Annotated in this window: 101 protein-coding genes and 3 riboswitches (2 of these 104 cut by a window edge); of the genes, 47 read left to right on the top strand and 54 right to left on the bottom strand. The window is 74.0% G+C overall.

Going from position 1 to position 113294, the window contains the following annotated elements; translation table 11 throughout:
• Both ACFQTY_RS02060 and ACFQTY_RS02055 read right to left on the bottom strand, forming a co-directional pair.
• Nucleotides 1-156 carry the 5' end (the start) of a VIT1/CCC1 family protein gene (locus tag ACFQTY_RS02060; RefSeq protein ID WP_378096575.1) on the bottom strand. It extends 1017 nt beyond the left edge of the window, so 156 of the gene's 1173 nt are visible here — the first part of the coding sequence; it begins with the start codon at nucleotides 154-156; its stop codon lies beyond the left edge, outside the window.
• Nucleotides 157-355: 199 nt separating this feature from the next.
• Complete coding sequence (locus ACFQTY_RS02055) at nucleotides 356-721, bottom strand: hypothetical protein (RefSeq protein WP_378096572.1); 366 nt, start codon at nucleotides 719-721, stop codon at nucleotides 356-358.
• A 221-nt stretch (nucleotides 722-942) separates the two neighbouring features.
• Here ACFQTY_RS02055 and ACFQTY_RS02050 point away from each other — a divergent pair, with 221 nt between their 5' ends.
• The 5 genes from ACFQTY_RS02050 to ACFQTY_RS02030 all read left to right on the top strand — a co-directional run bounded on the left by ACFQTY_RS02050 (nucleotide 943) and on the right by ACFQTY_RS02030 (nucleotide 7154).
• Nucleotides 943-1938 (top strand): LacI family DNA-binding transcriptional regulator, encoded by a 996-nt coding sequence (locus tag ACFQTY_RS02050; protein ID WP_291759772.1) that lies wholly within the window; start codon nucleotides 943-945, stop codon nucleotides 1936-1938.
• Nucleotides 1939-2123: 185 nt separating this feature from the next.
• Nucleotides 2124-4022, top strand: a complete 1899-nt coding sequence (locus ACFQTY_RS02045) for a glycoside hydrolase family 2 protein (protein ID WP_378096567.1) — start codon at nucleotides 2124-2126, stop codon at nucleotides 4020-4022.
• 41 nt (nucleotides 4023-4063) lie between these two features.
• The gene (locus ACFQTY_RS02040) at nucleotides 4064-5329 is read left to right on the top strand and encodes an ABC transporter substrate-binding protein (protein ID WP_378096564.1); all 1266 of its coding nucleotides are present in this window, start codon (nucleotides 4064-4066) and stop codon (nucleotides 5327-5329) included.
• A gap of 86 nt (nucleotides 5330-5415) precedes the next feature.
• Complete coding sequence (locus ACFQTY_RS02035; RefSeq protein ID WP_378096561.1) at nucleotides 5416-6267, top strand: carbohydrate ABC transporter permease; 852 nt, start codon at nucleotides 5416-5418, stop codon at nucleotides 6265-6267.
• Nucleotides 6264-7154, top strand: a complete 891-nt coding sequence (locus ACFQTY_RS02030; RefSeq protein ID WP_378096558.1) for a carbohydrate ABC transporter permease — start codon at nucleotides 6264-6266, stop codon at nucleotides 7152-7154. Before ACFQTY_RS02035 ends, ACFQTY_RS02030 begins: the two co-directional genes overlap by 4 nt.
• A 28-nt stretch (nucleotides 7155-7182) precedes the next feature.
• On the opposite strand, the gene ACFQTY_RS02025 is transcribed toward ACFQTY_RS02030, so the two are convergent.
• The gene (locus ACFQTY_RS02025; RefSeq protein ID WP_378096555.1) at nucleotides 7183-8259 is read right to left on the bottom strand and encodes a Gfo/Idh/MocA family protein; all 1077 of its coding nucleotides are present in this window, start codon (nucleotides 8257-8259) and stop codon (nucleotides 7183-7185) included.
• Between the two features lie 162 nt (nucleotides 8260-8421).
• Here ACFQTY_RS02025 and ACFQTY_RS02020 point away from each other — a divergent pair, with 162 nt between their 5' ends.
• The 4 genes from ACFQTY_RS02020 (at nucleotide 8422) to ACFQTY_RS02005 (ending at nucleotide 15080) form a co-directional block, all read left to right on the top strand.
• On the top strand, nucleotides 8422-10116 hold the full coding sequence (locus ACFQTY_RS02020; protein WP_378096552.1) for an alpha-amylase family protein: 1695 nt from the start codon (nucleotides 8422-8424) through the stop codon (nucleotides 10114-10116).
• A 207-nt stretch (nucleotides 10117-10323) separates the two neighbouring features.
• Nucleotides 10324-11823: an MATE family efflux transporter gene (locus ACFQTY_RS02015; protein ID WP_378096549.1), complete on the top strand. Its 1500-nt coding sequence runs from the start codon at nucleotides 10324-10326 to the stop codon at nucleotides 11821-11823.
• A gap of 102 nt (nucleotides 11824-11925) precedes the next feature.
• Nucleotides 11926-12903, top strand: coding sequence for an FKBP-type peptidyl-prolyl cis-trans isomerase (locus ACFQTY_RS02010; protein ID WP_378096546.1), 978 nt, complete (start codon nucleotides 11926-11928; stop codon nucleotides 12901-12903).
• Between the two features lie 116 nt (nucleotides 12904-13019).
• A complete protein-coding gene (locus tag ACFQTY_RS02005; protein ID WP_378096543.1) occupies nucleotides 13020-15080 on the top strand; it encodes an elongation factor G in 2061 nt (686 codons plus the stop codon).
• 234 nt (nucleotides 15081-15314) lie between these two features.
• Here ACFQTY_RS02005 and ACFQTY_RS02000 read toward each other — a convergent pair whose 3' ends face one another.
• A complete protein-coding gene (locus ACFQTY_RS02000; RefSeq protein WP_378096540.1) occupies nucleotides 15315-16715 on the bottom strand; it encodes an FtsX-like permease family protein in 1401 nt (466 codons plus the stop codon).
• On the bottom strand, nucleotides 16712-17458 hold the full coding sequence (locus ACFQTY_RS01995) for an ABC transporter ATP-binding protein (protein WP_378096537.1): 747 nt from the start codon (nucleotides 17456-17458) through the stop codon (nucleotides 16712-16714). The genes ACFQTY_RS02000 and ACFQTY_RS01995 overlap by 4 nt, the downstream gene beginning before the upstream one ends.
• Nucleotides 17459-17690: 232 nt before the next feature.
• Between ACFQTY_RS01995 and ACFQTY_RS01990 the strand changes: the two genes are divergently transcribed.
• A complete protein-coding gene (locus tag ACFQTY_RS01990) occupies nucleotides 17691-18359 on the top strand; it encodes a hypothetical protein (RefSeq protein ID WP_378096534.1) in 669 nt (222 codons plus the stop codon).
• Nucleotides 18360-18408: 49 nt separating this feature from the next.
• On the opposite strand, the gene ACFQTY_RS01985 is transcribed toward ACFQTY_RS01990, so the two are convergent.
• Both ACFQTY_RS01985 and ACFQTY_RS01980 read right to left on the bottom strand, forming a co-directional pair.
• Nucleotides 18409-19152 carry a response regulator gene (locus ACFQTY_RS01985; protein ID WP_378096531.1) on the bottom strand — a complete coding sequence of 248 codons (744 nt, stop codon included), beginning with the start codon at nucleotides 19150-19152 and terminating at the stop codon, nucleotides 18409-18411.
• Entirely contained in the window at nucleotides 19149-20375 is a 1227-nt protein-coding gene (locus ACFQTY_RS01980; RefSeq protein ID WP_378096528.1) for a sensor histidine kinase, read from the bottom strand. The genes ACFQTY_RS01985 and ACFQTY_RS01980 overlap by 4 nt, the downstream gene beginning before the upstream one ends.
• A 215-nt stretch (nucleotides 20376-20590) precedes the next feature.
• On the opposite strand from ACFQTY_RS01980, the gene ACFQTY_RS01975 reads away from it, so the two are divergent.
• The 4 genes from ACFQTY_RS01975 to ACFQTY_RS01960 are packed head-to-tail and all read left to right on the top strand — an operon-like array spanning nucleotide 20591 to nucleotide 22766.
• Entirely contained in the window at nucleotides 20591-20965 is a 375-nt protein-coding gene (locus ACFQTY_RS01975; RefSeq protein ID WP_378096525.1) for a nucleotide pyrophosphohydrolase, read from the top strand.
• A gap of 40 nt (nucleotides 20966-21005) precedes the next feature.
• A complete protein-coding gene (locus tag ACFQTY_RS01970) occupies nucleotides 21006-21587 on the top strand; it encodes a dihydrofolate reductase family protein (RefSeq protein ID WP_378096522.1) in 582 nt (193 codons plus the stop codon).
• 9 nt (nucleotides 21588-21596) lie between these two features.
• Nucleotides 21597-22214 carry an L-threonylcarbamoyladenylate synthase gene (locus ACFQTY_RS01965; protein WP_337973895.1) on the top strand — a complete coding sequence of 206 codons (618 nt, stop codon included), beginning with the start codon at nucleotides 21597-21599 and terminating at the stop codon, nucleotides 22212-22214.
• Between the two features lie 3 nt (nucleotides 22215-22217).
• Nucleotides 22218-22766 carry a TIGR00725 family protein gene (locus ACFQTY_RS01960; RefSeq protein WP_378096518.1) on the top strand — a complete coding sequence of 183 codons (549 nt, stop codon included), beginning with the start codon at nucleotides 22218-22220 and terminating at the stop codon, nucleotides 22764-22766.
• A 40-nt stretch (nucleotides 22767-22806) separates the two neighbouring features.
• Here the strand turns inward: ACFQTY_RS01960 and thiD are convergent, their stop codons facing one another.
• The 4 genes from thiD to ACFQTY_RS01940 all read right to left on the bottom strand — a co-directional run bounded on the left by thiD (nucleotide 22807) and on the right by ACFQTY_RS01940 (nucleotide 26649).
• The gene (gene thiD / locus ACFQTY_RS01955; RefSeq protein ID WP_378096515.1) at nucleotides 22807-23613 is read right to left on the bottom strand and encodes a bifunctional hydroxymethylpyrimidine kinase/phosphomethylpyrimidine kinase; all 807 of its coding nucleotides are present in this window, start codon (nucleotides 23611-23613) and stop codon (nucleotides 22807-22809) included.
• Nucleotides 23610-24434, bottom strand: a complete 825-nt coding sequence (gene thiE / locus ACFQTY_RS01950) for a thiamine phosphate synthase (protein WP_378096512.1) — start codon at nucleotides 24432-24434, stop codon at nucleotides 23610-23612. Before thiE ends, thiD begins: the two co-directional genes overlap by 4 nt.
• Nucleotides 24434-25240: a hydroxyethylthiazole kinase gene (gene thiM / locus ACFQTY_RS01945; RefSeq protein WP_378096509.1), complete on the bottom strand. Its 807-nt coding sequence runs from the start codon at nucleotides 25238-25240 to the stop codon at nucleotides 24434-24436. Before thiM ends, thiE begins: the two co-directional genes overlap by 1 nt.
• Nucleotides 25237-26649 (bottom strand): purine-cytosine permease family protein, encoded by a 1413-nt coding sequence (locus ACFQTY_RS01940; protein ID WP_378096506.1) that lies wholly within the window; start codon nucleotides 26647-26649, stop codon nucleotides 25237-25239. Before ACFQTY_RS01940 ends, thiM begins: the two co-directional genes overlap by 4 nt.
• A riboswitch (TPP riboswitch) is annotated at nucleotides 26641-26755 on the bottom strand. (Overlaps the previous gene by 9 nt.)
• A gap of 150 nt (nucleotides 26756-26905) precedes the next feature.
• Here ACFQTY_RS01940 and ACFQTY_RS01935 point away from each other — a divergent pair.
• From ACFQTY_RS01935 to ACFQTY_RS01925, 3 genes are all read left to right on the top strand, one after another.
• Nucleotides 26906-27229 (top strand): hypothetical protein, encoded by a 324-nt coding sequence (locus ACFQTY_RS01935; protein WP_378096503.1) that lies wholly within the window; start codon nucleotides 26906-26908, stop codon nucleotides 27227-27229.
• Nucleotides 27230-27352: 123 nt separating this feature from the next.
• Entirely contained in the window at nucleotides 27353-27607 is a 255-nt protein-coding gene (locus tag ACFQTY_RS01930) for a hypothetical protein (protein WP_378096500.1), read from the top strand.
• Nucleotides 27608-27644: 37 nt separating this feature from the next.
• Nucleotides 27645-28373 carry a uracil-DNA glycosylase gene (locus ACFQTY_RS01925; RefSeq protein ID WP_378096497.1) on the top strand — a complete coding sequence of 243 codons (729 nt, stop codon included), beginning with the start codon at nucleotides 27645-27647 and terminating at the stop codon, nucleotides 28371-28373.
• 9 nt (nucleotides 28374-28382) lie between these two features.
• Here ACFQTY_RS01925 and ACFQTY_RS01920 read toward each other — a convergent pair whose 3' ends face one another.
• Entirely contained in the window at nucleotides 28383-29150 is a 768-nt protein-coding gene (locus ACFQTY_RS01920; protein ID WP_378096494.1) for a nucleotidyl transferase AbiEii/AbiGii toxin family protein, read from the bottom strand.
• Nucleotides 29147-29773, bottom strand: a complete 627-nt coding sequence (locus tag ACFQTY_RS01915; protein ID WP_378096491.1) for a type IV toxin-antitoxin system AbiEi family antitoxin — start codon at nucleotides 29771-29773, stop codon at nucleotides 29147-29149. Before ACFQTY_RS01915 ends, ACFQTY_RS01920 begins: the two co-directional genes overlap by 4 nt.
• Before the next feature lie 131 nt (nucleotides 29774-29904).
• On the opposite strand from ACFQTY_RS01915, the gene ACFQTY_RS01910 reads away from it, so the two are divergent.
• Entirely contained in the window at nucleotides 29905-30291 is a 387-nt protein-coding gene (locus ACFQTY_RS01910; protein ID WP_378096488.1) for a GNAT family N-acetyltransferase, read from the top strand.
• Here the strand turns inward: ACFQTY_RS01910 and ACFQTY_RS01905 are convergent.
• Entirely contained in the window at nucleotides 30213-30773 is a 561-nt protein-coding gene (locus tag ACFQTY_RS01905; protein WP_378096484.1) for a helix-turn-helix domain-containing protein, read from the bottom strand. The genes ACFQTY_RS01910 and ACFQTY_RS01905 overlap by 79 nt on opposite strands.
• Nucleotides 30774-30841: 68 nt before the next feature.
• Here ACFQTY_RS01905 and ACFQTY_RS01900 point away from each other — a divergent pair, with 68 nt between their 5' ends.
• The 3 genes from ACFQTY_RS01900 to ACFQTY_RS01890 all read left to right on the top strand — a co-directional run bounded on the left by ACFQTY_RS01900 (nucleotide 30842) and on the right by ACFQTY_RS01890 (nucleotide 35767).
• Nucleotides 30842-31633 carry an AzlC family ABC transporter permease gene (locus ACFQTY_RS01900; protein WP_378096481.1) on the top strand — a complete coding sequence of 264 codons (792 nt, stop codon included), beginning with the start codon at nucleotides 30842-30844 and terminating at the stop codon, nucleotides 31631-31633.
• Nucleotides 31630-31953 (top strand): AzlD domain-containing protein, encoded by a 324-nt coding sequence (locus ACFQTY_RS01895; RefSeq protein WP_378096478.1) that lies wholly within the window; start codon nucleotides 31630-31632, stop codon nucleotides 31951-31953. Before ACFQTY_RS01900 ends, ACFQTY_RS01895 begins: the two co-directional genes overlap by 4 nt.
• 79 nt (nucleotides 31954-32032) lie before the next feature.
• Nucleotides 32033-35767, top strand: coding sequence for a TM0106 family RecB-like putative nuclease (locus ACFQTY_RS01890; RefSeq protein WP_378099070.1), 3735 nt, complete (start codon nucleotides 32033-32035; stop codon nucleotides 35765-35767).
• A gap of 51 nt (nucleotides 35768-35818) precedes the next feature.
• On the opposite strand, the gene ACFQTY_RS01885 is transcribed toward ACFQTY_RS01890, so the two are convergent.
• Complete coding sequence (locus ACFQTY_RS01885) at nucleotides 35819-36586, bottom strand: HAD family hydrolase (RefSeq protein WP_378096475.1); 768 nt, start codon at nucleotides 36584-36586, stop codon at nucleotides 35819-35821.
• A complete protein-coding gene (locus tag ACFQTY_RS01880; RefSeq protein ID WP_378096471.1) occupies nucleotides 36571-37614 on the bottom strand; it encodes a phosphotransferase enzyme family protein in 1044 nt (347 codons plus the stop codon). Before ACFQTY_RS01880 ends, ACFQTY_RS01885 begins: the two co-directional genes overlap by 16 nt.
• A 361-nt stretch (nucleotides 37615-37975) precedes the next feature.
• Between ACFQTY_RS01880 and ACFQTY_RS01875 the strand changes: the two genes are divergently transcribed.
• The 4 genes from ACFQTY_RS01875 (at nucleotide 37976) to fdhA (ending at nucleotide 44891) form a co-directional block, all read left to right on the top strand.
• On the top strand, nucleotides 37976-39370 hold the full coding sequence (locus ACFQTY_RS01875; protein ID WP_378096467.1) for an aspartate aminotransferase family protein: 1395 nt from the start codon (nucleotides 37976-37978) through the stop codon (nucleotides 39368-39370).
• A gap of 91 nt (nucleotides 39371-39461) precedes the next feature.
• A complete protein-coding gene (locus ACFQTY_RS01870) occupies nucleotides 39462-41153 on the top strand; it encodes an amino acid permease (RefSeq protein WP_378096464.1) in 1692 nt (563 codons plus the stop codon).
• Nucleotides 41154-41445: 292 nt separating this feature from the next.
• The gene (locus ACFQTY_RS01865; RefSeq protein ID WP_378096461.1) at nucleotides 41446-43131 is read left to right on the top strand and encodes a DUF222 domain-containing protein; all 1686 of its coding nucleotides are present in this window, start codon (nucleotides 41446-41448) and stop codon (nucleotides 43129-43131) included.
• Nucleotides 43132-43673: 542 nt separating this feature from the next.
• Nucleotides 43674-44891 (top strand): formaldehyde dehydrogenase, glutathione-independent, encoded by a 1218-nt coding sequence (gene fdhA, locus ACFQTY_RS01860; RefSeq protein ID WP_378096458.1) that lies wholly within the window; start codon nucleotides 43674-43676, stop codon nucleotides 44889-44891.
• Nucleotides 44892-44970: 79 nt separating this feature from the next.
• Here the strand turns inward: fdhA and ACFQTY_RS01855 are convergent, their stop codons facing one another.
• Nucleotides 44971-46347, bottom strand: coding sequence for an MFS transporter (locus ACFQTY_RS01855; RefSeq protein ID WP_378096454.1), 1377 nt, complete (start codon nucleotides 46345-46347; stop codon nucleotides 44971-44973).
• A gap of 484 nt (nucleotides 46348-46831) precedes the next feature.
• Here ACFQTY_RS01855 and ACFQTY_RS01850 point away from each other — a divergent pair, with 484 nt between their 5' ends.
• Entirely contained in the window at nucleotides 46832-48175 is a 1344-nt protein-coding gene (locus ACFQTY_RS01850) for a chloride channel protein (protein ID WP_378096451.1), read from the top strand.
• A gap of 25 nt (nucleotides 48176-48200) precedes the next feature.
• Here ACFQTY_RS01850 and ACFQTY_RS01845 read toward each other — a convergent pair whose 3' ends face one another.
• The 4 genes from ACFQTY_RS01845 to ACFQTY_RS01830 form a co-directional block, all read right to left on the bottom strand.
• Nucleotides 48201-50147, bottom strand: a complete 1947-nt coding sequence (locus ACFQTY_RS01845; protein ID WP_378096448.1) for a UvrD-helicase domain-containing protein — start codon at nucleotides 50145-50147, stop codon at nucleotides 48201-48203.
• Between the two features lie 687 nt (nucleotides 50148-50834).
• On the bottom strand, nucleotides 50835-51650 hold the full coding sequence (locus tag ACFQTY_RS01840) for an amino acid ABC transporter ATP-binding protein (RefSeq protein WP_378096445.1): 816 nt from the start codon (nucleotides 51648-51650) through the stop codon (nucleotides 50835-50837).
• Nucleotides 51637-52395, bottom strand: coding sequence for an amino acid ABC transporter permease (locus ACFQTY_RS01835; protein ID WP_378096442.1), 759 nt, complete (start codon nucleotides 52393-52395; stop codon nucleotides 51637-51639). The genes ACFQTY_RS01840 and ACFQTY_RS01835 overlap by 14 nt, the downstream gene beginning before the upstream one ends.
• A gap of 3 nt (nucleotides 52396-52398) precedes the next feature.
• Complete coding sequence (locus tag ACFQTY_RS01830; RefSeq protein WP_378096439.1) at nucleotides 52399-53244, bottom strand: amino acid ABC transporter substrate-binding protein; 846 nt, start codon at nucleotides 53242-53244, stop codon at nucleotides 52399-52401.
• Nucleotides 53245-53602: 358 nt separating this feature from the next.
• Between ACFQTY_RS01830 and ACFQTY_RS01825 the strand changes: the two genes are divergently transcribed.
• Both ACFQTY_RS01825 and ACFQTY_RS01820 read left to right on the top strand, forming a co-directional pair.
• Entirely contained in the window at nucleotides 53603-54769 is a 1167-nt protein-coding gene (locus tag ACFQTY_RS01825) for an aminotransferase class V-fold PLP-dependent enzyme (RefSeq protein WP_378096436.1), read from the top strand.
• Nucleotides 54770-54874: 105 nt separating this feature from the next.
• Entirely contained in the window at nucleotides 54875-55993 is a 1119-nt protein-coding gene (locus ACFQTY_RS01820; protein WP_378096433.1) for an NADH:flavin oxidoreductase/NADH oxidase, read from the top strand.
• 237 nt (nucleotides 55994-56230) lie between these two features.
• Here the strand turns inward: ACFQTY_RS01820 and ACFQTY_RS01815 are convergent, their stop codons facing one another.
• Together ACFQTY_RS01815 and ACFQTY_RS01810 are read right to left on the bottom strand one after the other, a co-directional pair.
• Nucleotides 56231-56581 carry a hypothetical protein gene (locus ACFQTY_RS01815; RefSeq protein ID WP_378096430.1) on the bottom strand — a complete coding sequence of 117 codons (351 nt, stop codon included), beginning with the start codon at nucleotides 56579-56581 and terminating at the stop codon, nucleotides 56231-56233.
• Nucleotides 56582-56725: 144 nt separating this feature from the next.
• On the bottom strand, nucleotides 56726-57115 hold the full coding sequence (locus ACFQTY_RS01810) for a hypothetical protein (protein ID WP_378096427.1): 390 nt from the start codon (nucleotides 57113-57115) through the stop codon (nucleotides 56726-56728).
• A gap of 276 nt (nucleotides 57116-57391) precedes the next feature.
• Between ACFQTY_RS01810 and ACFQTY_RS01805 the strand changes: the two genes are divergently transcribed.
• A complete protein-coding gene (locus tag ACFQTY_RS01805; RefSeq protein ID WP_378096424.1) occupies nucleotides 57392-57823 on the top strand; it encodes a VOC family protein in 432 nt (143 codons plus the stop codon).
• A gap of 154 nt (nucleotides 57824-57977) precedes the next feature.
• Nucleotides 57978-58865, top strand: a complete 888-nt coding sequence (locus ACFQTY_RS01800; RefSeq protein ID WP_378096421.1) for an aminodeoxychorismate lyase — start codon at nucleotides 57978-57980, stop codon at nucleotides 58863-58865.
• An 80-nt stretch (nucleotides 58866-58945) separates the two neighbouring features.
• Here the strand turns inward: ACFQTY_RS01800 and menC are convergent, their stop codons facing one another.
• From menC to ACFQTY_RS01785, 3 genes are all read right to left on the bottom strand, one after another.
• Nucleotides 58946-60064: an o-succinylbenzoate synthase gene (gene menC / locus ACFQTY_RS01795; protein ID WP_378096417.1), complete on the bottom strand. Its 1119-nt coding sequence runs from the start codon at nucleotides 60062-60064 to the stop codon at nucleotides 58946-58948.
• An 81-nt stretch (nucleotides 60065-60145) separates the two neighbouring features.
• Nucleotides 60146-60955: a MurR/RpiR family transcriptional regulator gene (locus ACFQTY_RS01790; RefSeq protein ID WP_378096414.1), complete on the bottom strand. Its 810-nt coding sequence runs from the start codon at nucleotides 60953-60955 to the stop codon at nucleotides 60146-60148.
• Complete coding sequence (locus tag ACFQTY_RS01785) at nucleotides 60955-61752, bottom strand: GNAT family N-acetyltransferase (protein ID WP_378096411.1); 798 nt, start codon at nucleotides 61750-61752, stop codon at nucleotides 60955-60957. The genes ACFQTY_RS01790 and ACFQTY_RS01785 overlap by 1 nt, the downstream gene beginning before the upstream one ends.
• A 212-nt stretch (nucleotides 61753-61964) precedes the next feature.
• Here ACFQTY_RS01785 and ACFQTY_RS01780 point away from each other — a divergent pair, with 212 nt between their 5' ends.
• The 4 genes from ACFQTY_RS01780 (at nucleotide 61965) to ACFQTY_RS01765 (ending at nucleotide 66665) form a co-directional block, all read left to right on the top strand.
• Entirely contained in the window at nucleotides 61965-63119 is a 1155-nt protein-coding gene (locus ACFQTY_RS01780; RefSeq protein ID WP_378096408.1) for a M20/M25/M40 family metallo-hydrolase, read from the top strand.
• A 443-nt stretch (nucleotides 63120-63562) separates the two neighbouring features.
• Nucleotides 63563-64750: a TIGR04053 family radical SAM/SPASM domain-containing protein gene (locus ACFQTY_RS01775; protein ID WP_378096405.1), complete on the top strand. Its 1188-nt coding sequence runs from the start codon at nucleotides 63563-63565 to the stop codon at nucleotides 64748-64750.
• A 5-nt stretch (nucleotides 64751-64755) separates the two neighbouring features.
• Nucleotides 64756-65208 (top strand): class Ib ribonucleoside-diphosphate reductase assembly flavoprotein NrdI, encoded by a 453-nt coding sequence (nrdI, locus tag ACFQTY_RS01770; RefSeq protein ID WP_378096402.1) that lies wholly within the window; start codon nucleotides 64756-64758, stop codon nucleotides 65206-65208.
• Nucleotides 65209-65234: 26 nt separating this feature from the next.
• On the top strand, nucleotides 65235-66665 hold the full coding sequence (locus ACFQTY_RS01765) for a CoA transferase (protein WP_378096399.1): 1431 nt from the start codon (nucleotides 65235-65237) through the stop codon (nucleotides 66663-66665).
• On the opposite strand, the gene ACFQTY_RS01760 is transcribed toward ACFQTY_RS01765, so the two are convergent.
• Nucleotides 66652-67965 (bottom strand): alpha/beta fold hydrolase, encoded by a 1314-nt coding sequence (locus ACFQTY_RS01760; protein ID WP_378096395.1) that lies wholly within the window; start codon nucleotides 67963-67965, stop codon nucleotides 66652-66654. The genes ACFQTY_RS01765 and ACFQTY_RS01760 overlap by 14 nt on opposite strands.
• 58 nt (nucleotides 67966-68023) lie before the next feature.
• On the opposite strand from ACFQTY_RS01760, the gene ACFQTY_RS01755 reads away from it, so the two are divergent.
• Nucleotides 68024-68464: a nitroreductase family deazaflavin-dependent oxidoreductase gene (locus ACFQTY_RS01755; protein ID WP_378096392.1), complete on the top strand. Its 441-nt coding sequence runs from the start codon at nucleotides 68024-68026 to the stop codon at nucleotides 68462-68464.
• 103 nt (nucleotides 68465-68567) lie between these two features.
• Here the strand turns inward: ACFQTY_RS01755 and ACFQTY_RS01750 are convergent, their stop codons facing one another.
• Nucleotides 68568-69212 carry a TetR/AcrR family transcriptional regulator gene (locus ACFQTY_RS01750; RefSeq protein WP_378096389.1) on the bottom strand — a complete coding sequence of 215 codons (645 nt, stop codon included), beginning with the start codon at nucleotides 69210-69212 and terminating at the stop codon, nucleotides 68568-68570.
• A 102-nt stretch (nucleotides 69213-69314) separates the two neighbouring features.
• Between ACFQTY_RS01750 and ACFQTY_RS01745 the strand changes: the two genes are divergently transcribed.
• Complete coding sequence (locus ACFQTY_RS01745) at nucleotides 69315-69737, top strand: nuclear transport factor 2 family protein (RefSeq protein WP_378096386.1); 423 nt, start codon at nucleotides 69315-69317, stop codon at nucleotides 69735-69737.
• Nucleotides 69738-69753: 16 nt separating this feature from the next.
• Nucleotides 69754-70221, top strand: a complete 468-nt coding sequence (locus ACFQTY_RS01740) for a hypothetical protein (RefSeq protein ID WP_378096383.1) — start codon at nucleotides 69754-69756, stop codon at nucleotides 70219-70221.
• A gap of 79 nt (nucleotides 70222-70300) precedes the next feature.
• Here ACFQTY_RS01740 and ACFQTY_RS01735 read toward each other — a convergent pair whose 3' ends face one another.
• A complete protein-coding gene (locus ACFQTY_RS01735) occupies nucleotides 70301-71035 on the bottom strand; it encodes an MIP/aquaporin family protein (protein WP_378096380.1) in 735 nt (244 codons plus the stop codon).
• Between the two features lie 72 nt (nucleotides 71036-71107).
• Nucleotides 71108-71686 (bottom strand): YdeI family protein, encoded by a 579-nt coding sequence (locus ACFQTY_RS01730; protein ID WP_378096377.1) that lies wholly within the window; start codon nucleotides 71684-71686, stop codon nucleotides 71108-71110.
• A gap of 131 nt (nucleotides 71687-71817) precedes the next feature.
• Here ACFQTY_RS01730 and ACFQTY_RS01725 point away from each other — a divergent pair, with 131 nt between their 5' ends.
• Entirely contained in the window at nucleotides 71818-72522 is a 705-nt protein-coding gene (locus tag ACFQTY_RS01725) for an HNH endonuclease family protein (RefSeq protein ID WP_378096374.1), read from the top strand.
• Between the two features lie 87 nt (nucleotides 72523-72609).
• On the opposite strand, the gene ACFQTY_RS01720 is transcribed toward ACFQTY_RS01725, so the two are convergent.
• Nucleotides 72610-73308 (bottom strand): DUF2993 domain-containing protein, encoded by a 699-nt coding sequence (locus ACFQTY_RS01720; RefSeq protein WP_378096371.1) that lies wholly within the window; start codon nucleotides 73306-73308, stop codon nucleotides 72610-72612.
• Nucleotides 73309-73550: 242 nt separating this feature from the next.
• On the opposite strand from ACFQTY_RS01720, the gene ACFQTY_RS01715 reads away from it, so the two are divergent.
• Nucleotides 73551-73967, top strand: a complete 417-nt coding sequence (locus tag ACFQTY_RS01715) for a hypothetical protein (protein WP_291761525.1) — start codon at nucleotides 73551-73553, stop codon at nucleotides 73965-73967.
• Nucleotides 73968-74002: 35 nt separating this feature from the next.
• Here ACFQTY_RS01715 and ACFQTY_RS01710 read toward each other — a convergent pair whose 3' ends face one another.
• The 4 genes from ACFQTY_RS01710 to ACFQTY_RS01695 all read right to left on the bottom strand — a co-directional run bounded on the left by ACFQTY_RS01710 (nucleotide 74003) and on the right by ACFQTY_RS01695 (nucleotide 79419).
• Entirely contained in the window at nucleotides 74003-77092 is a 3090-nt protein-coding gene (locus ACFQTY_RS01710; protein WP_378096368.1) for an AAA family ATPase, read from the bottom strand.
• Nucleotides 77092-78261 (bottom strand): exonuclease SbcCD subunit D, encoded by a 1170-nt coding sequence (locus tag ACFQTY_RS01705; protein ID WP_378096364.1) that lies wholly within the window; start codon nucleotides 78259-78261, stop codon nucleotides 77092-77094. Before ACFQTY_RS01705 ends, ACFQTY_RS01710 begins: the two co-directional genes overlap by 1 nt.
• 65 nt (nucleotides 78262-78326) lie before the next feature.
• Nucleotides 78327-78677: an STAS domain-containing protein gene (locus tag ACFQTY_RS01700; protein WP_291759933.1), complete on the bottom strand. Its 351-nt coding sequence runs from the start codon at nucleotides 78675-78677 to the stop codon at nucleotides 78327-78329.
• Nucleotides 78678-78936: 259 nt separating this feature from the next.
• A complete protein-coding gene (locus ACFQTY_RS01695; protein ID WP_337973943.1) occupies nucleotides 78937-79419 on the bottom strand; it encodes an aminoacyl-tRNA deacylase in 483 nt (160 codons plus the stop codon).
• Between ACFQTY_RS01695 and ACFQTY_RS01690 the strand changes: the two genes are divergently transcribed.
• From ACFQTY_RS01690 to ACFQTY_RS01665, 6 genes are all read left to right on the top strand, one after another.
• Entirely contained in the window at nucleotides 79364-84229 is a 4866-nt protein-coding gene (locus tag ACFQTY_RS01690; protein WP_378096360.1) for a DUF3418 domain-containing protein, read from the top strand. The two genes, ACFQTY_RS01695 and ACFQTY_RS01690, sit on opposite strands and share 56 nt — an antisense overlap.
• A 45-nt stretch (nucleotides 84230-84274) precedes the next feature.
• Nucleotides 84275-84904: a DNA-3-methyladenine glycosylase I gene (locus ACFQTY_RS01685; protein ID WP_378096357.1), complete on the top strand. Its 630-nt coding sequence runs from the start codon at nucleotides 84275-84277 to the stop codon at nucleotides 84902-84904.
• Nucleotides 84905-84981: 77 nt separating this feature from the next.
• Nucleotides 84982-85254: a hypothetical protein gene (locus ACFQTY_RS01680; protein ID WP_378096354.1), complete on the top strand. Its 273-nt coding sequence runs from the start codon at nucleotides 84982-84984 to the stop codon at nucleotides 85252-85254.
• A gap of 81 nt (nucleotides 85255-85335) precedes the next feature.
• A riboswitch (SAM riboswitch) is annotated at nucleotides 85336-85435 on the top strand.
• 4 nt (nucleotides 85436-85439) lie between these two features.
• On the top strand, nucleotides 85440-86423 hold the full coding sequence (locus tag ACFQTY_RS01675) for a methylenetetrahydrofolate reductase (protein WP_378096351.1): 984 nt from the start codon (nucleotides 85440-85442) through the stop codon (nucleotides 86421-86423).
• Nucleotides 86420-88741: a 5-methyltetrahydropteroyltriglutamate--homocysteine S-methyltransferase gene (gene metE / locus ACFQTY_RS01670; RefSeq protein WP_378096348.1), complete on the top strand. Its 2322-nt coding sequence runs from the start codon at nucleotides 86420-86422 to the stop codon at nucleotides 88739-88741. Before ACFQTY_RS01675 ends, metE begins: the two co-directional genes overlap by 4 nt.
• Before the next feature lie 10 nt (nucleotides 88742-88751).
• Nucleotides 88752-90110 carry a MalY/PatB family protein gene (locus tag ACFQTY_RS01665; protein ID WP_378096345.1) on the top strand — a complete coding sequence of 453 codons (1359 nt, stop codon included), beginning with the start codon at nucleotides 88752-88754 and terminating at the stop codon, nucleotides 90108-90110.
• A 117-nt stretch (nucleotides 90111-90227) separates the two neighbouring features.
• Here the strand turns inward: ACFQTY_RS01665 and ACFQTY_RS01660 are convergent, their stop codons facing one another.
• Both ACFQTY_RS01660 and ACFQTY_RS01655 read right to left on the bottom strand, forming a co-directional pair.
• A complete protein-coding gene (locus ACFQTY_RS01660) occupies nucleotides 90228-90674 on the bottom strand; it encodes an Hsp20/alpha crystallin family protein (protein ID WP_337973949.1) in 447 nt (148 codons plus the stop codon).
• A 148-nt stretch (nucleotides 90675-90822) separates the two neighbouring features.
• Complete coding sequence (locus tag ACFQTY_RS01655) at nucleotides 90823-91251, bottom strand: nitroreductase family deazaflavin-dependent oxidoreductase (protein ID WP_378096342.1); 429 nt, start codon at nucleotides 91249-91251, stop codon at nucleotides 90823-90825.
• 53 nt (nucleotides 91252-91304) lie between these two features.
• Between ACFQTY_RS01655 and ACFQTY_RS01650 the strand changes: the two genes are divergently transcribed.
• Complete coding sequence (locus ACFQTY_RS01650; protein ID WP_378096339.1) at nucleotides 91305-92012, top strand: GNAT family N-acetyltransferase; 708 nt, start codon at nucleotides 91305-91307, stop codon at nucleotides 92010-92012.
• Nucleotides 92013-92053: 41 nt separating this feature from the next.
• Here the strand turns inward: ACFQTY_RS01650 and ACFQTY_RS01645 are convergent, their stop codons facing one another.
• From ACFQTY_RS01645 to ACFQTY_RS01585, 13 genes are all read right to left on the bottom strand, one after another.
• A complete protein-coding gene (locus tag ACFQTY_RS01645) occupies nucleotides 92054-93202 on the bottom strand; it encodes an ABC transporter ATP-binding protein (protein ID WP_378096336.1) in 1149 nt (382 codons plus the stop codon).
• A gap of 75 nt (nucleotides 93203-93277) precedes the next feature.
• Nucleotides 93278-94204, bottom strand: a complete 927-nt coding sequence (locus ACFQTY_RS01640) for an ABC transporter permease subunit (protein WP_378096333.1) — start codon at nucleotides 94202-94204, stop codon at nucleotides 93278-93280.
• Nucleotides 94201-95163 carry an ABC transporter permease gene (locus tag ACFQTY_RS01635; RefSeq protein ID WP_378096329.1) on the bottom strand — a complete coding sequence of 321 codons (963 nt, stop codon included), beginning with the start codon at nucleotides 95161-95163 and terminating at the stop codon, nucleotides 94201-94203. The genes ACFQTY_RS01640 and ACFQTY_RS01635 overlap by 4 nt, the downstream gene beginning before the upstream one ends.
• Complete coding sequence (locus ACFQTY_RS01630; RefSeq protein WP_337973954.1) at nucleotides 95160-96317, bottom strand: ABC transporter substrate-binding protein; 1158 nt, start codon at nucleotides 96315-96317, stop codon at nucleotides 95160-95162. Before ACFQTY_RS01630 ends, ACFQTY_RS01635 begins: the two co-directional genes overlap by 4 nt.
• A gap of 216 nt (nucleotides 96318-96533) precedes the next feature.
• Nucleotides 96534-96974 carry a (deoxy)nucleoside triphosphate pyrophosphohydrolase gene (locus ACFQTY_RS01625; protein WP_378096326.1) on the bottom strand — a complete coding sequence of 147 codons (441 nt, stop codon included), beginning with the start codon at nucleotides 96972-96974 and terminating at the stop codon, nucleotides 96534-96536.
• Between the two features lie 95 nt (nucleotides 96975-97069).
• Entirely contained in the window at nucleotides 97070-97312 is a 243-nt protein-coding gene (locus ACFQTY_RS01620; RefSeq protein ID WP_337973955.1) for a helix-turn-helix transcriptional regulator, read from the bottom strand.
• Nucleotides 97313-97926: 614 nt separating this feature from the next.
• On the bottom strand, nucleotides 97927-98304 hold the full coding sequence (gene gcvH / locus ACFQTY_RS01615) for a glycine cleavage system protein GcvH (protein ID WP_378096323.1): 378 nt from the start codon (nucleotides 98302-98304) through the stop codon (nucleotides 97927-97929).
• Nucleotides 98305-98452: 148 nt separating this feature from the next.
• Nucleotides 98453-99589: a glycine cleavage system aminomethyltransferase GcvT gene (gene gcvT / locus ACFQTY_RS01610; RefSeq protein ID WP_378096320.1), complete on the bottom strand. Its 1137-nt coding sequence runs from the start codon at nucleotides 99587-99589 to the stop codon at nucleotides 98453-98455.
• Between the two features lie 5 nt (nucleotides 99590-99594).
• Nucleotides 99595-102600, bottom strand: coding sequence for an aminomethyl-transferring glycine dehydrogenase (gene gcvP / locus ACFQTY_RS01605; RefSeq protein ID WP_378096317.1), 3006 nt, complete (start codon nucleotides 102598-102600; stop codon nucleotides 99595-99597).
• A 197-nt stretch (nucleotides 102601-102797) separates the two neighbouring features.
• Nucleotides 102798-102889: riboswitch (glycine riboswitch) on the bottom strand.
• A 45-nt stretch (nucleotides 102890-102934) separates the two neighbouring features.
• A complete protein-coding gene (locus tag ACFQTY_RS01600) occupies nucleotides 102935-103540 on the bottom strand; it encodes a hypothetical protein (RefSeq protein ID WP_378096314.1) in 606 nt (201 codons plus the stop codon).
• Nucleotides 103537-104613, bottom strand: coding sequence for a lactate dehydrogenase (locus ACFQTY_RS01595; protein WP_378096311.1), 1077 nt, complete (start codon nucleotides 104611-104613; stop codon nucleotides 103537-103539). Before ACFQTY_RS01595 ends, ACFQTY_RS01600 begins: the two co-directional genes overlap by 4 nt.
• Nucleotides 104614-104667: 54 nt before the next feature.
• Nucleotides 104668-105843: a pyridoxal phosphate-dependent aminotransferase gene (locus tag ACFQTY_RS01590; protein ID WP_378096308.1), complete on the bottom strand. Its 1176-nt coding sequence runs from the start codon at nucleotides 105841-105843 to the stop codon at nucleotides 104668-104670.
• Nucleotides 105840-106364 (bottom strand): low molecular weight protein-tyrosine-phosphatase, encoded by a 525-nt coding sequence (locus tag ACFQTY_RS01585; protein ID WP_378099068.1) that lies wholly within the window; start codon nucleotides 106362-106364, stop codon nucleotides 105840-105842. The genes ACFQTY_RS01590 and ACFQTY_RS01585 overlap by 4 nt, the downstream gene beginning before the upstream one ends.
• 263 nt (nucleotides 106365-106627) lie before the next feature.
• Here ACFQTY_RS01585 and ACFQTY_RS01580 point away from each other — a divergent pair, with 263 nt between their 5' ends.
• Entirely contained in the window at nucleotides 106628-107506 is an 879-nt protein-coding gene (locus ACFQTY_RS01580; protein ID WP_378096305.1) for an SDR family oxidoreductase, read from the top strand.
• A gap of 109 nt (nucleotides 107507-107615) precedes the next feature.
• Here ACFQTY_RS01580 and map read toward each other — a convergent pair whose 3' ends face one another.
• The 4 genes from map to aceA all read right to left on the bottom strand — a co-directional run.
• Nucleotides 107616-108380 (bottom strand): type I methionyl aminopeptidase, encoded by a 765-nt coding sequence (gene map / locus ACFQTY_RS01575; RefSeq protein ID WP_378096302.1) that lies wholly within the window; start codon nucleotides 108378-108380, stop codon nucleotides 107616-107618.
• Nucleotides 108381-108483: 103 nt separating this feature from the next.
• Entirely contained in the window at nucleotides 108484-110097 is a 1614-nt protein-coding gene (locus tag ACFQTY_RS01570; RefSeq protein ID WP_378096299.1) for a hypothetical protein, read from the bottom strand.
• Between the two features lie 571 nt (nucleotides 110098-110668).
• Nucleotides 110669-112378, bottom strand: coding sequence for a malate synthase A (gene aceB / locus ACFQTY_RS01565; RefSeq protein WP_378096296.1), 1710 nt, complete (start codon nucleotides 112376-112378; stop codon nucleotides 110669-110671).
• 83 nt (nucleotides 112379-112461) lie between these two features.
• A protein-coding gene (aceA, locus tag ACFQTY_RS01560) for an isocitrate lyase (protein ID WP_378096293.1) crosses the window boundary here: on the bottom strand, nucleotides 112462-113294 show its 3' portion. It continues 487 nt past the right edge of the window; 833 of the gene's 1320 nt are visible here — the last part of the coding sequence; its start codon lies beyond the right edge, outside the window; its stop codon occupies nucleotides 112462-112464.

Here is a 113294-nt window from a genome sequence, read left to right as displayed (position 1 = left end):
CAGGGCGAGCAGGATGTCCCGCTCCTCACCCGTGCGGCGCGACGCCAGGTCGCGGTAGGCGGCGGCCTCGGCGCGCTCGTCGGCGAGGTTGCGGCGCCAGCGACGGCGGTCGGCAGCGGTCGGCGGCGAGGCAGCGGGGGGCACGGCGGCAGGCACGGCGGGCTCCAGACGAGGGCGGCGGTGGTGGCCCGGGGGTGCGCACGACGACGAGAACGGCGGGCGCGCCCAGCGGGCGCTCGACCGTCAAGCCTACGGAGAAATGGCGCGGATCACCGCCGCGGCGGCATTTCGGCGCCGTTCTCGGAATTCCGACAATGGGAGTTCGGCGGCACGGAAACTGCTCCGGGCGCCCGGCTCAGTCGTCCCAGGGCGGCGTCTCGTCGAGCTTCTCGTAGTACTTGGCCAGGTGGCTGCGGATGCGGTCGCGATCCTTGTCCGGCACGTCGATCCCGCCGCGGGACCCCTGCATCACGGCCGCAGCGGCGAACACCGCACGCGGCACCGCCTGCAGCTTTCCGCCCACCACGTCCGCGATCAGCAGCTTGTAGCCGGTGAAGTTGTCCTTCGCGTCCGCGTCGTACCAGACGTGCGCGTCGCGGTACCTCTCGTTGGGCTCGTCGTCCGCACCGGCCCACTTCCGCACCCGGCGCTCGGCGGCGTCGCCGTCCCAGTCGCGGTCGCGGTCCGCCAGGGGCAGGTCCTGGAAGCTGGTCACCGCCATGGTCGTCTCCTCCCGTCGAGGGTGGTCGTTGAACCAGCCTCACCCCGGGCCGGGTGCTCTGCCACAGCACGGGTGAGGGCAGAGCGTGACGGCACGGCGGTGGCTCGGCGGTCGGCAGAGGTCCGGACGTTGGTCACCGGCGGCGGCCGCGGACCTGCGGCTAGGATCCCGAGCGAGCGGTTGCCTCGAGGCAATCAGGGCGACGACGGGAGGGCGGCGTCATGGCGACGCGCCGCGAGGTCGCACGGGCGGCCAACGTGTCCGTGCGGACGGTGTCCAACGTCGTGAACGGGTTCGACCACGTCGCTCCCGACACCCGCGAGCGCGTGCTCCGCGCGATCGAGGAGCTGGAGTACCGGCCGAGCGAGCTGGCGCGCAGCCTGAAGGTCGGCCGCTCCGGCCTGGTCGGCCTGATGCTGCCCGAGCTCGACACCGCGTACTTCGCGGAGCTGACCAGGGCGTTCGTCGAGGGCGGCGCCGAGCACGGCCTGACCGTGGTGGTGGACCAGACGGACGGCGACCACGAGCGGGAGCTCGCGCTGCTGCACCGGACGGCGACCGGCGCACTGTTCGACGCCCTGGTGCTGAGCCCGCTCGCGCTGCGCGCCGACGACGTCGCGGGGTTCGCCGCGGGTCCGCTGGTGTTCCTCGGCGAGGACGAGTTCCCCGGTTTCGACAAGGTGATGATCGACAACTTCCAGGCCGCGTACGAAGCGGTGGACCACCTGGTCCAGCAGGGACGACGGCGCATCGCGGCGATCGGCGCCGAGCGCGCCGCCCACGGGTCGAGCGCCCTGCGCCTCGAGGGCTACCGGGCGGCGCTCCGTGCCGGTGGCCGCGACCTGCCGGAGATCGTCGAGTACGTCAGCGGCTTCCGGCGTCCCGAGGGGGCGGCCGCGATGCGCCGGCTGCTGGACGGTCCCGACCGGCCGGATGCCGTCTTCTGCTTCTCCGACCCTCTCGCGCTCGGCGCGCTGCGCACGCTGTACGAGGCCCACGTCTCGGTGCCGGACGACGTCGCCGTGGTGGGCTGGGACGACATCGAGGACGGCCGGTTCGCCACCCCGTCGCTGACCACCGTCAGCCCGGACAAGAAGTGGCTGGCCCGCACGGCCCTGGACCGGATCGCGCGCCGGCTGTCCGGCGAGGACCTGCCGGGCGAGGTGCTGGTGGGCCCGCACCGGCTGATCGTGCGGGAGAGCTCGCCGGTCGCCTGATCGACCACGGGGCCGCGCCAAGCCCGTCCGAGACAGGCGCGGCTCGCCGGCCCCCCGATCGACCGCCCGCGCGCGTCCGCGTCCGACCGGCGGCATGACCTCGTCCAGCACCGGGACGGCCGGCCGCGAAGCGAGCCCTGGATCGGGTCTTGCATCGAGGCAAAGCCGTGGCTACTCTCCTCGACGTGCCGTTTGCATCGAGGGAAACGACGAGCCGCCGCATCGGCAACCCCGCTGAGCTGGTCCAGGCGGAGCTGCCCCGCGCCGAGTACCCGCGCCCGCAGCTGGTGCGGCAGGAGTGGCTGAACCTCAACGGCCCGTGGCGGTTCGAGGATGGCGGCTCCGCGCAGCTGCCGTCGTCCTGGTCGCTGGCCGGCACGATCGTCGTCCCGTTCGCCCGGGAGTCGGAGCTGTCCGGCATCGGCCGGACCGACTTCGTCGACGCCGTGCGGTACCAGCGCGAGGTGACCCTCCCCGAGGAGTGGCGGGGCCAGCGCGTCCTGCTGCACGTCGGTGCGGCGGACCACCACACGACCGTCTGGGTGGACGACGTCGAGGTGGGCCGGCACCGCGGCGGCTTCACGTCCTTCTCGTTCGACCTGACCGATGCGCTGACCGGCCCGACGTTCACGCTCTCACTGCTGGTCGAGGACGACCGGCACGCCGTCCAGGCACGGGGCAAGCAGTCCCGTCGGGCGGAGAACTACGAGGCCTTCTACACGCGCACCACGGGCATCTGGCAGACGGTGTGGCTCGAGCCCGTCCCCGCCAGCCACCTGCTGCGGCCGGTGACCGTGCCCGACCTGGCGTCGTCGAGCTTCACGTTCGAGCTCCCGGTCGCGCGCCCGCACGCCGGGCTGACCGCCCGCGTCGAGCTGTCCGACGACGAGGGCCTGGTCGCGGCCGGTGCCGTCGAGGTCACGTCGCGCATCACGCCCGGCCTGACCCTCGACGTGCCGGCCGACCGCCTGCGCCTGTGGTCGCCGGACGACCCGCACCTGTACCGGGTCCGGTTCACGCTGCTCGACGACGGCGTGCCCGTCGACACCCTGGACAGCTATGCCGGCATGCGGTCCGTCGCGATCGACGGTCGCCGGATGCTGCTGAACGGCCGGCCGGTGTTCCAGCGGCTGGTGCTGGACCAGGGGTACTGGCCCGACGGCCTGCTGACCGCCCCGTCGGACGCCGACCTGGTGCGCGACATCGAGCTGGGTCGCGCCGCCGGGTTCAACGGTGCGCGGCTGCACCAGAAGGTGTTTGAGGAGCGGTACCTGTACCACGCGGACCGCCTCGGCTACCTGGTGTGGGGCGAGTTCGCGGACTGGGGTGCGCTGGACGACGACGGCCGGCAGGTGCCCACCGTCTCGTTCGTCACCGAGTGGGTCGAGGCGCTGACGCGCGACCTGTCGCACCCCTCGATCGTCGGCTGGTGCCCGCTGAACGAGACCTTCGAGACGATCGGCCCCCGGCTGTCCGTGCTCGACGACGCGACCCGAGCCCTGTACCTGCTGACCAAGGCGGTCGACCCGACCCGCCCCGTGCTCGACACCTCCGGCTACGCGCACCGGGTCCCCGGTGCCGACGTCTACGACTCGCACCTGTACGAGCAGGACCCTGCGGTGTTCGCCCGGCAGATGGACGGCCTGGCCGCCGGCCGGCCGTACACCAACCGGGCGCCCGACGGCTCCCCGTGGTCGGTGCCGTACGCCGGTCAGCCGTACTTCTGCAGCGAGTTCGGCGGCATCTGGTGGTCCGAGGTCGACGGGCACGGCGACGACTCGTGGGGCTACGGCGAGGCGCCGCGCAGCGCGCCGGAGTGGGTGGACCGCTTCCGGGCACTGGTCGACCGGCTGCTCGACGACCCCGACATGTTCGGTTACTGCTTCACGCAGCTCACCGACGTCTTCCAGGAGAAGAACGGCATCGCGCGGTTCGACCGGGTGCCGAAGTTCGACCTGGGGCTGCTGCGCTCGATCCAGACGCGACCCGCGGCGATCGAGCACGGCGACGACCGGCCGACCGGCCCGCTCACGGCGCGGACCGCACCGGCACCACACCCGGCGGACGCAGCGCGCACCGCCTAGGCATCACCCCCACCATGTTGCACACACGAAGGAGTGGACACATGCGCAAGTCGTTGCTGGTGGCCGGGGCTGCGGCCGCCGCACTGGCCATGGCCGGATGCTCGAGCGGCGGATCGGGCTCCGGCTCCACCGCCGGCTCCGGGAAGGTGACGCTGACCGTCGTCGGGTTCGAGGGCGGCGGCACGGAGCTGGCGAGCATCCCCGAGATCAACGCCGACTTCCAGAAGAAGTACCCGGACATCACGATCGACTACAAGTACGTCGCCAACGGCGAGTACGACCAGTACAACAACACCCGGCTGGCCGCCAAGACGGACGCCGACGTGCTGATGACCAACCCCACGCGCGTGCAGCAGTGGCAGAAGCAGGGCTACCTCGAGGACCTCTCCTCGCAGGCGTGGGTCTCGCAGCTGCTGCCGAACGTCGCACCGTTCGGGCAGGTGAACGGCAAGACGTACGCGTTCACGCAGCAGAACATCCCGATCGGGCTGTACGCGAACCTCGACATCCTGAAGAAGGCCGGCATCACCGACGTCCCGCAGACGTGGCCGGACTTCCTGGCGGCGCTGCAGAAGCTGAAGGACGCCGGCCAGCCCGGCCTGCTGCTGGCCAACCAGGGCGGCTGGACCTCCGAGCAGCTGACGCTGGCCCTCGCGGCCAACCTGCTGCCCGCCACGTGGGGCGCCGGCTACGACACCGGCAGCTCGTCGTGGAACCCGACGTTCACGCCGGTGTTCGACCACATCAAGCAGCTGCTGACCAACGGCACCGTCGACGGCAAGCTGCAGAACGGCATCGAGCCGTTCAACACCGGCAACGCCGACTTCGCCGCCGGCAAGTGGGCGTTCACCGTGATGGGCGCCTGGGAGCTGCAGAGCTTCCAGCAGAACGCCAAGTTCGACTTCTCGTTCAACCCGTTCCCCGGCGGTGACGCCGGCAGCAAGCCCAACGGCGTCACCTTCGTCGGCTCGGGCTGGGGCGTGAACGCCGCGAGCAAGCACAAGGACGCCGCAGAGAAGTACGTCGCGTTCATGGCCGACCCGGCCAACGACAGCCGCTACCTGGCGGCGGAGAACTCGTTCACGACGCTGCAGAACGTCCCGAGCCCGCAGATGCCGAAGGCCGCCGCCTACGTCGACGCCTTCAACGCCGGTCACTCGCAGGTGTCGCCGATCGAGTACCTGCACTACCCGACGTACGAGCAGGAGTTCTGGAAGGTCGGCACGTCGCTGTTCAACGACCCGAACCAGTCGAGCACGTCGCTGCTGGCCAAGCTCGACCAGACCATCCCGAAGACCGCCGCCTAGCAACCAGCACCCGGGTCCGGGGCAGCCGCACACCGGGCTGCCCCGGACCCCCGGAGGTCCCCATGCAGATCCGTGGCCGATCCGCGATGGCGCTCATCGCCCCCGCAGCCCTTCTCTTCACGGCATTCGTGCTGTACCCGCTGGTCCGGGGCATCCAGCTGAGCTTCACCGACGCGATCGGCCCCAACGGCGGCGCCTTCGTCGGCCTGACCAACTACGTGCACGCAGTCTCCGACCCCACCGTGCGTCGCGCGCTGACCAACACGCTCGCCTACACCGTCGTGGTGGTCGTGGTGCAGAACGCGCTGGCCCTGCTGGTCGCGTTCTGGCTGTTCCGGCAGGAGCGCGTGCGCGACGTGGTGCGGGCCGGCCTGCTGCTGCCGGCGATGATGGCGTTCGTCGCCGTCGGGTACCTGTGGTCGTACGTCTACTCGCCGCTCGGCGGTCCGCTGAACGTGGTGATGGACGCCCTGGGCCTGCACCGGTTCGAGCCGGTGTGGCTGGGCGACCCGCACACCGCCCTGTGGGCGATCGCCGCGATCTACGTGTGGATGTTCCTGGGCTACACGGCGACCATCTACCTGGCCAACTACATGGCGATCTCGCCGAGCCTGCTCGAGGCGGCCAACCTGGACGGCGCGAGCGGCTGGCGCCGGTTCCGGCACATCGACTGGCACCTGCTGGCACCGTCGTTCACCATCAACATCACGCTGAGCGTGATCGGCTCGCTGCGGGTGTTCGACCTGCCGTTCATCATGACGCAGGGCGCACCGGAGGACTCGACGCAGACGTTGAGCCTGGTCATCTACAACAACAGCTTCGCCAACTACCAGTTCGCCTACGGCACGACGCTGGCCGTCGGGCTCCTCGTGCTGACCGTCGTGGTCGGCGTCATCCAGGCGACCCTGCTGCGCCGGCGGGAGGCCGACCTCGCATGACCACCCTCACCGCACCCGCCACGCAGCAGCAGACCCCGACGGCACCCCGCCGGACCGTCCGTCGCACGCGCCGCCGACTGGGCAACGGGGTCGCCTCGGTGGTCCTCGTGCTGTTCGCCGCCCTGGTGCTGACGCCGATCTACGTGCTCGTCGTCGTCTCGCTGCACCACGGGCAGAGCGCCCCGGACAACCCGTTCGCGTTCCCGACGGCGCCGGACTGGCAGAACTACCGCACGGCGTTCGTCAACATGCACTACCTGCGCAGCGTCGGGAACACGCTGCTGATCACGCTGGCCACCGCCGCGCTGACGGTGCTCACCGCCTCGCTGGCGGCCTGGGCGATCGTGCGGCACACCCGCCGGTGGACGCGGACGGTGTACCAGGTGTTCGTCTCCGGGCTGACGATCCCGATCTTCGTGGTGCTGACCCCGCTGTACGAGGTGATGCAGAAGCTGCACCTGCTGGACAGCTACGGCGGGATCGTCCTGGCCTACGCGGCGACGACGATGCCGTTCGCGGTGTTCTTCTTCGCGGGGTTCCTGCGCACCGTGCCGGCCGAGCTCGAGGAGGCCGCCGCCGTCGACGGCGCCGGGCTGCTGCGGACGTTCGCTCAGATCGTGTTCCCCCTGCTCAAGCCTGCGACGGCCACCCTGGCGATCTTCGTGGTGATGCAGGTGTGGAACGACCTGATCCTGCCGCTGGTGCTGCTGTCGTCGGACTCGAAGCAGACGGTGACGCTCGCCGTGTACGCCACGATCGGCACGCACACGCTGAGCCCCGAGCAGCTGCTGCCGACGCTGGTGCTGGGCGTGCTGCCGCTGTTCGCGGTGTTCCTGTCGCTGCAGCGGTACGTGGTCGCGGGGATCGCGGTCGGGGTCGGCAAGTAGCGACCCCGCCCGCGCCGGACGACCAGGGTCAGACGGTCGCCCACGGCGCGGCCGGCACCTGCACGGGCTCGCCGGTACGGGCGGACTCCTCGATCGCCAGCCCCAGCAGGTGGTCCTGGCAGCCCTCGGCCAGGGGGTACGGCGCCGGTCCGGTGCCGTGCACCCACTCCGCGGTCGCCGCGAGCAGGCCCGCCACCGCCAGGTCGTCGTCCGCGAGCCGGGCCCCCTCGAACGGGTTCCGCCACAGCACCTGCCCGTCCAGGCTGAGGTGCTCGGTGTCCCACCCGTCGAGGTTCTGCTCGATGCCGGAGTGGCGCCGGACGATCGGCGACGTCAGAACCGTCCGCTCCTCGGCCCACCGGGTGACCTGGTCGTCGACGATCTCGCCGAGCGAGCCGCGCACCACGATCCGGTTGGCGCGCAGCGGGTTGTGCCACTGGTTGTCGGTGAAGTCGTAGAGGGCGCTGCGGTTCTCGCCCAGGTCGACGGTGGCCAGCACGGTGCGGGCACCGACCGGCCACTCGGCGCCGGTCCAGCCGTCGCGGTTCCGCGGGTCCAGCAGCGGGGCGGTGAACGCCGACGCGCGGACCACGGCGGGGCCCGGCGCCACCCCGAGCAGCCGTCTGACCAGGCCCATCGCGTGGTACAGGTGGGTCGAGGACACCTGGACGCTGGTCGGTTCGCCGATCAGCCCGGAGTCGACCACGGCCTCGCGGGCGGCGTGCGCCGGCATGAACACGCTGTGCTCGGCCACCTGCACCAGCTCGGTGGAGCCGACGTGGTGCCACAGCTTGACCAGGCCGTCGGCGTCGGGCGCCGGCGGCGTCTCGGCCAGCACCGGGATCTCGCGGTCCACCAGGGTCCGGATCGTCACCGGCGTCACCGGCCACGGGGTGGCCACCACCACCACGTCCACCCCGTCGATCTCGTCGAGCGAGCGCAGGGCCGGCACGCCCCACGTCCGCCGCACCCACTCGGCACGCTCGTCGGACCGCGTCACCACCCCGGTGCAGCGGAACCGGTCCGGCATCAGCCGGGCCATCCGGACGAAGAACTCGCCGCGCCAGCCGGAGCCGACCACCGCGTAGGCCAGGGGTGCAGTCATGGTGCGTCCTCGTCGTCGTCCCACCTGCGACGCTGCCGCGCCGCGGTCCCGACGCTACGCGGGAGCGACCGGCCGGCGTGGGTGGACTCCGCCCGGCCGCGTGACCAGGCGGTCCGTCCGCTCGCCGCGCGCACCGGCGCTTCACCCGGTATGAACCACTTCATGCGGATCCGTGACACCGGCGACCTGTGGTGGAAGAACGCCGTCATCTACTGCCTGGACGTCAAGACGTTCATGGACTGGAACGACGACGGCTACGGCGACCTGCCCGGCGCCGTCCAGCGCATCGACCACCTGGCCGACCTGGGCGTGACCTGCCTGTGTCTGATGCCGTTCTACCCGACCACCGACTACGACGACGGCTACGACATCACCGACTACTACGGCGTCGACCCCCGGCTCGGCGACGCCGGTGACTTCGTCGAGCTGGTGCGCACCGCCAAGGACCGCGGCATCCGCGTGATCGCCGACCTGGTGGTCAACCACACCTCGGACAAGCACCCGTGGTTCCAGGCGGCCCGCCGCAGCAAGGACAGCAAGTACCGGGACTTCTACGTGTGGCGGTCCGACGAGCCGCCGGACACGCACAAGGAGGTCGTCTTCCCCGACAAGGAGAAGGGGATCTGGACGTACGACGAGGTGGCCGGCGAGTGGTACCGGCACCACTTCTACCACCAGCAGCCGGACCTCAACACGGCGAACCCGCAGGTCAGGGACGCGATCGCGAAGGTGATGGGGTACTGGGCGCAGCTGGGGCTGTCCGGGTTCCGGGTCGACGCGGTGCCGTTCTTCCTCGCCGACGTGGCGTCCAGGCCCGACGACGACGTCGACCGGCCGCACCAGTTCCTCACCGCGCTGCGGGCGTTCCTGTCCCGGCGGGTGGGCGACTCCATCCTGATGGGCGAGGTCAACCTCCCGTACGACCAGCAGAGCCTGTTCTTCGGCGACCACGACGACCAGGGCGTCGTCGAGGGCCGTGAGCTGGACCTGCAGTTCGACTTCATCGTGATGCAGACCCTGTACCTGTCCCTCGCCCGGCAGGACGCACGGCCGCTGCGCACCGCGCTCGAGTCCCGGCCGGAGATCCCGAAGGACTCCCAGTGGGCGACGTTCGTGCGGAACCACGACGAGCTCACGCTCGACAAGCTGACGGACGAGGAGCGCCAGGAGGTGTTCGACGCCTTCGGCCCCGAGGAGGACATGCAGCTGTACGACCGTGGCCTGCGCCGCCGGCTGCCCCCGATGCTCGACGGCGACCCCCGTCGGGTGCGGATGGTGTACTCCCTGCTCTTCGCCCTGCCCGGCACGCCCGTGCTGTTCTACGGCGAGGAGATCGGCATGGGCGAGAACCTCGCGGCCGAGGACCGGCGGGCGGTCCGCACCCCCATGCAGTGGACGTCCGGCAAGAACGGCGGGTTCAGCCGCGTCGCTCCGTCGCGGCTGGTGCGGCCGGTGACCGACGGACCGTTCGGGCCGGAGCACGTGAACGTCGCCGACCAGCGGCGTGACCCGGAGTCGCTGCTCTCGTTCGTCCAGACCCTGATCCGCCGGTACCGGGAGGCGCCCGAGCTGGGCTGGACGCAGCGGGCGGAGATCCTCGACCAGCCGCACGACTCGGTGCTGGCGATGCGGTCCACCTGGGGCGACGCGTCGATGGTCAGCCTGCACAACCTGAGCAAGGAGGCCGTGGTGGTGCCCCTCGAGCTGCCGGACCTCCCGGAGGGCACCTGCCTGGTGGACCTGCTCTGCGAGGGGACGACCGAGGTGGACGAGAAGGGGCGGGCCGAGCTGCCGCTGGCGGGGTACGGCTACCGGTGGCTGCGCGTCGAGGAGCCGGACTCGCGCCGACTGCTGTAGCGCCTCCAGCGGCGCAGGCCTAGGCGCGCCGAGCCGGCGGGCGGGCGGTTCGCGGGGCGGGTGACGTCTCGTCCCAGATGCGGAAATGGGCGTGATCGTCCGCGCGCGGCAGCGTTAGCATCGGTTCCGCTCGAATCGATTCGGGTGCCCCCTCGCTCGTCTCCACCCCGACCTCCCTTCCCGCTGCTCGTAGAACGCCGCACCCCTGTGCCCACTGCCCTGACCTCCGGTCGCCCGGCCCGCCTGATCATCGCCTTCACCGTCCCGCTGCTCATCGGCAACGTGTTCCAGCAGCTCTACGGCTTCGCCGACGCCTTCGTCGTCGGCCGCACCATCGGCGTGGACGCGCTCGCGGCCGTCGGCTCCACCGGCGGGCTGCAGTTCCTGCTGCTGGGCTTCACGTGGGGCATGTCGTCGGGCTTCGCCATCCCCACCGCGCACGCCTTCGGGGCGCGCGACGAGCGCGGGGTGCGCCGCTCGGTCGCCGCCGGCGCCATCCTGACGGCGGCCGCGGCCGTGCTGCTGACGGCGGTGGCCACCACCATCACGCCGTGGCTGCTGGTGCTGATGCGCACGCCGCCGGAGATCCGGCAGGACGCGACCACCTTCATCGTGGTGACGTTCTGGGGCTGCACCGCGATGGTGGCGTTCAACTTCCTGTCCAACACCATCCGGGCGCTGGGCGACAGCCGCACGCCGCTCGTCTTCCTCGTGCTGTCCTGCGTGCTCAACGTGCTGCTGGTGTGGGCGTTCGTCAGCGGCCTGCGGATGGGCGTCGCCGGCGCCGCGCTCGCCACGATCACCGCCCAGCTGACGTCGGTGCTGGCGTGCCTGTGGCTGATCCGCGCGCGGATGCCGATCCTGCACCTGCACCGCGAGGACTTCCGGCTGACCCGTGCCGAGCTGCTGGAGCCGCTGCGGCTGGGGCTGCCGATGGGCTTCCAGATGTCGATCATCGCGCTCGGCACGCTGGTGCTGCAGTACGCGCTGAACCGTCTGGGTGCCCCGGCGGTCGCCGCGTTCACCGCCGCCGGACGGGTGGACGCCCTGGCCATCGCGCCGCTGCAGTCGTTCGGGCTGGCCATGGCCACGTTCGCGGCGCAGAACCACGGTGCGCGGCTGTACCACCGCATCCGGGTGGGCGTCGCGCAGACGTGCCTGATGTCCGCCGGGTTCGCCGTCGCCGTCGGTGCGGTGAACATCCTGGCCGGGCCGTGGCTGGTGCGGCTGTTCGTCGGGCAGGGCCAGGAGCACGTGGTGCAGCTGGCCCAGGTGTACCTGGTGTCCAACGGCATCCCGTACGCGCTGCTCGGCATGCTGTTCGTGCAGCGCGGCACCCTGCAGGGGCTGGGTCGCACCGTGATCCCGACGACGGCGGGCGTGATGGAGCTGATCACGCGCGTGCTGGCCGCGCTGCTGCTCACCGGGCCGCTCGGCTTCCTCGGTGCGTGCCTCGCGTCGCCGCTCGCCTGGGTCGCCGCGCTGATCCCGCTGACGTGGGCCTACCAGCACGAGCGCCGCCGGCTCGTGGACCCGCGCACGCCGCCACGGGACGACGCGCTGCTCGAGCGCGCGGTGGTCGACCCCGTCGTCCCGACGCCCTACCCGCCGGCCGTCCTCGAGGGCGCCTCGCCGGTCGCGTCCGACGACGTGCTCGAGGCCGTGTCGGAGGAGGCGCTGCTGCGCGAGCAGGCCATGCCGCTGTAGCCCGCAGGACGGTCGGCCCGGGCGACTCCCAGGCTCGTCGCGTACCGTGCACGGGTCGCTCCCGACCCGGGCGCGCCAACCCAACCCGACCGGAGCCTTCCTGTGCGTCGCACCACAGCCGTCCGGAGCGCCGTCGCCGCCGCGCTCGCCCTCACCATCGGCCTCGGTGGCCTGGCTGCGTGCAGCGGCAACAGCTCCGCGAAGTCCACCGCGAGCCCGTCCGCGACCAGCGCGCCGACCGCAGCCGCGACGGGCGCCGCCACGGCCAGCCCGGCGGACTTCGCCGCCGTCGACAAGATCACCGTCACCGGCGACGCCAGCAGCAAGCCGACCATCACGCTGCCGTCCAAGCCGTTCAGCGTCAGCGGCCCGGTGGTCAAGCTGCTGTCGCCCGGCACGGGTGCCGCGCTGGCGGACGGCATGATCATCGAGTTCCACAGCGTGGCGGTGCAGGGGTCGGACGGCACCGAGGGCCAGAGCAGCTACGGTGCGGCGCCGGAGACGGTCGCCATCAGCAGCACCGGCCTCAACGCCGACCTGTACAAGGCCCTGAGCACCTCGAAGGTCGGCGCCCGCGTGCTGATGGCCGTGCCGTCGACCAGCTCCGGCTCGACGATCGTCGGCGTCATCGACGTGATCGGCACCGTCCCCTCGCGCGCCGCCGGCACCGCGGTGACCCCGCCGGCGGGTCTGCCGACGGTCAAGCTCGACGACAAGGGCGCCCCGACGCTCACCCCGGTCAAGACGGCCGCCCCGACCTCCCTCGTCGTGCAGCCCCTGATCCAGGGCAGCGGCGCGACGGTCGCCTCCGGGCAGTCGATCACCGTGCAGTACTCCGGCTGGCTGTGGGACGGCACGCCGTTCGACTCGTCGTGGACCAAGGGCACCCCGCTGTCCGGCCTGACCATCGGCCAGAACCAGGTCATCAAGGGCTGGGACCAGGGCCTGGTCGGCCAGAAGGTCGGCAGCCAGGTGCTGCTGGTCATTCCGCCGGACCTCGGCTACGGGGACAAGGCGCAGGGCAGCATCCCGGCCAACTCGACGCTCGTCTTCGTCGTCGACATCCTCGCGGCGGGCTGATCAGCACCTCCGTCTCAATCGTTCGTACGCCCCCGGCGCCAGGGACCCCGGTCCTGTCGCCGGGGGCGTTCGTTCATTAGCCTGGCCGGACGAACCGCTCCACCGTTGGAGACGACATGGACCAGGCAACGTCGCCCAGAGTCCGCACCGTGGCGCTGCTCGGCGCCAGTGGTGCAGGCAAGACCACCCTCGTCGAAGCGCTGCTGCATCGCGGCGGCGTGCTGACCAGGCCGGGGAAGGTGGAGGACGGGTCGACCGTCTCCGACCACGAGCCCGAGGAGATCGCCCGCGGCATCTCCCTGACCCTCTCGGCCGTGCCCCTGACGTGGGCCGCCGACGACGGGCACACCTACGACCTCACCCTGCTGGACACCCCCGGGTACCTCGACTTCGCCGGCGCCGTCGACGCCGCGCTGGCCGCGGCCGACATGGCGCTCATCGTGATCAGCGCCGTGGACGGAGTGCAGGCCGGCACGCACCTGGCCTGGAAGGCCGCTGCCGAGGCCGGGGTGCCCCGGATGTTCGTGATCACCAAGGAGGACAAGACCCGCGCCGACTTCCACCACGTGCTCGACGAGCTGCGTGAGCAGTTCGGCGACGGGCTGGTGCCGCTGGAGCTGCCGCTCGGCGAGGAGTCCGGCTTCGCGGGCGTCGCCGACGTGCTGGCCGAGGAGGGCTACGCGTACGACCCGGACGGCCGGCACCACAACCAGGCGATCCCGCAGCAGGTGGCCGACGAGGAGCACCGCCTGCACGAGGAGGTCACCGAGGAGATCGTCTCCCACGACGACGAGCAGCTCGAGGCGTACCTGGGCGGCGAGGTGCCGACCGTCGCCGAGCTGGAGAAGACCCTGGCGCACGAGGTGCGCGAGGGTGAGGCGTTCCCCGTGCTGGTCGCGTCCGGCATCACCGAGGTGGGCATCGACCGCCTGGCCGACCTGGTGTGCGAGCTCAGCCCCGTGCCCACCGAGTCGGTGGCGACGGTGCTGGCCGGTGAGACCGAGGTGGAGGTCGCCCCCGACCCCGCAGGGCCGGTGCTGGTGCACGCCTTCCGGACCATGGCCGACCCGTTCGTCGGGCAGGTCACCCTGTTCCGCGTCCTGTCCGGCACGGTGCACGCCGGCGACAAGCTGACCAACACCACCACCGGTGCCGAGGAGCGGCTGCCCGGCCTGTTCCGGCTGCGCGGCAAGGAGCACCTGCCGGTCGAGGCGGTGCGCGCGGGCGAGGTGGCAGCGGTGGCGAAGCTGACGGGGACGCCGTCGGGCTCGCTGCTCGCCGGCCGCGGAGCCCCCGGTGGGACGGCGCTGCGGGCACGTCCGACGAGGTCGCGGCAGGCCGTGTACGGCCTGGCGCTGGAGCCGGTGACGCAGTCAGACGACGACCGGCTCTCGGCCGCCCTGTCCCGGCTCGTGGCCGAGGATCCGACGCTGACCATCGACCGCACTACCGACCGCACGGTGCTGCGGGGGCTCGGCGACACGCACCTGACGGTGGCGCTCGAGAGGCTGTCCCGGGTGTTCAACGTCAACGTCACCACGTCGCCCGTGCCGGTGGGCTACCAGGAGACCATCGCCGGCACCGTCGAGGTGGAGGGCAAGGTCAAGAAGCAGTCCGGCGGTCACGGGCAGTACGCCGTGGTGAACATGCGGGTGTCGCCGCTGCCGCGCGGCACCGGGTACGAGTTCGTCGACTCGGTGGTGGGCGGCGCGATCCCCCGCAACTTCATGGCGGCGGTGCACCGTGGCGTCACCGAGGGCATGGCGGCGGGCGGGCCTCACGGGCACCCGATCGTCGACCTGCGCGTCGAGGTGTTCGACGGCAAGTCGCACCCGGTGGACTCCTCCGACATGGCGTTCCGGACGGCGTCCGCGCTCGGCGTGAAGGAGGCGCTGCTCGCCGCGGGTTCCGTGGTGCTGGAGCCGGTCAGCCGGATCGCGGTCACCGTGCCGACGTCCGTGCAGGGCGACGTGATGGGCGACCTGTCCACGCGGCGCGGGCGGATCGCCGACACCGAGTCGCTGGACGACGGCACCGTGCGGATCGAGGCGCTGGTGCCCGAGTCGGAGCTGAGCCGGTACGTGCTGGACCTGCGGTCGCTGACCGGCGGCCGTGCGGACCTGACGATCGAGCCGGACCACTTCGACGTGCTGCCGAGCCACCTGGTGCCCGCCTGACCTGCTGATCCGCTGCGGACGACGCCGCCCCGCGTCGTCGTCGGGCGCTCGAACCTCCGCCCGGACCGGCCGTCCCTCCACGTGCCGGCCCGGGCGGACGTGCGCCCCTGCCCTGCGAGATGAGCACTTCGCACCGAGACGAGCAGTGCGAACTGCCCATCTCGGTGCGATGTGCTCATCTCGGCTCGCCGGCCGGCCGCGGCGGTGGCGACGGCCGGGCCAGGCTGTGCCCGGTCAGATGTCCATCAGCGCCACCGCCGGTGGCACGCGGCTCGCCCGGCGGCCGGGGGCGAGCGACGCCACCACGCCGAGCACCAGGGCGCCGGCGGCGACGGCCAGCACGAAGAGCCACGGCAGCTGGAGCGTCCGGTCGGCGTACTTGCCGTACGCGGACACCGCCCCGACCCACCCGAAGAGGCTGCCCAGCACCACGCCTCCGACCGCCCCGGTCCCCGCGACCAGCAGGCTCTCGGTGAGCAGCATCGACCGCGCCTGGCTGCCGGTGAACCCGACGGCCCGGAGGGTGCCGAGCTCGCGACGCCGCTGCAGCACGCTGATCGCCAGCGTGCTGGCCAGGCCGATCGCGGCCACCACCACCGAGAACGACGTCAGCACGTCGACCGCGACCAGCATGCCGCGGATGGCCTGCTGCACCTGCTCCATGTCCTGCACCGGACGGGTGTAGGAGCGGAACGACATGACGGCCATGTTCCCCGCCACCTGGAACATCGTGAGCACCGTGACGCCGATCATCACGGCAAGGACGGTGCGGGACGTCCGCACGGCGTCGTGGCGCAGGTTCGCCGCGGCGAGCCGCGGGGCGGCGGCGCGGGGGGCCAGCCGGGCGACGAGGGACACGAGCGGCGGCAGGATCACGGGTGCCGCCAGCACCACGCCGATGCTGGTGAGCAGCCCACCGAAGAAGGCGATCATCAACCCGAGCGGCGGCATCGCGTAGCCGACGAGCACGCCGCACACCAGGAGCGCCAGCCCCAGGCCGCCGAGCACCACGCCGGCGGCGATGCGCCGACGTCGCACGGCGTTGCTGACCGGCCGGCCCTCGGGCAGCGACCGGGCGGCCTCCGACGGGGAGACGCCGGACACCTCCCGCACGCCGACGATCGCGGCGAGCACGGTGGCGACCAGCGCACCGCCGAACGGCACGACGACCAGCTGCACCGACCAGGGGAACGACACGGTCAGGTGCGCCCACGACCGCATGAGCTCGACGCCGATCGCCCCCAGACCGAGTCCGGCGCCGATGCCGGTCACGGCACCGACCACGCCGACGGCCGTGCCGTCGACCAGAGCCGTGCGCCGCACCTGCTTGCCGGTCGCGCCGATCAGCCGCAGCACGGCGATGTCCTTGATCCGACCCGCCGCGATGGTGGAGAAGGTGTTGGAGACGACGATCACGGCGACGGTCACGGCGATCCCGAGGAACACCCCGCCGACCACCTCGAGGACCGCCTTGGCGGTCCCGACGTCGGCCCCCTGCGCGCGCGCGGCACCGGTGAAGGCGCCGATCGCGGTGATCAGCAGCACGGCGAACGCCGTCACCACGGCGACCACCGCGACGCTGGCGGCGTACCGGCCGGCGGACCTGCGCAGCTCGCGCAGGGCCCAGGCGGTCATCGCCGCACCTGCGCGCCGACCGCGACGGGGTTGAGCACGTCGTCCTCGATCCGGCCGTCCTCCAGGCGCACCACGCGCTCGGCACGGCGGGCCGCGTCGTCGTCGTGCGTCACCAGCACCACCGTCTGGCCCTCCTCGCGGGCGAGCGCCGCGAGCAGGTCGAGCACGTCCGCGCTGGTTGCGGAGTCCAGGGCGCCGGTCGGCTCGTCGGCGAAGACGACGTCCGGGTGGGTGGCCAGCGCACGGGCGATCGCCACGCGCTGCTGCTGACCGCCGGACAGCTCGGAGGGGCGGTGGGTGAGCCTCGGGCCGAGGCCGAGGCGCTCGATCAGCTGCTCGATCCAGCCGCGGGTGTTCAGGTCGATCTGCCGGCCGGCCAGCCGGAACGGCAGCTCGATGTTCTCGCGGGCGTCGAGGGCCGGCAGCAGGTTGAACGCCTGGAACACGAAGCCCATCCGGGTGCGGCGCAGGCGGGTCAGCTCGTCGTCGCCCAGACCGGTGATGTCGTCCCCGCCGAGGCGGACGCTGCCGGACGTCGGCCGGTCCAGGCCGGCGAGCATCTGCAGCAGGGTCGACTTGCCGGAGCCGGAGCGGCCCATGATCGCCGTGATGCGGCCGCGCTCGATGTCGAGGTCGAGGTTGCGGAGGGCGTGCACGGTGGTCTCGCCCGAGCCGAACGTCTTGGACAGCCCGCGGGCGCTGATCGCCGGCGGCGCGAAGGTGTGGACAGAGGTGCTGGTCATGGGCTCGAACGTACGGAGCGGGCCGGGCCGGGCGGATCGGCCTGCGGGCCGATCCTCACAGCGGGTCCTCATCCTCCGGAACGAGCCGTCGACCGCACGTCGGATGGCGGCTCCAGCCCCGGACGCGCACGGCGCTCAGGGTCGAGGACGGGTGAATCCGGGACCGACGGGTCCGCGCGGAGCCGGTCGGAGGAGACTGGGAGGAGCGCTTGCTCGAAGGGCTGGGGGCCTCATGAGGAAGCTCGTGCTCGTCGGAACACCGGTGGCAGCCGTCCTCGCGATCGGTCTGCTGGGCGCATGCGACCCGTCGCCGGGCCCGCCACGGCCGTCGCCCACCGTCTCGACGGACACGGCGAGCCCCACCCCGGACCCGACCACCACGGCGCCGGAGCCGACACCCGAACCTCCGTCCCCGACACCCGAGCCGACGCCCGACCCGACCACCGACGAGCCGGTCGCGACCGGCGAGATCTGGCAGTGGGCACTCGGCCGCAACGTCTGGAGCGACCCCGACCTGCAGCCGTACACGCAGACCCTCGGCCGCACGTGGGACACGGACGTCGACGTGCAGTCGCTGGGCTTCCAGCTCACCCCGGACGCCTCCGGCGCAGTCGTCGCGGTCACCGTCTACAACGACGAGAACGCGCTCGGGTACCCGGGGTCGGAGACCAGCTTCGCCGCGTACCGGGGCACCCTGCCGCTCGGCCTGACCTGGGCGCACACCGCGACCGACGTCGAGCAGCTGCTCGGCTCGGACCAGCGGACCGGCGGCTGGGGCACCGACATCACGTACGCCTACACCACCACGGACGGGCTCCGGGTGGAGGTGGGCTTCGTCGCCCGGCACGACGGCGACCTGCCCGGTTCGCCTATCCACTTCGTCCGGGTGAGCCCGGCCTGACGACTCGGGGGTGTCCCCGGGTCGAGCCAGGGGTTCGAGTGGTCCGGCCTCATCCTTCCGGACGAGCCGGCGGCGGGTCGATCACGGCGGTCCGCTCGCCAGGGGTGACCACCCCGGCCTCGTAGGCCAGGACGGCGGCCTGCACCCGGTCCCGCGCACCCAGCTTGTCGAGCACGTGGGCGACGTGGGTCTTCACCGTGGTCTCGGAGAGGAACAGCTCGGTGGCGATCTCCGAGTTCGACCGGGCCGCGGCCATCAGCAGGAACACCTCGTGCTCGCGTGCCGAGAGGGCGGCGATCCGCCGGGACAGGTCGCCGTCCGGGGCGACCGGCGGGGCGCCGAGCAGCGGGGCGACGTGGTCGAGCAGCCGACGGGTCATGCCCGGCGCGATGACGGCGTCGCCGCGGTGCACCACGCGGATCGCGTCGAGCAGCTGCTCGGGGTCGGCGTCCTTGAGCAGGAACCCGCTGGCGCCGACCCGGATGGCGGCGAGCACGTACTCGTCCAGGTCGAACGTCGTCAGCATCACCACGCGCGGCACCGGCGGCGGTGCGGCGAGCAGCCGCCGGGTGGCCTCCAGACCGTCCAGCCGCGGCATGCGCACGTCCATCAGCACCACGTCGGCCGGTGTGCGCGCCAGCAGGCTGAGCGCCTGCACGCCGTCGGCCGCCTCGGCCACCACGCGCAGGTCCGGCTGGGAGCCGATCAGCATCGTCAGGCCGCTGCGGATCAGCGACTGGTCGTCCACCACCGCGACGCGGATCGGCGGCACGGCCGCTGGTGTCTCGCTCACTCGTTCTCCCCCCGCACCCCGGCCAGCGGAAGCCGGGCGTGCACCACCACCCCGCCGCTCGGGGCGTCACCGATGCTGACCTCACCGTCGTACAGCGCGAGCCGCTCGCGCATGCCCCGCAGACCGCGGCCGATGCCGTCGCCGTCGTGCCTCAGCCCCGGCCCCGTGTCGTGCACCGTGACGTCGGCGGCGACCTCGGTCCAGCGCACCTGCACGTCCGCGCGCGTACCCGGACCGGCGTGCTTCAGCACGTTGGTCAGGCTCTCCTGCACCACCCGGTAGAGCACCAGCTGCGCACCGGCCGGCAGGTCGGTGGGCGGCTCACCGTCGCGGTGCAGCACCACCTCCACGCCGGCGCCGCGCACCTGGGCGACCAGGGTGTCCAGGTCCGCGACCCCCGGCGTCGGGGCTGTGGGCGGCTGGTCCGGCGCCTCGGAGCTGAGCACGCCGAACAGCCGGCGCAGCTCGGCGAGCGAGCCGCGCGCGGTGGAGGCGATCGCCTCGAGGGCGTCGGTGGTCGGCCCGGGCGGCGAGCCGGCGGCGTACCGGGCGCCGTCGGCCTGGCGCACGACGATGGACAGCGAGTGGGCGATCACGTCGTGCAGCTCCCGCACGATGCGGGCCCGCTCCTCCGCCGCCGCGAGCTCCCGCGCCTGCGCCTGCTCGTGCTCGAGCCGCTCGGCGCGGTCCGCGAGCGCCTGCCGCTCGGCCAGCCGGCTGCGGGTCAGGTCGCCGAACAGCCACGCGGCGACCACCATCGACCACCCGAGCAGGGCGATGGTCAACCGCGCCAGCGGGGTCTCGGCCGCGCTGGCCACCAGGTGGCCGCGCACCGCCAGCCCGGCCATGCCGAGGATCGCGATGGTCAGCCCGGCGCGCGACGCCCACCGCGGGGCGTGCGCCGCCAGCGCCGCCACCATCAGCAGCACCGCGACCTGCCCCACCACCACGCCCATGCCGGAGAACAGCTGTGCCAGGCAGACGACCACCATCACGGCGGCCGCCGGCACCGGACGCGTGCGCCGCCACACCAGCGGCAGCACCAGGCCGGCGGCGACGACCGCGGTGGCGATGCGGTCCGTGGTGGGCCGCCCGATGGCCATCGCGACGAACGGCAGCACGGCGAACAGGCCGATCACGGCGGCGATCAGCGCGTCCACGGGCAGCACGTGCACGCGCAGCCACCGGTACAACCGGCTGCCCGACGACACCCCCGTGCTCACGCCCGAACCCTAGAGCCGCGGGCGGGTGCGGCGGATCCTCCGGCTGGACGAGGCGGAGCGGGCAGCCGGGGCCGAGATGAGCAGTCCGCACTCAGATGAGCACTTCAATGTGCTCGTCTCGGTGCGGACTGCTCAGCTCGCGGGCGGCAACGACCAGGTCGACCATGCGGCCGGGGCGGACGGGCTGGGGCGGACGGGCGGGGGAGGATGGGGCGGTGGGCGACGAGCGGGTGGACGACGAGCAGGAGATCGCCGAGCTGACCCGGCAGGTGCGGGAGTTCAGCACCGAACGGGACTGGGAGCAGTTCCACGACCCGAAGTCGCTGGTGCTGGCCGTGATGGGCGAGGTCGGCGAGCTCGCGGAGCTGTTCCAGTGGGTGCCGGCCGACACCGCGGCGCAGCGGTTCACCGCCGACCCGCAGCGGCAGGCCCGCGCCGGCGAGGAGATGGCTGACGTGCTGATCTACCTGCTGCGGCTGGCCGACGTGCTGGGCGTCGACCTCGGCGAGACGACGCGCGCCAAGCTGGCGCTGAACCACCGGCGGTTCGTCGCCGACCAGGTGCGGGGCGTCGCACCGGACAAGCGCTGAGGCCCGTGACAGCGGGCGCGCGGCCTGCCTAGCGTGACCCATGCTGATCTACTCGATGGGCGTCTCGGTGGACGGGTTCACGGCGGACCGGGACGGCGACTTCCAGTGGTCCGTCCCGACCGACGAGCAGTTCACGGTGCACCTCGAGGAGGTGCGCAGCCTCGGCGTGCACCTGTGCGGCCGCAAGCTCTACGAGACGATGCTGGTCTGGGAGACGGACCCGTCGATGCGCGACGACGAGCTGCAGAGCGCCTTCGCCGACGCGTGGACGGCGCTGCCGAAGGTCGTCTTCAGCCGCACCTTGACCAGGGTCCAGGGCAACGCGCGGCTGGCGACCGGCTCGCTGGCCGAGGAGGTCGCCGCCGCCCAGGCCGCCACGGACAAGCACGTCGCGATCGGCGGGCCCGGTCTGGCTCGGCAGGCCGTCGAGCTGGGGCTGGTCGACGAGTTCTGGATGTTCCGCAACCCCGTCGTGGTGGGCGGCGGGAACCCGTACCTGCCGGCGGTGGCGCAGCGCATCGAGCTGGACCTCGTCGAGACCCGGACCTTCGCCAACCGCGTCGTCTACGAGCGGTACCGCCGCGCCCCGGGCCCCGTGGCCACCCGCCCGGGCGCGGCCTAGCCTGACGCCGTGGCCCGCTACCTGGACGTCCACCCCACCACTCCGCAGCCGCGGCTGATCGCACAGGTGGTGGCGATGCTGCGCGACGACGCGCTGATCGCCTACCCGACCGACTCGATGTACGCGCTGGGCGCCCGACTCGACAACCACGACGGTGCCGAACGCATCCGCCGCATCCGGCACCTCGACGACCAGCACCACTTCACGCTGATGTGCGCCGACTTCGCGCAGCTGGGGCAGCTGGTGCACCTGGACAACAACGAGTTCCGGGCGATCAAGGCCGCCACCCCCGGCCCCTACACGTTCATCCTCAAGGCGACCCCCGAGGTGCCGCGGCGGCTGGCGCACGCCAAGAAGCGGTCGGTGGGGGTGCGCATCCCCGACCATCCGGTGGCGCTGGCGATCCTGCACGAGCTGGGCGAGCCGCTGCTGTCGTCGTCCCTGCTGATGCCGGGCACGGAGTGGCCGCTGACCGAGGGGTGGCAGGTCAAGGAGGAGCTGGACGACCTGGTCGACGCCGTGGTGGACGGCGGCGACTGCGGCACCACCCCGACCACGGTGGTCGACTGGACGTCCGGCGAGCCCGAGATCGTCCGCGTCGGCGCGGGCGACCCCGACCGGTTCTGATCGATGCGCCACGCGACCGACGACGACGAGCCCCGCACCGGCCGGTACGTCGCGGTGGTCGGTCCGTCGGTGTGCACCCGCGTGCAGCAGGACGTGGCCGAGCGGCTGGGCCGGGCGCTGGCGGAGCGGGGTGACGTGGTGCTCTGCGGCGGTGGCGACGGGGTGATGGCGGCCGTCGCGCGCGGGGCGACGGAGGCCGGCGGGGTGGTCGTCGGGATCCTGCCCGGGGACGACCGGCACGCCGCCAACCCGTGGGTGACGATCGCCCTGGCCACCGGGCTGGGCGAGCTGCGCAACGGGCTGATCGTGCGGGCGGCCGATGCGGTGGTGGCCGTCGGCGGCAGCTGGGGCACGTTGAGCGAGGTGGCGATGGCGGCCCGGACCGGCGTTCCGGTGGTGTCGCTGGACGGGTGGACTCCGGCGGTCGCCGGTATCTCCGCCGCGCAGGAGGGCGTACCGGGACCGGTCGAGGCCGGCACGGTCGACGAGACCCTGGCCACGCTGGACCGGCTGCTGAGGGTCAGGCGCAACGGGGTGCAGCTTCACGGGTGACGAGCGCTGAGCCCAGTTCGGCGCAGCGTCCGGAGGTCGGTCAGTTCTTCCAGAGGGCGTGGAAGTGGTGCACCGGGCCGTGGCCGTGGCCGATCTCCAGCTCGTCCGCGTGGCGCAGCGCCTCGGTCAGCCAGGCCTTCGCGTCCCGGGCGGTGTCGAGCCACGTGTCCCGCTGCGGCCGCAGCGCGGCGAGCGCCGACGAGAGGGTGCAGCCGGTGCCGTGCGTGTTCCGGGTCGGGATGCGCGGCGCCTCGAGCAGCGTCGAGCCGGTGGGCTCGGCGAGCACGTCGACCGCCGTCTCGTCGTCCAGGTGACCACCCTTGAGCAGCACCCGCTCGGCGCCGAGCCCGCGGAGCGCGGCGGCCTGCGCGAGCATCTCGTCGACGTCGCGGGCCACCGGGCCGTCGAGCAGCACGCCGGCCTCGCCGAGGTTCGGCGTGATGACGGATGCGAGCGGGAGGAGGGCACGGACGGCCTCGACGGCGTCGTCCGCCAGGAGCCGGTCGCCGCTGGTGGCCACCATGACCGGGTCGAGGACGACGATCGGCGGCCGGTGCGCCTCGAGGAAGCGCCCGACGGTGCCCGCGACGGCCGCGTCGGCCAGCATGCCGATCTTCACGGCGTCGATCCGCACGTCCGCGACCAGGGTGTCCAGCTGCTGCGCGACGAACGCCGGCGGCACCACGTGCACGCCGGTGACGCCGACCGTGCTCTGCGCGGTGAGCGCCGTGATCACGCTGGTGCCGAACGCGCCGAGGGCGCTGAACGTCTTCAGGTCGGCCTGGATGCCGGCACCGCCGGACGGGTCGCTGCCGGCGATGGTCAGCGCGACCGGTGGGCGGCTCACAGCACGAACCTCTGGGTAGGGACGCCGGCCCAGGCGTGGGGTCCGGCTGCCGCGTCGTCCGGCCCGGAGCCGGCAGCGCCCGAACCGACCACGCCCCCGCCGACCGCATGCCCGCCGAGCGCACCGGCTTCCGCCGCACCCGCGCCGACCGCGCCGTCCCACGCCGCGCGCAGGGCCCGAGCCGCGGCGCCGACGTCCGGCTGCCCGCAGATCGCACTGATCACCGCGACCCCCGCGGCACCGGTCGCGGCCACCGCCGGCACGCGGTCCACCGTGATCCCGCCGATCGCCACGCACGGCCACGGGCTGGCGGCGGACAGCTCGCGCAGCCGCTCCAGACCGCTGGCCGGTGCCGCGTCCGGCTTCGAGCCGGTGGGCCACACCGGCCCCACACCGAGGTAGTCCAGGGCGTCCGCCGGCAGGGCGGTGGCGGCCTGCACGTGCGATGCGGTCTGCACGGACAGGCCCAGGTAGGCGTGCGGGCCGAGCAGGGCGCGAGCGTCGAGCACGTCGGCGTCGCCCTGGCCGACGTGGGCACCGTCGGCACCGATCGCCTGGACCAGGTGCACCCGGTCGTTGACCAGGAGCGGGACCCCGCTGCCGGCCAGCTCGGCGACCAGCGCACGGCCGAGCACGACGAGGTCGGCGTCGTCGGCGTCCGGGTCGCGCAGCTGCACCACCGTGACGCCCGCGGCGACGGCAGCGGCCACCGTGGCCGGCACGCCGAACGCGCCGCACTGGCCGGTGTCGGTGATCAGGTAGAGCGACAGGTCGAGCGGCGCGCGGCCGCCGCCGGTGGTCCGGGGTCCGATGCGGTCCATCAGCCCAGCTTCACCTCGGCCGCAAGCGTCTCCGGGGTCAGCAGGCTGAGCTCGTCCAGCAGGGCCGTGGCGAACCCGCCCGGACCGCGGGTGGTCAGCACCGCGTGGTCGGCGCTGACCGTCAGCATCGCCGTCGCCGCCGTCGCGGCCAGCAGCGGGTCGTCGACCGCCGCCGCGAAACCGGCCATCAGCGCGCCGAGCGAGCAGCCCACGCCGGTGACCCGCGTCAGCCACTCGTGCCCGTTGCTCACCAGCACCATGCGGTCGCCGTCGGTGAGGTGGTCCGTCGGACCGGAGACCGCCACCACCGTCCGGTTGTCCAGCGCCACCGCGCGCGCCACCTCGGCCGCCTCCTCCGGCGAGTCGGTCGCGTCGACGCCCTTGCCGCCGGCCCCGCCGGCGAGCGCCAGGATCTCCGACGCGTTGCCGCGCACGATCGTCGGCGACGACGCGCCGAGCAGCTCGATCGCCAGCTCGGTGCGCCAGCGCAGGCCGCCGGCGGCCACCGGGTCCAGCACCCACGGGGTCCCGGCATCGGCCGCAGCCGCCGCGGCGAGACGCATGCCGTCGGTGGTGTCGTCGTACGGGGTGCCCAGGTTCACCAGCACGCCGCCGGCGATCCGCGCGAACTCACCGGCCTCGTGCGGGTTGTCCACCATGGCGGGTGCCGCGCCCGCGGCGAGCAGCAGGTTGGCGGTCCACTGCGCGACGACGATGTTGGTCAGGCACTGCACCAGCGGCGTCGTGTCGCGGAACGCCTCGAGCGCCTCGCCCACGCCGGCGGCGGTCACGGGCTGACGGGTCATCGGGCACCTTCCTCGTCCTGCGCGACCAGCTCCGCCTCGGCGGGTGCCTCGTCACGCGTCTCGTCATACGTCGTCGGCTCGTCCGGCACCGCCGGACCCCGCAGCAGGGGGGTGAGCAGGGCGGCGACGGCCGCAGCCACCACGAAGGAGAAGATCGACGCGCCCAGCCAGCTCGGTGCGGTGAAGTGCAGCACCGAGCCCAGGCCGGTCCAGATGGGCACCCACCACGTGAGCGCACCGGGGTTGACCAGCTGGTAGGCGACGAAGCCGGCGGCCCAGGCGATCAGCGTCGCCCACCGGGTGCGGCTGTCGGTGGACAGGTCCCAGTGCCCGCGCCGCAGCCAGAACCAGTCGACCAGCAGCACGCCGAGCAGCGGCACGAACACCGAGCCGATCAGCAGCAGGAAGCTCTCGTAGTCCGCGATGTTCAGCGCCACGGCGGCGACGGTGGACACCGCGCCGATCACCAGGGCCAGCACTCGCCGGTCCCAGCGGGGCCGGAGGTTCTGCACCGAGACGGCCGTGGAGTAGGTGTCCGCGAACGACTGGTCGAGCTCGCGGATGGTCAGCACGCCGAACACCAGGGCACCGAGCGGCACCGCGATGAACGAGCCGAAGATCTTGTCCGGGTCCCGGCCGGCGACCGTCACCAGGGCCAGCAGGCCCAGCGCGTAGCAGGCGAACTGCGTCACCGCGTAGCCGACGGAGGTGCCGATGAAGGCCTTGCGCGGCGTGCGCGAGTGCCGCGCGTAGTCGGCCACCAGCGGCACCCAGGAGACGGTCACGCCGATCACGGTGTCCACCGCCACCCAGAAGCCGTCCCAGCCGCCGTCGTTCAGCGCCGGCAGCGGGTGCCGCAGCAGCTGCACGGCCAGGTACGCCAGCGCCACCATCACGACGATCGTCACGTACTTGCGCAGCACGCGGATCCACGCCAGCGGCCGCAGCGCGAGGGCGGTGCTGAGCACGCCCGCCGCCACCGCGTAGGCCCAGCGCGGCACGCCCGGCGCCAGCTGGCTCAGCGCCGTGCTGATGGTGACGAGCTCGAACGTGGTCCAACCGATCAGCTGGACGATGTTGAGCACGGTCGGCACGTACGACGCCCTGGTGCCGAACAAGCCGCGGAGCAGCACCATCGACGGCGCCCCGGTCCGGGCGCCCGGGATCGCGATCGCGCCGATGCCGAGCGAGCCCAGCACGGTGCCGACGACCACCGCGACCAGCGCGGCACCGAGCGACATGCCCGGGTCGGCCACCGGCACGAGCACGAAGATCGCGCCCGTGAACCCGAGCAGGCTCACGCCGAGGTTGCCCCACAGACCGAGCTGGTCGGCCAGCCCGAGCACGCGCGGTGCCGGTGCCTCGAGGGTCAGCGGCGCCTCGGTCGGACGGTCCTGAACTGCTGTCATCGAAACCCTCCCTACGCCGGCATTACCCGGTCAGGTTCGTACGGTCGGCGACGCCTGGATGTCGCCCTCTCAGCCCGGTCGTGCCCGAGCTCCCGTGTGTGCGAGGCGACGGTACCCCGCTCGGCGGCGGACCACTATCCGCGCCCGCGGACCGGGTCGGGCGGTCACGCTGCCGCGGGCGCCACCGGCGAGGTGGAAGGCGGGCGTACGGTGCAGACGGGTCCTGGGCAGGGGCCCGACCAGGGGGTTTGCGACGATGCACGACGGCCCGATCCGTCCTTCCGGCGGCGATCCGCTGCCACCGATCCCGACGCTGCCGGAGCCGATGGCGCCGCTGGTGTCGCAGGGGCCCTCCGTGGGTCGGTTCGTCGTCTGGCAGCTCGCCATGCTGCTGGTGTGGGGCGGCATCTTCCGCTCGACGTGGCACTCGCGGTGGGTCCCGGCGTACATCGCGGGATTCGTGCTGCTCGAGGCCTTCGCGCTGTGGGACTTCCGCCGTCAACGCCGTCGGTCGCGAGTCGCCACCGAGGCGCCGTCGTCGAGCGGCAGCCCGGCCCCTCACAGCACGCCGACAAGCTGAGGGTCGTACCTCACCGGTGGCGCGGGGAGCCTGGACGTCGCGAGGGCCTACATCTCGACAGTCCGGGACACGGGATGATGGACGCGCGAGGCACACGGCCCGCGATCCAGGAAGCAGGCGACGGTGAGCGACGAGCTGGCCCGGACGGCCGACGACCACGAGCCGGTCCCGGCGAAGACGACGGAGACCGGGGCCGCTGCCCCGGCGCGACCGCCGCTGACGAGCATCCTGTTCCGGCAGGTCGGCACGCTGGCCGGTGGCGCCCTGCTGGGACAGGCGACGTGGGGCACCCCGTGGTTCGTCGCCGTCGTGGCGGCCGTCGTGCTGATCGAGGGGCTGATCATCTGGGACTGGCGGCACCCGAAGCGTCGGCCGTAGGCACGTCGTCGTCGGACCCTCGCCGTAGCGTGCGGGGGTGACCGACGTGCAGGCCGCGAGCGCGGCAGCGGGGAGCCTCGACGAGCTCGACGCCGCGCTGGTCGAGTGCCGGGCGTGCCCGCGGCTGGTCGCCTGGCGGGAGGCGGTGGCGGCGGAGCCGAGGGCGGCGTTCCGCGGTCAGACGTACTGGGCGCGACCGGTGCCGGGGTTCGGCGACCCGCACGCGCCGATCATGGTGGTCGGCCTGGCGCCCGCCGCGCACGGCGCGAACCGCACGGGCCGGATGTTCACCGGCGACCGGTCCGGCGACTTCCTCGTGGCGGCCATGCACCGCGCGGGGCTGGCCAACCAGCCGGTCAGCGTCAGCCGGGACGACGGGCTGGTGCTGACGGGCATCCGGATGACGGCGCCCGTGCGGTGCGCGCCACCGGCCAACGTGCCGACGCCGGAGGAGCGCCGGACGTGCGCACCCTGGCTCGGCCGCGAGCTGGAGCTGGTGCGGCCGCGGGTGCTGGTGGTGCTCGGCGGGTTCGGCTGGCAGGCGGTGCTGACCACGCTGAGCGAGCAGGGCTGGGCGGTGCCGAGGCCCCGGCCGGCGTTCGGGCACGGCGCCGAGCTGACCCTGACCAGGGACGATGCGTCGCTGGTGCTGGTCGGCTGCTTCCACGTCAGCCAGCAGAACACCTTCACCGGACGGCTGACCCCGGCGATGCTGGACGCGGTGCTGGAACGCGCGAAGGAGCTCGCCGTCACGGCCCGGCCGTAGTCGTCCGGTTCACACCACCCGCTCCTGGCGAGCGGCCGACGCCCACGCGTCCCGCACGGATGCCAGCGCCTCGGTGGCCGTGACCGTGAGCCGGGTCTGATGACCGAGCGCCCGACGCCACGTCTCCTCGTCGGGCCCGTGGGCGAACACCCATTCCGCCGGAGGTCGGCCGGTTGGTCCATGGCGGACGAAGACGTCGACCGCTGTCGCGTCGATCAGGGCGCGTTCTCTCATGGCCCACTGGTCGTACAGGTCGCGAGGCGCGTGCCGATCCATCCATGCGGCGAGCTTGGCGGCCGCAAAGCCCGCACCGGTGAGCGTCCGCAGCCGGGCAGGCGGCGCGTCGCTGTAACGCTGCTCCACGTCACGGACCTCGGTCGGCCAGGTGTAGCCGTCGCCGCCAAGCAGCTGGACCTGGATGCCGTCGACCCCGTCGACCGACATGACCGCCGGCTGGCTGCCCGACGCCGCCGTCAGCGCCGGCAGCCAGGCGACACGACCGTGACTTCGGGCCAGGCCTCGCGCGATGGCCGACTCGATCGCAGCCGCGACCGCGGTGCGAGGCGCCAGGGCGATCAGATCGATGTCCTCGCTCAGCCGGGCGTCCGCCAGGTAGGTGCGCGACAAGGCGGTGCCGCCGAAGAACACGACGTCGTCGGTGCTCACCCCGGCCGAGACCGCCGCCAGGACGTGCGAGAGGAGGTGGTCACGGCGGACCTGCTCGATGCCGACGCCGAACCGGTCGGCGACAGCCTCGATCTCGTCGTACAGGCTCATCGGCCCGCCGCCACGCGGGCGTACGTGGCCTTCATCCGCTGCCGGCCCGCGATCGCTCGCACTCTGTCCGGGTCGCAGCGTCGCCACAAGGCTCCGATCGCCTCCTGCGCATCCGGGTCCTCACCTCGCGGATCGAGGCGGGCGAGGTCGAGAACGGTCTGTTCCGGAGTCGTCGCCAGCGCCTGCCCGAGCTCTGTCATCACCGCAACGGCATCCAGCTCCGTCACCGCGCGGCGAACGAACCTGATCTGGCCGTCACGTCCGGCCAACGGGAGCGGACGACGCTGGCTCGGCACGGCCACGAACCCGACGCCGATGGCCCGCGGAAGCTCGTGGTGCACGCGCGCGGCGGTCAGCCCGGTCAGCACCGGGACGCGCTCGCCGTAGATCGCAGTCGCCACACCGGCTGCTGCTGCCTCCACCGTGGGGCGCCACGATGCACCGACGTACTCCGCGGGCACGGCGCAGTAGAAGCCGTGGGCCACCCGGCAGACGACACCACGCCGCTCGAGGATCGCCAGCTGCGGTCCGGGATAGGCGTAGAGCCCGGCGAGATCCGCCGCGCGGACCGTCCGCATCGGGGCCCGTGCGATCAGCCGGAGGACGTCACGTTCCTGCCTCATTACGCAGAGGTTAGTTCCGGCGACTAAATTCTGCGTACTCGACTCGCGGGTTCGCGCGGTCGACGTCGGTCAGGGTGGCTGCCTCCGAATGCGGTGGCGGGTGCGCAGCGGGTCGCGCGACCATGCCGCCCATGCAGCTGCGCCCGACCACCTCCGCCGACCTCCCGCTCCTGGAGCAGCTGCTGGTCGAGGCGCTCAACTGGACCGGTGAGACCCGGGTGACGCTGGAGCAGGTGCGGTCCGACCCCGAGCACGCCCACCACCTCGCGGGCTGGCAGCGCGCGACCGACGTCGGCACGGTGGCCGAGACGGAGGCCGGTGAGCCTGTCGGCGCGGCCTGGGCTCGGCTCGCCACCCGGGCCGAAGCGGGATACGGGTTCGTGGCCGACGACGTGCCCGAGCTGGGCCTCGCGGTGCTCGCGCCGTACCGGGGGCACGGTCAGACGTGCTCGCTGATCAGTACCGCCCACGTGCCGGGGACGTGGGCGGTGAACACGTGCGGCTCGTCGCCCGGGTAGGAGATGTAGTCGCCGGGCTCCAGCTCCACCGGGTCGTCCGCGGGACCGGCCAGTGCGCGGCCGGCCGCCAGCACCACGTGCTCGATGATGCCGTCCGCGTGCGGCTGGGAGTTGCGGCTGGACCCCGGCTCGGCGCGCACCACGTACACGTCGCGACGGGCGCCGGGCGGGCACGTGGCGACCAGGGTGGCGATGTAGTCGGCGCCGGTCGCAGGGACCGCGGGCCCTTCCCCGGCGCGGATGACGACGACGCGGCCCGACGGCGGGTCGACCAGCCGGGAGAACGGCACACCGAGGGCGTCGCCGAGCGCCCAGAGGGTCTCGACGCTCGGGTTGCCCAGGCCCTGCTCGAGCTGGGACAACGTCGACTTGGCGACGCCGGCACGGCGCGCGAGCTCGGTGAGGCTGAGGCCGGTGCGGGTCCGCTCGCGGCGCAGCGAGCGGGCGATGGCCTGCTGGAGGGTCTCCGGCGAGTCCGGCACGTGTTCGCTCCATCAGTCGGATCGTTCGTCTTGACGAACAGCGTACCGGGGACCCATGCTCGACCGCCATGACCCAGGACGCGCCCGTCGAGGTGCCCGACGAGCCCGCCGGCCACCCGCTGCGCGGCGCCGTCCGGACGCTCGGCCGGGCGCAGGTGCGCGACATCCTGCTGCTCTGCGTGGCCGACGGCCTGGTCGGCGCCTCGTTCGGCGCGATCACCGTCGCCGCCGGCCTGCCGTGGTGGTACCCGACGCTGCTGTCGGTGGTGGTGTTCGCCGGCGCCGGGCAGTTCCTGGTGGTCGGCGTGCTGGCCGCCGGTGGCAGCCCGGTCGCCGCGGCGGCGGCCGCGATCCTGGTCAACGCGCGGCACATCCCGTTCGGGTTCGCGGTGCGCGACGCCGTCGGGTCCGGACTGCTGCGCCGACTGATCGGCACGCACGTGATGATCGACGAGTCGGTCGCGTGGTCCCTCGCCCAGCCGACCCCAGCCCGGCGGCGGGCGGCGTTCTGGCTGTGCGGGTCGCTGCTGTTCGTGTTCTGGAACGTCGGCGTCGGGCTCGGCGCCCTGGGTGGCAGCGCGCTGACCGACACCTCCGCCCTCGGCCTCGACGCGGCGTTCCCGGCGGTGCTGCTGGCGCTGGTGATGCCGTCGCTGCGGCAGCGGCGCACGCGGCGGGCGGCCGTGGTGGGCGCCGGGGTCGCGGTGGCGAGCACGCCGCTGCTGCCGGCGGGGCTGCCGGTGCTGCTGGCGCTCGCGGGGCTGGCGGCACGGGGACGGGCGACGCGGGGATCGGCGCCGCAGGGACGGGCCGCCGCGGACGATCCGGCCGACGACGGCACACCCGGAGGCTCGTCGTGATCGCGCACGGGACGCTGATCGGCGTCGCGGTGGCCGTCGGCGCCGCCACCTACGCGTTCCGAGCGGCGGGGCCGTGGCTCGGCGAGCGCCTGCGGATCCCGGAGGCGGTGGAGCAGCTGATGGCCGACTCGGCGGTGGTGCTGCTCACGGCGCTCGTCGTCGTCGCGACCTTCTTCGACGGGCACGCCTTCGCCGGGCCGTCCCGGGTGATCGGCGTGGCGGTCGGTGCCGTGCTGGCGTGGCGGCGGGCGTCCTTCGTGCTCGTCGTCGTCGCGGCCGCCGCGACCACGGCCGTGCTGCGGCTGCTCGGCATGCCCTGAGCCCGGGCCCCCGGAACGCCGGACCGGGACCAAGCGCTCGCGAGGCGTGTGGGTGGTCCGGCATAGCGTGCGAGACGTGATGGTGCTCGACGACGGCACGTTGGCGTTCTCGGCGTCCGACCTCTCGGCGGCGGCGGCGTGCGAGTTCGCGGTGCTGCGGTCCCTCGACGGGCTGCTGGGGCGCGGGGCCCCGCTGCGCGCCGCGGCCGACGTGATGCTCGAGCGGGTGGCCCGGCTGGGCGGGGAGCACGAGCAGCGGGTGCTGCGGTCGCTGGTACGGGAGCACGGCGTCTGGTCACCTGGCGGGTCGGGCGGGGTCGCGCAGCTGGCGCGGCCGGAGCGCTACGACGTGCGCGACGAGCTCGTCGCCGGCCACGCCCGCACGGTGGAGCTGCTCCGGGACGGTCCGGACGTGCTGTACCAGGCGGGGTTCTTCGACGGGAGGTTCGTCGGCTGGGCGGACTTCCTGGTGCGGACGGCCGACGGCTGGCAGGTGGTGGACGCCAAACTGGCCCGGAACGCCGCCGTGGTGGCCGTCCTGCAGCTCGCGGCCTACGCCGACCAGCTCGAGCGGGCCGGTATCCCGCTGGCGCCGACCGTGCGGCTGGTGCTCGGGGACGGCTCCTCGACCGAGCACCGGCTGGCCGACGTGGTGCCGGTGTACCGGCAGCGGCGGGCTCGGCTGCAGGCGCTGCTCGACGGTCACCGGCTCGACGACGGGCCGGTGCTGTGGGGCGACGAACGGTTCCACGCGTGCGGACGGTGCGACGTGTGCGCGCCGGAGGCCGCTGCGGCACGGGACCTGCTGCTGGTGGCCGGGGTGTTCGCCGGTCAGCGGGAGAAGCTGCGGGCTGCCGGCGTCCGGACCATCGACGAGCTGGCGGCCGGCGACGGTCCCGTGCCCGGCATGTCCGACGGCAGCGTGCGTCGGCTGCGGCTGCAGGCGCGGCTGCAGGTGGCGCAGGAGCACGGGGCGGTGGGCACCGGCCTGCCGGAGGGTGCCGGGCTGGAGCGCGGCATCACCGTCACGCTGGCCGACCCGGACGGGGTCGCGGCGACCCTGCCGCCGCCGGACCCCGGCGACATCTTCTTCGACTTCGAGGGCGACCCGCTCTGGTACGACGCGGCGGCCGCCGGCTCGGACGCGTGGGGCCTGGAGTACCTGTTCGGCGTCGTGGAGCTGCCGTCCGAGACCGGGGCCGAGCCGGTGTTCCGACCGTTCTGGGCGCACAGCCGTGCCGAGGAGCGGGAGGCGCTGGTCGCGTTCCTGGACTACCTGGGCCGACGGCGCGCCGAGCACCCCGGGATGCACGTCTACCACTACGCGCCCTACGAGCGGGTGGCGCTGCTGCGGCTGGCCGGTCGGCACGGCGTCGGTGAGGCGGCTGTCGACGCGCTGCTGCGCGAGGGCGTGCTGGTGGACCTGTACGCCTCCGTGCGCGCCGGCGTGCGGACCGGGCAGCCGTCGTACTCCCTCAAGCAGCTCGAGCCGCTCTACATGCCGGAGCACCGCACGGGCGAGGTGACCACCGCGGCGGCGTCGATCGTCGAGTACGCCGAGGCGGTGGCGGCGCGGGACGCCGAGCGGCTGGACGAGTGGCGCGCGCGGGTCGAGGAGATCGGCCGGTACAACGAGTACGACTGCCTGTCGACGCTCGGCCTGCGGGACTGGCTGCTGGCGCACCTCGCGGCCGCGGGTCGGGGACCGGCACGGGCCGTGGTGACCGGGCCGGTGGGCACGGGGCCGGCGAGCGGCAGGTCGGTGAGCGCCGTACCGGGGGGCGCGGGCCTGGTGGGCGGCGAGCTGGTGGGTGGAGGCGTCGGCGCTGCGGCGGACGACGAGCGGGCCGCGGCGGAGGCGGACCTGACCGCGCTCGAGCAGCGGCTGATGGACGCCGCCGGGCCGGGGCCCGGCGAGGGTGTCGCGCGCGAACCCGACCGGCAGGCGATCGCGCTGGTCGGAGCGGCGTTGCGATACCACCGACGGGAGGAGCTGCCGTTCTGGTGGGCGCACTTCGACCGGCTCAGCAGCGAACCGGCGGACTGGACGGACCGCCGGAACACCTTCGTGGCGGACGCGGTGGAGGTGCAGCAGCGCTGGACGTCGGTGGGGCGTCAGCTGCCCCGGCGGCGGCTGACGATGACCGGACGGCTGGAGCCGGGCAGCGAGCTCCGTCCGGGATCCGCGGTGTACGGGCTGTACGACCCGCCGGCGCCGGTGGGCGCGCACGGGTCCGTGGACGGGTCGCGCGGCTGGCGCACGCAGCTGCTGGTGCTGGAGGTGGGGCCGCAGGACGGGCACGACGTGCTGCTGGTGGAGGAGCGGCTCGGCAAGCAGGAGGCACCGTTCGACGAGCTGCCGATGGCGCTCGTCCCGGCGCCGGGACCGGGGACGGGCCCCCTGCGGGACGCCGTGCGGAGCCTCGCGGAGCAGGTGGCGGACAGCCTGCCCGAGCTGCCCGACGGCGCTGCGACGGATCTCGCCCGCCGGCGGGCTCCCCAGGACCAGGGGCGGCGTGATCTGGTGCTGCCGCGGGCCGAGGGTCCGGACGACCTGCCGAACACCCTGGTCAAGGCGCTGCACCAGCTCGGCTCGTCGTACCTGGCGGTGCAAGGACCACCCGGCACGGGCAAGACGTACACCGGTGCCCGGGTGATCGCCGACCTGGTCGCCGAGGGCTGGCGGGTCGGCGTGGTGGCGCAGTCCCACGCCGTGGTGGAGAACCTGCTGCGGTGCGTCGCCGCCGCCGGGGTGGAACCGGCCGCGATCGGCAAGCAGCCGTCGACCGAGCAGATGGTGGCGCACGGCGGGCCGGATCCCCAGGCGCCCTGGACGTGGCTGCGCACCGATGCGGCGATCGCCGCGTTCGAGGACGGGCACGGCGGTTCCGGGTGGGTGCTGGGAGGCACCGCGTGGACGTTCACCAACCCGAACCGGCTGCCGGACGAGCCCCTCGACCTGCTGGTGGTGGACGAGGCGGGCCAGTTCAGCCTGGCGAACACGTTCGCGGTCGCCGGTGCGGCGCGGCGCCTGCTGCTGCTCGGGGACCCGCAGCAGCTGCCGCAGGTCAGCCAGGGCACCCACCCGGAACCGGTGGACCACTCGGCGCTCGGCTGGCTGATGGACGGGGCCGCCACACTGCCCGAGCGGTACGGGTACTTCCTCGCCGACACGTGGCGGATGCACCCGGCGCTGTGCGCCGCGGTGTCGAGGCTGTCCTACGACGACCGGCTGCGGTCGGCACCGGCGGCGTCGCGGCGGTCGCTGTCCGGCGTGGAGCCGGGGGTGCACGGGCTGCTGGTGGAGCACGGCGGCAACGCGGTGCGGTCGGCGGCGGAGGCGGCGGTGGTCGCCGACCTGGTGCACGACCTGGTGGGCCGGTGGTGGACGGACCCGGGCGACGCCGACGCACCGACCGGCCGGCCGCTGCGGCCGGAGGACGTGCTGGTGGTGGCCGCTTACAACGCGCAGGTGTCGGCGGTGAACCAGGCGCTGGCGGAGGCGGGGCTGCACGGCGTGCCCGTCGGCACCGTCGACAAGTTCCAGGGACGGCAGGCGCCGGTCGCGATCCTCACCACGGCTGCGTCGTCACCGGTGGACGTGCGCCGGGGCATGGGGTTCCTGCTCAACCGGAACCGGCTCAACGTCGCGGTGTCGCGGGGGCAGTGGTGCTCGTTCGTCGTCCGCTCGACGGCGCTGACCGACTACCTGCCGGGGCGCCCGGCGCAGCTCGCGGAGCTCGGGGCGTTCATCGCCCTGAGCACCAGCCATGTGGTGCACCTCGAGCGGTCGGTGGTGCAGGTCGCCTTCTAGCCGGCACCAGGGCCGTCACCAGGGCCGACACCGGGGCCGTCACCAGGGCCGTCACCAGGCGTGCACACCGAGCACCAGGCGGCCGACCGCATCGAGGCCGTCCACGCGGCGCAGGCGCGGGTGGGCCACCAGGTCGGCCGGCAGCTCGACGGTCGGGTCCATCGCCACCGTCGACGTCCCCGCTGCGAGCGCGGCCCGGACGCCGGTCGGCGAGTCCTCCACCGCGATGCAGCGGCGGGGATCGACCGCCAGCGCCTCGGCAGCGTGCAGGTACGGGTCCGGCGACGGTTTGGGCCGGCCGGGTCCGTCCCCGGCGACCACCACGGTGAACACGTCGGCCGGAGCGGACGCCACCACGGCGTCGACCACCACCGAGTGGGTGGCGGACACCAGCGCCAACGGGATGCCGGAGTGGTGCAGCGCCGCCAGCAGGTGCCGGGCGCCGGGTCGCCACGGCATGCCACGGCGCAGCACGGCGCCGACGTCGCGGTGCAGCCGCGTCACCACCTCGGCCTCCGTGAGCGGCACACCGCGGCGGAGCACCTCGGCCACCAGCGCCGGGACGGACCAGCCGACGATCGCCGCGTCGTCCACCGGGTGCCACGGATGGCCGTGCTCGCGCACCAGCGTGCCGACGGCCGCCGACCACATCGGCTCGGAGTCGATCAGGGTGCCGTCCAGGTCGAACAGCACCGCGGCCGGCCGTTCGTCGTCCCACGGCAGCGCCCGAACCGCCGCGGCGCCGGCCGTCGCGCCCCGCGGCCCCGGTCCAGGTCCCGGACCCGGCCCAGACCCCGGCCCGCTCAGGAGATCAGCCACGTGCGGCGCTTCAGGTAGCGGGCCGCCACCTCCACCGTGCCGGAGGTCTGCTCCGCCCACAGGTCGGCGGGCAGCGCATCGGCACGGTGGGTGGTGGTCCACCCGAGCATCTGGAGCCGGCGCACCATCGAGAAGGCGCAGGCCCGGTTCAGCTGCTGCGTGGTCAGGGGGCGGACCTGCCGGTAGCCGGCGAGCCACTCGGCGGCCATCGCGCGGGCGTAGGGGACGTGCTCGAGGAAGGTCAGGGACGCGGCGAAGTCGTACCCGAACCAGCCGTAGCCGCAGTCGTCGAAGTCGATCACCGTGAGGCTGTACCCGTCCGTCATGACGTTGGACGGCCGGAGGTCGGCGTGGATCAGGCCCCAGTCGGGGCCGCCGACGCGGACGTCGGCCAGCGCGTCCAGCGCCGCGGCCTGCGCCCGGTCCAGCAGCGCGACCTCACCCGGAGTGAGCGGTGCGTCCTCCCAGCGGCCCCACCGGGCGGTCTCGCCGAGCATGTCCCGCAGCGTCCACGCGTGCCGGTGGAACGGCGTCGGCGGCCGCCAGCGCGAGGCGTGCTCGTGCAGCAGCGCCGTGGTGCCGCCGATCTCGGCGTAGAAGGGCACCGGGTCGGCGGCGTCCTCCAGCACGTCGCCCTCGATGAAGGCGAAGGACACGCAGGTCCACGGCGTGCCGTCGTCGTCCCGGACGGTGGCGACGTAGGTGCCGGCCGACGTCGTCAGACCGGTGGGCACCCGGGCCACGCGGGCGGCGGCGAGCGCAGCCACCCAGGCGAGCTCGGACTCGAACGCCAGGGCGTCGCCCATGTAGCCGGGCCGGGCCACCCGCGTGACGGCGACGGGTTCGCCGTGCTCCCGCACCAGGAAGGTCGCGTTCTCCGAGACGGTGATCAGCGTGACGGTCGAGTCGGCCGCGAAGCCCCAGGCGTCGAGCACGCCGTCGCGCAGCCACGACGGCGCGGGCGCCCCCTTGGAGAGCTCGTCGAACACGGCGAGGGTCGGTGCGCTGCGCAGGATCTGGTCGGTCATCGTCTGCCCCTGAACGGCGGGACCGCGCGCCGGGAGGCGGCGGCCGGGCGGGAGAGGCGGGCCGGGCGGCGCCGCCATCCTCGGCCCGCGGCGGGCTGCGGCGCCAGGGGTCGGGGCCAGAGTTCACGACGACGTAACGACGGGGCAGGTCGTTGACCGGCCATTTACATCGGGTGGCCGCGCGTTAACGCACTTCTTACGCGCAGGTATCAGGACGTGCGCACGACGAGCACAGGATGACCAGGTCAGCAGAGGCGGGCCGGGCGGCTCCCCTGCCCGACGAACGCCGCACCGTCGCACCGCACGAGCCCGCGCTCGGCCTCGGCGGTGCGCCGTCGGCATGCCCGAGAGGACCACGGCCGTGGCCACGCGCTCGACGATCATGGACACCAACGCCTACCGAGCGGACTCCGGGGTGCCGCTGTCGCCCCGGACGACGCAGCTGGTGGCACGTCGGCAGGAGGTGCTGGGGCCGTCGTACCGGCTGTTCTACCGGCGGCCGGTGCACCTGGTGTCCGGGCACGGCGCGCACCTGGTGGACGCCGACGGGGCGGACTACCTGGACGTCTACAACAACGTGGCGTCCGTCGGGCACGCGCACCCGCGGGTGGCGGCGGCGATCGCCGAGCAGGCCGCGACGCTGAACACGCACACGCGGTACCTGCACGACGGGATCGTCGGGTACGGGGAGCAGCTGCTGGCGCTGCTGCCCGAGCAGATCGACCAGGTGATGTTCTGCTGCACCGGCTCGGAGGCCAACGACCTGGCCGTCCGGGTGGCGCAGGCCGCCACCGGCGGGACCGGCGTGATCGTCACCGCGGAGGCGTACCACGGGAACACGGCGCTGACCTCGGGGATGTCGCCGGCGCTCGGCACGGCGCAGCCGCTGGGCACGGACGTGCGGGTGGTGCCGGCGCCGGACCTGTACCGGGTGCGGGTGGGCGACCCGGGCCATCCCGGCGACCCCGGCCGCCCAGGCGACCCCGCGGCGCTGGGCCGCTGGATGGCCGACCAGGTGCGGACGCAGATCGCCGACCTGGAGCGGCACGGCATCCGGTTCGCGGCGTTCCTGGCCGACTCGATCTTCAGCTCCGACGGCGTGCACCCAGCGGCCGGGTTCCTGCGGCCGGTCGTCGAGGCGGTGCACGAGGCCGGGGGCGTGTGGATCGCCGACGAGGTGCAGCCGGGGTTCGCCCGGACCGGCGAGGCGTTCTGGGGGTTCGACCGCCACGGGGTGGTGCCGGACCTGGTGACGACGGGCAAGCCGATGGCCAACGGCATCCCGATGTCGGCGCTGGCCGCACGCAGCGAGGTGCTGGCGCCGTTCGGCGAGCAGATCCCGTACTTCAACACCTTCGGCGGCAACCCCGTGGCGATGGCCGCGGCACAGGCGGTGCTGGACGTGATCCACGACGAGGGGCTGCAGCGGCATGCCGCGACCGTCGGCGCGCGGCTGCTGACCGAGCTGCGGCACCTGGCGTCGCAGCACCCCAGCGTGGGGGACGTGCGGGGGGCCGGGCTGTACATCGGCGTCGACCTGGTGCAGGACCCGGTGACGCGCGCGCCGGACACCGCCACGGCGCTCGACGTGGTCGAGGGGCTGCGCGACCGGTACGTGCTGACCAGCGTGTGCGGACCCGGCAACGTGCTGAAGCTGCGGCCGCCGCTGGTGTTCGACGACGACGACGTCGACCGGCTGTGCACCGAGCTGGACGAGGTGCTGACGGAGGTGGAGCACCGGCCCGCACGGCACTGACCATGCGCAGCGCACGTCGCTGCGTCGCACGTCGCCGCACCGCACGTCCCCGCACCGCACGTCCCTGTAGCTCACCGACACGGGAGGACAGATGGCCATCACCAGCACCACCGACACCGGGACCGATGCCGCCGCGGGCGGCACCACCGTCTCCGGCGTGACCTACGCCCGAGCGGACGCCGGCTACTTCGACAAGCGGCAGCTGCAGCGCAGCGCCGGGTTCTGGGGGCTGTGGGGCATCGCCATCGCGGCCGTCATCTCCGGGGACTTCTCCGGGTGGAACTTCGGCATCGGGCAGGCCGGCTGGGGCGGGTTCATGCTCGCCGCCGTGCTGGTCACGGTGATGTACGGCGCGATGCTGTTCAGCATCGGTGAGATGAGCGCCGCGATGCCGCACACCGGCGGCGCGTACTCGTTCGCGCGGGCGGCGATGGGTCCGTGGGGCGGGTTCGTCACCGGCCTGGCGGAGACCGTCGAGTACGTGATGACCACCGCGGTGGTCGTGTACTTCTCCGCCGGGTACGCCGACCAGATCACGAAGGACCTGTTCGGTCTGTCGCTGCCGGTGTGGGTGTGGTGGGCGATCCTGTACGGCGCCTTCCTGGCGCTGAACGCCGCCGGTGCGGAGACCAGCTTCCGGTTCGCCGTCGTCGTCTCGGTCGTGTCGCTGGCTGTGCTGGTGGTGTTCGGCGTGATGGCGGCGTTCTCGTCGCACCTGAGCCTCGGCTCGCTGTTCGACATCACCCCGGACGCCGGGCGGTCGACGTTCCTGCCGCACGGCCTGACGCCCGTGTTCTTCGCACTGCCGTTCGCCATGTGGCTGTTCCTCGGGATCGAGGAGCTGCCGCTGGCCGCCGAGGAGTCGCACATGCCCAGCCGGGACATCCCGCGGGCGGGGCTGTGGGGGCTGGGGACGCTCATCGTCTCCGCGCTCGTCGTCGTCGTCCTCAACCCCGCCGTCACCGGGGCGAACGCCCTGGGCACGTCGGCCGAGCCGCTGCTCGACGGGTTCCGCGCCATGCTGCCCACGGGCAACGTGGCCGCCATCCTCTCGGCGTTCGCCCTGGTGGGCCTGCTCGCGTCGACGCAGGGGATCATGTTCGCCTACGGCCGGAACATCTACTCGCTGTCGCGCGCCGGGTACTACCCCAAGGTGCTGTCCCTGACCGGCGCCCGGCGCACGCCGTGGGTGGCGCTGCTGGTCGGCGCGCTGGTCGGGTTCGTCTCGCTGGTGCTGGTGCAGTACGGCATCTCCGCCGCCGGGCCGATCGTGCTGAACATCGCCGTGTGGGGTGCGGTGATCAGCTACCTGCTGCAGATGACGTCCTACGTGCTGCTGCGGGTGCGGTTCCCCGGGGCGGCGCGGCCGTACCGCAGCCCGGTCGGCATCCCGGGTGCCGTCGTGGCCGGTCTGATGAGTGCCGCGATATTCGTCGGCGTGATGCTCAACCGGGACTACCGGTCGGCGATCGTGGCGATCGCGGTGGTGTTCGTCGTCGGGCTAGCGGCGTTCGCCCTGTGGGGGCGCACGCGGCTGGTGCTGTCGCCCGAGGAGGAGTACGCGCTGGCGGGCGGGCTGCGGTCGGGGGCGGCGGAGGCAGCGGACGGGACGACGACGGCGGGCGCAACGGCGGCGGTGGGCGGGACGACGACGGCGGGCGCGACGGCGGCGGTGGGCGCGACGAGGGCGGTGGGCGCGACGACGGCGGCGGCGGCCGGGGCGGTGGCGGCAGCGGCCGATGAGGCCGCGCCCGACGACGAGCCCGAACCCGCGGTGGTGTAGCCAGCTCTGTCCCGTCGACGAGCGGCGGCGTCCCGCGAGGGCGCCGCCGCTCGCCTGTCCGGGGCGGGCCGCCCTGCCGATGGCGCCGGACGAGGTCGTCGGTGGCGACGTTCTCGCCCGGCCGTGGCGACGTTCCCCTCTCGTCGCGGCGACGTTCCCGGCTGGTCGCGCGTCGGTCGGCGAGCCGCCCACAGGCTGATGCTTGTGGACATCAGTGCTGGTCAGACGGGATTTCCGCGCACCGGTGCGTGTCAGTGGTCAGTGGTGTGATGGGGTCATGGAGCTGGTAGCGGTGAGGGACGGGCGGCTCGTCGCCCCGCTGCCGCTGCCCGAGCTGTTGCCCTCGACGGCCGCGGCACCCGTGACGCCACCGGAGCCCGGGCTTGGGCCGGTGCCGGTGACGGTGCCCGCGCGGACGCCAGTGCCGGTGACGGTGTCGACGACGGTGCCGACGATGGGCCAGTTGCCACCCTTCCCCGGGGACCTGCTGGCGGACGACTCGTTCGATCCGGTGGCGGTGGAGCTCGCGGGGCTGGCGGAGCAGGCACAGGCGGTCACCGCGGCGGCAGCCCGCTTCGACTCCCGTCTCGCCGCGGCGTACGTGTGGGGTGCGGCCGAGCTGGCGGCGCGGTGCGTGGACCGGGACCCGCGCCGTCGTCGGGAGTGGGGCGCGCGCGGGATGCTCGCGGAGCTCGCCGCGACGTTGCACGTGGCCGAGGGCACCTTGGCGCGGCGGTTGACGCGCATCACCATGCTCGCGGCCCTTCCCCGGCTGCACGCCGCGCACACCGCAGGGCTGGTGTCGGGCGCGCACGTGGACGGGGTGCTGGACGTCTTCCACGGGGTGACCGACCCCGACGTGCTGGCCCGTGCCGATGCGGCTCTGGCCGACCGGGCAGCTCGGCTCACCGCCCCGCAGCTGCGCGCTGCGGCCCGTCGGTGGCGTGCGCGGCACGTTCCGACCACCGCCGAGCAGACCGCCCGCGCCGTGGCCGACCGGTTCGTCGACGTGACCCCAGCCGACGCCGACCTCTGCTGGTTGACGGCGCTGCTGCCGGCCGCCGCCGCGATGGGTATCGCGAACCGCCTCGACGACCTCGCCGCAACGCTCACCGGCCCGGACGAGCCCCGTACCCGGCCCCAGCTCCGCGCGGACGTGCTGTGCGACCTCCTCCTGACCACCGACCTCCTGACCAACGACGCCGGGGACGCTGCTCGGGCAGCCGACACCGACCGAACCGAACGTGCAGGCGTCCCCGACGGAGCCGGTGCCGGTACGGCGCAGGCGCGCGATGCCGAGCAGGACCAGCGTGTCCCCACCCGGGACGCGGTCGGCGCCTGTGCCGACGGGTCCCCCGCTGGGGTCCCGTCGTGGGTGCGCGCGATCGCACCGCAGGTGGTACTGACCGTGCCGGTACTGACCCTGCTGGGCCACTCGGACGAGCCGGCCGAGCTGGACGGGTTCGGGCCGATCGACCTCGAGACCGCCCGGACGCTGTGCGCCAACGCGCCCACGTTCACGCGAGTGCTGACCCACCCGGAGACCGGAACGGTGCTGTCCGTCGGCCGGGACCGGTACACGGTCCCCGCCGACCTGCGCCGCGCCGTGGCGCTCCGTGACCGCACGTGCCGGTTCCCTGGTTGCCGCCGCCGGGCGGCGAGCTGCGACGTGGACCACTCCACCGCCTGGGCCGACGGGGGCACCACCGGTCTCGACAACCTGGCCACGCTGTGCCGCAAGCACCACCGCCTCAAGCACGAGACCGGCTGGCGGGTGGTCCACGAGGGCGGTGGAACGCTGCGCTGGCACTCCCCGACCGGCCGCCACTACCGGACCCGACCAGCCACCGCCCTGTGGCCACCGCCCCCGGCCCGGGTGGACGGCGACGAACGGAGGCCGGTCCGTGCGAACGGGGCATCCAGCGGTGCACCACCCACGACGACCCCGTCGGGGTACCCCGCGGTGCCTCCCTTCTAGCTGGCCTGCCTTCTCCCCGGGCTCGTTCTCGCTGGCCTGCCTTCTCCCCGGGCTCGTTCTCGCCGGCCTGCCTTCTCCCCGGCCTCGTTCTCGCCGGCCTGCCTTCTCCCCGGCCTGCGTCCTCACCGGCCTGCGTTCTCGCCAGCCTGCGTTCTCGCGGCCTGCCTTCTCACCGACCTCGTTCTCACCGGACCGCCTGCTCGCCGGCCCGGCACCACGGCTCCTTGTGCGTCCCGGGCTGGTCTGCTGCACGCCCGCGCATCCATTCCCGCGCGGCCGCGCGACGCCCCGGACGCGTGCCGGCGTCCCGTGCACGTCGTTGCACCCGGTTGCCGTTCCTCGTCCGGCGCCTAGCCTGCTGATGAAGGTTGTGACACAGGTCACGTGAAGCGACGCGGGACGGGAAGTCGTCGTCACGGGCCGGGAACGGCTCCGCGCCGTCCTCCGGCGACGCCGTCGCGGTGCTCGCACAACGCCGTCGGCAAGGCTCGGGCCCTCGGCGTGCACGCGGGTCGGGCTGGACGCAACGAAGGAAGCACCTCATGACCACAAACCGTGTCGTCGTCTACAAGGGCCCCGGCAAGGTCGCAGTGGAGCAGATCGACTACCCCAAGCTGGAGCTGCCGGACGACGTCGTGAAGGGTCTCGGCGTGAAGAAGGACGCCCCGCACGCCGCGATCCTCAAGCTGGTCACCACCAACATCTGCGGCAGCGACCAGCACATGGTCCGCGGCCGCACCACGGCACCCATCGGGCAGACGCTGGGCCACGAGATCACCGGCGAGGTGGTGGAGGTCGGTGACGACGTGCTGTTCGTCAAGCCGGGCGACATCTGCTCGGTGCCGTTCAACATCGCCTGCGGCCGCTGCCGCATGTGCAACGAGGGCAAGACGGGCATCTGCCTCAACGTCAACCCCGCCCGGCCCGGCGCGGCCTACGGGTACGTGGACATGGGCGGCTGGCTCGGCGGGCAGGCGGAGTACGTCATGGTGCCGTACGCCGACTTCAACCTGCTGAGGTTCCCCGACCGGGACCAGGCGCTGGCCAAGATCCTCGACCTGACGATGCTGTCGGACATCTTCCCCACCGGGTACCACGGCGCCTACACCGCGGGCACCCGCACCGGCTCGACGGTCTACGTCGCCGGCGCCGGACCCGTCGGCCTGGCCGCCGCCTACTCGGCCCAGCTGCTCGGGGCCTCCGTGGTGGTCGTCGGCGACATGAACGCCGACCGCCTCCAGCAGGCCCGCAGCTTCGGCTGCGAGACGGTGGACCTCAGCTCCGGCGACCAGCTGCCGGACATGCTCGAGCAGATCGTCGGCGAGCCGCTGGTCGACGCTGCGGTCGATGCCGTGGGGTTCGAGGCCAAGGGGCACGGCGCGGGCGCCGCAGAGGCACCGGCGACGGTGCTGAACGACATCATGACCGTCGCACGTGCCGGTGGGGCGCTCGGGATCCCTGGTCTGTACGTCACCGGCGACCCGGGTGCCGTCGACGAGAACGCCAAGGTCGGTCAGATCGGCGTGAAGCTGGGGACCGGTTGGGCGAAGTCCCTGTCGTTCACCACCGGTCAGTGCCCGGTCAAGCGCTACAACCGCCTGCTGATGAACCTGATCCTGGCGGACAAGGCGCACATCGCGAAGGCCGTGAACGCCACGACGATCAGCCTGGACGACGCCCCGAAGGGCTACGAGGAGTTCGACAAGGGCGCGGCTCGCAAGTACGTCATCGACCCGCACGGCATGGTGCCGGCGGCGTGAGGCGCGCCGACTGAAGGGTGCTGCCTGAAGAGTGCTCGGTGGGGACGGTCCGACGCACGGGCCGTCCCCACCGCGTACGTCAGGCGGCTGCCGCGGACTCCCCGCCACGCACCGGCACGTCGGCACGGTTCCGCGGCATGGCCAGCGCCGCGATAGTCGTCACCACGGCCACCGCGGCGACGCCGACGAACCCCGCCGTCACCGCCCCGCGGAACCGGACGGGGTCCGCACCGGCGTCCGCACCGTGCATCAGCCCGTTGACCAGGGCGCCCAGCACCGCCACGCCCACGGCGCTGCCCATCGACCGGGCGAACATGTTGGCGCCTGTTACCACCGCGCGCTCGCCCCAGCCGACGCTCGACTGCGCGGCGATCAGGCTCGGCGCCGCGACGAGCCCCAGCCCGAGCCCGACGACGAAGCACGTCAGCCCCACCACCACCACGGACGGCTGCCCGGCGGTCAGGGCCAGCGCGGCGGTGCCGCCCACCACCACCACGGACCCGAGCAGCACCGTGGCGCGGAACCCGAACCGCAGGTACAGCCGCCCGGCCTGCGACGCGGCGATCGGCCAGCCGATGGTCAGCATCGCCAGGGTGAGACCGCTGGTCAGGGGCGACACGTGCAGCAGCGCCTCGAGGTAGCTGGGGATGTACGACGTCAGCCCGATCAGCACGACGCCGACGCCCACCGCGATCAGCGCCGTGGTGCCCAGCAGCCGCCGCGACATCACCCACAACGGCAGCACCGGCTCGGCCGCCCGGCGCTCCACCAGCAGGAACCCGACGAGCGCGAGCACCCCGACGCCGAACGCGGCGATGCTCTGCGGCGCGTCCCACGCCCAGGCGTTGCCGCCCTCGAGCAGCCCGAGGATCAGCAGGGTCGAGGCGACCGTCAGCAGCGCGCCGCCGGTCCAGTCGATGGCGTGCCGGCGCCGCTCGATGCGCTCGTGCAGGTGCCGCACCAGCAGCCACCCCGCCGCCAGGCACAGCGGCACGTTGACGAAGAAGATCCAGCGCCACGTCACGTACTGGCTGAACACACCGCCCAGCGTCGGCCCGACGACGGACGACAGCGCCCACACCGACGCGATGTACCCCTGCGCCTTGGCGCGCTCCTCCACGGTGTAGATGTCACCCGCGATGGTGATCGCCATCGGCTGCACGGCACCGGCGCCGAGGCCCTGGATCGCGCGGAACAGGATCAGCGTCGGCATGGACCACGCGAACCCGCTCAGCACGGACCCGAGCAGGAACAGCCCCACGCCGATCAGCACGATCGGCTTGCGCCCGACGGTGTCCGCCAGCTTGGAGTAGATCGGCACCGCGACGGCCTGCGTCAGCAGGTACACCGAGAACAGCCACGGGAACGAGGTGAACCCGCCGAGGTCCTTGACGATGGTCGGCACGGCCGTGGCCAGGATCGTCGCGTCGATGGCCACCAGGCCGGTGGTCACCATGATCGCGATGAGGATCGGGCCGCGCTCCGAGCGGAAGCCGACCCCGCCGCCGCGTGCGACGGTTGCGTCGGGGGTGCCGGCACCGGCCGGGGTGGGCTGGGGCTTGGTGCTGGTCAGGATCGCCTCCGCAGGTGTTCCGCAGGTCTGCCGCCGCCCTGGGGCGCGGAGCCCGGGCCAACCGTCGACAACCCTGCTCCGACGACAACCATTCCCGTACCGACGGACCAGGCCCGCACGTTGCCAGGTGCACGTGCCGTGGGCCCGCTCCCGAGTGCGACCGGGACAGGATGGTCGAGTAGAACGGTTCCGTGAGCTCATCCGGCCGCCCCCTCGGACTCCGCCTCGCGCCCGTCGGCATCTCCGAGCACGGTGACCCGGGCCGCCGTCTCGTCGTCGGGCCGCGCACCACCGTGGGTGCCGTACGGGCGCAGCGGTGGACCCAGGTCCCCCGGGTGTCCGACCGCGCCGGGCGAGCATGGTCGGCATGAGCGCAGAGATCGACGCGGCGACCTCGGACGAGGGTCGGGACGGGTCCCGTGGTCGGGTGTTCGGTCCGTTCGCCGGTGAGCCGGGGGCCGGCCCCTGGGTGCTGCGGCTGTTGGCGGCGACCGCGCTGACGGGTCTGGGTGCGGGGGTGACCGGGGCGCTGTTCTGGGCGTTGCTGCACGGCGTGCAGCACCTGGCACTCGGTCCGACCGCGCACGGGCTGACGGACTCCGTCGCCGGTGTCCCGCTGGTGCGCCGGCTGCTGGCGCCGCTGGTCGCCGGGCTGGTGACGGGCGTGGTGTGGTGGCTGCTGCGGCGGCGAGACCACGTGGTGCCCGTCACGACCGTGCTGCACGAGCCGCACCGCAAGCTCGTGTTCGCCCCGACCTGGCTGGACGCGATCCTGCAGACGATCGTCGTCGGCGCCGGCGCGTCCATCGGCCGCGAGGGTGCCCCCCGGCAGGGCGCGGCCGCGGTGGCCACCCGGGTCTCGGACTGGTTCGCCCTGGACGACCGGGAGCGGCGGGTGCTGGTCGCGGCCGCTGCAGGCGCCGGTCTGGCCGCCGTCTACAACGTGCCGGTCACCGGGGCCGTCTACGTGCTGGAGGTGCTGCTGCTGTCCAAGCACTGGCGCATCGCCCTGATCGCGGCGGCCACCAGCGTGATCGCCACCGTCACCGCCTGGCCCGTGGTCGGCCGGCACGCGGTGTACCCCTTCCCGGCCACCCCGGTGACCACCGCCACCTGGGTCGCCGCGCTGGTCGCCGTCCCGCTGACCGCCGCCGTCGGGCTGCTGTTCGCCCGGTCCACCTCGGTGTCCCGGCACCTGACCGTGCACCGCTCGGCGCTCCTGCCGCTGACCCTGGCGGCGGCAGGCGCCGTGACCGGCCTGGTGTCCTGGTGGCTGCCGGAGGTGCCCGGCAACGGCAAAGCGATCCTGGACACCGCATTCGCCGCCAGCCTCGGACTGGCGGCCGCCGCCGCCTTGATCCTGGTCAAGCCCGCGGTGACCGCCGGGTGGCTGTGGGCCGGTGCCGCCGGTGGGCTGCTCACCCCCGCGCTGGCCACCGGCGGGGCGCTCGGCACCGCAGTCGCGCTGGCCGCCGCCGCCACCGGCCACCCGGTGTCCGTCCCGCAGGTCGCGCTGATCATGGCCGTCGGCGTGCTCGCTGTCACCCAACGAGCCCCCTTCTTCGCCGCGGCGTTCGGCATCGAGCTCACGCACCCGCCAGCCCTGCTCGCCGCCGTCGTGCTGGCCACCGCCCTCGGCGCCCGCACCCTCGCCCAGCTCGTCTGTCGCGCCCACAACCGCGGGCACGAGGCCGACCTCCTCGCGCACTGAGACCCCGGACGGCACCACCGGCCGGTCAGACGCCGGCCACCCACAGCCCGTCGCGCGCGCGGGTCATCGCCACGTACAGCTCCCGCATCCGCAGCCGTTGGTGCTCCTGCTCGGCACCGTTCCCGTCGACCGGCTCGGTGAACCAGCTCGTCGCGACGTCCGGCATCGCCACCTGCCGGAACTCCAGCCCGGCGGCCCGGCGCACCGTGCCCACGCGCACGGCATCGGGCACGGCGCGGTCGTCGTCGTCGAGCAGCACCACCGGGATGCCGGCGCCGTTGAGCGCTCCGACGGCGACGTCCATGCCCTTCATCGTCAGGCAGAGCACGCCGACGTCCCCGTACCCGGTGCCGACCTGCTGCACCACGTCCTTCACGCGGGCCACCAGCCGCCGCGCGCGGTCGTCGTCGGTGCCGCAGCGCACGTAGAGCGGCTTGGGGCCGTGCCGGGGCACCGAGCGGGGACGGTCCGCAGGTCCGACGGATCCGTCGAGCCCGACCACCGGCTCACCGGACACCAGCTCGGTGGCGAACGTGAGGATCTCCGTGGTGGTGCGGTGCGCCGTGGTCAGCATCACGGTGCGGCCGGCGACGTCGATCCCGGCCTCCGCCGGGGTGAACCCGCCGGGGTACAGCCCCTGCTGGGCGTCGCCGAGCAGCATCAGCCCGTCAGGCCGGTCACCCACCATCGCGTGCAGCATGCCGAGCGCGGCGCAGCTGAGGTGCTGGGCGTCGTCCACCACCACGCCGCTGTACCGGTGCGCGTAGGACGTCTGCGGCACGTGCACGCCCGCGAGCGCCACGAGGTCGGCCCAGTCGCCGACGTCCCGCGCGACGAGCTCCTCCTGGTAGGCGACGTACACATCCCACACGGCGCGCCGCTCGTCGGGTCCCAGCGGCCGCAGCCGGCCGAGCCGCGGGAGCAGGGCGTACTGCTCGAAGCGGGTCAGCCCGCGGCCCTTGATCACCGCGGTGACCTCGTCGTGCCAGTAGCCCTGGTCCTCCGGGGACACGGGGAGCGTGTCGAGCACCGTCCCGGCGCCGGCACGGGACCACGCCGCCGCCCAGGCCGAGGCGACGGGCCGCACCCCGGTGGCGAACGGGACCGCGGCCTCGTCGAGCACCTGCCGCGCGACACCGTTGACGTGCACCACGTCGATCCGGTCGACGACGTCCGGCGCCAGCCGGCCCAGCATCTCCGCCAGCACCGGAGGCTGGGTGCGCGTGAACGTCGCCACCAGCACCCGCCCCGGCCGGTTCCGCGCCAGGTACGCCGCGCGGTGCAGGCCGACCGTCGTCTTGCCGGTGCCGACCGCACCGTGCACCAGTGCAGGACCGTCGAACGACCGTCGGACCAGGCGCGACTGCACGGGCTCGAGGAACGCCATCCACTGCTCGATCGGCGGCGCCAGCAGCCCCTCGAGCAGCGCCGCCTGCACCTCCTCGTCCGTCAGGCCGGTCCCCTGCACCGGCACCGCGGGCTCCGCCTCCTCCGGCTCGGCCGGGAACGACGCCAGCGCCCGGGCCAGCACCGTGTCGACCTCGCCGGGGGTCAACCGCGGTCCGCGGCCGACGACCACCCGCAGCAGCTCCCGCTCGCTGACCACCAGGACGGGGCCGATCTGCCGCTCCACCCCCTGCCAGCCGCCGAGCGCCAGCACGGGCCGGACCTCGGCGGGCGCGAGGCCCGTCTCGACCAGCTCCGCCTCGATGCGGTCGGCCAGGTCGGCGAGCGCCAGCGCCTCCCCCGTGACGTCCTCGCTGCCGCGCAGCATGACGTCCTCACCGACCAGCACGTCCGTGCCGTCGAGCCAGCCGACGACGAACACGCCGGACGGTCCGATCACCACCACGTCGACCTGCGCGCGCCGGGTGCGGGGCCACTGCCGGCGGGTCAGCAGCCGGTACTCCCGGGACGCCAGCGGCTCGAGCATCTGCTCGACGTGCCCACGCCCGACCGTGTCGGTCGGCACAGGCGCAGCCCGGCGCCGGGCACGGCCCCCCGCGGACTGCCCTGCTGGCATGGATCGACCTCCAGTGCACCTATCGGCGCGCACCGCCCCCGGATTGAGGACCCGATCGGGTGGTCCCGACCACAGCCCCGCGCGCCGCCCTCAAGCCTGGCCCCCCGCCCGCCGATCTCGCACCCGGGGCAGACGATGAGCGACGCAGGCTTCGGTGCCGAGCAGCAGGTGAGCCGGAAGGCGCGGCGTGCCGCGCGGTACCGGGAGGACGCCCGCGGCGCCGGTGGACGAGGCAGCACTCGGGACGCCACGGTGGACGAGGCAGCACTCGGGACGCCACGGTGGACGAGGCAGCGCGCGAGCGGCTGCACCGCAACCACCGCAACCGGGCCGCTGGCGGTACCTGTCGGCCACTGAGGCGCGGGCGGCGGACGCGGGTAGAGCAGGGCAAGCAGGTGCTGTTGTGCAGTGTGTGCCCGGTGCACGCACATCCGGCGTACAGCGTGAAATACCTGCCCACTCCCCCCGCCACCCGCTCACCCCGCCACCCGCGGCCGCTCTGCGCCGGGTCGGTCACGGTACGTGTCCGACGGCCGGTGACCCGAAGCGGTTCGGGTCAGCAAGGCAACCGGTCGGCGAGGCAACCGGTCGGCGAGGCAACCGGTCAGCGAGGCGACGGGTCAGCGAGGCAACGGGTCAGAACGGGTGCAGCAGGCGGTGCACGAACTGCCGGGTGCGCTCGTGCTGCGGCTCGCGCAGCACCTGGTCCGGCGGGCCGATCTCCGCGATGCGGCCGGCGTCGACGAACGCCACCCGGTGGGCCACCTCGCGCGCGAACTGCAGCTCGTGCGTGACGATCACCATGGTCCAGCCCTCGTGCGCCAGCTCGAGGATCAGGGACAGCACCTCACCGACCAGTTCGGGGTCGAGGGCCGACGTCGGCTCGTCGAACAGCAGCAGCTGCGGCCGCAGCGCGAGAGCGCGCGCGATGCCGACCCGCTGCTGCTGACCTCCGGACAGCTGCACGGGGTACACGTCCCGCTTGTCGGCCAGCCCCACCCGGTCGAGCAGCGCCTCGGCATCCCGCACGGCCTCGGCGCGCGGGCGCCGCTGCACCACCACGGGACCCTCGATCACGTTCTGCAGCACGGTCTTGTGCGGGAACAGGTTGTGGTGCTGGAACACCATCGCCGACCGGTCCCGCAGCGCGTGCACCTCACGACGGCCGGGACGGGCGCCGAAGTCGACGCGGGCGCCACCGGCGATCTCGATCACCCCCGAGTCGGCCGTCTCGAGGCCGTTGAGGCAGCGCAGCAGCGTCGTCTTGCCGGAGCCCGACGAGCCGATCACGGCGAGCACCTCGCCGCGGTGCACCGTCAGGTCGACGCCGTCCAGCACGCGCACGGCGCCGAACGCCTTGTGCAGATCGGTGACGGTGACGAGCGCGGGGCCGACCTCGGCCCGGCTCGGGGCCACCGGACCGTCCGGGACCGCGGGATCAACGGGCGACATGACGCTCCAACCGGGTCTCCAGGCGGGCCTGCCCTGCCGACAGCACCAGGCAGATCAGCCAGTAGATCAGCGCCGCCTCCAGGTAGAGCAGCATGAACTCCTGGCTGAACGCCGCGATCTTCTGCGCCTCCCGGAACAGCTCCGTGACCAGGATCAACGACGCCAGCGAGGTGTCCTTCACCAGGCTGATGAACGTGTTCGACAGCGGCGGGACGGACACGCGCGCCGCCTGGGGCAGGATGATCCGCCCCAGCGCCCGCCGGTGGGACATGCCGATCACGTAGGCCGCCTCCCACTGGCCCTGCGGCACCGAGAGGATCGCCGCCCGGACGATCTCGGCGGCGTACCCGCCGACGTTCAGCGAGAACGCGAGGATCGCGCTGGGCCACGGGTTGATCACCAGCCCGATCGAGGGCAGCCCGTAGAAGATGACGAACAGCTGCACCAGCAGCGGGGTGCCGCGCACCACCGAGACGTAGGCGCGGCCGACGCCGCGGGCCACCGCGTTGCGGGACAGCCGCAGCAGCGCGATCCCGACGGCGATCACCATGCCGCCGACGAAGGACAGCGCGGCCAGCGGGATGGTCCCCCGGACGGCACCGAGCGCGATGGTCGGTGCCGACCGGAGGACCAGCGGCCAGTCGACCGTGGACAGGGCTCCGCCCGGAACCGTGGTGGGCAGCACGGTGAGCAGCACGGCGGGCAGGGCGGCGTGCACGGCCGCCAGCACGGTCGGGAGGGCCATCGGCTACTTGGTCACGTCGGCGCCGAAGTACTTCTGCGAGATCGACGTCAGGGTGCCGTCGTCGGCCAGCTGCTTCAGGGCCGTGTCGATCGCCTGGGTCAGGGCGGTGGCGCCCTTCTTCAGCGCGACGGCGCTCTGGCTCTTGTCGGTGGTCTCGGCGGCGATCTGCAGGCCGGACTGGCCGTTCGTCTTCACGTAGTCGAGGTACGTCAGCTTGTCGTTGATCGTCGCGTCCACGCGCCCCTGCTGCACCAGGGCGACCGACTGCGCCCAGCCCTCGACCGACTGCACGTTGGCGCCGCTGGACTGCGCGAGCTTGTACCAGTTGCTGGTCAGCGACTGGGCGGTGGTCTTGCCCTTGAGCGAGTCGAACGACGTGATCGACGTGTTGTCCTGCTTCACGACGATCACGCCGGTGGAGACGGTGTACGGCGTGGAGAACTCGTACTTCGCCTGGCGCTCGGGGGTGATGGACACCTGGTTGGTGATCGCGTCGAACCGCCCGGCGTCCAGCCCGGCGAAGATCGCGTCCCACTGGGTCTCCTGGAACGCCGCCTTCACACCGAGCTTGCCGGCGATCGCGCGGGCCACCTCGACGTCGAACCCGGTCAGGTCCCCACCGCCGTCGGCGTGGAAGCTGAACGGCTTGTAGGTGCCCTCGGTGCCGAACGTGATGACGCCGGCCTTCTGCACCTTGGCCAACGACTGGTCGGCACCGGCGGCCGCGGTCCCGGAGGCCGCGGAGCCGGTGGCGGACGCCGATCCCGACCCGCCCGTGGACGAGCAGGCGCCCAGGCCCACCACCAGGGCGGCGGCGATCAGGGCGGTGCGCAGATGACGGGCGTGCATGGGGTGCCTCTTCTCGGTGGAGCGGGCCGTGGTGGCCCTGCGGAGCGGTATCACAGACGGACGGACTCCTGGGAGTCGATCCTGGGGGGCGGTTCCCGGTGCCGCACGCGGTGGTGCCGGCGGGCGGGAGTTGCGAGGAGAACCTCAGGGACGAGATCGTCCGGGGCGCCGCTCGACGGCGGCGGGGGGTCGCTCAGCGGCGACAGCAGGGGCGACGACACGCACCCGCCACGGCCGCAGCCGTGGTGGTGGTCAGGTCGTCGCGCATGCCGCCATGGCAGCACACGATGCCCACGCCTCGGAACGCCATCTCCCCTGGTGAGACGGAGTCGTCCGCGTCCGCGCGTAGGGTCGGCCCGTGATCCGCTCGTTCGTCGAGGATTTCGCCTTCGACCCCGCCGTCGTCCAGCTCAACCACGCGTCGTTCGGCGCACCGACTCGTGCAGCGCTGACCTGGCACGACGCCGTGCGACGTGCCGCCGAGGCCGACACCAGCACCTCGCTCGGCACCGGCCTGCAGGACGACCTGCGCCGGGTCGGCGCCGTGGTCGCGGGACTGATCGGCGCGGACCCGGCGGACGTGGCGATCGTGACGGCCTCGACGGAGGCGTCCGGGGCGCTGTCGACGTCGCTGCCGCTGGGGGCCGGCGACGTGGTGGTGCTGACCGACGGCGAGTACGAGTCGGTGATCCGTGCCTGGCAGGTGCGGGCCGAGGCGGTCGGCGCGACGGTGCTGCGGCTGCCCCTGCCGGTGCCGGCCACGTCGGCGGCGGTGACCGACCTGTTCACAGCCCTGCCGGCGCGAACCCGGTACGTGGTGCTCAGCTCGATCACGTCGTCCACCGCCCTGCGCATGCCGGTGGCGGCGGTCGCTCGCCTCGCGGCGGACGCCGGGGCGGCGCTCGTCGTCGACGCCGCGCACTCGGTCGGCCACGAGCCGCTGGACGTCTCGACCCTCGGCGCCGCCGCCGTGTACGGGTCGCTGCACAAGTGGCTGCCGGTGCCGAGGCCGCTGGGCTTCCTGTGGGTGGACCGTGCCCTGGTCGACGTGGTCCGGCCGGCGGCCGTCGCGCTGCACCTGGACGAGCCGCTGCTGCAGCGGTTCGGCTGGCGCGGCACGTGGGACCCGGCGCCGGTCCGCGGGCTGGAGCGGGCGCTGGACGAGTGGCGGACGTGGGACGACGGCGGCCGGCTCGATGCCGCCGCGGCGCTGGCCGACCGCGCCGACCAGCTGCTCACCGACCTCGGCTGGGTGCCGACCGGCGAGCCCGCGATGCGCCCGGCACGGCTGCGCGGCTTCGTCGTCCCGGCACCGCTGCCCGTGCTGCGGGAGGCGCTGGCGGCCGCCGGTGTGCGGCTGTGGACCGGCACGGTGCCGGACGGTCGCACGGCCGTGCGTCTGGCGACGCACGTCTACACCGAGGACGCGGACCTGCACCGCCTGGCCGCCACGGCCCGGAGCCTCCCCACCCCTTTGACCTCGCCTACTGATCGACGCCGAGGTGAGCACTTCGCACCGAGCTGAGCACTCTGAACTGCTCGTCTCGCGTCGACGTGCTCAGTTCGCGGCGCACGGGCGAGGATCGGCCGCCCGGGAATCATGGGACGTGCCGGACGGTTCGGTTGCCACGTGAGCCTCCTCTTCGCGCCGCTGACCCTGCGCGGCACCACCGTCCGCAACCGCGCCTGGCTGTCCCCGATGTGCCAGTACTCCGCCGTGGACGGCGTACCCAACGACTGGCACCTGGTCCACCTCGGGGCCCGCGCCGCGGGCGGTTTCGGGCTGGTGCTCACCGAGGCGACCGCCGTCACGGCCGACGGCCGGATCAGCCCGCAGGACACCGGCCTGTGGAACGAGCAGCAGACCGCCGCCTGGGCCCGCATCACCGACGTGATCCACGCGCGCGGCGCCGTGGCGGGCGTCCAGCTGGCCCACGCCGGCCGCAAGGCGTCGACGTTCCGGCCCTTCCACGAGGGTCACGGCAGCGTGCCCGTCCCCGACGGCGGCTGGGGCACCGTCGCACCGTCGGGTGTGGAGTTCCCCGGCTACGAGGCCCCGCGCGAGCTGTCCGACGACGAGGTCGCCGCGATCCCGGCCACGTTCGCGGCCGCCGCGCGCCGCGCGCTGGACGCCGGCTTCGACGTCGCTGAGGTGCACGCCGCGCACGGCTACCTGCTGCACCAGTTCCTCTCGCCTCTGTCGAACCGCCGCACCGACCGCTGGGGCGGCTCGCCGGAGAACCGCGTGCGGCTGCTGCACCAGGTGGTGGACGCGGTCCGCGAGGTGTGGCCGGACGAGCGGCCGGTGGTGGTGCGGCTGTCCGCGACCGACTGGACCGAGGGCGGCCTGACGGTGGACGACGTCGCCGAGGTGGCCCGCGGGCTGGCCAGCCGCGGGGTCGACCTGGTCGACGTGTCCACCGGCGGCAACGTGCCGGCGCAGATCCCCGTCGGCCCCGGGTACCAGGTGCCGGCCGCCCGCCGCATCCGCGAGGTGTCCGGCCTGCCGGTGTCCGCCGTCGGGCTGATCAGCGCCGCTGCGCAGGCCGAGCAGGTGCTGGTCGAGGGTTCGGCGGATGCGGTGATGATCGCCCGCGCGGCGCTGCGCGACCCGTCGTGGGCGCTGCACGCGGCCGCCGAGCTGGGCGTCTCCCTGCCGACCCTCGAGCACGTCGGCGCCGACGCCCGCGTCGCGCCGGGTCAGCCGACCGGCTGGCCGGTGCAGTACGAGCGGGCGGTGCGCGGCTGACGCGCTGACCCCGCACCGGTACTCGCGGCACCGGTACTCGCGCCCGGGCCGTGCGCACGCCGTCGAGCGCGCCGATGTCCAACCGGACCCGGACGCCACGGAGGCCGCCCGCTGAGCGGGCGGCCTCCGCCGTCCTGCGGCGGTCGAGAGCCGCGTGCACGGGTCGGAACCCGCGTCTGTCCGGGTCCGAGGACCCGAGCTTGTGGTCGGGTCAGAGGACCCGAGCTGGTGGTCCGGTCAGCGACCGGAGTCCCTGCCGGGGCTGTCCTCCGGCACGTCGTAGCCGGTCTCCGGCAGCGGCAGCCCGTCCGGGCCGGTGCCCGACCGCGGGCCGGGGCTGTCCTCAGGCACGTCGATCCGGTCCTCGGGCACCGGCACGCCACCGACCGTCCCGGACTCAGGACCCGGGCTGTCGATCGGCACCTCCTCGAGCAGCTCGTCCTCCGGCACACCCAGCGGTCCCGTGCCAGACCGCGGGCCCGGGCTGTCCTCCGGCACCGAGCCGACCCACTCCTCGCCCTGGCCGGCGGCCGTCCGACGACGCAGCAGCTCCTCCTCAGGCGTCACCGGCTCCTCGTTGATGCTCACCACACGCCTCCATCTGATCGGTCGTGCACTGGTTGCTCGATGCGGTGCCGGGCACGGTCGGCGGCCCTCTCGGCCGGCGGCGGGCTCGTCATCGGTGCCCTGTTCATCCGTGCGCTGCTCATCCGTGCGCTGTCCCGCGACGGCTCACGCGCGGGCCGACGGGCCCGCGTCCGTCTCGGGGACGTCCGCGACGTCGGGGTCCACCTCGTCGGCGCGGCGCAGCCGCTCGTCGACCGAGGCCCGGCTCTCGTCGAGACCGTCCGACCGGGCCTGCGCCTCGTGCTGCAGCCGCGCAGCCTCCGCCGCACGCGTCTGCGCCTCGGCCTGCGCCAGCCGGGCGTGGGCGTCCACGCGGGCCGCCTCCGCCTCGCGCCGCTGCAGCTCGATCCGGTCCGCCTCGGCCTCCTCACGGATCCGCTGCGCCTCGGCACGGCGCCGGTCCTCGGCGCCCGCGGACCGCGACCGCGCGATCCAGATGCCGAGCAGGATCAGCACCACGACGACAACGAGCACGATCCACAAGGTCTGGTTCATCGTCACGCGCCTCCCTCATCTCGCTGGTCCCCCGGCGTCTTCGATTGGACGCGCCGGTCTGCAGACCCGCAACCGGAGAAGACGTCTGCCCAGGTCGCGCCGCCTACGGGGAGGACGTCGCGGCTGGCTGTCGGCGGTCAGGACGGCGGCCAGCCCGAGGGTGGCGCCACCGAGGTCGGGGCGTGTCGGTGGTCCGGACGACGATGAATCCGGCCGCCGACGGCGGTCGATCCGATGAACGGGGGCGGTCCGCCTCCACGACGCGAGGAGCTCGACATGTCCGTGGTGCTCAACCCGTACCTCTCGTTCCGTGACAACGCCCGCGAGGCGATGGAGTTCTACCGGTCGGTGTTCGGCGGCGACCTGCGGGTCAGCACGTTCGACGACTACCACGCGAGCCCGGACCCGTCGGAGGGCGGCAAGGTGATGCACTCGATGCTCGACACACCGTCCGGCCTCACCCTGATGGCGGCGGACACGCCGAACTCGATGCCGCTGCCGGAGGCGTCGGCCTTCTCCATCTCGCTGAGCGGCGCGGCGTCCGACGACGAGGAGCTGCGGCGCTACTGGGCCGGCCTCTCCGAGGGCGGCACGGTCACCACGCCCCTGGAGAAGGCGCCGTGGGGCGACGCGTTCGGCATGTGCGTCGACAAGTTCGGCGTCGCGTGGCTGGTGAACATCGCCGGGGAGGAGACGCCGTCGGCCTGACGGCGTGTCAGCCGCGGCACCGCAAAACATTCCCGTCACACGGCCTGGCTATCGTGGCGGACGACCCTGGTCGACGCAGTCGGCCGACCGGGCCGTCCGCCGTGCCCGGCCTCCCGCAGGACGGTCACGGGCCGCCCTCGACGAAGGACCCGTCATGAGCACCGGCGTTCTGGTGATGATCGACCGACCCGCACTCGGGCAGACCGGCGACGGTCCTGCATTCCGCGCCGCAGCCGCCGACTCCCCGCAGCTGCGCGTCACCGACCTGGGCGCCACCCGCGGCGACGGCATCTTCGAGACGGCCGCGATCCGCAACGGCCGGGTGCAGGCGTCCCGGGAGCACCTGGACCGGTTCGCCCGCTCGGCGGCGATGCTCGACCTGCCGGCCCCGGACCCGGACGTCTACCGCGCCGCGATCGAGCTGGGCATCGGCCTGCTCCACGACGCCTCGGACGCCTCGGTGAAGTACGTGCTGACCAGGGGCGACGAGCACGACGCCGCCACCGGCCCCACCGGCTGGGCGTTCCTCGACGCCAGCGAGGACTTCTCGGACGCCCGCGACCGCGGCATCGGCATCGTGCTGTTGTCCCGCGGCTACGCCCTCGACGTCGCGGAGACCGCACCGTGGCTGCTGCAGGGCGCCAAGACGCTGTCCTACGCCGTGAACAAGGCGGCGCTGCGCGAAGCGGCCCGCCGCGGTGCCGAGGACGTGCTGTTCACCACCACCGACGGCTACGTGCTCGAGGGCCCGACGTCCAGCGTCGTGCTGCGGCTCGGCGACGAGCTGGTGACCACCCCGCCGGACGCCGGCGTGCTGCCCGGCACCACGCAGCAGGGCATCTTCGAGTACGCGCAGAGCCTCGGCCTGCGGACGGCGTTCCGTGACCTCCGCGTCGTGGAGATCGCCGACGCCGACGCGCTGTGGCTGACGTCGTCGGTCCGGCTCGCCGTGGCGGTGCGGGCGGTCGACGGTCAGGAGCGGCCGGCGGACCTCGAGCTGACCCGGCAGATCAACGAGTACCTGATCTCCCGCACCGACTGACGCGCAGTCCGGCCGCCGAGGGAGCGCGTACGCCCGCGACGTCCTCGGCGGCCGCCGTCGCATGTCCCCGCAGCGAGCCCTCAGCCGGCGGTGAACCGCTCGCTGCGGAGCGTCGCGCCGGCGAGCCACTCGTCGTCCACCTGCGTCCCGAGGCCGGGCTCGGTCGGCACGGTCACGCGACCGGCGCGGGCGACGACCGGCGGCACGACGACGTCGCGCGCGTAGTACTTGTCCGACCCGGAGACGTCGGACGGCAGCGTGAACCCCGGCAGCGCCGACAGCGCCACGTTGGCGTACCGGCCGACGCCGAACTCGTGCATCCCGCCGCACCACACCGGCCACCCCGCGGCCTGCGCGGCGTCGTGGGCGGCGACCGCCGCCGTGAGCCCACCCATCCGGGACACCTTGATGTTGAGCACCCGCCCGGCCTGCAGGTGCACCGCGAGCGCCAGGTCGGCCAGCGTCTCCACCGACTCGTCGAGGCAGACGGGCGTGCCGACCGAAGCGGCGAACCGCGCGTGCGCCAGCAGGTCCCGCGGCGCGAACGGCTGCTCGATCATCGTCAGCCCGTACCCGTCGAGCGCCCGCAGCGCCGCGAGGTCGTCGTCGGACTCGGTGTAGACGCCGTTCGCGTCGACGTGCACGTCGAGGTCCGGCCAGGCCGCCCGGACGGCCCGCACCGGCTCGACGTCCCAGCCGGGGGCGATCTTCAGCTTGACCCGCGGGTAGCCGTGGCCGACGTGCACGGCCACCTGAGCCAGCAGCTCGTCGACGGTCGGCTCGATACCCAGCGACACCCCGGCCACCACCTCGGTGCGCGTCCCGCCGAGCGCGGTGGCCAGCGGCACCCCTGCGGCACCGGACCACAGCGTCCACGCCGCCATGTCGACGCCGGCCTTGGCGAACTCGTTCCCGCGCACCCGCCGCCACAGCTCCGCGACCTGCCGGGGGTGGTCCCACCTCGCCCCGAGCACCGCTGGGAGCAGGTAGCCGGCGGCGACGGTCCAGCAGGTGTCGACGTTCTCGGCGTTGTAGTACGGGGCCGCCGGCGAGGCGATCTCGCCCCAGCCGACCGCGCCCGACTCGTCCTCGAGCCGCACCAGGACGTGGTCGAGGTGGCCCTTGCGGTGCGAGCTCGTCTGGAACTCGTGCACCAGGTCCAGGCGGACCAGGTGCAGGCTGGCGGCGACCACGCGCACGGCGGCTCCTTCGGGTGGGTCGGGGCGCCGCGACCGGGTGGGTCGGGGCGCCGCGACCGGGTGGGTCGCGGCTCGCCGCCGCTACAGGTAGAGGTCCAGGTCCGCGGCGAGCTCGTCGCGGGCGGCGATCCGGCGGCGGGCGCCCTTGGCGGAGGCCGCCGCGAGCGTCGCGAGCAGGTGCGAGACGGCGACGACGGCGGTGGGCGAGTCGACGAACGACGCGGAGTCGGTGTTCACCACCACCGTCTGGTGGGCGACGGCCGCCAGCGGCGCGTCCACGTCGTCCGTGATGGCGACCAGCGTGCCGCCCGCGGCGACGAACGCCCTGGCCAGCGCCACGGTCTCGCGCCGGTACCGGCGGAAGGAGAACGCCACGAGCACATCGGTCGGCGCCACCTCGGCGAGCACGTCGAGGGCGCGCACCGTCGCGTCGTCCACCAGGTGCACGTGCGACAGCCCGACGGACAGGTCGGCCGCGAGCAACGTCGCGTAGGCCAGCGACTTGGCGGTGCCGGCGACGTACCGGCGACGGGCGGCCACGACGAGGGCGGCGGCCTGCGGCAGCGATCCCTGCTCCACCACGGCGGCGAGCGCGACGGGCAGGTGCGCCGTCTCCTGGCCGACCACCCGCCGGATCAGCACCTCGGCCGACGGCCGGCCGGCCAGACGCTGGGCGAAGCGCTCGTCGGGGCTGTCCGGCCCGTGCCCGACGGCGCGTTCCCCGACGGGCTCAGCCGCGGTCGACGCGGGCGCGTCCGACCGTGCCCCCGTCCGCGGGTGCGGCGCCCCCGCGCCACCGGCAGCCGTCCGCCCGGCGGTGGCGGAACCGGTCCCGGCGCCCGCGGACGGGGTCGCGACGCCCTGCTGCCGCAGCGTCGTCGTGCTGGTCATCAGCTCTCCCTCTCGAACCGGTACACGCTGGTCGCCACGTCGAGCCGACGGCACGACACGGCGACGCGGCCCTCGTCGATCAGCGCCGCCAGCGCCTCGCGCAGCCGCGCCCGCACCGTGGCCGCCGCGGCGGGGTCGGCCGCGGCCAGCTCGCCGATGCGCGCCGGGAGGGGAAGGTACACCGACCCGTCGGCCCGCACGGGCACGCCCCAGTGCCGTCCCTCGGCGGAGACCGCCGGCGGCGGCGGGTCGGTGTGGCCCACACCGGCCGTGGTCGGCGTCGTGTCGGTGACGTCCCACTCGACCACCAGCCGGTCCGACTCGGGCCCGTAGAAGTCCGGGTGGAACCACCGCGCCCGGGCGCCGAGCACGTCGAGGTTGAAGTGGGCGTTGCGGGCGATCGCCGGGTCGTACGCCCAGCGCATGTGCCGGGCGCCGTGCTCGAGCGCGATGCGCGCCTGCTCCCGCTTGAGGCGACGGCCGAGCCCCCGGCCCTGCGCGGAGGCGTGCACCACCGCCGCCTGCGAGTAGTGGTAGGCGGTGCCGTCACGGTCGACGCCCGGGAACCCGTACGCGAACGCGACCACGTGACCGTCGGGGGTCAGGACGCCGACCACCGACCCGCCGTTCGCCGCCAGCGCCGACAGCAGCCGCGGGTTCACGCCGTGCGCGGGGTCGGTGTACCCGAACACCTCCCGGTACAGCTGGGCGGCCTCCTGCAGCAGCACCGGGTCGGACATGCCGGTGACCAGCAGCCCGTCGTCGTCCGGCGCGCTGGCAGGCGCGCTGGCAGGCACGCTGCCGGGCACCCTGCGCTCTGCTGCCCCGCCCTCTGCTGCCCCGTCTGCTGGCACCGCACCCACCGTCCCGACCCCTCGACCGCACGGCGCCGCACGGTCGCACGGCCCCGGCCAACGGCGCTGGCGGCTGATCCGGCATCATACGTCGCGTTCGTCGTGCTCGTTACGCTCATTGCCTCGGCATCACGACGGGCATACGTTTCCTATCCATGACCACCGACCTCGGTGCCGCCCTGCGGGACGCCACGCTGGCGGCCGCCGACGCCGACCTGGAACGCCTCGTCGCCTACGCCCGTCACGAGACGCCCACCGGCGACCGCGACGCGATCGACGCCTTCGCCGACACGGTGGCCACCGACGCCGTCTCCCTCGGGGCGACCGCCCGGCGGCTGCCGCTGCCGCACGGCGACGCCCTGCTGGTGGAGCACCCCGGCAGCGGCGCCCGTGCCGACCTGCGTCCCGCCCTGCTGCTGGGGCACCTGGACACCGTGCACCCGGTCGGCTCGCTGGCCGGTGCCGTCCCGCTGCACACCGCGGGCGAGCTGCTGCACGGGCCGGGCGTGCACGACATGAAGGGCGGCCTGGTGGTGGTGCTCGCCGCCTGGGCAGCGCTGGCGGCGGTCGGTGCGCCCGCCCGCGCGGTGCGCCTGCTGCTCACGCCCGACGAGGAGATCGGCTCTCCCAGCTCGGGACACCTGGTCACCGCCCAGGCCGGTCAGGTCGCCTACGCGCTGGGCCTCGAGCCGCCGCACCGGGACGGCGCCCTGAAGACGTCCCGCCGCGGGTCGACGCGGTGGCGGCTGCAGGTGACCGGCCGTGCGGCGCACGCCGCGCTCGACCCGGAGTCCGGGGTGAACGCGATCGACGAGCTGGTGGACCAGCTGCTGGTGCTGCGTACCGTGGCGGCGGAGCACCCGGACGTGCTGGTCAACGTCGGCACGGTGGACGGCGGCGGGCGCACCAACGTCGTGCCGGATGCCGCCGAGGCGGAGGTGGGGCTGCGGTTCGTCGACGCCGCCACCGAGACGGTGGTGCTCGACCGGCTGGCGACGCTCCGGCCGGTGCGGGACGGGGCTGTGGTCGCCCCACGGGTCGTGTCCCGACGGCCGGCCTGGGGTCCCAGCACCGCCACGGAGCGGCTGCTCGAGGCGGTGGCGGAGGCGGGGCGGACGGTCGGTCAGGACGTCGTCGGCCGCCCGGCCGCCGGCGCCGCCGACACCAACCTCTCGGGCGCCGCGGGCATCCCGTCGCTGGACGGCTTCGGTCCGGTCGGCGGCGGCGCCCATGCCGCCCACGAGCACGTGCTGATCGCGTCCCTGGCGCAGCGCGCAGCCCTGCTGGCGGCGGTCCTCGCCACCGCCTGACCCGGCGGTCCTCGCCACCGCATAACCCGGCGGTCCTCGCCACCGCCTCACCCGTCGGTCCTCGCCACCGCCTCACCCGTCTCCACCCCCGGCCGCCCCGCCGCCACGCCTCCCCAGCTCCACCCTCACCGCGCCCCCACCGGCGCCACCACCATCGCCAGCGCCATGCCCAGATGAGCACGTCGACGCGAATGGAGCACTGCGAAGTGCTCATCTCGACGCGAAGTGCTCCTGTCGGCGCGATGTGCTCATCTCCCGCGGGCGTGACCGCGCGGGCGCGCCCACCCCGCACCAGTGAGAGCCCCCTTGGTGGCCGAGTGGGCCGAAGGGCCCACCCCTATCGGGCGGCGGGATGGCAACGGGCTCGGTGCCGACGCCGCGTCGTGAAGCACTGGGCCTATCGTCCCGGGACCCCCGCGCGACCAGGTGCGAGCCTGCCGAGCATGGCCGTCACCCGCGTGGTCCGCACCGTCCGGCACGACCCCGCGGACCGACCGCTGCTGGTGATCTGGGAGGCCACGCGCGCCTGCGCGCTGTCCTGCGTGCACTGCCGCGCGGAGGCCCACCCGGCCCGCGACCCCCGCGAGCTCGACACCGACGAGGCCACCGAGCTGATGCGCCAGGTGGCGTCCTTCGGCAAGCCGTCGCCGATCTTCATCATCACCGGCGGCGACTGCTTCGAGCGGCCGGACCTGTTCGAGCTGGTGCGCCGCGGCCGCGAGCTTGGCCTGTCGATGGCGGTGTCACCGTCCGGCACCGCCAAGCTGGACCGGGCCGCGCTGGTCGGGCTGCAGGAGGCCGGCGTCACGGCCATGTCGCTGTCGCTGGACGGCGCGACGGCGGCGGTGCACGACGGGTTCCGCCGGGTGCCCGGCACCTTCGACCGGACGGTGTCGGCCTGGGAGACGGCCCGCGAGCTGGGCCTGAAGGTGCAGGTCAACTCGACGATGTCGAGCCGCACCGTGCACGAGCTGCCGGACCTGGCCCGGCTGGTGCGCGAGCACGGCGCCATGACGTGGAGCGCGTTCATGCTGGTGCCGATGGGCCGCGGTGTGGACCTCGGGGTGCTCAGCCCGCAGCAGGCCGAGGACGTCATGAACTACCTGTACGACCTCGGGCCGTACGTGCCGGTCAAGACGACCGAGGGCCACCACTTCCGCCGCGTCAACCTGCAGCGCCACGTGCTGGAGCAGCGGGGGGTCGACCACGTGAGCACGCTCGGCCTCGGCGACCTGTACCGGGAGCTGACCGAGCGCACCGCGGCGTTCGGCTGGGGCGACGGCGACCGCAACCGCCGCCCGCCGGTGAACGTCAACGCCGGGTACGGGTTCGTGTTCGTCTCGCACACCGGCACCGTGCACCCGTCGGGCTTCCTGCCCGTCTCGGCCGGCGACGTGCGCGAGCAGCCGCTGCCGGAGATCTACCGGACGTCCCCCCTGTTCACCGGCCTGCGCGACGAGCACCGCCTGACCGGCCGGTGCGGCGACTGCGAGTTCGGCCGGGTGTGCGGCGGCTCCCGGTCCCGGGCCTACGCCACCTCCGGCGACCCCTACGCCGAGGACCCGCTGTGCGGCTACCAACCGGGCAGCTTCCCGTTCGCCGACGACGTCACGGCGCTGCTGGCATCGTGAACGCCGTGCGGCAGACGCCCGTCTACTACTACTCGTCGGCCTCCGGCCTGGTCCGCTCCTTCGCCGAGCGCCTGGGCCGCCCGGTGTTCAACCTCGCCGAGCGCGAGCACCGCCGGTCGCAGGTCGACGGTCCGTGGGTGCTGCTCACCCCGAGCTACAAGACGGGCAACGAGGCGAACGACACCATCCCCGAGGGGGTTCGGCGCTTCCTCAACGACGAGCACAACCGCCGGCTGATGGTGGGCGTGATGGGGTCCGGCAACCGCAACTTCGGGCGGTACTACCAGATGGCCGCCCGGCAGATCGCCGAGCGGTCCGGCCGGCCGATGCTGTTCGAGTTCGAGCTCGCCGGGACCCCTTGGGACGTCGAGGAGTGCCGCCACCTCCTCGAGGACCTCGACGCGGCGCTCGCGGCCCGCCACGATGGGCAGCCCGGGGAGCGACCGACCGGGGACTGACCGGCGACCGACCGCGGGAGGGCGCGATGACCACGTCCCACCCTGCGGCCTCGCATCCCGCGGGGACCGGTGCGACAGGCACCACCACCGGCATGCTGGCCGACGCGTGGCACTCGCTGTCCGGTGACCCGCAGCTGCTGCCGCTGGTGCACGTGACCGGAGAGAACGCCGACCTGCTCCCGTCCACCACGGCCTGCACGTCCGCGATGGTGGCCGCGGTGGCGGCTGGCACCCTCGCCGTCTCGGCTCTGGGCGCTGCGCGCACCGGCAGGCCGGCCGGGTCCGTCGTCGTCGACGCCGAGCACGTCGCCGTGGCGGCCCGCAGCGAGCGGTACGCGCTCCTCGAGGGGACCACGCCGCCGGAGACTCTGTTCGCGCCGCTGTCCCGGTTCTGGCGCACCCGCGACGGCTGGCTGCGCCTGCACACCAACTACCCGTGGCACCGGGACCGTGCGCTGCACGTCCTGGGCTGCGCCGACGACCTCGACGCCGTCGCGGCCGCCGTGGCGGAACGGTCCGGGGAGGAGCTCGAGGAGGCCCTCGCTGCGGCGGGTGCGCTCGGGTTCGCCGTCCGCACGCGCGAGCAGTGGGCCGAGCACCCCCAGGGGCGCGCCGTCGCGGCGCTGCCGCTCGCGACGTCCCGGGCGGCGAGCGGTCCGTCCCGCTCACCGGCCCCGGCCGGCGACGGCGCCGCCCCGCTGCACGGCATCCGGGTGCTGGACCTCACCCGCGTGATCGCCGGTCCGGTCGCCACTCGCACGCTGGCGGCATGGGGCGCCGACGTGCTGCGCGTCGACAGCCCGCACCTGCCGGAGATCGCCGCGCAGGCGCTCGACACGCTCCCGGGCAAGCGCAGCACCCTGCTCGACCTGGCGATGACGGCCGACCGTGCGCGGTTCGAGGAGCTGCTGGGCCTCGCCGACGTGGTGGTCCACGGCTACCGGCCGGGTGCGCTGGACCGCTACGGGCTCTCGTCGGCCGAGCTGGCGGAGCGGCACCGGCACCTGTCCGTCGTCCAGCTGTCCGCCTGGGGACCGGACGGGCCGTGGGCCGGCCGGCGCGGCTTCGACTCGCTGGTCCAGTGCCCCACCGGCATCGCCGCCGCCGAGGGGCACGACGGCCGGCCCGGAACCCTGCCGGCGCAGGTGCTGGACCACGCCACGGGCTACCTCTCGGCGGCCGCCGCGGCGCTGTCGCTGACCGGGGTGGTCCGTGGTGAGCCCGCCCGGCACACTCGGCTGTCCCTCGCGCAGACGGCGCACTGGCTGCAGCAGGCCGGGCCCGTGGACCGCCGGCCGGAGCAGACCATGGACCCGACGCCCTACCTGACCTCCGTGGCGGGTCCGTCCGGACGCGTGCGGGTGGTCGCTCCGCCTGGCGCCGTCGGCGACGTGCGCCCGGGATGGCGCAGCACGACGGAGATCGGCCGCGACGACGCGCGGTTCAGCGGCCGGTGACCGTCCACCGGCCGCCGGCCAGGTCGATCAGCCGCGGCAGGATCGTGTCGCCGTGCACCCGCAGCCCGTCGTGCAGGTACTCGTTGGTCACCCACACCTGCGTGTTGCCCATCCCGGCCGCGGTGCCGAGCGCCAGGTCGAGGTCCACGTACGGGTCGTCGAAGTACTGCACGGCGGCGACCGGCACCTCGTTGGCGGCCAGCACCTGCGGGTCGTACAGGCGCGGCCAGTGGGTCCGGGAGGCCAGCTCCTCGGCCACGGCCTTGAACGGGCGGAGGGCCGGGATCTCGTCGTACATGAACGGCAGGATCGCCTCGCCGGTCAGCTGCAGGGGCCGCTCGTCGGGCGCGTACTCCGGGTGCTGCGCCTGCTCGGCGGCGGCGGCCCAGCCACCCGCCCGACGGCCCTGGTGGTAGATCACCTCCTGCAGCACCGCGTACAGGGGGTTGGTGTCGAAGGACGTCCGGTGCGCCACCTCGGCGGCGAACGCCGCCGACACCCGCCCGTCGGCGTCCAGCGCGGTGTCCAGCAGCCAGTGCAGGTCGTCGATGCCCGTGCTCATCCCCAGCGGCATGCCGAGCATCTGCAGGCGCCGCACGGTCAGCGCCGACCCGTCGGGCAGCGCCACCCCACCACCGGCGACCTCGTCGGCCACCCGGTCCAGCACCTGCACGTCACCGGGGAAGGTGCGCGCCAGCTCCGAGCACCGGGCCAGCTGCCGCGGATAGGTGCGCGTGTACACCTCCTCCGCCGTGGCCTCGACACCCGGCAGGCCGCCGGTGACGTAGCAGGCGTCGAGCGCGTGGGCGTGCCGGGACAGGTACGCCAGCGTGAGGAACCCGCCGTACGACTGGCCGAGCGTCGACCAGCGCCGGCCGCCGAACACCGTGCGGCGCAGGTGCTCCGCGTCGAGCACGATCGAGTCCTGCCGGAAGCAGCTGAGGTAGTCGGCGGCGGTCGCGGCGTCGTCGAACCCGCTGATCACCCGGCCGTCCACCCGCGACGAGCGCCCCGTGCCGCGCTGGTCCAGGAGCACGACGCGGTGGGTGCGCAGGGCCGTCAGCCACCAGCCGGCCGCGGGCATCGGCCGCGGTCCCGCGCCGCCTGGACCGCCCTGCAGGAACAGCAGCAGCGGCAGGTCCTCGCCGGCGCGCACCGGGTCGACGATCTCCCGGGCGAACACCTCGATCGCCCCGAACCGGTGCGGGTCGTCCCAGTCGACCGGCACCTCGAGGCGGTGCTCACGCACCCGGAAGCCGGTCATGTCGTAGATGTGCGGTGCCGGAGGCTGCGGGCTCACCCGGTCAGGCTATCGGCGGGGGGTCGCGGCGGACCCCCCGGAGGTGCAGCGTTGAGCCATGGCAGACGAGGACATCCACCGCATGATCGACACCCCTGCCGCCCGCCAGGCCGCCCTCTACGAGAGGACCGACGGCCGTGAGGGCAACACGATGAAGGGCCTGCCCATCGTCGTCGTCACCAACACCGGCGCCCGCACGGGAGCCGTCCACAAGACCCCCGTGATGCGCGTCGAGCACAACGGCCGCTACGCGATGGTCGCCTCGAAGGGCGGTGCACCGCAGCACCCCCGCTGGTACCACAACCTCGTCAAGCACCCCGAGGTGCAGCTCCAGGACGGCTCGCACCGCCGCACGTACCTGGCGCACGAGGCGTCCGGTGCCGAGCGGGAGGAGTGGTGGGCGCGGGCGGTCGAGGCGTTCCCGGACTACGCCGCGTACCAGAAGCGGACCGAGCGGCAGATCCCGGTATTCGTCCTGGTGCCGGCCTCGGACGACTGACGCCTCGACCCGCCGCACGAGCCGGTCCGACGACGGACGACGGCGGCCGGCCGCGCAGGGACCCCACGCGGCCGTCGCCGCGCGCTGACGGCCCGGCGCGCGGTCACGCCGACGGGTAGTCGCCGAGCCCCGTCCGCAGCAGCGCGACGGCCCGCTCCCCTTCGCGCCGCACGTCCTGGCCGAGGCGGCGCACGTCCGGGTCGTCGTCGACCAGCCGGCTGCGCACGTAGTCGAGCAGCACGGCGTGGAGCCCGATCAGGGTCCGCGCCACGAGCCGGGGGCGCAGGTCGTCGGGCCCGGCGCCCGTCTCCTCCGCCAGCACCCCGGCCAGCGAGTCGGCGTAGCGGGCGAGGATCTGCCGCTCGCGAGCCCGCAGCGCCGGGCTCGTGGCGATGACGCGCGAGATGGCGAGCAGTGCCTCCTGCGCCTCGGGGTCGTCGGTGGCGAGCAGCCCGCGCGGCGTGGTGACGAACCCGGCGAAGGCGTCCAGCACGGACGTGCCGCGAGGACGGGTGCGGACGGCGTCGAGCAGCTCCTGCTCGAACGCCTCCATGCCGTGGTAGACGAGGTCTTCCTTGGTGGCGAAGTAGTTGAACACCGTCGCCTCGGAGACGTCCGCCGCGCGGGCGATCTCCGCCACGCTCACCGCCTCGAAGCCGCGCTCGGCGAACAACCGACGAGCCGTCTCGGCCAGCAGCTGTCGCGTGCGTGCCTTCTTGCGCTCCCGCAACCCGAGCTCGACCGTCACGGCACCATCGTGGCAGATCCTTCTTGACGCATCAAACTTCGTGTGCCTAGATTTTTCGAGTTGCTAGAGAACACGGAACGACGTAGACAGAGGGAGGCGGGCATGACGGACACGATCCAGTCCTTCTTCGCCGAGTGGCCTCGCGCCGAGCAGGCCGGCGACGTCGCGCGGCTCGACCGGCTGCTGGCCGACGACTTCGTCGGCACCGGACCGCTGGGCTTCACGTTGCCGCGGCCGGCCTGGCTGGCGCGGTTCGGGCAGGGCCTGCGGTACGACGACTTCTCGGTGGAGGACCTGCAGCCCCACGAGCACGGGGACACCGCCGTGGTGCTCGGCCGGCACCGCCAGACGGGGTCCTTCGGCGGTGCGCCGATCCCGCAGGTGCTGCAGGCGACGCACGTGCTCACCCGGGACGGTGCCGGCTGGCGGCTCGCGGCGGTGCACCTGAGCTTCGTGGCGGGGACGCCGGGCGCGCCCCCGCTCCCCGCCGGAGCGGGTGGCCGAGAGCCGGTGGACGGTGCCTGACCGCGAGGCCCCGGTGATGACCGCACACCGGCGACGGCGACAGGCCGCCGTCTTCCGCGTGGTCAACGTGCCGATGCGGCTGGTGCTCGGCCTGCCGTTCCGCACCCCGCTCAGCAGGCAGCTGATGCTGGTGCACCACGTCGGCCGCACGACGGGACGGCTCTACCGGCAGCCGGTCAGCTACGTGACCGACGGTGCCGAGCTGCTCACGCCCGGTGGCGGCCGGTGGACGGCGAACCTGCGTGACGGCGTCCCGGTCGTGCTGCACCTGCAGGGGCGTGACGTGACGGCGCGCCCCGAGCTCGTGGCCGACGTCGACGAGGTGGACCGGCTGCTCGGCGTGATGGCCCGGGCCAACCCGCGTCTGGAGCGCTTCGTGCCGCTGCCCCGGGATCCCGACGGGCGGCTGGAGCGCGGGCCGCTCACCGCCGCGGTGCAGCACGGGTTCCGGGTGGTCCGCTGGCACCTGGACGCCCGGCAGTGAGGGCGTGGGGCGTCCGTCGGGACGCCCCGCACGGCGCACCGCTCAGGCCACCGCGCCGCTCAGGCCACCGCACCCCCGGTCAGCCGAGCAGCGCCTTCCACGCCCCCACGCCGATCACGCCGGCGACGATCGGCGCCACCACCGGCACCCAGGCGTAGCCCCAGTCGGAGCCGCCCTTGTGCTTCAGCGGAAGCAGCTGGTGCACGATGCGCGGCCCCAGGTCACGCGCCGGGTTCAGCGCCGGGCCCGTAGGGCCGCCGAGACCTGCCACCAGCGCCCACACCAGGAACCCGAGCGCCATGTGGGACACGCCGGGCTCGTTCGTCGCGAACGGTGACTTGACGATCGCCAGCGCGCAGAAGAACAGCACGAACGAGCCGAGCAGCTCGTTGGCGAACCCGTTGGACCGGCTGCGCACCGCGTTGATCGTGGAGAACGTCCCCAGGATGTCGTCCGGGTCGGTGGTGCGGTCGTAGTACGGCTTGTGGGTGGCGACGATGGCCAGCTGACCGGCCATCGCACCGAGCAGCTGCGCGCCGATGTACGCGGGCACCTGCGACCACGGGAACAGCCCCCACACCGCCAGGCCGAGGGTGAACGCCGGGTTGATGTGGTTGCCGCTCACCTTGCCGAACATCAGGGCCGGGATCATCACCCCGAACCCGTAGCCCATGGCGATCAGGCTCCAGCCGGCGCGGTACCCCTTCGAGCCCGTGAGGTGCACGTTCGCCACCGAGCCGTTGCCCAGGATGATCAGGATCGCCGTCCCGAGGAACTCCGCGACCAGCCGGGTCCACAGCGAGTAGTCGCCCATGGCGACAGCGTGGCAGAACCCGGATCGGCGGTGCGGGCGAAGTGCGTGCGGGCGAAGTGCGTGCGGGCGCGGTCAGCGCCGCGCCGGGACGCCCTGCTCGGCCGAGCGGGCCGCCTCCTCGACCCGCGCCGCGCGCGTGTCCGGGCGCCGTGCCGTCACGATCCAGGTGAGCACCAGCTTGCGCGCACTCGGACCGAACCCATCCCAGTGCTCCCGTGCGCCCGGGCGTGCGGCGAGCGCGGCCTCGAGATCGGGCGGGACGACGAGCGCCTCGACGTCGTCCAGCAGCGCCCAGGACCCGTCGGCCTGCGCCGCCTCGATCACCGCGGCACCGGCGGGCGTCATGCGGCTGGCCGCCTGCACCCGTGCGACCCGCTCCTTGGACAGCCGCGACCACCCGCTGCGCGGCTTGCGGTGCGTGATCCACAGCATCGACGTGTCCGCGTCGATCGGCGCGTACTGGCCGTCGATCCAGCCGAAGGCGAGCAGCTCCTCGATCAGCTCGTCGTAGGTCGGGGCGTCGCGGTCGGGACCGGGTCGCGGCCGCACCAGCCACACACCGGACGACGAGGCGTGGTTCTCGACGAGCCAGGCGCGCAGCTGCGCCGCGGAGCTGACGGCGACGCGCGGCGCGTCCTTCATACCGGCCATGCGCGCATCCTCGCGCCGGCCACCGACAGCCGAGAAGAGCCGGCGCGACAACAGCCCTGGTCAGTGGCTCGACGACCCCGGGACGGCGACCGTACGTCCCGCACGGACGGACGCGACGACAGGGTCGCTGGGTGACCCGTCGCCCGGCGCCGCGACGGGTGGTCGTCTGGACCGCCGTGCTGCTGGTGTGCGGCGGGTTCGGCGCCGGCGTGCCCGTGTGGACCGATGCCCGGTCGGCCGCGCGGTACCCGGTCACGGCCGAGGACCTCGCGGCGGCGCGGGCGGCACTCGGGGCGCTTGCGGTGCGGCCCGCGTCGTCGTCGTCCGGGTACAGCCGCGAGCAGTTCGGCCAGGCGTGGGCCGACGTCGACCGCAACGGCTGCGACACCCGCAACGACGTGCTGCGCCGGGACCTCACCGACGTGACGCTCAAGCCCGGGACGTCCGACTGCGTGGTCCTGTCGGGGACGCTGGCGGACCCGTACACCGGCTCGGTGGTCCGGTTCGAGCGCGGCGCGGGGTCGACGGCGGTGCAAATCGACCACCTCGTGGCGCTCTCCGACGCGTGGCGCACCGGCGCGCAGTTTTGGCCGGCCAGCCGCCGGGAACAGCTCGCCAACGACCCGGCCAACCTGCTCGCCGTCGACGGGCGCACCAACCAGGACAAGGGCGACGGCGACGCCGCCACCTGGCTGCCGCCCGAGCACGGCTACCGGTGCGTGTACGTAATGCGGCAGGTGCGGGTGAAGGCGGCCTACGGGCTGTGGGTCACCGCCGCCGAGCGCGACGCGATCGACCACCAGCTCGACCGGTGCGTCGTGGCGCGCCGGTCGTGACGCGCGGCCGGACCGCCCGGCGGAGGTGAGTTGCGGGGCGACACCGGCCCCTCGGCGCCGCACCGGACGTTCCGGCGAGCTGCGGCCTCAGGGGGTCGACGTCGCCCCGGCCGGTGCGACCACGTCGTCGTCGGTCAGGCTCACGTGCACCCCCGCCGGGACCACCTCCGCGGACGTGAGCGCCAGCCCCTGCGGCAGCCCGTTCACCGGCACCTGCAGCCCGGTCAGACCCTGACGCAGGGCTGCCGGCAGCGCCGTCGTCGGGATCGTCCGGCCGCCGAGCGTCACCTTGGTGGCGTCCACCAGCAGCCGTCCCGCGTCCACCCGCGGCGTCAGGTCCACGGCGAGGTCCAGGCCCAGCACCTTGCCGGTCGCCTTCATCGCCGCACCGTCGACGCTCAGCGTCACGTCCAGGCCGGTGCGCTGCGCCACCACCTGCTGCACGGTGGACGTCGGCAGCACACCGTCGGCGCTGACGTGCCGTGCGCGATGCGGTGCGGCCACCGCGACGTCCTGCGCGCTGACGTGCACGTCCGAGGCTGCGAGGCCCTGCAGCTGCGCACCGGCGAGCGCCACGTCGACCGTCCGCACCCGACCCTGGACCAGCTGCAGCAGGAACGGCGTCTGCTCGTGGATGGTCACCTGCGGGCTGCCCGACACCGTCACCGCCCGCGACACCGCCGTGGCGATGCGCTGCTCGGCCACACCCTTGGCCACCCGGTCGCCCACCACCAGCACGACGGCGAGCAGGGCGAGCACCAGCACCGTCCCGAGCAGCCTGCGCACGCGTCCGCCTCTCGTCGCCCGTGGCCGCCGGGCGGCCGGTCCGGTGCCACGGTAGGGCGCCGCGGCCGTCGCTGCCCGCCGGACGGGGGCCTCGGGACCCGCCGGACTTCAGCCGGTCATCCGTCCATGTCGACTGTGGCGCTGCTCACAGCGGGCTCTTACGCTTGAGGTGGTGGCCGGGGGGTGCGCCGCAGGCGTCGTCCCCGAGCCGCACCGGGTCGAGCAGGACTGGGGTGACCACGATGGTGTGGGCGATGGTGCTGACGTTGGCGGTGGCCCCCGCGGTGCTCTTCAGCCTGCTGGCGATGGCCATCCCGTCCGGACGTCCGGTCCCGAGGTGGCGGCTACGCCTGGCCGACCGGCTGGAGCGCGTGGCGCTGCGGCTGCGGCACCGGCACGCGATGCCGCCGGACCCGTTCCTGGCGCTGCGCGTGCAGGAGCGGCTGGGCGCGGTGGCCAACCATGTGCGGACGCTCGAGGAGGACCCGACGGTCTACGCGCGGGCGGAGCGGATCATCGCGTCGCAGCTCGCGTACGACGAGCTGCTCGCGGAGGCATGCTCGCTGGCCGGCGTCGAGGTGCAGCGGCACGCCAAGGGCGACCCGGCGGAGCGGTTCCGCGAGGAGGTCGAGCTCGCGTCCCGCGGCTGGACCTGGTGAGCGGCCGCCCGGCGCCGTGAGCCGCCGTCCGCCGGTCAGCCGGCGCGGACCGTCAGCGTGCTCGAACCGTCGGGCAGTGGCCGCACCTCGATGCGGTCGGCGATCGACTGCTTGAGCGCCTCGACGTGGGACACCACGCCGACCACCCGGCCACCGGCACGCAGCCGCCCCAGCTCGGCGAGCACCTGGTCCAGCACGTGCGGGTCGAGCGAGCCGAAGCCCTCGTCGACGAACAGCGTGCCGAGGTCGATACCGCCCGCCTCGGCCGTCACCACGTCCGCCATGCCGAGCGCCAGGCAGAGGCTGACGTAGAACGTCTCCCCGCCGGACAGGGTGCGCGGGTCCCGTGGCTGCTCGGTCAGGTGGTCGACCACCCGCATCGCCAGCCCGGTGGTGCGGGCGCGCACGTCCTCCCGCTCGTCGGACCGCACCAGCTCGTATCGGCCGTCGGACATCACCCGGAGCCGCTCGTTAGCCGCGGCGACGACGTCCTCGAAGCGGCTCATCAGCACGTACGTCTGCAGCGAGAGCCTCTGGGCGTTGTCCCCGGCACCACTGGCCAGGGTGGCGAGGCGAGCCACCGGTGCCGCCTCCGCGATGCAACCGGTCAGCGTGGTCGCGCGGCGGACGACCACCTCTCCGGCGGTGGTCGCTGCGGCGAGCCGCTCGGCAGCCACCTGCGCCGCCGCGCCCGCGGTGTCGGCGAGCTGCCGTGCGGCGGTCTCCGCCGCGGTGGCGGCCGGCACGTCGACCACCAGGCCGTCGGGCAGCGTGCCGAGCTCCGGCGCGTCGAGGGCTGCCGCGACCCGGGCGACGTCCGACCGGTAGGCCGTCACCTGCGCGTCGAGGTGGGCGACCTGGTCAGCGGGCAGAAGTGCGGCACGCGCTGCCGCGGCATCCGGGAAGCCGGCGTCGTCCAGACCCTCCGCCAGCTCCTCCGCCCGGGTCGCCGCCGTGCGGCGCGCGGCGCCCCGCAGCTCCAGCGCGTCCAGCAGCTGACGAGCCGCCTCGGCGCGTTCCACCAGTGCGGAGTGCCGCGCGGCGACCGTCGGGTGGTCGGCCCGTGCCGCCACCACCTCGGCCTCCGCGGTGTCGAGCGCGACCCGGTCGGTGAGCAGCGTCGCCTCGGCGATCGCGCGCCGGCCGGCGGTGTCGTCCCGCTGCTGCCGGCGCAGCTGCGTCTCGGTGTCGAACCGGTCCAGCTCGGCGGCCAGCTGGACGACGTCCGCGGCCGCGGCGTCGCACTCCAGCAGCGCTGCCCGGGCCTGTGCGACGGCCGCCTCGGCGGACGCCCGGTCGGTCCCGGCCACCTGTCCCGTCTGCGCCGTCACGTTGCCGCGGAGCTCACCGGCGCGTCCGGCGAGGCCGGCGAGCAGTCGCTCCGCCTCGCGGCACGCGTCCTCGGCAGCCTGCACGTCCTCGGCCGATACGTGGCCCGCCGCCGTCGGCAGGGCCGGCGCAGGGTGGTCCGGCGAGCCGCACACCGGGCACGGGGTGCCGTCGCGCAGGTCCGCGGCCAGCGAGCCGGCAAGGTCGGCGATCCGCGCCGTGCGCGCAGCGGCGGCGGCATCGGCCAGCGAGAGGGCCGTGCGGCCCGCGGCCTCGCGGTCCACCTCGACGCGCTCGAGCTCCGACTGCGCAGCGGCGAGCGCGAGCACCGCGCCGAGCGTGGTGCTCGCCGCGTCGCGGGCCGCGATGCGCTCGCCGTGGCGAGCCTCGAGCGCGCGGGCGGCGTCCAGTCCCTCCACCAGGGTCGCGCGCTCCTCCGGCCGCGCCGCCAGCCAGGCGTCGTGCACCGCCAGCTCCTGCGTCAGGTCGTCGAGCAGCTCTGCCGCACGGTGCAGCTGCCGCCGGCGTTCGGTCAGCCCCTCCTCGACCGTGACCAGTCGCTGCAGGCGTGCCGCGTGCTCCACCGCCGCGCGCTGCTCGTCGCGCAGGTGCCGGACGAGCGGCTGCCCGGACCCCTCGCCGCCGTCAGCCGCGGCGGCATCGCCCACCCCGGCCGGCACCAGCCCCGCCGGCGCCCCGTCGAGCGCGGCGCCCCACTCCTTCTCGGCCGCCTCGAGCGCCGCGCGTGCGGCCTCGTCGCCGACCAGCAGCGGGCGCACCGCCGCCGCCCGGCGGCCCTGCTCCAGTCGTTCGACGTCGTACGCATGCCGCTCGGCCAGGCCGTCGAGAACCGTGCGCTCGGCCCGCAGCCGCTCCCGCCGCCCCAGCAGCTCGGCCGTCGCCCGGGCCTCCTCTGCCGCGGCCCGCGCGCGCAGCCACGCCGCCTCAGCGGTCGTCAGCGCCGCGGCCGCTGCCACCGCGTCCACCTCGAGGGCCCCTGCACGAGCCGCCACCACGCCGGCGACCGCCGCCTCGTCCACCAGCACGGCGGCCGTCACGTCGTCCCGCAGCGCCGCCGCCTCGTCCTCGGCCAGCCGCGCCGCCCCCGCGAGGTGCGCCACAGCCTCACCGAGCTCGCCGCGGGCCGCCTCCACCGCCCGGTCCGCCTCGCGGCGCAGCTCGACCAGCCGCTCGGCCAGCCGCTGGTACACCTGGGTGCCGAAGATCTTCTGCAGCAGCCCGCGCCGGTCCTCCGGCTTGGCGCGCAGGAACCGGGCGAACTCCCCCTGCGGCAGCACGACGGTCTGCACGAACTGGGTGCGGTCCAGGCCGATCGCCCGCAGCACCTCGGCGCCGACCTCGTCGAGGCGGTTCGCCATCGGGGTGCCGAGCGCGTCCAGCTCGTCGTCCGTCGCCGTCGACGGCACGTCCGCCGGCAGCCGCCACAGCTTGGCGCTCGCCTGCTGCGTGGTGGTGCCCGTACCGCGGCGCTTGGGCCGCTCGTACTGGGGTGTCCGGCGGATCCGGAACACCCCGGACGGCACCTCGAACACGAGGTCGACCAGGCTCTCCACCTGCGGTGCGGCGTGCGCGGAGCGGAGCCGGTCGTCCGACGCCTCGTCGGACGCGACCTTGCCGTAGAGGGCGAACACGATCGCGTCGATCAGCGTGGACTTGCCCGCACCCGTCGGCCCCTCGAGCAGGAACAGGCCCGACGCGCCCAGCTCGGCGAGGTCGATGGTGTGCCGGCCGGCGAAGGGGCCGACGGCCTGCAGCACCAGGCGGCGCAGGTGCATCAGGCGCTCCGCTCCGCGTCCGCGACGTCCTCGTAGGCCCGCCGCAGCACCGCCACCTCGGCGGGGGTCGGTGCGGTGCCGGTGACGCGGCGGACGAAGGCGTCCACCACCTCGAGCGGGTCGGCGGCGGCGGTGACGACGCGGGACGCCGTCGTGCGCGCCGCACCGTCGGCCGGCACGTGCTGCACCACGAGCGCGTGCGGGAACCGGTCGCGCACCCGTCGGAACAGCTCCGGCGGCCGCGCGGCATCCGTGACGGTCACCCGGACCCAGTCGTCCACATGGGGCTCGCCACCAGCGCCGAGCAGCTGGTCGAGCGTGCCGGTGACGTCTGCCAGCCGCCGCGGCACCGGCGCCGGGACCAGCTCGGTCGCCGGCTCGGCACCCGACAGGTCCACCAGGACGGAGGACTTGGTGTGGTGCTGCTCGGAGAACGAGTACGCCAGCGGGGAGCCGGAGTAGCGCAGCACCGTCCCGTCGACCCCGGACAGTCCTTGCGGTCCGTGCAGGTGGCCCAGCGCCACGTAGTCCATCCCGGCGAACACCCCGGCCGGCACCTGGTCGACGCCGCCCACCCGGATGTCCCGCTCGGACTCGCTCGGCTGACCGCCGACGACGAACGCATGCGCCATCACCACCGCCCGCCGCACCCCGCCCCGGCGCACCGCCAGGTCGGCCCGCACCCGCCGCATCGCGGCGCTGGTCACCGCCTCGTGCGAGCGCGCCGGTAGCACCGGCGTGCCGCCCTCGTCGTCGGCCGACGCCAGGCCGCCCCGGGTCAGGTCCGGGTCGAGGTACGGCAACCCGTACACCAGGCCGTCCGCGACCTCCACCGGCTCGGCCAGCGTCGCCACGCGGGTGCGGAGCCGCACCTTCTCGCGCATCAGCGCCGCGCCGAACCCGAGGCGCGTCGCGGAGTCGTGGTTGCCGGAGGTGAGCACCACGGTGGTCAGCTCCGAGAGCCGGGCCAGCGCGTCCGACAGCAGCGTGACCGCCTCGACCGGCGGGATCGCCCGGTCGTACACGTCCCCGGCGACCAGCAGCGCGTCCACCCGCTCGGCCCGCACCACGTCGACCAGGTGGTCGAGGGCGGCCGCCTGGTGGTCCAGCAGGTCGACACCGTGCAGGGTGCGGCCCAGGTGCCAGTCGGAGGTGTGCAGCAGCCGCATGCGGCGACCGTAGCCGCGGCCACCGACACGGCTCGGCACCCACGCGGGCGGCCGAGCGGCGGGCCTCAGAGCGGGCTGACGACCTCGTCCGGGATCACGGCACCGAGCCCGACCACCGACAGCAGGTCCCGCAGCAGACCCCGGGAGTCGCGCAGCGACATCGGGATGCCGGCCTCGGCCGCCGCCATGTGCAGCTGCAGCACGAAGGCGATGCCCGACGAGTCGATGAACCGCAGGCCGTTCGCGTCGATCACCACGGGCAGCCCGTGCATCAGCGCCAGCCCCATCGTGTTGCTCGCCTGCTGCCGGAGCGCCGCGTCGATCTCACCGACCAGGTGCACCACCGTGCTGCCGTCCACCACCTCGACGCGGATGCTGTCCGTCGGGCCGTCGTCGATCAGCTCGTCGATGCTCACTGCTGCTCCTCGTGCCTACTGCTGCCGGTACGCCGGTGGACCGGGACAACGACAGTACGTCCTGCGGATGACCTCGTCATCCCCCGGCGACACGGGGGTGTCGCCGGCGCACAGTGGAACGCGAACCTCCGACATCAGGTTCCCGGAGGTTCGCTCCCGGTCATGCGGCCGTCATGATTGCACCTCGGGACGGCGCTCGGAAGGTCAAGTCCACACCTCACAGGCGCTGCCCAGGCTCAGCTCGGGGCCAAGCTCCAGGTCACGCCTCCGGTGCCGGGTCCGTCACGTCCGCGACCGTCGCGCCCAGCACCCGCACCAGCTCGGCGCCCTCGAGCGTCGCCGAGACGCCGTGCGCGCCGGCGCCGATCGACACGAGCCCGTGCACGCGCGCGTCGGCGATCACCGGCCAGGGGTGCAACGAGCCGAACGGTGTGATGGTGCCGCGCTCGTACCCGGTGACGTCCCGCGCCGTGGCGGCGTCCGGCATCGACAGCCGGTTCACGCCCAGCAGCTCGCGCAGGCGGGGCCAGGCGATGGTGCGGTCGCCGGGGACCAGGACGAACAGGTAGTCGTCGTCACCACGGCGCACCACGATCGTCTTGACCACCTGCGACGGGTCGATGCCCCGGGCCGCGGCCGCCTCGGCCAGCGAGGAGACCCGACCGTGCCGCGCCACCACGTGCGGGATGCCGGACGCCTGCAACGCCTCGACCGCTCGCCGCTCGCCCTCTGTCGTCTCCACGGACCCACGTTATGCGCGGGCGGTGCGTGGGTGCCGCCTGGGAGAATGGCCCGTCGTGAGCGGTCCCGACGAGCACGAGCGCGGTGCGGAGCGTCCGCGCCGACGTGGCGCCGGGCGTCCGGAGCGGCACGCGGGCGGGGACGGGCACCGCCACGGCGACGGGGACGGCGCGCCTGGCGACCGGCCCGACCAGCGTGGCGCCCGCCGCCGCGAGCGCGTCGCGCACCTGCGCGCGCAGGTGGAGCTGCCGCCCGTCACGTACCCGGAGGAGCTGCCGGTCAGCGCCCGGCGGGCGGAGATCGCGGCGACCATCGCGGCCCACCAGGTGGTGGTGGTCGCGGGGGAGACGGGCAGCGGCAAGACGACGCAGCTGCCCAAGATCCTGCTCGAGCTCGGTCGCGGCCGTGCCGGGCAGATCGGGCACACGCAGCCGCGGCGGATCGCCGCGCGGACCGTCGCCGAGCGGGTGGCCGACGAGCTCGGCGTCCCCCTCGGCGGCGTCGTCGGCTACCAGGTGCGGTTCACCGACGAGTCCAGCGACCACACCCTCGTCAAGGTGATGACGGACGGCATCCTGCTGGCCCAGATCCAGCGGGACCCGCAGCTGCTCGCCTACGACACGATCGTGGTCGACGAGGCCCACGAGCGGTCGTTGAACATCGACTTCATCCTCGGCTACCTGACGCGGCTGCTCCCGCGGCGGCCGGACCTCAAGCTGGTCATCACCTCGGCGACCATCGACTCGGAGCGGTTCGCGTCGCACTTCGCCGCCGCGGACGGCACGCCGGCGCCGATCGTCGAGGTCACCGGCCGCACGTACCCGGTGGACGTGCGGTACCGGCCGCTGTCGCCGGACCGGGCGGCGGAGGAGTCCGCGCTCGGGGCGGGCGACCAGGACGACGACGAGGGGGCGGACGACCTCACCGCGGCCGGCCGGTCGAGGCGTGCCGGTGCAGCGACAGCGGGCCGACGCGGCGCCGGCCGGGGCAAGGGCTCGCCGGCGGCTGCCGCGAGGCGTCCCCGCGCCGAGGCGAAGGACTTGGTCACGGGCATCGTCGAGGCCGTCGACGAGCTGATGGCCGCCGGACCGGGCGACGTGCTCGTCTTCCTCTCCGGCGAGCGCGAGATCCGGGACGCCGAGGACGGGCTGCGCGGCGCGCTCGGCCCGCGGGTGACCGACCCGCAGCACCCGCAGGCCGTCGAGCTGCTGCCGCTGTACGCCCGGCTGTCCGCCGCCGAGCAGCGGCGCGTGTTCGAGCCGCACGGCAAGCGGCGCGTGATCCTCGCGACCAACGTCGCCGAGACGTCGCTGACGGTGCCGGGAGTCCGGTACGTCGTCGACCCGGGCACCGCCCGCATCTCGCGCTACTCGCAGGCCACCAAGGTGCAGCGGCTGCCGATCGAGCCGATCTCGCAGGCGTCGGCCAACCAGCGGTCCGGTCGGTCGGGGCGCGTGGCGCCCGGCATCGCGATCCGGCTGTACTCGGCCGACGACCTCGCGTCCCGGCCGGAGTACACCGAGCCGGAGATCCTGCGCACGTCGCTGGCGTCGGTGATCCTGCAGATGATCGCCGTGGGCGTGGTCCGCACGCCCGACGAGGTGGCTCAGTTCCCCTTCGTCGACCCGCCGGACGTGCGCGCGGTCCGTGACGGCGTCGCCCTGCTGACCGAGCTCGGCGCGCTGTCCACCGGCCCCGGCGGCGCGCGCCTCACCGACACCGGCCGGGCGCTGGCGCAGCTGCCGATCGACCCGCGGCTGGCGCGGATGATCGTCGAGGCGGGCAAGCGGGACGTGGCCCGCGAGGTGGTCGTGATCGCGGCGGCCCTCTCGATCCAGGACCCGCGGGAGCGTCCGGCGGACCAGCGCGAGGTGGCCGACGCCCTGCACCGGCGGTTCGTCGACCCGTCGTCGGACCTGCTGACGTACCTCAACCTGTGGCAGTGGCTGCGCGAGCAGCGGCACGCGCTGAGCGGCTCCGCGTTCCGGCGGCTGGTGCGCTCGGAGCACCTCAACTACCTGCGCGTCCGCGAGTGGCAGGACGTCGTCACCCAGCTGCGGGACATGGTGAAGGGGCTGGGGATCGACGCGCGCGGCGGTCCGCGACCCGTCGGGGACGGGGCGCCGGCCGGGGCGAAGGACGGCCCGGGCGACGGCCGTGGCGGGCGCGGACGCGGCGCCGTGGTGCGGGATGGTGGCCGACGGCTGCCACCCGGTGCGGTGGTCGCGGAGCAGACGCCGACGGCCCAACCGGCGAGCGAGGCCGGTGCCGTCGTCGGGGCCCCCGAGGACCTCACCGAACGCACCACCTGGGCCTGGGACGGCGACCGCATCCACCTCGCCGTCCTGGCCGGGCTGCTGTCCCAGATCGGCATGCAGGAGGCCACCGAGGTCACCCCCGCCGCCCGCTCGGGCCGCGGTGCACCGCCACAGGGCCGCGGTCGCCCGCGCCCGCGCAACGAGTACCTGGGTGCCCGCAACGCGCGGTTCGCCATCTTCCCGGGCTCCGGCCTGGCCCGCCGACCCCCGGCGTGGGTGATGGCCGCCGAGCTCGTCGAGACGTCCCGCCTGTGGGCGCGCGACGTCGCGCGCATCCGACCCGAGTGGGCCGAGGAGCTGGCCGGCCACCTCGTCCGGCGCAGCTACTCCGAACCGGCGTGGAGCACCCGGCAGGGCGCCGCGATGGTGACCGAGAAGGTGACGCTGTACGGCGTGCCGATCGTCACCGACCGGCGCATCCTGCTCGGCTCGGTGGACCGCGCGCAGGCACGGGAGCTGTTCATCCGGCACGCCCTGGTGCAGGGCGAGTGGACCACCCACCACACCTTCTTCCACGAGAACCGCCGGCTGCTGGCCGAGGCGCAGGCGCTCGAGGCCCGCGCCCGCCGCCGCGACCTGGTGGTGGACGACGACGTGCTGTTCGACTTCTACGACGAGCGGGTGCCGGACGACGTGGTCTCGGCGCGGCACTTCGACACGTGGTGGAAGGGCGCTCGGCGGTCCCAGCCGGAGCTGCTGGCGTTCACCCGCGACCTGCTGGTGGCGCCCGGCGCCCAGCAGATCGACGAGTCGGCGTTCCCCTCGCGGTGGCCGCAGGGCGACGTCAGCATGCCGCTGACCTACCAGTTCGAGCCCGGCACCGAGGCCGACGGCGTGACGGTGCACATCCCCCTGGTCACGCTCGCGCGGCTGCGTCCGGAGGGGTTCGACTGGATGGTCCCGGGGGTGCGCGCCGAGCTGGTCACCGCCACCATCCGTGCGCTGCCGAAGCCGGTACGCGTCCAGCTGGTGCCGGCGCCGGATGTGGCGCGGGCTGTGGACGCGTGGATGGACGAGCACCTCGCGTCCTGGGAGGACACCGTGCGGGCCGGCGACGCGGCGCCGTCGTTCCACGAGGCGTTCGCGCAGGCCGTGCGCGCGATGCGGGACGTGGAGGTGCCGGCCGACGCGTTCGACGACGAGAAGCTCCCCGCCCACCTGCGGATGACGTTCCGCGTGGTCGACGCCGGTGGGGGCGTGCTCGACGAGGGCAAGGACCTGGTGGCGCTGCAGCGGCGGCTGGCCGGGGACGCGCAGGACGCGGTGTCGTCCGCCGTCCGGACGGCCGTGGCCGCCGCGCTCGCCGAGGCACGCGCCGGTACCGAGCGGCCGGACCGCGGCGGGCGGGGACGCGGTCGTGCAGGCGACGCCCGTGCGGGCCCGTCCGCGGCGGGGACGATCCCGGCCGTCGACGGCTCCGCCTCCGGGACCGCAGCCGGCGACGCCCGCATCGCGACGACCGCCGGCGCCTCGACGTCGGGCCCGGGCCGGCCGGGCTCGTCCACCGACGGCCTGGCGACGCCACTGCCGGGCGGCGACCTGGAGCGCAGCGGCCTGCGCACGTGGCCCGACCTGCCGGACCGCGCCGGTGAACCCGCTGGCACGCTGCCGGATCAGGTGAGCACCACCGCGGTGGGCGGCGTCGTCGTGCGGGCGTACCCGTCGCTCGTCGAGCTGGCGGCGACGGGCGGCACGGCACCGTCGGTCGGGGTGCGGCTGCTCGCCGACGCCGGTGCGGTTCCCGACGAGTACCGCCGTGGCCTGCGCCGCCTGCTGCTGCTCGACATCGGGCTGGCGACCGCCCGGGTATCGTCCCGCTGGACCGGCGCGCAGGCGCTCGCCCTCGCGGCCTCCCCGTACCCGGACACGGCCGCCCTGGTCACGGACGTGCAGCTGGCCGCGATCGACCGGCTGATCACGCGGCACCTCGCTGCCACGGCCGCCGGTGCCGCACCGGAGGCAGCCGTCCGGGACGCCGCCGCGTACACGGCGCTGCGCACCGCCGTCCGCGACCGTCTGGAGGACGAGGTGCACCGCCTGGTCGCCGACCTCGTCGCCGTCCTCACCGCCTGGCGCGAGGTGCAGGCCACGGTCCGCGCCTCGTCGTCCCTCGCCCTGCTCGGTACCGCCCGCGACGTCCGCGACCAGACGGACGCCCTGGTGCACGACGGTTTCGTCACCGAGGTCGGCGCCGACCGCCTGCCCCAGCTGACGCGGTACCTGCGCGCCGCCGCGTACCGGCTGACCAAGGCGGCCGAGAACCCGCAGCGCGACGAGTCGCTGGCCGCCCAGGTGCGGGAGGTGGAGGGCCTGTACCGGGACACCGTCGCCCGCACCGCCGGCCGAGCGCCGGACGCGGCCCGGACGGCAGCCCTGGACGAGGTCCACTGGCTGCTCGAGGAGCTGCGCGTCAGCCTGTTCGCTCAGCAGCTGGGCACCCCGGTCCCGGTGTCCACCACCCGCATCCGCAAGGCGCTCAGCGCCATCGCCTGACCGTCACCGTCCCCCGCGTCGGTGGTCACCGGCAGACTCACGGGCATGGCTTCCACGGACGGCTCCGGCCGATGCTTCGGTGACGGCGACCCCCTGCTCGCGCAGTACCACGACGAGGAGTGGGGCGTGCCGGTGCACGGTCAGCACGCGCTGTTCGAGCGCTTCGCGCTGGAGGGGTTCCAGTCGGGCCTGTCCTGGATCACCGTCCTGCGGAAGCGACCGGCGTTCCGGGCGGCGTTCGCCGACTTCGACGCCGAGGTGGTGGCAGGCTTCGGGGCGGACGACGTCGCGCGGCTGATGGCCGACGCCGGCATCGTCCGCAACCGCGCCAAGATCGAGGCCACCATCGCCAACGCCCATGCGTTGCGGGCCCTGCACCAGCACGGTCGCACGCTGGACGAGGTGCTGTGGTCGCACGCGCCGGCACCCACGGCGGAGAGTCGACGCCGACCACTGACCTGGTCGGACGTGCCCGCCACCAGCCCGGAGTCCACCGCCCTGGCCAAGGAGCTGAAGGGGCTCGGCTTCCGGTTCGTCGGACCCACCACGGCCTACGCGAGCATGCAGGCGTGCGGGGTGGTGGACGACCACCTCGCCGGGTGCCCGGTGGCCGTCGCGCGGGACGCCGGGGACCCCGTGGCGGCGGTGCCCGCGGGTGGCGACGCCCACCCCTGAGAGGCGTGCGTCACGGTTCGTCCGACGCGACGGGCAGCTCCCCGAAATCGGACACGTCGGGGCTAGCATCTGCGGCCGTGGCACTGGGGGACAACGAGGGCAGCGAGGCCCTGTACGCACCGATGCTGCGTCCGGCACCCGTCGACGCGGCACTTCTCATCGCGGTGCGCCGGGGGTTGGAAGCGGTCCCGGTGTGGTCCCTGAGCGCCGATCAGAGTGCCGGCGGTGCTGCAGCGGCGGCCCGGTCCGAGGGCAGCGCCACCGCCGTCCCCTGCGCCACGAGCGGCATCCCGGTGGCGCCGCACCCGTCACGTCAGCACAGCGGCCTGGCGCATCGTCAGCGCCCCTGAGGTCGTCTCACCCTGCACGCTGCCGCGTCTCACCAAACGGGCAATGGTGACCGTACTGCGAGACGGCGGGTATCGTCCTGCACACCATCCAGAGCGGCCGAGAGACCTGGCTCGTCGACGCCGCAGCAACCCCCCTTCCTCACCGGGAGGGTGTGGGTGCTTCAGCCGGGACCGATGGAGTGACCATGAGCGTTGCCGACGCCCGGACCGCCGCGAGCGGACCCGTCGTTGCGCCTGTGGACCGGCCGACCGTCTCGTTCGAGCTGTTCCCGCCGCGCAACCCCGATGCCGCCCCGAAGCTGTGGGACACCATCCGCCGCCTCGAAGCGGTCCGGCCGGACTTCGTCTCCGTCACCTACGGCGCGTCCGGTCGCACCCGCACCACCAGCCGGGCCCTCGTCCGGCGGATGCTGCACGAGACCACGCTGACCCCGATCGCCCACCTGACCTGCGTCGGCGCGTCCCGCGAGGAGATCTCCACCATCGTGCGGGAGTTCCTCGACGAGGGCGTCCGCTCGTTCCTGGCGCTGCGCGGCGACCCGCCCGAGGGCGAGGCGCAGTGGCAGGCGCACCCGCACGGGCTGACCACGGCCAGCCAGCTGGTGGAGCTGCTGCGGGAGATCGAGCACGAGCGCTGCGAGCAGAGCCCGGCACAGGCCGTGCGCGCGCGGGTCAAGCCGCTGTCGATCGCCGTGGCGGCGTTCCCCCGCGGCAACCGGCTGACCGGCAGCTCCCGTGAGCAGGACATCCAGGCGCTGCTGGCCAAGCAGCGCGCCGGTGCCGACTTCGCCATCACCCAGGTGTTCTACGACGCCGACTCCTACCTCGAGCTGGTGGGCGAGGCTCGCCGGGCCGGGGTCGTCATCCCCATCGTCCCCGGGCTGATCCCGGCCACCGACCCCGCCCGCCTGGTCCGCACGGAGCAGGTGACCGGCGTCCCGGTGCCGCGCGACCTGCTCGCCCTGCTCGACGACGCCGACGACGAGGCCGAGCGCCGCCGCCGCGGTCTGCGCTTCGGCATCGAGCTGATCGACCGGGTGCTCGAGGGCGGCGCCCCCGGCATCCACCTCTACACGTTCAACAAGCACGAAGCCGCACTCGACCTGCTGGAGGGGGCCGGCCTGGTCGGCCGCCCCACCGCCACCACCACCGCGAGGACAGACGCATGACGCAGCGCACCGCCTTCCCGACCGGCACGATCCTCGGCTACCCGCGGATCGGTCCCCGCCGCGAGCTGAAGAAGGCCCTCGAGTCCTTCTGGGCCGGCCGGTCCACCGCCGCCGAGCTGGAGCAGGTGGCCGCCGACCTGCGCAAGCGCACCCGCACCCGCCTGGCCGAGCTGGGGCTGCGCACCGACGTGCCGGCGATCCCGTCCGCCTTCTCGTTCTACGACCACGTGCTCGACGCCGCCGTGGTGCTCGGCGCCGTGCCTGCCCGGTTCGCGGACCTGCGCGACGCCGAGGGTCGCCTCGACCTCGCCGGCTACTCCACGGTGGCCCGCGGCCGCGGTGACGACCTGCCGCTCGAGATGACCAAGTGGTTCGACTCGAACTACCACTACCTGGTCCCGGAGATCGCCCCGGACACCGAGTTCCGGCTGTCCGGCGACCGACCCGTGCAGGAGTTCGCCGAGGCGCTGGCCGACGGCGTGCTGACCCGTCCGGTGCTGGTGGGCCCGGTGACGTTCCTCGCGCTGGCGAAGGCCGCCGAGGGCGCCCCCGAGGGCTTCGCCCCGATCGAGCGGCTGGCCGACGTGCTGCCGGTGTACGTCGAGCTGCTCGCGGCGCTGCGCGCCGCCGGCGCCACCTGGGTGCAGCTCGACGAGCCCGCACTGGTGTCCGAGTCGACCGGCGTGCCGACCGAGCGGCTGCTGGCCGCGGCGGAGGAGGCGTACCGGGTGCTCGGCGACGCCACCGACCGCCCGGCGATCCTGGTCGCGGCGCCGTACGGCGACCTCGGTGCCGCGCTGCCGGTGCTCGCGCGCACGGCCGTCGAGGGCATCGCGCTCGACCTGGTCCGCGGCGACCTGCCGACCGGCTCGGTGGCCGGCCTGGAGACCAAGACCCTGGTCGGCGGCGTGATCGACGGCCACAACATCTGGCGCGCGGACCTCGACGGCGCCCTGTCGACGCTCGAGCAGCTGGAGACGCTGGGCGCCGCGGCGGTGGCCGTCGGCACCTCCACCTCCCTGTTCCACACCCCGCACGACGTGGCCGACGAGCCGAACCTCGACCCGTCGCTCGCGTCGTGGCTCGCCTTCGCCGACCAGAAGGTCGTCGAGGTCGTCACCCTCGCCGAGGGCCTGACGGAGGGCCGCGAGGCGATCCATGACGCGCTGCGTGCCGCGGCGGACGCCCGGGCCGCGCGTGCGGCGGCCGCCGGGGTGGTGCGTCCGGAGGTCCGCGAGCGCGTCGCCGCGCTGACCGCCGAGCAGTTCCACCGCGGCTCGTTCGACGAGCGTCGCGCGGCCCAGGAGGCCCGGCTGCAGCTGCCGGCCCTGCCGACGACCACGATCGGCTCGTTCCCGCAGACCCCGGAGATCCGCGCGGCCCGCGCGGCGTTCGGCGCCGGCAAGCTCACCGCGGCGGAGTACGAGGACGAGATGCGCGCCGAGATCGGCCGCGTCGTCGACCTGCAGGAGCAGCTCGGCCTCGACGTGCTGGTGCACGGCGAGCCGGAGCGCAACGACATGGTGCAGTACTTCGCCGAGCACCTCGACGGGTTCGCGGTGACCAGCAACGGCTGGGTGCAGTCCTACGGCTCGCGGTGCACGCGGCCGTCGATCCTGTGGGGCGACGTGTCCCGCCCGGCGCCGATCACGGTGCCGTGGACGACCTACACGCAGTCGCTGACCGAGAAGCCGGTCAAGGGCATGCTCACCGGTCCGGTGACGATCCTCGCGTGGTCGTTCGTCCGCGACGACCAGCCGCTGGCGGACACCGCGAACCAGGTGGCGCTGGCGCTGCGCGACGAGATCGCCGACCTCGAGGCTGCCGGCATCGCCATCGTCCAGGTGGACGAGCCCGCCCTGCGCGAGCTGCTCCCGCTGCGCGAGAAGGACCACGCCGCCTACCTCGACTGGTCGGTCGCGTCCTTCCGCCTGGCCACCTCCGGCGTCCGTCCGGACACGCAGATCCACACCCACCTCTGCTACTCGGAGTTCGGGCAGATCTTCGGCGCCATCGACGGGCTCGACGCGGACGTGACCAGCATCGAGGCGGCCCGCTCGAAGATGGAGATCCTCGGCGACATCGCCGCCGCGGGCTACCCGCGCGGCATCGGCCCGGGCGTCTACGACATCCACTCGCCGCGCGTGCCGAGCGAGGCGGAGGTGACCGAGCTGCTGTCCGAGGCGGTGCAGGCGATCGACCCGGCCCAGCTGTGGGTCAACCCCGACTGCGGCCTGAAGACCCGCCGGTACGAGGAGGTCAACCCCTCGCTCGAGCACATCATCGCGGCCACGCGCACCGTGCGCGCGGGCCTCTGAGGCCGGCGGGGTGACGGTGGAGAGCGACTGTCCGACGGACGGCGCCGGGTTGCTGACAGGCGCCGACCAGGCGACCGGCGCTGACCAGGCGACGGGCCACGACGGCGCAGGCGGCGCGGGCGGTCCGGGCGCGCCGACGGCGAAGCGGGACCGCAGCCGGCTCCGGTCGGCTGACGACGGTCACGCGGCCGACGGCCAGCCCGGTACCGGCCCGTTCGACGTGCCGATCGACCTGCTGCGCGCGCGCACCAGCGAGAAGTGGCAGGCGTACGGCCCCGACGTGCTGCCGATGTTCGTCGCGGAGATGGACGTGGTGCCGCCGACGGCGGTCGCGGACGCCGTCGACCACGCGGTCCGCTCCGGTGACACCGGCTACGAGCACGGGCAGGTCTATGCCGAGGCGTTCGCCGGTTTCGCCGCCGAGCGGTTCGGCTGGACGGTGGACCCGTCGACCACCCGCACGGTGGCCGACGTGATGCGCGGCGTCGTCGAGGTGGTGCGGCTGTTCACCTCCCCCGGCGACGCCGTGGTGATCACGCCGCCGGTGTACGCGCCGTTCCGCACCCATCTCGAGCACGCCGACCGCCGGGTGCTCGCGGCGCCGCTGACGCCCGAGGGCCGTCTGGACCCGGCCACGCTGGACCGTGCGCTCGGCGAGGCTCGTCGGGACGACCGTCCTGCCGTGCTGCTGCTCTGCCAGCCGCACAACCCCACGGGCGTCCTGCACTCGTTCGACGAGCTGCGCACGGCCGGCGACCTCGCCCGGTCGCACGGCGTGCGCGTGGTGGCCGACGAGATCCACGCAGCGATCCTGCCGACCCGGGCCGACGGCACCCGACCGGCGTTCGTCCCGACGGTGACGGCGATCCCCGACGCCATCGCGCTGCACTCCGCGTCGAAGGCGTTCAACCTCGCGGGGTTCAAGGCGGCGCTCGCGGTTCCCGGTCCGGATGCGGTCGACGACCTGGCCCGCCTCGGCACCCCGGCCGTGCACGGCATCAGCCACGTCGCCTCGATCGCCCACCAGGCGGCCTTCCGGGACGGCCGCGCGTGGCTGGACGAGGTGCTCGACGCGCTAGGCGCCAACGCCCGGCTGCTCGGCTCGCTGCTCGCGGAGCGGCTGCCCGCCGTCCGCTGGACACCGGGCGACGGCACCTATCTCGCCTGGCTCGACCTGCGGGACGCGGGCCTCCCGGAGGGTGCGGACCCGGCCGCCTTCCTGCTCGAGCACGCGCGGGTGGCCACCGTCCCCGGGCCCGAGTTCGGCACCGAGGGCACCGGCTTCGTCCGGTTCAACCTCGCCACCTCGCCCGCCCTCGTCACCGAGGCGGTCGACCGCATCGCCGCGGCGCTACCTGCGCGCGGCTGAGCCACCGGTGTGCGGCTGAGCAGAGCCGCCGCACCGGGCATGACGACGCCCCGGACCCGATCGGGTTCCGGGGCGTCGTCGTGACCGCCTGACAGCGGCTCGCTGCTGGTCAGGGCGTCACGAACCCTGCTGCGATGCCTCCGCGGTGATCGTCGTCGGCTCGGCTGCGCCGTGCTGCACCTCGATGCGCCGCGGCTTGGCCTCCTCGGACACCGGGATGGTCAGCGTGAGCACGCCGTCCGTGTAGGTGGCGCTGATCCTGTCCAGCGCCAGGCCACGGCCGACCGTCAGCTGGCGGGCGTAGGTGCCGACCGGACGCTCCTTGGCCAGCCACTGCACGTCCTGCTCGGTGTGGGCCGAGCGCTGCGCGCGGATGGTCAGGGTGCGGTCGTCGACGTTCACGTCGATGCTGCCCGGGTCGGCGCCCGGCAGGTCGACGTGGAGCACGTAGTGGTCACCACTGCGGTACAGGTCCATCGGCATGCTGGCGGAAGCACGCTCCGACGCGAACATCTGACCGAGCAGACGGTCCATCTCCTGGAAGGGGTCGTACCGCGTAGCCATGTGCGCTCACCTCCCGTGACGGGGTTCGCGGACCTCCCGCGGACCCGTGCAACCGGCGACCTCCGCGGCCGTCGATCGGCTACACCCTCAGGATTAGCACTCGGCACGGGAGAGTGCCAGTGCCGTTCGCGGTCCGCGAACTGCCCCGCTAGCGGTCCAGCGGCTCGCACACCACGACGGGGATGTGCCGCGTGGTGCGCTGCGCGTAGCGGGCGTAGCCCGGGTTGTTGCGGACGACGAGGTCCCACAGCCGCTCGCGCTCCGCACCCTCGGCCGTCCGGGCGGTCATCGGCGCGACCGTCGCCCCGCGCTGCACGCTGACCTGCGGGTTCGCCACCAGGTTGAGGTACCAGGAGGGGTGCGCGTCACCCCCGTTGTTCGAGGCGACCAGCACCAGCCGGTCACCGTCGGGGGTGCCGGCCAGCGGGGTGGTGCGGGCCTTGCCGGTGCTGCGGCCGGTGGTGGTGAGCAGCACCTGCTCGATGCGACCGAACCGCCCCAGCAGCCGTCCGCCCGTCGCCCGGTACACGGCGCGGTGCAGCGCGACGAACATCAGCTGCGTACGGCTCAGTCCCATGAGGTGACCCTAAAGGTGTGTCCTGGCCCCGGCTGTTCCGGAGAGGATGCCGCATGCTGACCCTCGAGGACGTGTTCCCTCCGTTCGCGCTGAGGATCTCGTGCGGCGCCGTCGAGCTGCGGGTCCTGCGGGACGACGACCTCCCCGAGCTCGTCGAGCTCGTGCGCGGCGGGATCCAGGTGCCTGGCCTACCGATGCCGTTCCTCGACGCCTGGCAGGAGGAGCCCTTCGCACCAGGACGTCCCGACGGCTTCCCCACGACCTCGCTGCGCTGGTGGTGGGGGCAGCGAGCGGCGACCGCGCCCGACGACTGGCGCCTCGCGCTGACCGTCCGTCGCGACGGCGAGCTGGTCGGCATGCAGGACGTGCACGCGACGGACTTCCCGCAGACCCGCCAGGTGGAGAGCGGCTCGTGGCTGGGCAGGGCGCACCAGGGCAGGGGCACCGGGACGCTGATGCGGCAGCTCGTCGTCGGGTTCGCGTTCGACGAGCTGGGCGCCGAGCGGTGCGAGTCCGGCTACATCGTGGGGAACCACGCGTCGGCAGCGGTCAGCCGCAAGGTCGGCTACGTCGACAACGGCCGCCGACGCATCGTGCAGCGCACCCGCCACGGCAAGGTCGGGGTGGACGAGCAGCGCGTGACGGTGACGCCGGCGACGTTCGTCCGCCCGGACGAGCCGGTCTCGACCGAGGGCGCCGAGGCGCTGCGGCGGTTCCTGGGCATCGAGCGCGCAGCGACCGACTCAGCGACTCACGCCTAGCGGCCGACTCCTCGCGACCCGACGCGGTCCCGGCCGGAACCTCACTGCAGGACGACGGCACCGGCCCCGGGCCGGACGCCGATCGTGACGGCGTCGCCGATGCGCAGCCCGTCCGCACCGGTCCCCAGCACGTCGGCGGTCACCAGGCCCTCGGTCGGGTGCTCGACGACCGCACGGGTGAACGCGCCGAGGAAGGACAGCGCGACGAGCCGGGCCACCGGAGCCGCACCGTCCGGTGCCGGCGCCAGCTGCAGCTGCTCCGGGCGCACCACGGCCCGCGGCGCGGGCAGCACGTCCACGTCGTGGGCGACCTGCCCGTGCGTCGCTGCATCCGTGGAGCCGGGCGACGCCGTGACAGCACCCGCCGTGCCGACGCCCGTGCCGGAGACCTCGCTCCGACCCGCGCCCGCCGCCACCTCGACCGGCGCGCCCAGCACCGTCCACGAGCCGTCCGAAGCCCGCTGCGCGCGCAGCCGGTTCACCGTCCCGACGAAACCGGCGACGAACGCCGACGCCGGCCGGCTGTACAGGGCCCGCGGCGGGTCGATCTGCTCGAGCAGGCCGTCACGCATCACCGCCACCCGGTCGGCCACCGCCATCGCCTCGTGCTGGTCGTGCGTGACCAGCACCGTGGTGACGCCGACCTCGAGCTGCAGCCGCCGGATCTCGTCCCGCAGGTGCTCGCGCACCTGCGCGTCGAGGGCGGACAGCGGCTCGTCCAGCAGCAGCAGCCGCGGCTCGGTGGCGATCGCCCGGGCCAGCGCCACGCGCTGCCGCTGACCGCCGGACATCTGGTGCGGGTACTTGTCGGCGTGCTTCTCCAGGCGGGTCACCGCGAGCAGCCGGTCCACCGTGGCAGCCGTCTCGGCGGCGCCCTTGCGGCGGATCTTCAGCCCGAACGCGATGTTCTGCCGGCCCGTGAGGTTGGGGAACAGGCTGTAGTCCTGGAACACCATGCCGAACCGGCGGTGCCGGGGGGACACGCGCGTGACGTCCTCGCCGTCCACCAGGATCCGGCCGGCGTCCGGCTGCTCGAAGCCGGCCAGCAGGCGCAGCGCGGTCGTCTTGCCGCAGCCCGACGGGCCGAGCAGGCACACCAGCTCACCGGACTCGACCCGCAGGTGCAGGTCGTCCAGCGCCACGGTGGTGCCGAAGGTCTTGCGGACACCGATCATCTCGATGGTGGCCATGGGGTTCTCCTCTGGTGCGGGACGTCGGGTGGTGCACGCGGTGGCGGCCGGCCGGGCACCAGCCGGAGGGTGTGGTCAGAAGCCGGTGGTGCTGACGCCCAGGCCGCGGCGCCGCAGCAGGTGCACGACGGCCCCCAGGGCGAGCGCCGTCAGCACCATCACGGCGAGCGCGAGCGCCATGCCGGCCTGCGGGGCGTCCCGCTGGTAGTCGACCAGGTAGGTCGGCAGGGTCGTCTTGAGCAGCAGCGACGCGAACGCGAACTCCCCGAGCACCAGCGCGGCGGTGAGCCCGCCCGCCGCCACCAGGGAGGCGCTGAGGTTGGGCATCAGCACCCGGAACAGGACCGTGGGCAGCCCGGCACCCAGGCTGCGCGCCGCCTCGACCAGCGTGCGGGCGTTGACGGCCCGCAGGCCGGAGTCGATCGCCCGGTAGGTGAACGGCATCGCCCACACCGCGTAGAACGGCACCAGGGCGAGCGGGCTCGTCAGGAAGCCCGGCGCCACCGTGCGGAAGGTCGCCGCCACGCCCACCACCAGGGCGATCGGCGGCACCACCCACGGCAGCAGCGTCACCGTGGCGAGGACGGTCCGCAGCCGCGGCGCCCGCACCTCCGCGACGATGGCGAGCGGCAGCAGCAGCGCCAGGTCCAGCACCAACGTCAGCACCGCGAGCAGCGCGCTGGTCCGGGTCGCCTGCCACAGCGCCGGCTCGTGCAGCGCCCTGAGCAGGGACGCTGCCGACCAGCGCGAGAGCAGCGTGTGCTGGTTCAGCAGCACCACCGGCACGTTCTGGAAGGCGAACCGCGCCATCGCCAGCTGCGGCACCACGAAGTACAGGCCGAGCACGACGAGGAACGTCCAGCGCACCGCCTCGAGCCCGGACCGACGACGCCCGACCCCGGGACGCCGAGCCACCGGACGCGGACCGGCCGGCCTGCCGGCCCGGTCACCCGCCGGCGTCGGGGTCTGCCGGGCCGTCTCCGGCACCACCACGGCGCTCATGCGCGGGACCAGCGGGCGGCGCGGCGCTGGAGCAGGTGCATCAGCACCAGCCCGGCGGCCATCAGCGCGACGGTCCAGGTGACCAGCGCGTACCCCAGGTCCTGCTCACCGGTGATCACGTTGCCCTGCAGCACGAACCGGATCGCCAGCGGCACCAGCTGACCGCTCGAGTTGAGCACGTACGCGGTGGCGTAGGCGCTGAACGCGTTGATGAACAGCAGCAGCATGCCGCCGAGCACGGAGGGCGCCAGCACCGGCCCGCCCACAGCCCACCAGTAGCGCACCGGTCCGGCTCCCATCAGCTCCGCGGCCTCGCGCCAGGTGCTGCGCAGCCCCGAGACGGCCGGCGCGACGACGAGGAACATCAGCGGGATCTCGAAGTACAGGTAGACGAAGGTCATCCCGGGCAGCGTCGACAGCGAGAACCCGGCACCGGCCAGGTCGACGCCGAGCGCCGCGAGCCCCTTGGTCAGCACCCCCTGCGTGCCGACCAGTGCGACGAACGCGAACGCCAGCGGAACCCCGCCGAGCTGCGAGGCGACCGAGCTCCACGCGTCGATCGTCGGACGCAGCCACGCCGGTCGCTGCAGCCCGCGCAGCGCGAACGCCAGCGCGAGGCCCAGCACCCCGCCGATCACCGCCGAGCCGCCCGCCAGCGTGAGCGAGCTGGTGAACGCCGACCGGTACGGCCCGGACACCGCCCTGACCAGGGCGCCGATCCCCAGGCTGCCGCCCGGCGTGACGGAGTGCAGCACCACGGCACCCACCGGCCACAGCAGGAACACGCCGACGAACACCAGGAACGGCACCAGCGCCACGGTGGCCCCGTCGCCCCGCCACCCCCGTCGAACCCCCGTCGACCGGCGCGCAGGGGAGGCGACCGCCCCGACGCCCGCGCGCGGGGCGCTGACGTCGGGGCCGGCCGCCGGGGTGAGCCCCGTGAGCGGGAGCTCGGTCACTTGTCCGCGACCATCGGTCCCCACTGCGCGGCCAGGACCGCCTTGGCGGCGTCCAGCTGCTTCTGCGTCGGGAACGCGATCTTGGCGATGGTGGCCGGGTCCGGCAGGTTGGCGGCCGTCGCCTGGTCCACCAGGCCGGCCTTCACCAGCGAGGCGTACCGGGCGGGGATGGCGCCACCCTTGAGGTAGCCGAGGGCGCCGTCGTTGCCGACCAGGTGCTCGAGGAACAGCTCCGCGGCGCACGGGTGCGCGGACTGCGTCACGACGGACTGCGCGTAGTACCCGCCGTACACGCCGTCCTGGGGCACCGTCACCTGCAGGTCGAAGCCGGCCTGCTGCATCAGCGGCTTGAGGGCCGGGAAGTTGTACGTCCAGTCCAGCGCGATCGGCACCTCGCCGGACAGCAGGTTCGCCTTGTTCACCTTGGTCAGCGTGAGGTTGCCCGACTTCTTCAGGTCGGAGAAGTACTGGATCCCCGGCTTGATGTCGTCGAAGCTGCCGCCGTTCGCCAGCGACGCCGCCATCACCGCGGCGAACGCCGCGCCCGCCTCGCGCGGGTCACCGTTCAGGCCGATCTGGCCCTTGTACTGCGGGTCCTTCAGGTCGGCGAACGTCTTGGGGGCGTTCTTCACCAGCTTGGTGTTCACGCCGATCGACATCACGCCGTAGTACGCGGCGACCCAGTGGCCGTCGGCGTCCTTGAGGTTCGCCGGGATCTCGTCCCACACCGTCGGCTTGTAGGTCTGCGCGTAGCCGTCGTCGATCATCTGCTGCGTGAAGGACGCGCCGACGTCCACCAGCTCGGGCTGGCTCGCCTGACCGCGGAGGGTCTTGATCGCGGTGATCTCGTCGGCGGACGACGCGTCCGGGTTCGCGACGGTGGCGTTGATCCCGTAGGTCTTGCGGAACGAGTCGAGGATCCCGCCGTAGTTGGCCCACGTGTCCGGCAGCGCGATGAGGTTCACCGCGCCCTCCTTCTTCGCAGCGGCGGCGATCTGCGGCACGGTGGTCCCGCAGCTGGTCGCGGCGGCCGTCCCCGAGGCGCTGGTGGCGCCCGACGAGGCGGTGCTCGACGTGCCGGCGGCCGCGGAGCTGCACGCGGACAGCGCGAGGGCCGCTACGGCCAGAGGAGCGAGCAGGGTCAGCTTGCGCATCGATGTCCCTCGGTAGGAAGTGAGGCCGACGCGATGTCGGCGCGTCACGGTGTCTACCGACGCAAGTCGACGTGCCAGGTGCTGACGGATGAACGGGACGTGGCGCCGCGGCGAAGTTCTGGACCGCGGTCCAGATGGCGACGCTCAGCGCACGCCGAGGTCAGCGCGCCGGCTGGGGCGCGCAGGCGGGTGGACGACGAGTCGCTGGGGCCGACGTCAGAGCGCGGCGGCCAGCGGGCCACCGCCGGCGAGAGCGTCCAGCAGCGCCGTCACGATGCGGACGTCGGCATCGAGCCACGGCACGTCGAGCCACTGCCCGGCGGGCAGCCAGCGCAGCTCGTCGTGCTCCACGAGGGGCTCCGGGATGCCCGAGGAGACCTCCGCCAGCCACAGCCGCATCTCGTACCGCTCGGACAGCCGCCACGCACCGCGCTCGGGGCCGACGATCTCCCGGCCCAGCAGCACGCGGACCCCGAGCTCCTCACGGATCTCGCGGTGCAGCGCCTCCTCCGGGGACTCCCCGGCGTCGACCTTGCCGCCGGGGAACTCCCAGCGGCCGGCAAGGCTGGCCGGGGTGGCGCGCCGACCGGCGAGCAGCAGCCGCGGGTCGTCGAGGTCGTCCACCAGTGCGGCGGCGACGACGAGGCTCGGTGCCATGGTCGTCAGTCTGCCAGTCGCACCGGCAGGGACATGACGGCCGACCGGTCAGCGGTGACCGGTCGGCCGGCGGATGTGGGGTGCTGCGGTGCTGCTCAGCGGATGCCCTGGGCGACGGCCCAGGCCACGGCCTCGGAGCGGGTCGAGACGCCGATCTTGCGATAGACGCTGCGGACCTGCGACTTCACCGTGTTACGGGTGACGAAGAGCCGGGTTGCGATCTCCTCGAGCGTGACGTCTTCGGCAAGCTCTGCGAGGACAACGCGCTCCCGGCGCGTGAGTGACTCGACCGGTGCGGTCGTCGTGCCGGCCGAGCCGGCCGTCTCCAACATGCTCATGGTGCCCTCCGGTTGCCTACGGACCCCGGCCCCTCCGGGTCCCGCTGTGCTGCTGCGTACCGGATGAGAGGAGGTCGGTGGCTCCCCATGACGCCACTTTTCCGACTCTCGTCTTGCACAGGCCCCCCCGTGCCGCCGAACGCTTGCGCCCAGAATGACGCGCGGCATCCGGACGAGATACACCGCTAGGCAATAGCACCCACGATTCACCCGAACGGGTCAAGGGACGAATGGCCCCTGGTTATCGATTCGAGATCCCGTGGCAGGAAATCGTTACGCGAATGAGACAAATCGCCCCCGTCGCGTGCGGTCAGTGTGCCAGACGAGGGGGTCGTGAGCCTCTCGAGCACCCCTCAGGGTCCCTTCGGAGACCCCTCCAGTGCCGTCCGGCGGGTGTCGAGCGGGTGAAAACTGGACGATCGCCCAGGAGCGGGGCCTCCGCCGACGGCTCAGGCCGGGTTCAGTCACGCGGGGTTCAGTCACGCGGGGTTCAGTCAGGCCGGGTTCAGTCACGCGGGGTTCAGTCAGGCCGGGTTCAGTCAGGCCGGGTTCAGTCAGGCCGGGTTCAGTCAGGCCGGGTTGAGCGCTGCCGGGTTGGGCCAGGCCGGGTCGGGTCAGGCCGGGTTGAGCCCGGCGTACTCCTCGGCCGACAGCAGGGTGCCGGTCTCCGTCACGTCCACGCGCAGCAGCCAGCCGGCGCCGTACGGGTCGGAGTTCACCACGGACGGGTCGTCGACCGCGGCCTGGTTGACCTCCACGACGGTGCCGCTGACCGGAGAGAACAGCTCGGACACCGACTTGGTCGACTCCACCTCGCCGATCACGGCGCCGGCGGTGACCTCGTCACCGACCGTCGGCAGCTCCAGGTACACGATGTCGCCCAGCGCGTCGGCCGCCACCGACGTGATGCCCACCGTGGCGGGGGAGCCGGAGTCGAGCCACTCGTGCTCGACGGTGTACTGCAGGTGGGCGGGGGGCTCGACGGCGGTCATGACGGTTCTCCTGACGGGTCGTGGTGCTGACGGATCGTGGTGCTGGCGGTGGTGGTGCTGGTGCTCGGTGGTGCTGGCGGTGGTGGTGCTGGCGGTCGGTGGTGCCGACGCTAGCGGTGCGGCCGGGCGACGGCGGTGGTCCCGCGGGTCACCGCGGGCGCCGGTAGAACGGCAGCGCGACGACGCGCACGGGCTCCGGGCGGCCCCGGACGTCGACGTCGAGCTGCGTGCCCCCGGCCGCCACCGAAGGGTGCACGTACGCCATGGCGATCGGGTGGCCCAGCGTCGGCGACGGTGCACCGGACGTGACGGTGCCGACCACCTGGTCGGGACCCGCGAGCACCGGGTATCCGTGCCGGGCGGCCCGTCGACCGAGCCCCTGCAGGCCCACCAGCACGCGCGTCGGCTCGGCGGCCGCGCGGGCCTCGAGCGCCTCGCGCCCGACGAACGGCACGGGCAGCCCGTCGGCACCGGTCTTGCCGAGGGCGACCACGCGGCCCAGGCCGGCGTCGTGCGGCGTGGTGGTCCGGTCGAGCTCGTTGCCGTACAGCGGCATGCCGGCCTCGAGGCGGAGGCTGTCCCGTGCCGACAGGCCGGCCGGCACCAGGCCGAGCGGGGCGCCGACCTCGAGCAGCAGCCGCCACAGGGTGGGCGCGTCGTCGGCCGCGACGTAGAACTCGAAACCGTCCTCGCCGGTGTACCCGGTGCGGGCCAGCAGGGCCGGGCGGCCGGCGTAGGTGAACGGCAGGCAGGCGTAGTACTTGAGCGCCGTGACCTCGTCGTCGGCCGGCTCGATCCCGGCCGCGAGCACGATCTCCAGCGCGCGCGGACCCTGGACGGCGACCAGCGCGGTCGCCGCGGACTGGTCGTCCACCACGACGTCCAGCCCTGCCGCGCGCTCCTGCAGCGCCGCCAGCACCGGGTCGTGGTTCGAGGCGTTGGCCACCACCAGGTACCGCTCGGGCGCCAGGTGGTAGACGACCAGGTCGTCGATCACGCCGCCGTCCGGTGCGCAGATCATCGTGTACTTGGCGCCGAGCAGCCGGATCGCGGAGGCGTGACCGACCAGCGCCCGGTCGAGGAACGCCCCGGCGTCCGGGCCGGTGACGACGATCTCGGCCATGTGCGACAGGTCGAACAGGCCTGCGGCCGTGCGGACGGCGGTGTGCTCCGCGAGGTCGGAGGTGTAGCGCAGCGGCATCTGCCAGCCGGCGAACGACGTGAGCGTGGCGCCGAGGGCGACGTGCTCGTCGTGCAGGGGGGAGCGGGTAGCGCCATCAGTCATGGTGATCAGTCCTCGAAGGCCTCGACGGGCGGGCAGGAGCAGACGAGCTGACGGTCGCCACGGGCGCCGTCGATGCGGCGGACGGGCGGCCAGTACTTGCCGTGCCGCAGGGCCGCGACGCCGTAGGCGGCGGTCTCGCGGGAGTACGGGTGGGTCCACTCGTCGGCCACCAGGGACGACGCGGTGTGCGGGGCGTTGCGCAGCGGCGAGTCCTCCAGCGGCCACGTGCCGGCGGCGACCTCGTCGATCTCGCGGCGGATCGCGACCAGCGCGTCGACGAACCGGTCGAGCTCGCCCAGGTCCTCGCTCTCGGTCGGCTCGACCATCAGCGTGCCGGCCACCGGGAACGACAGCGTGGGGGCGTGGAACCCGTAGTCCATCAGCCGCTTGGCGACGTCCTCGGCGGTGACGCCGGTCGCCTTGGTGATGGGGCGCAGGTCGAGGATGCACTCGTGCGCGACCAGCCCGGCCGGGCCGGTGTACAGCACGGGGAAGTGCTCGGTCAGGCGGCTGGCCAGGTAGTTCGCGGCGAGCACCGCCGTGCGGGTCGCGTGCGTGAGGCCGTCGGGACCCATCAGGGCGACGTAGGCCCAGGCGATCGGCAGGATGCCGGCCGAGCCCCAGTTCGCGGCCGCGACCGGCGGGGTGACGTGGCGCCCGTGGGCGCCGGTCTCCGTCGTCGTGCCGTCGGCTGCGCCTTCCGTGGTGCCCGCCAGGTCGCCCGCGGACGCGTGACGACCGGGGGTCGGGTCGCCCGGCAGGAACGGGGCCAGGTGCGCCGCGACGCCGATCGGGCCGACGCCGGGGCCGCCGCCGCCGTGCGGGATGCAGAACGTCTTGTGCAGGTTGAGGTGCGACACGTCGCCGCCCAGCTCGCGGGGCCGGGCCAGCCCGACGAGGGCGTTGAGGTTGGCGCCGTCGATGTAGACCTGGCCACCGGCCTGGTGCACCAGCTCGGTCACCTCACGGACCCGCTCCTCGTAGACGCCGTGCGTCGACGGGTAGGTGAGCATGATCGCCGCGACCTGGGGACCGTGCTCCGACAGCTTGGCGCGCAGGTCGTCCAGGTCGATGGACCCGTCGGGCGCCGTGCCCACGACCACCACGCGCAGGCCGGCGAGCGCCGCCGACGCCGCGTTGGTGCCGTGGGCGGAGGCCGGGATCAGGCAGACGGTGCGCTCGGCGTCGCCGCGGGAACGGTGGTAGCCGGCGATCGCCAGCAGGCCGGCCAGCTCACCCTGCGACCCGGCGTTGGGCTGCACGGACACCGCGTCGTACCCGGTGATGTCCGCCAGCCACGCCTCCAGGTCGCCCACCAGCTGGGCGTACCCGGCCTGCTGGTCGGCGGGCGCGTACGGGTGGATGTCGGCGAAGCCGGGCCAGCTGATCGGCTCCATCTCCACCGTGGCGTTGAGCTTCATGGTGCAGGAGCCGAGCGGGATCATCGTGCGGTCGAGCGCGAGGTCCTTGTCGGACAGCCGGCGCAGGTAGCGCAGCATCGCCGTCTCGGACCGATTCACGTGAAACACCGGGTGGGCGAGGTAGCCGGTGGTGCGAAGCAGGGCGGCGTTGGCCGGGACCGCAGGGGGCGCGGCGGGGGTCACGACGGCGAAGCGGTCGTCCGTACCGGCGTCCAGCGTGGTGGCACCGGCCTCCGCGAAGGCGGTCAGCACCGCGACCAGGTCGGCCGGGGTGGTGGTCTCGTCGCAGGAGGCCTGCACGTGGTCGTCGTCGGGCGCCCAGATGTTCACGCCCAGCTCCGCCGCGTGCTCGACGATCTCGCGGGCACGGGAGCCCGGCACCTCCGCGCGGACGGTGTCGAAGATGTCGTCGTGCTCGACGGTGACACCCGCCTCGCGGAGGGCGTCGGCGAGCCCGACGGCCAGGCCGTGCACCCGCTCACCGATCGCGCGCAGGCCCTCGGGACCGTGGTAGACGGCGTACATCGCGGCGACGATCGCCAGCAGCGCCTGCGCCGTGCAGATGTTGCTGGTGGCCTTCTCGCGGCGGATGTGCTGCTCACGCGTCTGCAGCGCCAGCCGGTAGGCAGGCGCCCCGTCGGCATCGACGCTGACCCCGACGAGACGCCCGGGCAGGGTGCGCTCGAGCCCGGCGCGCACCGCCATGAACGCGGCGTGCGGACCGCCGCCGAACAGCGGCACGCCGAACCGCTGCGCGGAACCGACGGCGACGTCGGCACCGACCTCGCCGGGCGCCGTCAGCAGGGTCAGCGCCAGCAGGTCCGCCGCGACCGTCACCAGGGCGCCGCGCGCCTTGGCCGCCTCGACCACCGGCGCCAGCTCGATCACCCGTCCGGAGGCACCGACCTGCTGCACCACCACGCCGATCAGGTCGCCCTCGACCTCCGGCAGCCCGTGCCGCAGGTCCGCCACCACCAGCGGCAGCCCGATCGCCGCGGCACGACCGCGGGTCACGGCCAGCGACTGCCCGAACAGGTCGGCGTCCAGCACCACCGTGCCGGGCCTGTTCCGCTGGGCCCGCCACATCAGCGCGACGGCCTCGGCCACCGCCGTCGCCTCGTCGAGCATCGACGCGTTGGCCACCGGCAGCGCCGTCAGGTCCTCGACCACCTGCTGGAACGTCAGCAGCGCCTCGAGCCGACCCTGGCTGATCTCCGCCTGGTACGGCGTGTAGCTGGTGTACCAGGCGGGGGACTCGAGCACGTTTCGCCTGATCACCGCGGGGGTGTGGGTGCCGTAGTAGCCCTGGCCGATCATCGGGCGGAGCACCTGGTTGCGGTCGGCCAGCGCGTGCAGCGCGGCGAGCACCTGCTCCTCCGAGCGGGCGGCCGGCAGGGCCAGCGGGCGGTCGGTGCGGATCGCGGCGGGGACGGCGGCGTCGGTGAGCGCGTCGAGGTCGGCGTAGCCGACGGCGTGGAGCATCACGTCGAGCTCGGTGCCGCGGGGGCCGACGTGCCGGTCGACGAACGCCGCGGCGGTGGGCGTCGTCCCGCTCACGGGAGCGGGGGTGTGCTGGTCGGGCTGGGTCACGCCGGGGCCTCCTGGGATCGCCCGGCGGCAGCGCCACCGGGACGGGTGTGGGGCCTCCCCGCTCTGTCATCGCGCGCAGGAGCACGCGACCTGAGAGTTTTGCCGGTCCGCCATCCCCTCGCGGGGCCGGGGCGCGCCGACTTGCACCGTCGGTGGGCCGTCACCCGCAGGCGGGGTGGGCCGCTTTCCAGAGTTGCCTCGCCACGGCGGTACGGGTGCCTGAGAGATTCCCGGGGAGGGTTGCTCCTACGGCGCCCCGCACGGGCGGGGACTCTCCCGCCGTGGTTCGAGCAGCGTGTTCAGTTGTCGCGGTCAGCGTACGCGACGGGTGGCGTCAGACCCCAGGTGCGCGCAGGACGAGGCCCTCCGACGTGCCCCCCTCGGCACGCCCCGCGGCCACCACCGCCTCGACGGCGGCCAGCGCACCCTCGATCAGCATCGGCTCGCCCTGCTGCGGGTCGCCGAACCACCGGACCGCGGCACCGGGGTCCGGACGGAACGACGAGCCGACCGGCAGGTTGAGCACCGCCGCGGCCCGCACCTTCGGGTCGGTGGCGGCCCGCACCAGCACGCCGCGCACCATCGGCAGCCGCGTGACGGCGCGCGTGAGGATGCGCTGGCGTCGGACGCCGGCGAAGAACGTCACCACCACCAGCCCGACGTCGCCGTGCACGTCACCGGTGGCGAGCGACTCGAAGTTGACGCCGCGGGTGGCGAACACCCCGGCGAGCGCCGCGATGGTGCCGGTGCGGTGGTCGGCGCGGACGTAGGCGACCCAGCGCTCGTCGTCCGGGTCCAGGCCGTCGGGGCCGGAGTGGCCGGTCGACAGGTGCGGCTCGTGCGCCGGACGGATCGGGTGCGCGGCGTGGTGGTGCACGCCGTGCGGGTGCTGGGGGCCGTGCCCGTGGGGCTGGGCGTCACCCATGCCGGCGTCGCTCATGCGGGCACCGCCGTGTCCGACCAGGGCGCGAGCGTCGCGGCGATGCTGCGCGCGACGTCGGCCAGGCGCCGGTCCTCGTCGGGCGCCAGCTCGTCGAGCAGCACGCGGGACCAGCCCTCCTGGCCCAGCACCACCGGCACCCCCAGCACGCCGTGCACCGGCGCGCCGCCGACGCTGATCTCCCCGTCCAGCGCCACCTGTCCGGCCACCACGATGTCGCGGCCGTCCAGGATCGTGTCGAGCAGGTCGATGGTGGCGTTCGCCGTGCCGGTGGCCGTCTTGGCGCCGCTCTGGTGGGTCATCCACGGCCGGGCCACCACGCGCAGGTCAGGCGGCCAGGTGTCGATCAGCCGGAACGCCTCCGCGGTGTCGAGCGCCGCGAGCTGGGCCTTGGCGGCGGCGATCTCGTCGGCGAACCCGTCGAGCGTCCGGGGTCCGCGCACCGCCGCGACCGCGCGCTCACGCTCCGGCACGTCGCGACCGCTGATCCGGACGGTCGACCACAGCGGCACCACGCCGTCCCCGTGCTCGCCGGCGACGAACCCGCCCACCCGGTGCCGGCGCACGCCGAGGGACACCGCCACCTCCCGGCGGAACCGGAGGGTGTCCAGCCAGGCGCCCATGCCGATCACCCGGTGCCGGCCCAGGCGGTTGGCCATCACGGCGACGCCCAGCTCGACCGGGTTGGAGACGACCACCACCACCTCCGAGCCCGAGCCGTGGGCGGCCAGCGCCTCGGCGTAGGCGGCGAACACTGCGTGGTTGTCGGCGGCCAGCTCGGCGCGGGTCAGCGGCATGCCGTCGGTGGCGGGCGGTGAGGTGCGGCCGGCGGCGACGACGACGACGTCCGCGACCACGTCGTTCGGGTCGAGGGCGACGTCGATGATCGGCGCGTGCTCGTCGTACGCGTCGATCAGGTCGGCACGCAGGCCGTGCGCCGCACGCTCGGACGCGCCTCCCGCCCGGCCCACCAGCTGCAGCCGGGAGGACGTGGGGAGCAGCGCGCGCTCGACGAGCTGGGTGCACACCTGCCGCCCGACGTCGCCTGTCGCACCGAGCACCGCCACGTCCATGCGGCGGAGCCTATGCCGGGGGCGTGACGTCCACGTTTCGAGACGGCTGCCGCGCTAGGCGGGGAGCGTGGCCTGCCAGGCGACGATGCGGTGCACCGCCGCCTCGACCACCTCGGGAGCCGCCGCGAACGACAGCCGCACCCACCGATGCCCCTCCGCCGGGTCGAAGTCCGTGCCGGGCGTCAGCGCCACACCCGCCTCCTCGAGCAGCCGTGCGCAGTACGTCACCGAGTCGAGCCCGAACCGGGACACGTCGCCGTACAGGTAGAACGCGCCGTCGGCAGGGGCGACGGGGGACCAGCCGAGGTCCGGCAGCGCGGCCATCAGCAGGTCGCGGCTGCGCGCGTAGTCCGCCACCGAGGCGTCGGCGGCGGCCATCCCCTCCCGCGACAGGGCGACGAGTGCGGCGTGCTGGGCGACGGCCGGCGGGCAGAGCGCGACGTTCCCGGCCAGGGCGCTGACGGGCTCGACGAGGTCGTCGGGCAGCACCAGCCAGCCCAGTCGCCAGCCGGTCATCCCCCAGAACTTGGAGAACGAGCTGACGACGACGGCACCGGCCTCGCGGAACGCCGCGGCGCTGGCCGTCGGCGGTGCGGAGGCGTAGGTGAGGCCGTGGTAGATCTCGTCGGACACCAGCCGCACGCCGTGGTCCGCGCACCAGCGGGCCAGCGCGGTCAGCTCGTCGGGCTCGACCATCGTGCCCGTCGGGTTCGCCGGGCTGGCCAGCATCAGCCCGTCGAGCCGTCCACCGGAGGCCAGGGCGTCCAGCTGCGCCACCGTCGGCTGGTACCGCTGCTCGGGCCCGCACGGCAGGTCCACCACCTCGATGCCGAGCGTCCGGAGGATCGTCGCGTACGCCGGGTAGCCGGGGCGGGCCAGCGCCACCCGGTCGCCGACGTCGAACGCCGCGAGGAACGCCAGCACGAAGGCGCCGGACGAGCCCGTCGTCACCGCGACGTGCGCCGAGTTCACGGTGACGCCGTACCGGTCCGCGTACAGGTGCGCCAGCGCCGCCCGCAGCGCCGGGATGCCCGTCGCCTCCGTGTAGCCCAGGTCGCCGGCGGCCAGCAGCTCGGCGGCGCGGTGCCGCACCACCTCCGCGGCACCCGTGCCCGGCTCACCGGCGCACAGCACCAGGACGTCCTCGCCGCGCGCGCGGCGCTCGTTGGCGGCCGCCAGGATCTCCATCACGGCGAACGGCGGCACCGCCGACCGGGCTGCGACCTTCATCGAGACGCCTCCTGCCGGCCGCGCGCCTCCAGGGCGGCCCGGACGTGCGCCACCACCCCGTCGGCACCCGCCTCGATCTGTGCGAGGCACGCCTCGAAGTCGTCCGGACCGCCGTACCAGGGGTCGTCGATGTCCAGCAGGTGCTCGCTGCGCGGGTCGTCGACCGCGGGGGCCTCGGGGTCGAACCGCCGGTACATCACCACCCGGTCGGCCAGCACGGCGTCCTGTCCCGCCAGCCGGCGCAGCGCGCGGGCGTGCGTGGACGTCATCGGCAGCACCAGGTCGCGCGCCGTCAGGTCCTCCGCGCGCACCCGGCGAGCCCGGTGACCGTCGCCGGTCGGGTAGCCGTGGGCCCGGAGCACCGTCCGCGCCCGGCGGTCCACCGGGTTGCCGTGCTCCTCGTCGCTGATGCCGGACGAGTCGACCAGCACCTCGTCCGCAAGGCCGGCCTCGGCGAACCGCTGCCGCAGCACGATCTCGGCCATCGGGGACCGGCAGATGTTGCCGGTGCACACGGTCATCACGCGGTACGGGCTGTCGGCGCTCACCGGTCCATCCTGGCGCGTCCGGCGTGGGGCGCCGTCCGGGCGCCGCCGGCGGCGTGAGTCCCTGGCGGCGTGGGCGGTGGTGGTGGCGCACGCACCCCGGCCGACGGCGCGCGCGCTCCGGCCGGCGGTGCGCACTCGGGTCGCTGTGCGCAGGCCCGTGTGCACGCCCGTGGGACCCGCGGGTGAACCAGTCCCGGCCCCTGTCGTCGTCGGCGGACGGACCATACGTTCGTCGCATGGGCATCGTGGCGGTCACGGGTGCGACGGGCCAGGTGGGGAGCCGGGTCTCGGCCCGCCTGTCCGCGAAGGGCATGCGGCACCGGGTGCTCGCGCGGCACCCCGGACGGCTGCTCGCCTCCGACCTGGTCGAGGTCGCGGCCTTCGAGGGGTACGACGACGAGGCCGGGCTGCGAGCGGCGTTTGCGGGCGTCGACGACGTCGTCCTCGTCTCCGCCCACGAGCATCCCGACCGGATCGGTCTGCACCGCACCGTGGTCGAGGCGGCCACCGCGGCCGGCGTGCAGCGGGTCGTCTACGTCTCTTTCCTCGGTGCAGCGCCCGACGCGACGTTCACCTACGCCCGGGACCACTGGCACACCGAGCAGCTGCTCCGCGAGTCCGGTCTGGCGTGGGTGGCGCTGCGCGACTCGCTCTACCACGCGGGCTGGCCGCTGTTCGTGGGTGACGACGACACCCTGCGCGGGCCCGGCGACGACGGGCGCGTCGCGTCGGTGGCGCACGACGACGTGGCCGACGTGGTGGTGTCGGCGCTCCGGATCGGTGTCGGCTCCCGTGAGGGGTACGTCCGCGACGTGACCGGTCCCCAGGCGCTGACGCTGGACGAGGTCTGCTCGCAGCTCTCCGCCGCCATCGGGCGGACCATCAGCTACGTGCCGGAGACGGTCGACGAGGCCTACGCCTCACGGGCCCGCTACGGCGCCGCCGACTGGGAGGTCGACGGCTGGGTGTCGACGTACACCGCCATCGCCGCCGGCGAGCTGGACATGGTCTCGACGACCGTCGAGGACCTCACCGGCCGCGCGGCTCAGTCGTTCGCCGACTGGCTCGCCGCCAACCCGGCCGCGCTGAGCCGGCTGCGGCACGGGGCGCGGTAGCCGAGTCGCAGGCGAGGCCGGTCGCGAGCCGACCCCGTCAGGCGAGGCCGTCGCGAGCCGTCTAGTCGAGCGCGGCCCGTCGAGCGCGGCCGGTCGCGTGCGGCCGGGCTCAGTCGCGAGCCGTCAGGACGATCGTGCCGTTCGGCGTCAGGGCGACGGTGTGCTCGGCGTGCGCCGTGATCGAGTGGTCCGCCGACCGGATGGTCCAGCCGTCGGGGTCGATGACGTAGCCGTCGCCACCGGCCATGAACCACGGCTCGATGGCGATGACCAGGCCTTCTTTCAGCTTCTGACCCGTCCCACGACGGCCGAGGTTCGCCACGTGCGGGTCCTCGTGCATGGTCCGGCCGACGCCGTGACCGCCGAAGTCGGCGTTGATGCCGAACCCGCCGGCCCGGCCGACCTTGCCGATCGCCTCCGACACGTCACCCATCCGGGCACCGACGCGGGCGGCCGCGATGCCGGCGTCGAGCGCCGCCTCGGTGGTGGCGATGAGCCGCTGCGCCTCCGGGGTGGTGGTGCCGAGCTGGAACGTCAGCGCCGAGTCGGCCACCCACCCCTGGAGCTCGCACGCGAAGTCGATGCTGACCACGGCACCGTCCTTCAGCACCTCGTCGGACGGGAGGCCGTGGAGCGCGGCGTCGTCGACGGAGATGCACAGCACGCCGGGGTACGGCATCGCGCCGAACGACGGGTGGTAGCCGAGGTACACCGAGCGGGCGCCGGCCCTGGCGATCAGCTCGCGGGCGTGCGCGTCGAGGTCGTTGGTGGTCATCCCGATCCGCGCGAACTCGCGCAGCGACGTCAGCACCTCCCCGACGAACCGGCCGACGGGCCGCATCTGCTCGATCTGTGCTGGCGTCTTCAGGCTCACAGCGACACCTTCGCACGGATCGCAACCCGCCTCGGCGGCACTGGCTCGGCCCGGCGGAGGTGCAGGCACAGGTCCCAGCGCAGACGGGCACCGGTCCCGACGGTCAGAACGGCGGTGGCCCGTCGTCGAACCGCGGGAGGCGTCCGGACGCGGCTGCGGGCACGGTCGGCGAGGAGAGTGGCGGCGGCGGTTCCGGTGACGGTGATGGTGACGGTGACGGTGGCCGAGCGCATGCGGCTGCCACCAGCTGGCCGTCGGGTGTTCGGAACTCGTAGCCCGGCGGCGGACGCACCCCGGGCGGCGCGCCGCCGGGATCGGGCGAGAGTCGACGTATGCGCAGGTCAGCGCGGTGGACCTCGTGGTGGTGGAAGACGCAGAGCAGCACACCGTTGTCCACCGACGTGCCGCCGCCGTCCCGGTCCCACCAGGCGATGTGGTGCACCTCGCCCCAGCGCGCAGGCTTGCCGCAGCCGCCGAAGGCGCACACCTGGTCGCGGACGATGACGGCCCGCCGCACCGCACCCGAGAACAGGCGGACGGACCGGCCCAGGTCGACCGGTGTGGAGTCGGCGCCGAGCACCACCCGCGAAACCTCGGCGTCGCACAGGAGCCGGGTCAGCTCCGAGAACGGCACCGGGACACCGTCCTCGGTGCACGCCGGCGTGACGCCGCCGAGGCCGGGCAGAGCGGTCGGCGTGACGCCGAGGGCCACGCCTGCACCGTCCCCCAGGGCGACCGTCACCCCAGCACCGTCCTCGACGGCCACGGCCACGCCTGCACCGTCGCCCACCTCCGGCCCCGCCGCGTCCGCGTCGGTCGCACGGGTCGCACGCCGGCCGAGCTCGGAGCGCACGGCGGCGAACGTCGGAGCGTCGACCACCAGGCTGATGTGCGGGCGGACGGAGGCGACCGACCCCGACACCGGCAGGTCGAGCAGCGTGCTCGCCATGGCCGTCAGGGCATCGGCCCGTGCCTGCTCAGCTGTCCGCTCGTCGTCGGGCGCCTCGCCCATGCGGTCGAGCGCTCGTCGGACGATCTCGCCGGAGACCCGGTCGAGGCGGCCCTTCAGGTACGTACCGTCCGGAGCGTCCGAGACGTGCAGGAAGCGCGCGGCGCGCTGCGACTGGTGATCCCGCTCGAGCTGAGCCGGGTCGAGCGCCGCCACCCACGCGCTGAGGTCGCGCGAGAACCGTCGGACGTCCGTCGACTCGGCGAGGCGAACCACCGTCGCCTGGCCCTCGGCCGAGGTCAGCGCGCTCTCCACCGCGACGGACGACCGGTCGAGCACGCGCGCCACCACGTCGAGATGGGCGACCGGCAACGCGCCGGCGCCCACGGCCACGGCCACGCGGGGCATGGCGGTCAGCGCCTCGGCCTGCCGGACCTGCTCGTGTGCCGCGCGAATGCCGCACCCGGACCGCCGGTCGATGGCTGCCGCGACCGAGCCGTCACCGAGCCCGGCGACCGTGCCCGCGTCACGATCCACCGCGAGCCAAGCCGCCTTCGCCGCTGTCAGGGTGCCGGACAGGCCATCGAGCGCCGACCACACCGCCTGCCGCTCGGCTGCAGCCCAGCCGGCACCAGCGCCGGCGAGTGCGCCGAGCGCGGAGAGCTCCGCGCGGACCCGCGTGAGGCGCTCGAGAGCAGCTGTCGCACCGACCACTCCTTGGTCGAGATCGGTCCGCCCAGCTCTGCGCGCGAGGCCGGTGGCGGCCACCGGGCGATGCGCTGAGCCGGCAGCCGACCGCGACGCGACGCCGGCCGTGTGGCGGCTCGGCGTCGGCGCGAGGACAACCGCTTCGAACACGTGTTCGACTCTAGTAGGTGCCACCGACATTCGCCGGCGTTCTCCACAGCCCGCAATCGTGCCGCTGACCTGCGCATACAGGCTGCAGCAGCACCGCGGTGCCGGGCCAGAGCGGTGCCCGCGCACGCATGCGACACGCGTCCGGGCAGGGAACAGCCCGTGGGCCGGTACCTCTTTCGAGGCCCTGCCGCGAGGGACGAGGTCGCGGCTCCCACGGGCTGCGGTGACTGCCGGTATTCGCTGCCGTCCGGGCCGGATGACCGGTCGGGCAGCGGCGGACTCGACAATCCGTCCGATGCGTCGGGCGGCTAGCGGACAGCCACCTCACTCGTCCGGAAAGACTTCATCTCGCGGACCACCTCCTTCCCGTGTCCGACGAAGGTACGTCGCAGTCCTGAGACCGCCAACAGATTTCGCCTCCGACGAACAGGCCGTTGGACGACGGGCCCGACCAGCCGCCGGACGACGACCGCGTCGGCCCTCACTCCCGCTCGACGAGGAACTGCGTGTACGCCGGCACGGTCAGGAACGACGGGAACTCCTCACCCAGCGCCACCTCGGCGAACACCTGCGCGGCGTCGTCGAACCGGTCACCGTCCCACCGGTCCACCGACCCCAGCACGTCCTCCAGGACGGAGGCGACCAGCTCCCGCGTCACCGTCGACCCCTCGGCCGTCACCACCCACCGGTGGATCCACTGCCACACCTGCGACCGGGAGATCTCGGCGGTGGCGGCGTCCTCCATCAGGTCGTCGATCGCCGCGGCGCCGACGCCCCGCAGCCACGACTCGAGGTACCGCAGCCCCACCGACACGTTGGCCCGCAGGCCGGCCTCGGTGACGGCCCCCGGCTCCAGACCTCCGGCCGACGGGATGTCCAGCAGGTGCGCCGCGGCCACGGCGACGTCCCCCCGCATGACGTGCCGCTGGTCGTGCCGCGCCCCCGGTGTCCCGGCGGGACCGCCGAACGCCTGGTCGAACACCCCCATCGCCACGGGCACGAGGTCGGGGTGCGCCACCCAGGTGCCGTCGAACCCCTGGGCCGCCTCGCGGACCTTGTCGGCGCGCACCTGCGCCAGCGCCCGCTCCGTGACCTCCGGCCGACGGCGGTTGGGGATGAACGCGCTCATCCCGCCGATCGCCTGGGCACCGCGGCGGTGGCAGGTGGCCACCAGCAGGTCGGTGTAGGCGGCCATGAACGGGACGGTCATGGTGACCCGACCCCGGTCCGGCAGCGTGAACCGCTTCCCCCGGTCCCGGAAGGTCTTGATGATCGAGAAGATGTAGTCCCACCGGCCGGCGTTCAGCCCCGCGCAGTGGGCGCGCAGCTCGAACAGGATCTCCTCCATCTCGAACGCCGCGGTGATCGTCTCGATCAGCACGGTCGCCCGGATGGTGCCGATGCGCAGGCCCAGGTAGCTCTCGGTGAACCGGAACACCTCGTCCCACAGCCGCGCCTCGAGGTGGCTCTCCATCTTCGGCAGGTAGAGGTACGGACCCCGGCCGGCGTCGATCAGCGCGTGCGCGTTGTGGAACAGGTACAGCCCGGCGTCGACCAGGCTCGCCGAGGCGGCGCACTCCTGCCCCGCCCGGTCGGTGAAGCGCAGGTGCTGCTCGGTCAGGTGCCAGCCGCGCGGGCGGAAGACGACGGTCGGCGTCTGCTCCCCGACCCGGTACTCCTTGCCCTCCGGGCTGGTGAAGTCGATGGACCCCCGGATCGCGTCGTAGAGGTTCGCCTGGCCGCCGATCACGTTCGCCCAGGTGGGGCTCATCGCATCCTCGTGGTCCGCGAGCCACACCTTGGCCCCGGAGTTCAGGGCGTTGACCGTCATCTTCCGGTCGGTGGGGCCGGTGATCTCCACGCGGCGGTCCTCCAGGCCGGGACCCGGGCCGGCGACCCGCCACGTGCGGTCCGCCCGGATGTGGGCGGTGGCGGGCAGGAACGACGGGTCCGCGCCGTCACCGATCCGGTGGCGGCGGTGCCGACGGGCCTCGAGCAGGTCGTGCCGGGTCGCGGCGAAGTGGACGTGCAGGTCGGTGAGGAAGTCCATCGCCTCCTGCGTGAGCACCCGGTCGCGGTCGGGCAGCTGCGGGCCGGTGATGGTCAGGGTCGCCGGCGTGGCGGGCAGGCCGGGCGACGGCGGGTTCTCGCTGGGCGAGCTGGGCGGACGGAACACGGTGGTGGTGGACATGACGGCCTCCTAGGAAGGGGCGAGACAAGGGGACGACGGGTCGTCGGGGTACGACGAGGGCTGCGAGCAGCCGGTGGACCGGGTCAGTGCGTGAACTGGGCGGTCTCGGTGGACCCGGCGAGCGCGAGGGTGGCGCTGGTCGGGTTGAGAGCGGATGCGACGAGGTCGAAGTACCCGGTGCCGACCTCCCGCTGGTGGCGGGTGGCGGTGTACCCGTCGGCCTCGGCCTCGATCTCGGCCTGCTGCAGACGGACGTAGGCGCTCATCCCGGTCCGGGCGTAGTCGTGCGCCAGCGTGAACATCGAGTGGTTGAGCGCGTGGAACCCGGCGAGGGTGATGAACTGGAACACGTACCCGTGGGCCGCCAGCTCCGTCTGGAACCGGGCGATCTGCTCGTCGTCCAGGTGCGCCCGCCAGTTGAACGACGGCGAGCAGTTGTACGCCAGCAGCTTGCCGGGGAACTGCTCGTGCACCCGCTCGGCGAACTCGATCGCGAGGCCCACGTCCGGCGTCGAGGTCTCGACCCACAGCAGGTCCGCGTGCGGCGCGTACGCGCAGGCCCGGGCGACGACGGGGTCGAGGCCGGACCGCACCCGGTAGAACCCCTCGGCGGTCCGCTCGCCGGTGAGGAACGGCTGGTCGCGCTCGTCGACGTCGGACGTCAGCAGGTCGGCGCCCAGGGCGTCGGTGCGGGCGACGACGATCGTCGGCACCCCGGCCACGTCGGCGGCGAGCCGTGCGGCGGACAGCGTCCGGACGTGCTGGGAGGTCGGCACCAGCACCTTCCCGCCGAGGTGGCCGCACTTCTTCTCCGACGACAGCTGGTCCTCCCAGTGCACGCCGGCGGCGCCGGACGCGATCATCGCGAGCATCAGCTCGTACGCGTTGAGCGGGCCGCCGAACCCCGCCTCGGCGT

The organism is Cellulomonas sp. T2.31MG-18 (assembly GCF_964266755.1).
GTDB lineage: Bacteria > Actinomycetota > Actinomycetes > Actinomycetales > Cellulomonadaceae > Cellulomonas.
This window is presented reverse-complemented; position numbering and strand designations above follow the sequence as displayed.

What these genes read in the sequence shown, in the direction of transcription:
- ACFQTY_RS02055 (WP_378096572.1), bottom strand. Translation starts at nt 721, where the DNA reads ATGGCGGTGACCAGCTTCCAGGACCTGCCCCTGGCGGACCGCGACCGC.
- ACFQTY_RS02050 (WP_291759772.1), top strand. Translation starts at nt 943, where the DNA reads ATGGCGACGCGCCGCGAGGTCGCACGGGCGGCCAACGTGTCCGTGCGG.
- ACFQTY_RS02040 (WP_378096564.1), top strand. Translation starts at nt 4,064, where the DNA reads ATGCGCAAGTCGTTGCTGGTGGCCGGGGCTGCGGCCGCCGCACTGGCC.
- ACFQTY_RS02035 (WP_378096561.1), top strand. Translation starts at nt 5,416, where the DNA reads ATGGCGCTCATCGCCCCCGCAGCCCTTCTCTTCACGGCATTCGTGCTG.
- ACFQTY_RS02030 (WP_378096558.1), top strand. Translation starts at nt 6,264, where the DNA reads ATGACCACCCTCACCGCACCCGCCACGCAGCAGCAGACCCCGACGGCA.
- ACFQTY_RS02025 (WP_378096555.1), bottom strand. Translation starts at nt 8,259, where the DNA reads ATGACTGCACCCCTGGCCTACGCGGTGGTCGGCTCCGGCTGGCGCGGC.
- ACFQTY_RS02020 (WP_378096552.1), top strand. Translation starts at nt 8,422, where the DNA reads ATGCGGATCCGTGACACCGGCGACCTGTGGTGGAAGAACGCCGTCATC.
- ACFQTY_RS02005 (WP_378096543.1), top strand. Translation starts at nt 13,020, where the DNA reads ATGGACCAGGCAACGTCGCCCAGAGTCCGCACCGTGGCGCTGCTCGGC.
- ACFQTY_RS02000 (WP_378096540.1), bottom strand. Translation starts at nt 16,715, where the DNA reads ATGACCGCCTGGGCCCTGCGCGAGCTGCGCAGGTCCGCCGGCCGGTAC.
- ACFQTY_RS01995 (WP_378096537.1), bottom strand. Translation starts at nt 17,458, where the DNA reads ATGACCAGCACCTCTGTCCACACCTTCGCGCCGCCGGCGATCAGCGCC.
- ACFQTY_RS01990 (WP_378096534.1), top strand. Translation starts at nt 17,691, where the DNA reads ATGAGGAAGCTCGTGCTCGTCGGAACACCGGTGGCAGCCGTCCTCGCG.
- ACFQTY_RS01970 (WP_378096522.1), top strand. Translation starts at nt 21,006, where the DNA reads ATGCTGATCTACTCGATGGGCGTCTCGGTGGACGGGTTCACGGCGGAC.
- ACFQTY_RS01960 (WP_378096518.1), top strand. Translation starts at nt 22,218, where the DNA reads ATGCGCCACGCGACCGACGACGACGAGCCCCGCACCGGCCGGTACGTC.
- thiE (WP_378096512.1), bottom strand. Translation starts at nt 24,434, where the DNA reads ATGGACCGCATCGGACCCCGGACCACCGGCGGCGGCCGCGCGCCGCTC.
- thiM (WP_378096509.1), bottom strand. Translation starts at nt 25,240, where the DNA reads ATGACCCGTCAGCCCGTGACCGCCGCCGGCGTGGGCGAGGCGCTCGAG.
- ACFQTY_RS01940 (WP_378096506.1), bottom strand. Translation starts at nt 26,649, where the DNA reads ATGACAGCAGTTCAGGACCGTCCGACCGAGGCGCCGCTGACCCTCGAG.
- ACFQTY_RS01935 (WP_378096503.1), top strand. Translation starts at nt 26,906, where the DNA reads ATGCACGACGGCCCGATCCGTCCTTCCGGCGGCGATCCGCTGCCACCG.
- ACFQTY_RS01920 (WP_378096494.1), bottom strand. Translation starts at nt 29,150, where the DNA reads ATGAGCCTGTACGACGAGATCGAGGCTGTCGCCGACCGGTTCGGCGTC.
- ACFQTY_RS01915 (WP_378096491.1), bottom strand. Translation starts at nt 29,773, where the DNA reads ATGAGGCAGGAACGTGACGTCCTCCGGCTGATCGCACGGGCCCCGATG.
- ACFQTY_RS01910 (WP_378096488.1), top strand. Translation starts at nt 29,905, where the DNA reads ATGCAGCTGCGCCCGACCACCTCCGCCGACCTCCCGCTCCTGGAGCAG.
- ACFQTY_RS01900 (WP_378096481.1), top strand. Translation starts at nt 30,842, where the DNA reads ATGACCCAGGACGCGCCCGTCGAGGTGCCCGACGAGCCCGCCGGCCAC.
- ACFQTY_RS01890 (WP_378099070.1), top strand. Translation starts at nt 32,033, where the DNA reads ATGGTGCTCGACGACGGCACGTTGGCGTTCTCGGCGTCCGACCTCTCG.
- ACFQTY_RS01880 (WP_378096471.1), bottom strand. Translation starts at nt 37,614, where the DNA reads ATGACCGACCAGATCCTGCGCAGCGCACCGACCCTCGCCGTGTTCGAC.
- ACFQTY_RS01870 (WP_378096464.1), top strand. Translation starts at nt 39,462, where the DNA reads ATGGCCATCACCAGCACCACCGACACCGGGACCGATGCCGCCGCGGGC.
- fdhA (WP_378096458.1), top strand. Translation starts at nt 43,674, where the DNA reads ATGACCACAAACCGTGTCGTCGTCTACAAGGGCCCCGGCAAGGTCGCA.
- ACFQTY_RS01855 (WP_378096454.1), bottom strand. Translation starts at nt 46,347, where the DNA reads ATGGTGACCACCGGCCTGGTGGCCATCGACGCGACGATCCTGGCCACG.
- ACFQTY_RS01850 (WP_378096451.1), top strand. Translation starts at nt 46,832, where the DNA reads ATGAGCGCAGAGATCGACGCGGCGACCTCGGACGAGGGTCGGGACGGG.
- ACFQTY_RS01840 (WP_378096445.1), bottom strand. Translation starts at nt 51,650, where the DNA reads ATGTCGCCCGTTGATCCCGCGGTCCCGGACGGTCCGGTGGCCCCGAGC.
- ACFQTY_RS01835 (WP_378096442.1), bottom strand. Translation starts at nt 52,395, where the DNA reads ATGGCCCTCCCGACCGTGCTGGCGGCCGTGCACGCCGCCCTGCCCGCC.
- ACFQTY_RS01830 (WP_378096439.1), bottom strand. Translation starts at nt 53,244, where the DNA reads ATGCACGCCCGTCATCTGCGCACCGCCCTGATCGCCGCCGCCCTGGTG.
- ACFQTY_RS01810 (WP_378096427.1), bottom strand. Translation starts at nt 57,115, where the DNA reads ATGAACCAGACCTTGTGGATCGTGCTCGTTGTCGTCGTGGTGCTGATC.
- ACFQTY_RS01805 (WP_378096424.1), top strand. Translation starts at nt 57,392, where the DNA reads ATGTCCGTGGTGCTCAACCCGTACCTCTCGTTCCGTGACAACGCCCGC.
- ACFQTY_RS01800 (WP_378096421.1), top strand. Translation starts at nt 57,978, where the DNA reads ATGAGCACCGGCGTTCTGGTGATGATCGACCGACCCGCACTCGGGCAG.
- ACFQTY_RS01790 (WP_378096414.1), bottom strand. Translation starts at nt 60,955, where the DNA reads ATGACCAGCACGACGACGCTGCGGCAGCAGGGCGTCGCGACCCCGTCC.
- ACFQTY_RS01780 (WP_378096408.1), top strand. Translation starts at nt 61,965, where the DNA reads ATGACCACCGACCTCGGTGCCGCCCTGCGGGACGCCACGCTGGCGGCC.
- ACFQTY_RS01775 (WP_378096405.1), top strand. Translation starts at nt 63,563, where the DNA reads ATGGCCGTCACCCGCGTGGTCCGCACCGTCCGGCACGACCCCGCGGAC.
- ACFQTY_RS01765 (WP_378096399.1), top strand. Translation starts at nt 65,235, where the DNA reads ATGACCACGTCCCACCCTGCGGCCTCGCATCCCGCGGGGACCGGTGCG.
- ACFQTY_RS01755 (WP_378096392.1), top strand. Translation starts at nt 68,024, where the DNA reads ATGGCAGACGAGGACATCCACCGCATGATCGACACCCCTGCCGCCCGC.
- ACFQTY_RS01745 (WP_378096386.1), top strand. Translation starts at nt 69,315, where the DNA reads ATGACGGACACGATCCAGTCCTTCTTCGCCGAGTGGCCTCGCGCCGAG.
- ACFQTY_RS01740 (WP_378096383.1), top strand. Translation starts at nt 69,754, where the DNA reads ATGACCGCACACCGGCGACGGCGACAGGCCGCCGTCTTCCGCGTGGTC.
- ACFQTY_RS01735 (WP_378096380.1), bottom strand. Translation starts at nt 71,035, where the DNA reads ATGGGCGACTACTCGCTGTGGACCCGGCTGGTCGCGGAGTTCCTCGGG.
- ACFQTY_RS01730 (WP_378096377.1), bottom strand. Translation starts at nt 71,686, where the DNA reads ATGGCCGGTATGAAGGACGCGCCGCGCGTCGCCGTCAGCTCCGCGGCG.
- ACFQTY_RS01715 (WP_291761525.1), top strand. Translation starts at nt 73,551, where the DNA reads ATGGTGTGGGCGATGGTGCTGACGTTGGCGGTGGCCCCCGCGGTGCTC.
- ACFQTY_RS01710 (WP_378096368.1), bottom strand. Translation starts at nt 77,092, where the DNA reads ATGCACCTGCGCCGCCTGGTGCTGCAGGCCGTCGGCCCCTTCGCCGGC.
- ACFQTY_RS01705 (WP_378096364.1), bottom strand. Translation starts at nt 78,261, where the DNA reads ATGCGGCTGCTGCACACCTCCGACTGGCACCTGGGCCGCACCCTGCAC.
- ACFQTY_RS01690 (WP_378096360.1), top strand. Translation starts at nt 79,364, where the DNA reads ATGCCGGACGCCTGCAACGCCTCGACCGCTCGCCGCTCGCCCTCTGTC.
- ACFQTY_RS01685 (WP_378096357.1), top strand. Translation starts at nt 84,275, where the DNA reads ATGGCTTCCACGGACGGCTCCGGCCGATGCTTCGGTGACGGCGACCCC.
- ACFQTY_RS01675 (WP_378096351.1), top strand. Translation starts at nt 85,440, where the DNA reads ATGAGCGTTGCCGACGCCCGGACCGCCGCGAGCGGACCCGTCGTTGCG.
- metE (WP_378096348.1), top strand. Translation starts at nt 86,420, where the DNA reads ATGACGCAGCGCACCGCCTTCCCGACCGGCACGATCCTCGGCTACCCG.
- ACFQTY_RS01660 (WP_337973949.1), bottom strand. Translation starts at nt 90,674, where the DNA reads ATGGCTACGCGGTACGACCCCTTCCAGGAGATGGACCGTCTGCTCGGT.
- ACFQTY_RS01655 (WP_378096342.1), bottom strand. Translation starts at nt 91,251, where the DNA reads ATGGGACTGAGCCGTACGCAGCTGATGTTCGTCGCGCTGCACCGCGCC.
- ACFQTY_RS01650 (WP_378096339.1), top strand. Translation starts at nt 91,305, where the DNA reads ATGCTGACCCTCGAGGACGTGTTCCCTCCGTTCGCGCTGAGGATCTCG.
- ACFQTY_RS01645 (WP_378096336.1), bottom strand. Translation starts at nt 93,202, where the DNA reads ATGGCCACCATCGAGATGATCGGTGTCCGCAAGACCTTCGGCACCACC.
- ACFQTY_RS01640 (WP_378096333.1), bottom strand. Translation starts at nt 94,204, where the DNA reads ATGAGCGCCGTGGTGGTGCCGGAGACGGCCCGGCAGACCCCGACGCCG.
- ACFQTY_RS01630 (WP_337973954.1), bottom strand. Translation starts at nt 96,317, where the DNA reads ATGCGCAAGCTGACCCTGCTCGCTCCTCTGGCCGTAGCGGCCCTCGCG.
- ACFQTY_RS01625 (WP_378096326.1), bottom strand. Translation starts at nt 96,974, where the DNA reads ATGGCACCGAGCCTCGTCGTCGCCGCCGCACTGGTGGACGACCTCGAC.
- ACFQTY_RS01620 (WP_337973955.1), bottom strand. Translation starts at nt 97,312, where the DNA reads ATGAGCATGTTGGAGACGGCCGGCTCGGCCGGCACGACGACCGCACCG.
- gcvH (WP_378096323.1), bottom strand. Translation starts at nt 98,304, where the DNA reads ATGACCGCCGTCGAGCCCCCCGCCCACCTGCAGTACACCGTCGAGCAC.
- gcvT (WP_378096320.1), bottom strand. Translation starts at nt 99,589, where the DNA reads ATGACTGATGGCGCTACCCGCTCCCCCCTGCACGACGAGCACGTCGCC.
- ACFQTY_RS01600 (WP_378096314.1), bottom strand. Translation starts at nt 103,540, where the DNA reads ATGAGCGACGCCGGCATGGGTGACGCCCAGCCCCACGGGCACGGCCCC.
- ACFQTY_RS01595 (WP_378096311.1), bottom strand. Translation starts at nt 104,613, where the DNA reads ATGGACGTGGCGGTGCTCGGTGCGACAGGCGACGTCGGGCGGCAGGTG.
- ACFQTY_RS01590 (WP_378096308.1), bottom strand. Translation starts at nt 105,843, where the DNA reads ATGAAGGTCGCAGCCCGGTCGGCGGTGCCGCCGTTCGCCGTGATGGAG.
- ACFQTY_RS01585 (WP_378099068.1), bottom strand. Translation starts at nt 106,364, where the DNA reads ATGACCGTGTGCACCGGCAACATCTGCCGGTCCCCGATGGCCGAGATC.
- ACFQTY_RS01580 (WP_378096305.1), top strand. Translation starts at nt 106,628, where the DNA reads ATGGGCATCGTGGCGGTCACGGGTGCGACGGGCCAGGTGGGGAGCCGG.
- aceB (WP_378096296.1), bottom strand. Translation starts at nt 112,378, where the DNA reads ATGTCCACCACCACCGTGTTCCGTCCGCCCAGCTCGCCCAGCGAGAAC.